Source organism: Bradyrhizobium genosp. P (assembly GCF_049949265.1).
Taxonomy (GTDB): domain Bacteria; phylum Pseudomonadota; class Alphaproteobacteria; order Rhizobiales; family Xanthobacteraceae; genus Bradyrhizobium.
Window position 1 is genome coordinate 9,791,068 of record NZ_CP188195.1, and the last position, 114,056, is coordinate 9,905,123.

General features: G+C 63.8%; 102 protein-coding genes, 1 tRNA gene and 1 pseudogene (1 of these 104 running past the window's edge). 53 read left to right on the forward strand and 51 right to left on the reverse strand.

Features of this window, described 5'->3' with window-relative positions; translation table 11 throughout:
* The 4 genes from ACP2YO_RS47075 to ACP2YO_RS47090 form a co-directional block, all read right to left on the reverse strand.
* Positions 1-249, reverse strand: the 5' portion of a protein-coding gene (locus tag ACP2YO_RS47075; protein ID WP_426437932.1) for a hypothetical protein. Its footprint begins 453 nt before the window's first position; only the first 249 of its 702 coding nucleotides appear in the window; its start codon is at positions 247-249; its stop codon lies off the left edge, out of view.
* Between the two features lie 94 nt (positions 250-343).
* A complete protein-coding gene (locus ACP2YO_RS47080) occupies positions 344-538 on the reverse strand; it encodes a hypothetical protein (RefSeq protein ID WP_426437933.1) in 195 nt (64 codons plus the stop codon).
* 197 nt (positions 539-735) lie between these two features.
* On the reverse strand, positions 736-1,320 hold the full coding sequence (locus tag ACP2YO_RS47085; protein ID WP_426437934.1) for a protein-S-isoprenylcysteine O-methyltransferase: 585 nt from the start codon (positions 1,318-1,320) through the stop codon (positions 736-738).
* Positions 1,317-2,546, reverse strand: coding sequence for a hypothetical protein (locus tag ACP2YO_RS47090; protein WP_426437935.1), 1,230 nt, complete (start codon positions 2,544-2,546; stop codon positions 1,317-1,319). Before ACP2YO_RS47090 ends, ACP2YO_RS47085 begins: the two co-directional genes overlap by 4 nt.
* A gap of 55 nt (positions 2,547-2,601) precedes the next feature.
* Between ACP2YO_RS47090 and ACP2YO_RS47095 the strand changes: the two genes are divergently transcribed.
* Positions 2,602-3,450: an SGNH/GDSL hydrolase family protein gene (locus ACP2YO_RS47095; protein WP_426437936.1), complete on the forward strand. Its 849-nt coding sequence runs from the start codon at positions 2,602-2,604 to the stop codon at positions 3,448-3,450.
* 42 nt (positions 3,451-3,492) lie between these two features.
* Here ACP2YO_RS47095 and secA read toward each other — a convergent pair whose 3' ends face one another.
* Positions 3,493-6,345 (reverse strand): preprotein translocase subunit SecA, encoded by a 2,853-nt coding sequence (gene secA, locus ACP2YO_RS47100; protein WP_426437937.1) that lies wholly within the window; start codon positions 6,343-6,345, stop codon positions 3,493-3,495.
* Between the two features lie 344 nt (positions 6,346-6,689).
* Between secA and ACP2YO_RS47105 the strand changes: the two genes are divergently transcribed.
* Positions 6,690-7,652 (forward strand): peptidylprolyl isomerase, encoded by a 963-nt coding sequence (locus ACP2YO_RS47105; RefSeq protein ID WP_426437938.1) that lies wholly within the window; start codon positions 6,690-6,692, stop codon positions 7,650-7,652.
* A gap of 160 nt (positions 7,653-7,812) precedes the next feature.
* Positions 7,813-9,054, forward strand: coding sequence for a bifunctional glutamate N-acetyltransferase/amino-acid acetyltransferase ArgJ (argJ, locus tag ACP2YO_RS47110; protein WP_426437939.1), 1,242 nt, complete (start codon positions 7,813-7,815; stop codon positions 9,052-9,054).
* Positions 9,055-9,249: 195 nt separating this feature from the next.
* On the opposite strand, the gene ACP2YO_RS47115 is transcribed toward argJ, so the two are convergent.
* The gene (locus tag ACP2YO_RS47115; RefSeq protein WP_426437940.1) at positions 9,250-10,593 is read right to left on the reverse strand and encodes a TadE/TadG family type IV pilus assembly protein; all 1,344 of its coding nucleotides are present in this window, start codon (positions 10,591-10,593) and stop codon (positions 9,250-9,252) included.
* Between the two features lie 166 nt (positions 10,594-10,759).
* On the opposite strand from ACP2YO_RS47115, the gene ACP2YO_RS47120 reads away from it, so the two are divergent.
* Entirely contained in the window at positions 10,760-11,170 is a 411-nt protein-coding gene (locus ACP2YO_RS47120) for a (deoxy)nucleoside triphosphate pyrophosphohydrolase (RefSeq protein WP_426443492.1), read from the forward strand.
* A gap of 238 nt (positions 11,171-11,408) precedes the next feature.
* Here ACP2YO_RS47120 and ACP2YO_RS47125 read toward each other — a convergent pair whose 3' ends face one another.
* Positions 11,409-12,251 (reverse strand): methyltransferase domain-containing protein, encoded by an 843-nt coding sequence (locus ACP2YO_RS47125; RefSeq protein ID WP_426437941.1) that lies wholly within the window; start codon positions 12,249-12,251, stop codon positions 11,409-11,411.
* A gap of 76 nt (positions 12,252-12,327) precedes the next feature.
* On the opposite strand from ACP2YO_RS47125, the gene ACP2YO_RS47130 reads away from it, so the two are divergent.
* From ACP2YO_RS47130 to ACP2YO_RS47150, 5 genes are read left to right on the forward strand one after another with little or no spacing between them, the layout of a single operon-like run.
* Positions 12,328-13,137 (forward strand): ComF family protein, encoded by an 810-nt coding sequence (locus ACP2YO_RS47130; RefSeq protein WP_426437942.1) that lies wholly within the window; start codon positions 12,328-12,330, stop codon positions 13,135-13,137.
* 29 nt (positions 13,138-13,166) lie between these two features.
* Entirely contained in the window at positions 13,167-13,439 is a 273-nt protein-coding gene (grxC, locus tag ACP2YO_RS47135) for a glutaredoxin 3 (protein WP_426437943.1), read from the forward strand.
* Complete coding sequence (locus ACP2YO_RS47140) at positions 13,439-14,317, forward strand: carbon-nitrogen hydrolase family protein (RefSeq protein ID WP_426437944.1); 879 nt, start codon at positions 13,439-13,441, stop codon at positions 14,315-14,317. The genes grxC and ACP2YO_RS47140 overlap by 1 nt, the downstream gene beginning before the upstream one ends.
* The gene (locus tag ACP2YO_RS47145; protein WP_426437945.1) at positions 14,314-14,787 is read left to right on the forward strand and encodes a DUF1178 family protein; all 474 of its coding nucleotides are present in this window, start codon (positions 14,314-14,316) and stop codon (positions 14,785-14,787) included. The genes ACP2YO_RS47140 and ACP2YO_RS47145 overlap by 4 nt, the downstream gene beginning before the upstream one ends.
* Entirely contained in the window at positions 14,784-15,212 is a 429-nt protein-coding gene (locus tag ACP2YO_RS47150; RefSeq protein WP_426437946.1) for an EamA family transporter, read from the forward strand. The genes ACP2YO_RS47145 and ACP2YO_RS47150 overlap by 4 nt, the downstream gene beginning before the upstream one ends.
* Here the strand turns inward: ACP2YO_RS47150 and ACP2YO_RS47155 are convergent.
* The 6 genes from ACP2YO_RS47155 to ACP2YO_RS47180 form a co-directional block, all read right to left on the reverse strand.
* A complete protein-coding gene (locus ACP2YO_RS47155; protein WP_426437947.1) occupies positions 15,209-15,433 on the reverse strand; it encodes a GIY-YIG nuclease family protein in 225 nt (74 codons plus the stop codon). The genes ACP2YO_RS47150 and ACP2YO_RS47155 overlap by 4 nt on opposite strands.
* Positions 15,434-15,587: 154 nt before the next feature.
* Positions 15,588-15,869 (reverse strand): GIY-YIG nuclease family protein, encoded by a 282-nt coding sequence (locus tag ACP2YO_RS47160; protein ID WP_426437948.1) that lies wholly within the window; start codon positions 15,867-15,869, stop codon positions 15,588-15,590.
* A 182-nt stretch (positions 15,870-16,051) separates the two neighbouring features.
* Positions 16,052-16,360 carry a GIY-YIG nuclease family protein gene (locus ACP2YO_RS47165; RefSeq protein ID WP_426437949.1) on the reverse strand — a complete coding sequence of 103 codons (309 nt, stop codon included), beginning with the start codon at positions 16,358-16,360 and terminating at the stop codon, positions 16,052-16,054.
* A 157-nt stretch (positions 16,361-16,517) separates the two neighbouring features.
* Complete coding sequence (locus ACP2YO_RS47170) at positions 16,518-16,799, reverse strand: GIY-YIG nuclease family protein (protein ID WP_426437948.1); 282 nt, start codon at positions 16,797-16,799, stop codon at positions 16,518-16,520.
* 98 nt (positions 16,800-16,897) lie between these two features.
* Complete coding sequence (ubiG, locus tag ACP2YO_RS47175; RefSeq protein ID WP_426437950.1) at positions 16,898-17,656, reverse strand: bifunctional 2-polyprenyl-6-hydroxyphenol methylase/3-demethylubiquinol 3-O-methyltransferase UbiG; 759 nt, start codon at positions 17,654-17,656, stop codon at positions 16,898-16,900.
* Positions 17,657-17,670: 14 nt separating this feature from the next.
* On the reverse strand, positions 17,671-18,138 hold the full coding sequence (locus ACP2YO_RS47180; RefSeq protein ID WP_426437951.1) for a PH domain-containing protein: 468 nt from the start codon (positions 18,136-18,138) through the stop codon (positions 17,671-17,673).
* Between the two features lie 197 nt (positions 18,139-18,335).
* On the opposite strand from ACP2YO_RS47180, the gene ACP2YO_RS47185 reads away from it, so the two are divergent.
* From ACP2YO_RS47185 to ACP2YO_RS47205, 5 genes are all read left to right on the forward strand, one after another.
* Positions 18,336-19,592, forward strand: coding sequence for an aspartate kinase (locus ACP2YO_RS47185; RefSeq protein WP_426437952.1), 1,257 nt, complete (start codon positions 18,336-18,338; stop codon positions 19,590-19,592).
* 338 nt (positions 19,593-19,930) lie between these two features.
* Positions 19,931-22,198 (forward strand): phosphoenolpyruvate--protein phosphotransferase, encoded by a 2,268-nt coding sequence (ptsP, locus tag ACP2YO_RS47190; protein ID WP_426437953.1) that lies wholly within the window; start codon positions 19,931-19,933, stop codon positions 22,196-22,198.
* A gap of 54 nt (positions 22,199-22,252) precedes the next feature.
* Positions 22,253-23,332: a peptide chain release factor 1 gene (prfA, locus tag ACP2YO_RS47195; RefSeq protein ID WP_426437954.1), complete on the forward strand. Its 1,080-nt coding sequence runs from the start codon at positions 22,253-22,255 to the stop codon at positions 23,330-23,332.
* A 109-nt stretch (positions 23,333-23,441) separates the two neighbouring features.
* On the forward strand, positions 23,442-24,323 hold the full coding sequence (gene prmC / locus ACP2YO_RS47200; RefSeq protein WP_426437955.1) for a peptide chain release factor N(5)-glutamine methyltransferase: 882 nt from the start codon (positions 23,442-23,444) through the stop codon (positions 24,321-24,323).
* A gap of 454 nt (positions 24,324-24,777) precedes the next feature.
* Positions 24,778-25,542: a DUF4167 domain-containing protein gene (locus ACP2YO_RS47205; protein ID WP_426437956.1), complete on the forward strand. Its 765-nt coding sequence runs from the start codon at positions 24,778-24,780 to the stop codon at positions 25,540-25,542.
* Between the two features lie 77 nt (positions 25,543-25,619).
* Here the strand turns inward: ACP2YO_RS47205 and ACP2YO_RS47210 are convergent, their stop codons facing one another.
* Complete coding sequence (locus ACP2YO_RS47210; RefSeq protein WP_426437957.1) at positions 25,620-26,348, reverse strand: methyltransferase domain-containing protein; 729 nt, start codon at positions 26,346-26,348, stop codon at positions 25,620-25,622.
* A 131-nt stretch (positions 26,349-26,479) separates the two neighbouring features.
* On the opposite strand from ACP2YO_RS47210, the gene gloB reads away from it, so the two are divergent.
* Entirely contained in the window at positions 26,480-27,247 is a 768-nt protein-coding gene (gloB, locus tag ACP2YO_RS47215; protein WP_426437958.1) for a hydroxyacylglutathione hydrolase, read from the forward strand.
* Positions 27,247-27,681 carry a cupin domain-containing protein gene (locus ACP2YO_RS47220; protein WP_426437959.1) on the forward strand — a complete coding sequence of 145 codons (435 nt, stop codon included), beginning with the start codon at positions 27,247-27,249 and terminating at the stop codon, positions 27,679-27,681. Before gloB ends, ACP2YO_RS47220 begins: the two co-directional genes overlap by 1 nt.
* Before the next feature lie 89 nt (positions 27,682-27,770).
* Here ACP2YO_RS47220 and ACP2YO_RS47225 read toward each other — a convergent pair whose 3' ends face one another.
* The 3 genes from ACP2YO_RS47225 to ACP2YO_RS47235 form a co-directional block, all read right to left on the reverse strand.
* The gene (locus ACP2YO_RS47225) at positions 27,771-28,643 is read right to left on the reverse strand and encodes a DMT family transporter (protein WP_426437960.1); all 873 of its coding nucleotides are present in this window, start codon (positions 28,641-28,643) and stop codon (positions 27,771-27,773) included.
* Positions 28,644-28,762: 119 nt separating this feature from the next.
* Positions 28,763-29,488 (reverse strand): acetoacetyl-CoA reductase, encoded by a 726-nt coding sequence (phbB, locus tag ACP2YO_RS47230; RefSeq protein ID WP_426437961.1) that lies wholly within the window; start codon positions 29,486-29,488, stop codon positions 28,763-28,765.
* 273 nt (positions 29,489-29,761) lie between these two features.
* Positions 29,762-30,940, reverse strand: coding sequence for an acetyl-CoA C-acetyltransferase (locus ACP2YO_RS47235; protein WP_426437962.1), 1,179 nt, complete (start codon positions 30,938-30,940; stop codon positions 29,762-29,764).
* A gap of 312 nt (positions 30,941-31,252) precedes the next feature.
* Between ACP2YO_RS47235 and phaR the strand changes: the two genes are divergently transcribed.
* Positions 31,253-31,843: a polyhydroxyalkanoate synthesis repressor PhaR gene (gene phaR, locus ACP2YO_RS47240; RefSeq protein ID WP_426437963.1), complete on the forward strand. Its 591-nt coding sequence runs from the start codon at positions 31,253-31,255 to the stop codon at positions 31,841-31,843.
* Positions 31,844-32,006: 163 nt separating this feature from the next.
* Here the strand turns inward: phaR and ACP2YO_RS47245 are convergent, their stop codons facing one another.
* Positions 32,007-33,698 carry a putative bifunctional diguanylate cyclase/phosphodiesterase gene (locus tag ACP2YO_RS47245; RefSeq protein ID WP_426437964.1) on the reverse strand — a complete coding sequence of 564 codons (1,692 nt, stop codon included), beginning with the start codon at positions 33,696-33,698 and terminating at the stop codon, positions 32,007-32,009.
* A gap of 217 nt (positions 33,699-33,915) precedes the next feature.
* Between ACP2YO_RS47245 and ACP2YO_RS47250 the strand changes: the two genes are divergently transcribed.
* A complete protein-coding gene (locus ACP2YO_RS47250; RefSeq protein ID WP_426437965.1) occupies positions 33,916-34,218 on the forward strand; it encodes a hypothetical protein in 303 nt (100 codons plus the stop codon).
* A 106-nt stretch (positions 34,219-34,324) separates the two neighbouring features.
* Here the strand turns inward: ACP2YO_RS47250 and ACP2YO_RS47255 are convergent, their stop codons facing one another.
* From ACP2YO_RS47255 to mtgA, 3 genes are all read right to left on the reverse strand, one after another.
* Complete coding sequence (locus ACP2YO_RS47255) at positions 34,325-34,957, reverse strand: hypothetical protein (RefSeq protein WP_426437966.1); 633 nt, start codon at positions 34,955-34,957, stop codon at positions 34,325-34,327.
* A 140-nt stretch (positions 34,958-35,097) separates the two neighbouring features.
* Entirely contained in the window at positions 35,098-35,283 is a 186-nt protein-coding gene (gene rpmF / locus ACP2YO_RS47260) for a 50S ribosomal protein L32 (protein ID WP_044536294.1), read from the reverse strand.
* A 159-nt stretch (positions 35,284-35,442) separates the two neighbouring features.
* Entirely contained in the window at positions 35,443-36,114 is a 672-nt protein-coding gene (gene mtgA / locus ACP2YO_RS47265; protein ID WP_426437967.1) for a monofunctional biosynthetic peptidoglycan transglycosylase, read from the reverse strand.
* Between the two features lie 184 nt (positions 36,115-36,298).
* On the opposite strand from mtgA, the gene ACP2YO_RS47270 reads away from it, so the two are divergent.
* Both ACP2YO_RS47270 and ACP2YO_RS47275 read left to right on the forward strand, forming a co-directional pair.
* The gene (locus tag ACP2YO_RS47270; RefSeq protein WP_426437968.1) at positions 36,299-37,219 is read left to right on the forward strand and encodes a polyprenyl synthetase family protein; all 921 of its coding nucleotides are present in this window, start codon (positions 36,299-36,301) and stop codon (positions 37,217-37,219) included.
* A gap of 20 nt (positions 37,220-37,239) precedes the next feature.
* On the forward strand, positions 37,240-37,917 hold the full coding sequence (locus ACP2YO_RS47275) for a DUF1345 domain-containing protein (RefSeq protein ID WP_426437969.1): 678 nt from the start codon (positions 37,240-37,242) through the stop codon (positions 37,915-37,917).
* Between the two features lie 78 nt (positions 37,918-37,995).
* Here ACP2YO_RS47275 and ACP2YO_RS47280 read toward each other — a convergent pair whose 3' ends face one another.
* A complete protein-coding gene (locus ACP2YO_RS47280; protein ID WP_426437970.1) occupies positions 37,996-39,900 on the reverse strand; it encodes a caspase family protein in 1,905 nt (634 codons plus the stop codon).
* 215 nt (positions 39,901-40,115) lie between these two features.
* On the opposite strand from ACP2YO_RS47280, the gene ACP2YO_RS47285 reads away from it, so the two are divergent.
* On the forward strand, positions 40,116-40,511 hold the full coding sequence (locus tag ACP2YO_RS47285; RefSeq protein WP_426437971.1) for a hypothetical protein: 396 nt from the start codon (positions 40,116-40,118) through the stop codon (positions 40,509-40,511).
* Between the two features lie 24 nt (positions 40,512-40,535).
* Here the strand turns inward: ACP2YO_RS47285 and ACP2YO_RS47290 are convergent, their stop codons facing one another.
* On the reverse strand, positions 40,536-40,970 hold the full coding sequence (locus ACP2YO_RS47290; RefSeq protein ID WP_426437972.1) for a GFA family protein: 435 nt from the start codon (positions 40,968-40,970) through the stop codon (positions 40,536-40,538).
* A 100-nt stretch (positions 40,971-41,070) separates the two neighbouring features.
* Here ACP2YO_RS47290 and ACP2YO_RS47295 point away from each other — a divergent pair, with 100 nt between their 5' ends.
* Positions 41,071-41,445 (forward strand): nuclear transport factor 2 family protein, encoded by a 375-nt coding sequence (locus ACP2YO_RS47295; protein ID WP_426437973.1) that lies wholly within the window; start codon positions 41,071-41,073, stop codon positions 41,443-41,445.
* Between the two features lie 124 nt (positions 41,446-41,569).
* Entirely contained in the window at positions 41,570-43,177 is a 1,608-nt protein-coding gene (locus ACP2YO_RS47300; protein ID WP_426437974.1) for a Na+/H+ antiporter, read from the forward strand.
* A 140-nt stretch (positions 43,178-43,317) separates the two neighbouring features.
* Here the strand turns inward: ACP2YO_RS47300 and ACP2YO_RS47305 are convergent, their stop codons facing one another.
* Positions 43,318-44,658 (reverse strand): Rieske 2Fe-2S domain-containing protein, encoded by a 1,341-nt coding sequence (locus ACP2YO_RS47305; protein ID WP_426437975.1) that lies wholly within the window; start codon positions 44,656-44,658, stop codon positions 43,318-43,320.
* Between the two features lie 71 nt (positions 44,659-44,729).
* Positions 44,730-45,623, reverse strand: coding sequence for a TauD/TfdA dioxygenase family protein (locus ACP2YO_RS47310; RefSeq protein ID WP_426437976.1), 894 nt, complete (start codon positions 45,621-45,623; stop codon positions 44,730-44,732).
* A 143-nt stretch (positions 45,624-45,766) separates the two neighbouring features.
* Between ACP2YO_RS47310 and ACP2YO_RS47315 the strand changes: the two genes are divergently transcribed.
* Together ACP2YO_RS47315 and ACP2YO_RS47320 are read left to right on the forward strand one after the other, a co-directional pair.
* On the forward strand, positions 45,767-46,159 hold the full coding sequence (locus ACP2YO_RS47315) for a DUF7662 domain-containing protein (protein WP_426437977.1): 393 nt from the start codon (positions 45,767-45,769) through the stop codon (positions 46,157-46,159).
* Positions 46,152-46,574, forward strand: coding sequence for a type II toxin-antitoxin system VapC family toxin (locus tag ACP2YO_RS47320; protein WP_426437978.1), 423 nt, complete (start codon positions 46,152-46,154; stop codon positions 46,572-46,574). The genes ACP2YO_RS47315 and ACP2YO_RS47320 overlap by 8 nt, the downstream gene beginning before the upstream one ends.
* A gap of 16 nt (positions 46,575-46,590) precedes the next feature.
* Here ACP2YO_RS47320 and ispG read toward each other — a convergent pair whose 3' ends face one another.
* Complete coding sequence (gene ispG, locus ACP2YO_RS47325; protein ID WP_426437979.1) at positions 46,591-47,880, reverse strand: flavodoxin-dependent (E)-4-hydroxy-3-methylbut-2-enyl-diphosphate synthase; 1,290 nt, start codon at positions 47,878-47,880, stop codon at positions 46,591-46,593.
* A gap of 256 nt (positions 47,881-48,136) precedes the next feature.
* Between ispG and ACP2YO_RS47330 the strand changes: the two genes are divergently transcribed.
* The gene (locus ACP2YO_RS47330; protein WP_426437980.1) at positions 48,137-49,012 is read left to right on the forward strand and encodes a sulfurtransferase; all 876 of its coding nucleotides are present in this window, start codon (positions 48,137-48,139) and stop codon (positions 49,010-49,012) included.
* Between the two features lie 77 nt (positions 49,013-49,089).
* Here the strand turns inward: ACP2YO_RS47330 and ACP2YO_RS47335 are convergent.
* Both ACP2YO_RS47335 and ACP2YO_RS47340 read right to left on the reverse strand, forming a co-directional pair.
* Positions 49,090-50,045 (reverse strand): annotated as a pseudogene (locus ACP2YO_RS47335) (DMT family transporter).
* Between the two features lie 154 nt (positions 50,046-50,199).
* Positions 50,200-50,685 carry a Fur family transcriptional regulator gene (locus ACP2YO_RS47340; protein WP_426437981.1) on the reverse strand — a complete coding sequence of 162 codons (486 nt, stop codon included), beginning with the start codon at positions 50,683-50,685 and terminating at the stop codon, positions 50,200-50,202.
* Positions 50,686-50,840: 155 nt separating this feature from the next.
* Between ACP2YO_RS47340 and ACP2YO_RS47345 the strand changes: the two genes are divergently transcribed.
* The 4 genes from ACP2YO_RS47345 to ACP2YO_RS47360 all read left to right on the forward strand — a co-directional run bounded on the left by ACP2YO_RS47345 (position 50,841) and on the right by ACP2YO_RS47360 (position 55,911).
* The gene (locus tag ACP2YO_RS47345) at positions 50,841-51,320 is read left to right on the forward strand and encodes a MarR family winged helix-turn-helix transcriptional regulator (protein ID WP_426437982.1); all 480 of its coding nucleotides are present in this window, start codon (positions 50,841-50,843) and stop codon (positions 51,318-51,320) included.
* On the forward strand, positions 51,313-52,479 hold the full coding sequence (locus tag ACP2YO_RS47350; protein WP_426437983.1) for an HlyD family secretion protein: 1,167 nt from the start codon (positions 51,313-51,315) through the stop codon (positions 52,477-52,479). The genes ACP2YO_RS47345 and ACP2YO_RS47350 overlap by 8 nt, the downstream gene beginning before the upstream one ends.
* Before the next feature lie 240 nt (positions 52,480-52,719).
* The gene (locus tag ACP2YO_RS47355) at positions 52,720-54,276 is read left to right on the forward strand and encodes a DHA2 family efflux MFS transporter permease subunit (RefSeq protein WP_426437984.1); all 1,557 of its coding nucleotides are present in this window, start codon (positions 52,720-52,722) and stop codon (positions 54,274-54,276) included.
* 324 nt (positions 54,277-54,600) lie between these two features.
* Positions 54,601-55,911 carry an ABC transporter substrate-binding protein gene (locus ACP2YO_RS47360; protein ID WP_426437985.1) on the forward strand — a complete coding sequence of 437 codons (1,311 nt, stop codon included), beginning with the start codon at positions 54,601-54,603 and terminating at the stop codon, positions 55,909-55,911.
* 218 nt (positions 55,912-56,129) lie between these two features.
* On the opposite strand, the gene ACP2YO_RS47365 is transcribed toward ACP2YO_RS47360, so the two are convergent.
* The 4 genes from ACP2YO_RS47365 to pcaF form a co-directional block, all read right to left on the reverse strand.
* Positions 56,130-57,299 (reverse strand): Gfo/Idh/MocA family protein, encoded by a 1,170-nt coding sequence (locus ACP2YO_RS47365; protein WP_426437986.1) that lies wholly within the window; start codon positions 57,297-57,299, stop codon positions 56,130-56,132.
* 94 nt (positions 57,300-57,393) lie between these two features.
* A complete protein-coding gene (gene pcaG / locus ACP2YO_RS47370) occupies positions 57,394-57,993 on the reverse strand; it encodes a protocatechuate 3,4-dioxygenase subunit alpha (protein ID WP_426437987.1) in 600 nt (199 codons plus the stop codon).
* Positions 57,994-58,695: a protocatechuate 3,4-dioxygenase subunit beta gene (gene pcaH, locus ACP2YO_RS47375; protein ID WP_426437988.1), complete on the reverse strand. Its 702-nt coding sequence runs from the start codon at positions 58,693-58,695 to the stop codon at positions 57,994-57,996.
* A 105-nt stretch (positions 58,696-58,800) separates the two neighbouring features.
* Positions 58,801-60,009, reverse strand: coding sequence for a 3-oxoadipyl-CoA thiolase (pcaF, locus tag ACP2YO_RS47380; protein ID WP_426437989.1), 1,209 nt, complete (start codon positions 60,007-60,009; stop codon positions 58,801-58,803).
* Positions 60,010-60,317: 308 nt separating this feature from the next.
* Here pcaF and mutS point away from each other — a divergent pair, with 308 nt between their 5' ends.
* Positions 60,318-63,047: a DNA mismatch repair protein MutS gene (gene mutS, locus ACP2YO_RS47385; protein ID WP_426437990.1), complete on the forward strand. Its 2,730-nt coding sequence runs from the start codon at positions 60,318-60,320 to the stop codon at positions 63,045-63,047.
* A gap of 95 nt (positions 63,048-63,142) precedes the next feature.
* Here the strand turns inward: mutS and ACP2YO_RS47390 are convergent, their stop codons facing one another.
* Together ACP2YO_RS47390 and ACP2YO_RS47395 are read right to left on the reverse strand one after the other, a co-directional pair.
* Positions 63,143-63,943, reverse strand: coding sequence for a hypothetical protein (locus tag ACP2YO_RS47390; RefSeq protein ID WP_426437991.1), 801 nt, complete (start codon positions 63,941-63,943; stop codon positions 63,143-63,145).
* 160 nt (positions 63,944-64,103) lie between these two features.
* Positions 64,104-64,613 carry an OsmC family protein gene (locus ACP2YO_RS47395; RefSeq protein ID WP_426437992.1) on the reverse strand — a complete coding sequence of 170 codons (510 nt, stop codon included), beginning with the start codon at positions 64,611-64,613 and terminating at the stop codon, positions 64,104-64,106.
* A gap of 246 nt (positions 64,614-64,859) precedes the next feature.
* Between ACP2YO_RS47395 and ACP2YO_RS47400 the strand changes: the two genes are divergently transcribed.
* Positions 64,860-67,655, forward strand: coding sequence for a [protein-PII] uridylyltransferase (locus ACP2YO_RS47400; protein WP_426437993.1), 2,796 nt, complete (start codon positions 64,860-64,862; stop codon positions 67,653-67,655).
* Between the two features lie 158 nt (positions 67,656-67,813).
* Here the strand turns inward: ACP2YO_RS47400 and ACP2YO_RS47405 are convergent, their stop codons facing one another.
* Entirely contained in the window at positions 67,814-68,338 is a 525-nt protein-coding gene (locus ACP2YO_RS47405; protein ID WP_426437994.1) for a methylated-DNA--[protein]-cysteine S-methyltransferase, read from the reverse strand.
* 201 nt (positions 68,339-68,539) lie between these two features.
* Here ACP2YO_RS47405 and ACP2YO_RS47410 point away from each other — a divergent pair, with 201 nt between their 5' ends.
* Both ACP2YO_RS47410 and ACP2YO_RS47415 read left to right on the forward strand, forming a co-directional pair.
* Positions 68,540-69,760, forward strand: a complete 1,221-nt coding sequence (locus ACP2YO_RS47410) for an ABC transporter substrate-binding protein (RefSeq protein WP_426437995.1) — start codon at positions 68,540-68,542, stop codon at positions 69,758-69,760.
* A gap of 401 nt (positions 69,761-70,161) precedes the next feature.
* Positions 70,162-71,388, forward strand: a complete 1,227-nt coding sequence (locus tag ACP2YO_RS47415; protein ID WP_426437996.1) for an ABC transporter substrate-binding protein — start codon at positions 70,162-70,164, stop codon at positions 71,386-71,388.
* A gap of 215 nt (positions 71,389-71,603) precedes the next feature.
* Here the strand turns inward: ACP2YO_RS47415 and ACP2YO_RS47420 are convergent, their stop codons facing one another.
* Positions 71,604-72,029: a DUF1330 domain-containing protein gene (locus tag ACP2YO_RS47420; protein WP_426437997.1), complete on the reverse strand. Its 426-nt coding sequence runs from the start codon at positions 72,027-72,029 to the stop codon at positions 71,604-71,606.
* Positions 72,030-72,163: 134 nt separating this feature from the next.
* On the opposite strand from ACP2YO_RS47420, the gene ACP2YO_RS47425 reads away from it, so the two are divergent.
* Together ACP2YO_RS47425 and ACP2YO_RS47430 are read left to right on the forward strand one after the other, a co-directional pair.
* A complete protein-coding gene (locus ACP2YO_RS47425) occupies positions 72,164-74,422 on the forward strand; it encodes a PBP1A family penicillin-binding protein (RefSeq protein WP_426437998.1) in 2,259 nt (752 codons plus the stop codon).
* Positions 74,423-74,600: 178 nt separating this feature from the next.
* The gene (locus ACP2YO_RS47430) at positions 74,601-75,929 is read left to right on the forward strand and encodes an IS1182 family transposase (protein WP_426435964.1); all 1,329 of its coding nucleotides are present in this window, start codon (positions 74,601-74,603) and stop codon (positions 75,927-75,929) included.
* Between the two features lie 131 nt (positions 75,930-76,060).
* Here the strand turns inward: ACP2YO_RS47430 and ACP2YO_RS47435 are convergent, their stop codons facing one another.
* The 4 genes from ACP2YO_RS47435 to ACP2YO_RS47450 all read right to left on the reverse strand — a co-directional run bounded on the left by ACP2YO_RS47435 (position 76,061) and on the right by ACP2YO_RS47450 (position 80,206).
* A complete protein-coding gene (locus ACP2YO_RS47435) occupies positions 76,061-76,900 on the reverse strand; it encodes a M48 family metallopeptidase (protein ID WP_426437999.1) in 840 nt (279 codons plus the stop codon).
* 198 nt (positions 76,901-77,098) lie between these two features.
* Positions 77,099-78,427 (reverse strand): polyhydroxyalkanoate depolymerase, encoded by a 1,329-nt coding sequence (locus ACP2YO_RS47440; protein WP_426438000.1) that lies wholly within the window; start codon positions 78,425-78,427, stop codon positions 77,099-77,101.
* A 127-nt stretch (positions 78,428-78,554) separates the two neighbouring features.
* Positions 78,555-79,379, reverse strand: coding sequence for an ABC transporter permease (locus ACP2YO_RS47445; RefSeq protein ID WP_426438001.1), 825 nt, complete (start codon positions 79,377-79,379; stop codon positions 78,555-78,557).
* A complete protein-coding gene (locus ACP2YO_RS47450) occupies positions 79,376-80,206 on the reverse strand; it encodes an ABC transporter ATP-binding protein (RefSeq protein ID WP_426438002.1) in 831 nt (276 codons plus the stop codon). Before ACP2YO_RS47450 ends, ACP2YO_RS47445 begins: the two co-directional genes overlap by 4 nt.
* Positions 80,207-80,330: 124 nt before the next feature.
* Here ACP2YO_RS47450 and ACP2YO_RS47455 point away from each other — a divergent pair, with 124 nt between their 5' ends.
* Together ACP2YO_RS47455 and ACP2YO_RS47460 are read left to right on the forward strand one after the other, a co-directional pair.
* Positions 80,331-81,653, forward strand: a complete 1,323-nt coding sequence (locus ACP2YO_RS47455; protein WP_426438003.1) for an ActS/PrrB/RegB family redox-sensitive histidine kinase — start codon at positions 80,331-80,333, stop codon at positions 81,651-81,653.
* Between the two features lie 129 nt (positions 81,654-81,782).
* Entirely contained in the window at positions 81,783-82,337 is a 555-nt protein-coding gene (locus ACP2YO_RS47460; RefSeq protein WP_426438004.1) for an ActR/PrrA/RegA family redox response regulator transcription factor, read from the forward strand.
* Positions 82,338-82,445: 108 nt separating this feature from the next.
* Here ACP2YO_RS47460 and ACP2YO_RS47465 read toward each other — a convergent pair whose 3' ends face one another.
* A complete protein-coding gene (locus ACP2YO_RS47465; RefSeq protein WP_426438005.1) occupies positions 82,446-82,931 on the reverse strand; it encodes an MmcB family DNA repair protein in 486 nt (161 codons plus the stop codon).
* Between the two features lie 119 nt (positions 82,932-83,050).
* On the opposite strand from ACP2YO_RS47465, the gene ACP2YO_RS47470 reads away from it, so the two are divergent.
* Positions 83,051-84,751 carry an alpha-amylase family protein gene (locus ACP2YO_RS47470; protein WP_426443493.1) on the forward strand — a complete coding sequence of 567 codons (1,701 nt, stop codon included), beginning with the start codon at positions 83,051-83,053 and terminating at the stop codon, positions 84,749-84,751.
* On the opposite strand, the gene ACP2YO_RS47475 is transcribed toward ACP2YO_RS47470, so the two are convergent.
* On the reverse strand, positions 84,739-86,346 hold the full coding sequence (locus ACP2YO_RS47475) for an alpha-amylase family glycosyl hydrolase (protein WP_426438006.1): 1,608 nt from the start codon (positions 86,344-86,346) through the stop codon (positions 84,739-84,741). The two genes, ACP2YO_RS47470 and ACP2YO_RS47475, sit on opposite strands and share 13 nt — an antisense overlap.
* Before the next feature lie 99 nt (positions 86,347-86,445).
* A complete protein-coding gene (locus ACP2YO_RS47480; RefSeq protein WP_426438007.1) occupies positions 86,446-87,258 on the reverse strand; it encodes an RMD1 family protein in 813 nt (270 codons plus the stop codon).
* A gap of 126 nt (positions 87,259-87,384) precedes the next feature.
* Here ACP2YO_RS47480 and ACP2YO_RS47485 point away from each other — a divergent pair, with 126 nt between their 5' ends.
* Positions 87,385-88,053, forward strand: coding sequence for an MBL fold metallo-hydrolase (locus ACP2YO_RS47485; RefSeq protein ID WP_426438008.1), 669 nt, complete (start codon positions 87,385-87,387; stop codon positions 88,051-88,053).
* A gap of 54 nt (positions 88,054-88,107) precedes the next feature.
* Here ACP2YO_RS47485 and ACP2YO_RS47490 read toward each other — a convergent pair whose 3' ends face one another.
* Complete coding sequence (locus tag ACP2YO_RS47490) at positions 88,108-89,289, reverse strand: extracellular catalytic domain type 1 short-chain-length polyhydroxyalkanoate depolymerase (protein WP_426438009.1); 1,182 nt, start codon at positions 89,287-89,289, stop codon at positions 88,108-88,110.
* Between the two features lie 219 nt (positions 89,290-89,508).
* The gene (locus ACP2YO_RS47495) at positions 89,509-90,915 is read right to left on the reverse strand and encodes an MFS transporter (protein ID WP_426438010.1); all 1,407 of its coding nucleotides are present in this window, start codon (positions 90,913-90,915) and stop codon (positions 89,509-89,511) included.
* Positions 90,916-91,228: 313 nt separating this feature from the next.
* Here ACP2YO_RS47495 and ACP2YO_RS47500 point away from each other — a divergent pair, with 313 nt between their 5' ends.
* Positions 91,229-92,470, forward strand: coding sequence for an LLM class flavin-dependent oxidoreductase (locus ACP2YO_RS47500; protein WP_426438011.1), 1,242 nt, complete (start codon positions 91,229-91,231; stop codon positions 92,468-92,470).
* 833 nt (positions 92,471-93,303) lie between these two features.
* On the opposite strand, the gene ACP2YO_RS47505 is transcribed toward ACP2YO_RS47500, so the two are convergent.
* A complete protein-coding gene (locus ACP2YO_RS47505; protein ID WP_426438012.1) occupies positions 93,304-94,134 on the reverse strand; it encodes a DUF4886 domain-containing protein in 831 nt (276 codons plus the stop codon).
* 139 nt (positions 94,135-94,273) lie between these two features.
* Here ACP2YO_RS47505 and ACP2YO_RS47510 point away from each other — a divergent pair, with 139 nt between their 5' ends.
* Entirely contained in the window at positions 94,274-95,650 is a 1,377-nt protein-coding gene (locus tag ACP2YO_RS47510) for a cytochrome P450 (protein WP_426438013.1), read from the forward strand.
* Between the two features lie 99 nt (positions 95,651-95,749).
* On the opposite strand, the gene ACP2YO_RS47515 is transcribed toward ACP2YO_RS47510, so the two are convergent.
* Positions 95,750-96,775 carry an adenylate/guanylate cyclase domain-containing protein gene (locus ACP2YO_RS47515; protein ID WP_426438014.1) on the reverse strand — a complete coding sequence of 342 codons (1,026 nt, stop codon included), beginning with the start codon at positions 96,773-96,775 and terminating at the stop codon, positions 95,750-95,752.
* 24 nt (positions 96,776-96,799) lie between these two features.
* Positions 96,800-97,642, reverse strand: a complete 843-nt coding sequence (locus ACP2YO_RS47520; RefSeq protein WP_426438015.1) for an SDR family NAD(P)-dependent oxidoreductase — start codon at positions 97,640-97,642, stop codon at positions 96,800-96,802.
* Positions 97,643-97,824: 182 nt separating this feature from the next.
* On the opposite strand from ACP2YO_RS47520, the gene ACP2YO_RS47525 reads away from it, so the two are divergent.
* The 9 genes from ACP2YO_RS47525 to ACP2YO_RS47565 all read left to right on the forward strand — a co-directional run bounded on the left by ACP2YO_RS47525 (position 97,825) and on the right by ACP2YO_RS47565 (position 110,609).
* Positions 97,825-98,787, forward strand: coding sequence for a sensor histidine kinase (locus ACP2YO_RS47525; protein ID WP_426438016.1), 963 nt, complete (start codon positions 97,825-97,827; stop codon positions 98,785-98,787).
* A gap of 146 nt (positions 98,788-98,933) precedes the next feature.
* A complete protein-coding gene (locus ACP2YO_RS47530; RefSeq protein ID WP_426438017.1) occupies positions 98,934-100,709 on the forward strand; it encodes a putative bifunctional diguanylate cyclase/phosphodiesterase in 1,776 nt (591 codons plus the stop codon).
* A gap of 177 nt (positions 100,710-100,886) precedes the next feature.
* On the forward strand, positions 100,887-103,991 hold the full coding sequence (locus ACP2YO_RS47535; RefSeq protein ID WP_426438018.1) for a bifunctional diguanylate cyclase/phosphodiesterase: 3,105 nt from the start codon (positions 100,887-100,889) through the stop codon (positions 103,989-103,991).
* Positions 103,992-104,097: 106 nt separating this feature from the next.
* On the forward strand, positions 104,098-105,111 hold the full coding sequence (locus tag ACP2YO_RS47540; RefSeq protein WP_426434110.1) for an IS5 family transposase: 1,014 nt from the start codon (positions 104,098-104,100) through the stop codon (positions 105,109-105,111).
* Positions 105,112-105,478: 367 nt separating this feature from the next.
* Complete coding sequence (locus tag ACP2YO_RS47545) at positions 105,479-105,883, forward strand: YccF domain-containing protein (RefSeq protein ID WP_426438019.1); 405 nt, start codon at positions 105,479-105,481, stop codon at positions 105,881-105,883.
* 421 nt (positions 105,884-106,304) lie between these two features.
* Positions 106,305-108,014, forward strand: a complete 1,710-nt coding sequence (locus ACP2YO_RS47550) for a methyl-accepting chemotaxis protein (RefSeq protein ID WP_426438020.1) — start codon at positions 106,305-106,307, stop codon at positions 108,012-108,014.
* Between the two features lie 120 nt (positions 108,015-108,134).
* Positions 108,135-108,752 carry a TetR/AcrR family transcriptional regulator gene (locus ACP2YO_RS47555; protein ID WP_426443494.1) on the forward strand — a complete coding sequence of 206 codons (618 nt, stop codon included), beginning with the start codon at positions 108,135-108,137 and terminating at the stop codon, positions 108,750-108,752.
* Between the two features lie 308 nt (positions 108,753-109,060).
* Positions 109,061-109,921, forward strand: coding sequence for a DMT family transporter (locus tag ACP2YO_RS47560; protein ID WP_426438021.1), 861 nt, complete (start codon positions 109,061-109,063; stop codon positions 109,919-109,921).
* A gap of 247 nt (positions 109,922-110,168) precedes the next feature.
* Positions 110,169-110,609, forward strand: coding sequence for a DUF3237 family protein (locus ACP2YO_RS47565; RefSeq protein WP_426438022.1), 441 nt, complete (start codon positions 110,169-110,171; stop codon positions 110,607-110,609).
* 99 nt (positions 110,610-110,708) lie between these two features.
* On the opposite strand, the gene ACP2YO_RS47570 is transcribed toward ACP2YO_RS47565, so the two are convergent.
* The 3 genes from ACP2YO_RS47570 to ACP2YO_RS47580 all read right to left on the reverse strand — a co-directional run bounded on the left by ACP2YO_RS47570 (position 110,709) and on the right by ACP2YO_RS47580 (position 113,304).
* Positions 110,709-110,966: a GCG_CRPN prefix-to-repeats domain-containing protein gene (locus ACP2YO_RS47570; RefSeq protein WP_426438023.1), complete on the reverse strand. Its 258-nt coding sequence runs from the start codon at positions 110,964-110,966 to the stop codon at positions 110,709-110,711.
* Between the two features lie 136 nt (positions 110,967-111,102).
* Positions 111,103-112,140: an alpha/beta hydrolase gene (locus ACP2YO_RS47575; protein WP_426438024.1), complete on the reverse strand. Its 1,038-nt coding sequence runs from the start codon at positions 112,138-112,140 to the stop codon at positions 111,103-111,105.
* 84 nt (positions 112,141-112,224) lie between these two features.
* On the reverse strand, positions 112,225-113,304 hold the full coding sequence (locus ACP2YO_RS47580; RefSeq protein WP_426438025.1) for an LLM class flavin-dependent oxidoreductase: 1,080 nt from the start codon (positions 113,302-113,304) through the stop codon (positions 112,225-112,227).
* A gap of 128 nt (positions 113,305-113,432) precedes the next feature.
* Between ACP2YO_RS47580 and ACP2YO_RS47585 the strand changes: the two genes are divergently transcribed.
* Together ACP2YO_RS47585 and ACP2YO_RS47590 are read left to right on the forward strand one after the other, a co-directional pair.
* Positions 113,433-113,509: transfer RNA gene (locus ACP2YO_RS47585), tRNA-Arg, on the forward strand.
* A gap of 272 nt (positions 113,510-113,781) precedes the next feature.
* The gene (locus tag ACP2YO_RS47590) at positions 113,782-113,988 is read left to right on the forward strand and encodes a hypothetical protein (RefSeq protein ID WP_426438026.1); all 207 of its coding nucleotides are present in this window, start codon (positions 113,782-113,784) and stop codon (positions 113,986-113,988) included.
* The last annotated feature ends 68 nt before the right edge of the window (positions 113,989-114,056 follow it).

Below are 114,056 nucleotides of genomic sequence, written 5' to 3' on the forward strand. Positions count from 1 at the left end.
TTTGGCCGTGGACCTTCGAATCGGTCTCACGTCTGCGGTGGAAGAAGCGCTTGGTCCAGCAACGGCCGCCGCGACAACCGTCCTTGACGACGGCTTATGCGGCTTGTCCTGCCGCAGCGGGGCCTGGTCCGTTTGCGAGGCCAGTTGCTGCGCATTACTGCTGCCGGCTCCCAAAGCCACTGACGCGGCAAGGGCACCAATTCCGGCAAGCAATTGCAGACCGCCCCGTTTCCGTTTCGTTTTTGACACCTTCAAACCCTCACAGAGGCAAGACGGCAGAACGAACCCCGAGCAGCGCCTTCAGCAAAAGCTGAAGGAGCGCGCTGTCCGGGTGGGCCTCGAATTAACCCTTGGTTACGATCGGAGCTTTTCCAACCGGGTACTTGCCGATCGGAGCCTTGCCGACCGGATACTTGCCGATCGGCATCTTGCCAATCGGAGCTTCAACAGCAACCGGCTGCGGATGAGGAAGGTCGGCTGCAGTAGCAGCGGCCATAAAACCGAATGTGGCGGCACCAACGACGAGAATTTTCAGCATCGTAATCTCCGAGATTAGTAGCGTGTGTGCCAACAACTAACCTCCTAACGGCTACGACGCAATTAACGCTGTAACGAGGTTGCACCCGCGCGGCCATTTCTTTGCCGGATGTGGCAAAAACGACACGGAGCGATTGCTTTATGTTGGTTTGCGTCCAGACATAGCGTCGGATGTGAGACCGATATCGCACATCCGGTTCAGAACAGCCTTGGTATAATGCGACCGGTCCGCGCCATATAGTCGCGATACTCGTCGCCAAATGCGTCCAGCATCATCCGTTCTTCTCTGGCAACCCGGCCGAAAAACAACGTCCCAAACCCGATCAGGCCGGACAAACCGGCCACCCAATTCGGCAACAGCAATGCCTGGGCGACAGCCCAAAGCCAGAATGCGGAATACATCGGGTGTCGAATTTTTCGATAAATGCCGTCTGTGATCAGATGATGATTTTCGCGCACATCGAGGCTTACCGACCAGTTCCGACCAAGGGCTCGATGGGTTAGTCGGAACATGACCAACGCCGCAACCGCCAGGAAGACGCCCAGCCAGGCTTGAGCCGGCCGAAAGGCGTACGATGCGAAATGCGGTAAGGCCGTCACAACGTAGATCAACGGCAGAATGCCAAGGCCCGTGAGCGATATCAGCAGCAGGGTGTTTTCGCGAGGGCCTCGGGCACTCCGCAAGACCCTTTCACGGCGGGCACGCCGCGCGAATTCGTAGCGGATCAGATACCAACCGACCGCCATCATCACAAACACGAACTTGGCAATACCAGGCGTCATCGTGAGCCCGGCGCCAGTTTCGCCAGCACGTCGTTGCCGACAGGCTTGCCAACAAGCGCGCCATCTTCGCCGATCATCGAAAGGGCGCCATCCTCGGCGAGGGTCTGGGATTTAGCCGAAACAGGTCCACAGACCAGCATGAAGTAATCGTACAACGCTCGCTTGTCGTTTCCACTGACGAATTGGCAGTGCATCCGGTAGAATCGAAGGCGGATGCGTCGATATACGGCCCGCTCGAGAGTCCGGCTGAATTCAACCAGCCTGATGACTGGGCTGTATTCAGTCGGCAATGACATTTCGGCCATCGGATTGGTATTATAAAAATTCATGATGTCGACCCGCGCCTGATACTCGCCCCAGAAGATGCCGGGCGCCCGGCTGACCCGCTCGACTGCCGCGCGAAAGCGTGTTGCTCCACGATGTAACCCGATCTTGAGCAGAGACGATCCGACCGTGAGAAGCGTGACGGGAATCCCATCGACGCCGAGCGCGGGATCCAGTCTCAGGGCTCGCTCAAGCAGATCGACCGCAATCACGGCACCAAGGCTGTGGCCCACGACGAGTATTTCATCCGCGTCAGAACCGCGGGCCGCCGCGACGATCTCTGTGGCAAATCTGTCCAATCGCCGTTCGATGGTCGGACTGCCGCTCCGAACATAATCGCGAGCAAAAATCCAGTCGTCGAACAACATGCCGATGTGCAGCCAACGCCACGGGCCGGCGAACAGCAACACGAGCATCAGCAAGCCCGCAACAGAGCCGATCAGAAGCGATCCGCCGATATGAACGGCCCAAACGCCGGCCAGCAAAGCGGCGGCCACCAGGATGCCGAACGTCACGAAGGGATACAGAAAGAAGCCCGCATAGTGCCAATTGGTGCGCAAGTAGCCCCGCAGAGCGCCGGCCGCGATGAAATCGAGACAAGCGATGACGCCAAGGGGAATTCGCTGCCAAATGGTTCGACGACTGAAATTTTCGATTTCGTCATCCCAACGAACAAGATGGTAGTCGGTTTCGACCTGCCAATTTACGCCACGCGTCGTCACGCTCCATTTGGTCTCGTCGTCATTGTCTTCGAGTTCGCCAACGGAAGCCTTGACTGACCAGGTCGATCCGAACCTTTGTATTTCACGCGCAAAGCGTCGTTGCGCCGCGACATGTGGCGTGATTGGATCGTAGCCGCCAACATGAAACACCAGCCGCTTCGCGACGGTGGCATTTGCCATCATTCTACCCTGAATTGATCATGCTCCCGCAACGGGCTCACGCCCGACGAGCCGAATGTCTAATACCGACCAGCGCCAACAGGCAACAGGACAAGTCAGCAACCGGGGGCTGGATTGTCCTCGTCGCAGGCTCATTGATAACTTCTTCCGGGTGGCCAGAATAGCCTGCATCGGCGCAGCGATCGGTGGCGGCCTGTCTGGAACCGCGTTTTCCCAGTCGCCGGATGCGGGCTCCCCTGTCGAGAAGTGCCTTGCGGTAAATTCGGGTCTTTCGCTGGGAGTCCAATTGCCGCGTACGGCGAAGCGTCTGAAGGCCGGCGAACCGCTCAAGATCGTCGCAATCGGCTCGTCCTCGACGGTCGGACTCTGGGTGCTCCGCTCGACGGAGACGTATCCCGAGGTGATGCGCCAGGAACTCCTGAGACTTAGACCAAACGTCCGGATTGGCGTCGTCAACAGCGGCCGGGTCGGGGACACCATTCCGGGCAACATCGCTCGTTTCGAGCGCGACGTTTTCGCCTACACCCCGGATCTCGTCATATGGCAATTGGGCACCAACGACATCGCCTGGGGCGGCACCCCCGACGACGGGCTCAAAAGCAAATTGGTTGAAGGCGTCAAGGCGTTAAAGGCCGGTTCAGCCGACGTCATCCTGATGGACCTGCAATATGCACCGATGGTGCTGCATTCGGACCACCATTCCACCATGGAGACGATCATTGCAGACGCCGCGAAGCAGGAACGTGTCGGGCTGTTCTCCCGCTTCGCGCTGATGCGCAACTCGATCGATGCCGGCGTTTCGCCGGGTTCGCTGGTTTCCTGGGACGGATTGCACAATACCGCGGACGGTTATGCCTGCATTGGTCGGGCCCTCGCCAGGGCCATCGCAAACAGCACCCGTTAGGAAAGACCTCTACTTGGGAAGACGTCTCCGAAGACGTCGCTTCTAACTCAGCTTCCCATGGCAGTGCTTGTACCGCTTGCCTGAGCCGCAGGGGCAATCCTCGTTGCGACCGATCTTGCCCCAGGTGGCGGGGTTGTTCGGATCGCGGTCGGAGGCCGCGGTTTTCGGCACCAGCGAGGCCTGCGTGTAATTCGCCTGCGCGAACGCCATCTCGTCCTCGCCGGTGTTCGGATCGAGCTTGTGCACTTCCATCGGCGGCAGCACCGGCTGCTGCTCTTCCGGCGGGACGATCTCGACCCGCATCAGCTGCGCGGTGACCGCCTCGCGCAGATGCGCGCTCATTTCCTGGAAGAGATTGAAGGCTTCCGTCTTGTATTCCTGCAGCGGATCGCGCTGGCCGTAGCCGCGCAGGCCGATCACCTGACGCAGATGGTCGAGCATCACGAGGTGCTCGCGCCACAGATGATCCATCGTCTGCAGCAGGATGGTCTTCTCGACGTAGCGCATCACGTCGGGGCCCCATTGCGCGACCTTGGCCGCCATGTGCTCGTCGACATGCTTTTCGATCCGCGACAGCAGTTCCTCGTCCGCGATGCCCTCTTCCTTGGCCCAGTCCTCGATCGGCAGATCGACGTCGAGCACGCGCCTCAGCTCTTCCTTCAGGCCCGCGGTGTCCCACTGCTCGGCATAGGCGTGCTCGGGAATGTGCTTGGCGACAACGTCCTCGACGAAGGCGTGACGCATGTCGGTGACGGTCTCGGCGACGCTGTCGTCCTTCATCAGGTCGATGCGCTGATCGAAGATCACCTTGCGCTGGTCGTTCTGGACGTTGTCGAACTTGAGCAGGTTTTTGCGGATGTCGAAGTTGCGCGCCTCGACCTTCTGCTGCGCCTTCTCCAGCGCCTTGTTGATCCAGGGATGGATGATCGCCTCACCCTCCTGCAGGCCGAGCCGCTGCAGCATGCTGTCGAGGCGGTCGGAGCCGAAGATGCGCATCAGGTCGTCTTCCAGCGACAGGAAGAACTTCGAACGGCCGGGGTCGCCCTGACGGCCGGAGCGGCCGCGCAGCTGGTTGTCGATGCGACGTGATTCGTGGCGCTCGGAGCCCATGATGTAGAGGCCACCCGGCTTCTTCACGGTCTTCGCCGGCTTCGAGCCCTTGGCAGCCTCGATCTCGACATCCTCTTCCGCTTTCAGCACGATTTCGCGGAAGCGCTCGATGTCGGCCTTGATCTGCTCGATCTTCTTGGCCTTCTCGGCCTCGTCGGTGATGCCGCCGGTCTCCTGCTGGATCCGCATCTCGAGCGAGCCGCCGAGCTTGATGTCGGTACCGCGGCCGGCCATGTTGGTCGCGATCGTGATCGCACCGGGCACGCCGGCTTCGGCGACGATATAGGCTTCCTGCTCGTGGAAGCGCGCGTTCAGCACCGCGAACAGCTTTGCCGGCTTGCCGGCGCGCGCCGCCGCATAGAGCTTGTCCATGCCGGCTTCGGCGCCGAAGTCGATCTGCTTGTAGCCGTGCTTCTTGAGATATTCGGCCAGCACTTCCGATTTCTCGATCGATGCCGTGCCGACCAGCACCGGTTGCAACCGCTTGTTGGCACGTTCGATCTCGGCGAGGATCGCCGCGTATTTCTCGCCCTGGGTGCGGTAGACCTCGTCGTCCTCGTCGAGACGCGCCACCGGCAGATTGGTCGGAATCTCCACGACCTCGAGCTTGTAGATGTCGAACAGTTCGTCGGCTTCGGTCAGCGCCGTGCCGGTCATGCCGGCCAGCTTCTCGTACATGCGGAAATAGTTCTGGAAGGTGATCGAGGCGAGCGTCTGGTTCTCCGGCTGGACCTGGACGTGCTCCTTGGCTTCCAGCGCCTGGTGCAGGCCCTCGGAATAGCGGCGGCCCTGCATCATGCGGCCGGTGAATTCGTCGATGATCACGACCTCGTCGTCGCGGACGATGTAGTCCTTGTCGCGGTTGAACAGCGTGTGCGCGCGCAGTGCCTGGTTGACGTGGTGCACGACGGAGACGTTCTCGACGTCGTACAGCGAATCGCCCTTGAGCTGGCCGGCGTCGCGCAGCAGGTTCTCGAGCTTCTCCATGCCGCCTTCGGTCAGCGTCACTCCGCGCTGCTTCTCGTCGACGTCGTAGTCGGTCTTGTCAAGCTTCGGAAAGAACGTGTCGATGGTGTTGTAGAAGTCCGAGCGGTCGTCGAGCGGACCGGAGATGATCAGCGGCGTGCGTGCTTCATCGATGAGAATGGAGTCCACTTCGTCGACGATGGCGTAGAAGTGCGCGCGCTGAACCATGTCCTCCAGGCGGTACTTCATGTTGTCGCGCAGATAGTCGAAGCCGTATTCGTTGTTGGTGCCGTAGGTGATGTCGCAGGCATAAGCCGCCTTGCGCTCGGCATCGTCGAGGCCGTGCACGATCACGCCGGTGGTCAGCCCGAGGAACGAATAGATCTGGCCCATCCAGGCGGAGTCGCGGCGGGCGAGGTAATCGTTGACGGTGACGACGTGGACGCCCTTGCCGGCGAGCGCGTTGAGGTAGACCGCAAGCGTTGCGACCAGCGTCTTGCCTTCGCCGGTCTTCATCTCGGCGATGTCGCCCTCATGCAGCACCATGCCGCCGATCAGCTGAACGTCGAAATGGCGTTGGCCGAGCGTCCGCTTGGCCGCCTCGCGCACCGTCGCAAAGGCCGGAACCAGCAGGTCGTCGAGCGTCTTGCCATCTGCGATCTGCTGCCTGAATTCGCCGGTGCGGGCCTTCAGCGCCTCGTCGGACAGTTTGACGATCTCGGGCTCGAGCTCGTTGATGGCGTTGACGCGGGATTGATACCCCTTGACCCGGCGGTCATTGGAGGAGCCGAAAAACTTGCGGGCGAGCGCGCCGATCATTGCGAAATTCCTGTTCTTCGGTCTTGCGTTACAGCCTGACGTAGTCCACCGGATCACCCATCAACTCACCGTGACGCGCTGCGGTTCGAGCCCCGACCGAGGGGCTCATCCGCCAATTGAGTGGGAAACAGGCTATCCAAAGTTCAACGCCAAAAACGCAGCAAAATAAGCGCCATCGCCGTTGACACGATGGGCCAGAGATATGGCCGGGTCGGGGGGTTGTCAACTTCGCCAAGATGTCAAGGAATTCATCATTTTGACAGACTTTTCGCGTTGCCAAGGCGGTGCGATTGGGCGAGTGTCCGCCGCGCTCGCACTTACCCCCTTTGAGACAAGGATTTTGCATGACCACGTCGCTCCCGGAAACCAAAACCGGCCTGCGCCTCGGCCTGGCCACCCTGGCCATGGCGGGCAGCCTTGCCGCACTTCTGGTCGCAGGCCTGCCGGCTCGGGCCGCGGATTCCGACCCGGTGCTCGCAAAGGTGAACGGTTCCGAAATTCGCGCCAGCGACGTAGCGCTCGCCGAGGAAGAACTGGGCCCGAGCCTCGCGCAGATGGATCCCGCGGCCAAGAAGGACAACGTGCTGTCTTTCCTGATCGACATGAAGATCGTGTCCAAGGCCGCCGAGGACAAGAAAGTCGAGAACTCCGACGACTTCAAGAAGCGCCTCGCCTTCACCCGCAGCCGCCTTTTGATGGACAGCCTGCTCGCCCAGCAGGGCAAGGCCGCGACCACCGACGACGCCATGAAGAAGGTCTATGAGGACGCCGCCAAGCAGATCACCGGCGAGCAGGAGGTGCGCGCCCGTCATATCCTGGTCGAAACCGAGGACGAAGCCAAGGCGATCAAGGCCGAGCTCGACAAGGGCGCCGATTTCGCCGAACTCGCCAAGAAAAAGTCGAAGGATCCAGGCGCCTCCGACGGAGGCGACCTCGGCTTCTTCACCAAGGAGCAGATGGTGCCGGAATTCTCCGCGGTCGCCTTCGCGCTCGAGCCGGGCAAGATCTCCGACCCGGTGAAGTCGCAGTTCGGCTGGCACATCATCAAGGTCGAGGAAAAGCGCAATCGCAAGGCGCCCGACTTCGACCAGGTGAAGGGCCAGATCGAGACCTATGTCACCCGCAAGGCGCAGGCCGATTATGTCGCCAAGCTGCGCGAGGCCGCCAAGATCGAACGCGCGGACGCGACGCCCCCCGCCGCGCCCGCCAAATCGGACGCCCCGGCGCCGGCGGATGCCGCCAAGGATCCTGCGAAGGATGCGCCGAAGCCGGCCGACAACAAGATGATGGCACCGGCGAAGAAGTAAGCGTCGCGAAGCATATTATCTCTTGCGATGGCCGGGCATGTCCCGGCCATTTGCATTTTTGAACGATTGATGACATTGGCACTCGCCGGCCTCGCCCCTCTCCCGCTTCGACGAGCGAGATGATAAGCAGCGCTTCCCTCCTCCCAGCCGGAAGCTTGCCATGTCCACCGCCGTCTCCCCCCTCGCCCCTTCAGACGTTCCCGAGATGCCCGCGATCGCGGGCGTGAGGCTTGCGACCGCTGCCGCCGGCATCCGCTACAAGGGCCGCACCGACGTGCTGCTGGCGCTGCTGGACAAGGGCACCACGGTGGCCGGCGTCTTCACCAAGTCGAAATGCCCTTCCGCGCCGGTCGAATGGTGCCGCGCCAAGCTGAAGGGCGGCCAGGCACGCGCCGTGGTAGTCAATTCCGGCAACGCCAACGCCTTCACCGGCAAGACCGGCAAGGCATCGACGGCGCTGACCGCGCAGATCGCGGCGAAGGCGGTTGGCTGCCCGGCCGGCGAGATCTTCCTCGCCTCGACCGGCGTGATCGGCGAGCCGCTTGATGCCACCAAGTTCGACGGCGTGCTGGCGACGCTCACGGAGACCGCGACGCCCGGCCACTGGATGGACGCGGCGAAGGCGATCATGACCACCGACACCTTCCCGAAGGTCGCCACCGCGACCGTGAAGCTCGGCAAGGCCAAGGTGACGATCAACGGCATGGCCAAGGGTGCCGGCATGATCATGCCCGACATGGCGACCATGCTGTCATTCGTCTTCACCGATGCGCCGCTGTCATCCGCCGTGCTGCAATCGCTGCTCAAGGCCGGCGTCGAGGACACTTTCAACGCCGTCACCATCGACGGCGACACATCGACCTCGGACACGCTGCTGGCATTTGCGACCGGCGCTGCCGCCGCAGCTGGCGCACCGAAGATCACCCGCGCCAGCGATCCGCGGCTGAAGGCGTTCGTCAAGGCGTTCAACGGCGTGCTCGCCGATCTGTCCGAACAGGTGGCGCGTGACGGCGAAGGCGCGCGCAAGCTGGTGGAGATCATCGTCGAGGGCGCCACAACGAAGCCGTCGGCGCGCAAGATCGCAATGTCGATCGCCAATTCGCCGTTGGTAAAGACCGCGATCGCCGGCGAGGACGCCAATTGGGGCCGCGTGGTGATGGCGGTCGGCAAGGCCGGCGAGCCCGCCAACCGCGATAAGCTGTCGATCTCGTTCAACGGCATCCGCGTCGCCAAGAGCGGCGCGCGCGATCCTTCCTACGACGAAAAGGAAGTGTCGGAGGCGATGAAGGCACCGAAGATCCAGATCAAGGTCGCCCTCGGCCTCGGCAAGGGCCGCGACCGCGTGCTGACCTGCGACCTCACCAAGGAATATATCGCGATCAACGGCGATTATCGGTCGTAGATAGTGCGGCCATCGCGAGGACGGCTCTCCGATCCGTCATCCCCGCGCAAAGGCTTGGCCTTTGTCGCTGGAGGCGCTCGCGAAGCGAGCCTCGAAGGATGCACGGCCACCAGCCGGGCCGTCGCCCTTCGAGGGCCGCTGAAGAAGCGACCACCTCAGGGTGACGGTGAAATGGTTTCGATGCGGCGGGCGGTGTCAGCTCGAGATCCGCGCGTCGGCGACGGCCTTCTTGAACAGTGCGGTCATCGCATCCGAAATACCCTGGGTCGGGCTGACCTCGAAATAAAAGCCGGGCGAGGCGCAAGCCTGCATGTTCTGCGCGATCTGGCTGTTGGGCGAGGGACCGAACGGACCCTGATTGAAGGGATCGATCCAGCTCATGTACCAGCTGTTGGTCGGCAGCTGCAGATAGGTGGTGTAGAGCACGGCGATCTTGATGCCGCGAGCCTTGATCGCGGTGCAGAGCGCGGGATTGATCGGCGACTGGCAGCGATTGGCGCCGCTGAGCGGTTTCAGGCAGGCTGTATTGGCTTCATCAGCCACACCGTCGGAGACAAAGAACAGGTATTTCAGCGGCGACGACGACGTTCCGGTTCCCGGCGCACTGATTGTATTGTTGATGGCCGGAAGCACCGTCGAGAACTGCGAGTCCTTGTCCGCGGTGTAGGCGTCGTTGTTGCCGTAGACTCCCATCAGGTCGATGTTGCCGGCTGCGGTCTTGGCGCTCGACAGGCTTGTCGACAGCGAGAACAGCGCGCGCAGACCGATGGTCGCCGACGAGGCGCCAAAATCGTAGATCGCCATCCGGAATTGACTGGAATAGGTCGCGGTCGCTGCCGCCGTGTCCATCAACTGCTGGGTCGCGCTGCGCAGCACGTCGATCCGGGTGGTGACGCCGAGCGTCTTGGCGAGATTGTAATAGTTGTTCGCGTTATTGTAGTCGTGACAGGCGAAGGCGCAGCTTTGATCCGAAGGCATTGACGCCGTCGCATTGACCATGGTCGTCACATCGGTCGGGGTCGCCGCAACGCCCATCGACGGCGAATTGTCGAGCAGCAGATAGAAGTCGATGTAGAGCGGCATGTTGGCGGTGGAGCTGGATGTGCCCGTCACGGTGATCGTCCTGGAGCCCACCAGGCCGAGGAACATGGTCGGGACGGTGGCCGAGAATTGCACCGTCGAGGTGAGGGTGCCGCCAGTCTTGGTGACGGCCGGCGTCACGCCGCCGAGCGTGAAGCCGTTCTGGTTGAAGACATTGCCGTTGAATATCTTGGTGGCGTCGGCGGCGCCCGCCGGGACCGGACCATCCGAGGTCATCGCACCGGCAGCGATGAAACCCGCTGACGCCTTGGCGATCGATCCGACGCTCGCGGCATCAGCGGCCGACTGCAGTTTGGTGCGGATCTGGTTGGCACGGGAATAGTCGACTGCGCATCCGACGGCGACGACCATCGGCAGCAACAGAAGGGCAAAGATGATCGCGACATTGCCCGAACGATCGCTGCGAAAGCAGCGGAGGATCAACATCAGGAAACGCATGGCTTTTATGGGTATATGAGTTTCTATGGGTACCCTCATTTTGCCGGTAGCGCATTAAGGGGAACTTATCGCGATCGCAGAAAGGCGAGCGGAAACAAATCGTTTGGCCCGCAGAGCGTTGCTGGTTAAGGAAAGCTTGCTCCACGCGCCGGAAGACAAGCCCGATATGGCCGATCTCAAGCTCACCCTCGTCATTGCCTGCGCGCTGGTCGATGCCGACAACCGCGTGCTGCTGGCGCAGCGTCCGGAAGGCAAGGCGCTCGCCGGCCTGTGGGAATTCCCGGGCGGCAAGCTCGAACCCGGCGAGCGGCCGGAACAGACCCTGATCCGCGAGCTGCACGAGGAGATCGGCATCACGGTGAGCGAGCCGTGTCTCGCGCCGCTGACCTTTGCCAGCCACGCCTACGAGACCTTTCACCTCCTGATGCCGCTGTACATCTGCCGCCGCTGGGAGGGTATCGCGATGGCGCGCGAGGGCCAGAACCTCGCCTGGGTTCGCCCCAACAAGCTCCGCGACTACCCGATGCCGCCAGCGGACATTCCGCTGTTGCCGCATCTGATCGATCTGTTGATGTGAGCTGAACTCGTGATGCGCGCGCTCTGCCACCTCCCCTTCGTGGGGCCGTCGCGCGGGCACGCTGAAAAATATCGAAAACAACCCCATGCAAAGTAGCCGGCGGCCGCCGGCGTTCGACAGGGCAACTTGACACGTCGGGCAAATCAGCGATATTTTTCCAATATTCCGAAATCGTCCAGCATCCCTCGCCTTAACTCTTCTCCGCAAGCGGGAGAGGGAGCCCTGACGCTGTGCGTCCCTAGCGTTTCGTCCCCTTCACCGCGGCCTCCAGGCTCGCCTTTGCCGAGCCCGGCTTCAGCGGCTTCGGCTGGCTGTCATGCGGCGCCCAGCCGGACAGCCAGACGATATCGAAGGTGGCGCGGATGCGGCCATCGGCGTCGGCAAAGCGTTCGGCGTAGATCTCCGCCATGCGCAGCATGGTGGCGCGGCGGGTCGGGATGCGGCGGCGCTCGTGCAAGACATTGGTTGCGCCCATGCGCCGCAAGTCCTGCATCAGCGCGAATGCGCTGTCGTAGCGCACCACGACGCGGTCGACATCGGTCACAGGCAGCGCGAAGCCCGCCCGCTGCAACAGCGCGCCGATATCGCGCAGATCGGCGAACGGCGCGACGCGCGGCGACACGCCACCCTCGCATTCGGCCTCCGCCGCAGCAAAACTCTGTCGGAGTTCAGTCAGCGTGTCGCCGCCGAGCATGGCCGCGAGCAGCAGCCCGTCCGGCTTCAGCGCGCGGCCGATTTGCGCCAGTACGCCGGGGAGATCGTTGACGAACTGGAAGGCCAGCGCCGAGACCACAAGGTCGAGCGACTCTGACGGCAAGGAAAGCGCCTCCGATTCGCCGAGCTCGATCCGCTTGATCGCACTGAGGCGCCCCTGCACCGCCTCCACGAGCCCCGGACCCGGCGTCCAGATGTCGGCCGCCGTCGCAAACGGCCGCGCCACCGCAAGCAGCCGGTCGGCCAAATCCTCCGCGGCGCGATCGAGCAGGAACGTCACCGCGCCCTCGCGCCGCGCACGTTCTAGCCGCCCGCCAAGCAATGCGCGGTCGAACAGAACGGGGGCTGCCGGCGGATTCGAAACCATGCCGGCTGGTTACGCCGGACGATTGCTGCTGACAATCCGGGTTGAGCTTGGCCCATCGCGGCGCTAGCCTGCTGCCATGGACGCCGAGGTATCCCCGTCACGCTCCGTCGCGAGCCATCTGCGCAGCGCGCTCGGCGCTGTCGGCGGCGCATGGATGCACACGGCGCGCCTGGCGCTCGACATCGCGCTGCCGACGCTGTGCGTGTCATGCCGCGAGCCGGTCGCCGGCGAAGGTGTCTGCGCGGCGTGCTGGTCGAAACTGTCGTTTATCGCGCCGCCATACTGCCCGCGGCTCGGCATACCCTTCGTTTATGATCCTGGTCCCGAGCTGCTGTCGATGGAAGCGATTGCCAATCCGCCGACGTACCAGCGCGCTCGCGCCGCGGTGCGCTATGACGATATCGCGCGCACGCTGGTGCATACGCTGAAATACCAGGACCGCACCGATTTGGCGCCCATTATGGGTCGCTGGATGGCGCGGGCGGGGAAGGAAATGCTGGACGATGCCGATGTGTTGGTTCCGGTTCCCCTGCACTGGAAACGCGGCTGGAGCCGGCGCTACAACCAGTCTGGCGCGCTGGCCAAGGTGATTTCGCGGCAGAGCGGCGTCAAGATGGGCTCCGAGGCGCTCCGGCGCGTCCGCGCCACCGAGCAGCAGATCGGGCTGTCACGCCCGCAACGCGCCAGCAACGTCCAGGGCGCTTTCAAGGTCACAGATGAACGCAAGGCTGACATCCAGGGCCGCCGAATCATCCTGGTCGACGACGTCCTGACCTCGGGCGCGACGGTGGATGCCTGCGCGCGGGCACTGTTGCGGGCGAAAGCGGCACAGGTCGACGTGCTGGTGTTCGCCCGGGTTGTCGAGAGCCACCGTGCTCCCATATAATCTGACATCCAGGTTCACCCGAGCGCACCATGACCGCTGCCATTGAAATCTACACCCGACCGGGCTGCGGTTACTGCAGCGCAGCCAAATCGCTGCTGACGCGCAAGAACGCCGCCTTCACGGAACTGAACGTCGCCAGCAACGCCGCCTACCGTGACGAGATGTACGGCCGCGCCGGCGCCGGCTCGACGTTTCCCCAGATCTTCATCGGCAAGAGCCATATCGGCGGCTGCGATGAGCTCTATGCGCTCGACCGCGAGGGCAAGCTCGACGGCCTGTTGACCAACGGAGGCGGCGCCTGATGAGCACGGACATGACCTTCACCGCCGCCATGGTGCAGATGCGCACCGGCCTGTTGCCCGAGCCGAGCCTGGAGCAGGGTACACGGCTGATCCGTGAAGCGGCAGCGCAGGGCGCTGACTATGTGCTGACGCCCGAAGTCAGCAACATGATGCAGCTCAATCGCAAGGCGCTGTTCGAGCATCTGGCCAGCGAAGAGGACGACAAATCGCTGAAGGCCTATCGTGCGCTCGCCGCCGAGCTGAAGATTCATCTGCATATCGGCTCGCTGGCGCTGCGCTTCTCGCCGGAAAAGGCCGTGAACCGCTCGTTCCTGATCGGGCCTGACGGCAATCTGTTGGCGAGCTACGACAAGATCCATATGTTCGACATCGACCTGCCCGGCGGCGAGAGCTATCGCGAATCCGCGAACTACCAGCCGGGCGAGACCGCCGTGATCTCGGACCTGCCATGGGGCCGGATCGGGCTGACCATCTGCTACGATGTGCGCTTCCCGGCGCTCTATCGCGCGCTGGCCGAGGCCGGTGCGTCGTTCCTCACGGTGCCCTCGGCCTTCACCCGCAAGACCGGCGAAGCGCATTGGCACACCCTGCTGCGCGCCCGCGCCATCGAGACCGGCTGCTTCGTGTTCGCTGCCGCCCAGGCCGGCCTGCATGAGAACAAGCGCGAGACCTTCGGCCATTCGCTGATCATCGACCCCTGGGGCGAGATTCTTGCCGAGGGCGGCGTCGAGCCCGGCGTGTTCCTCGCCAGGATCGATACCGCCAAGGTCGAGACCGCGCGCAAGACCATCCCCTCGCTGCAGCACGGACGGCGCTTCGGCATCGCCGACCCCAAGGCCGGCCCGGAGCATCTGCACCTCGTCCGGGGCTCGGCATGATCCGCTACACCCTGCGCTGCGAGACCGGCCACGAGTTCGAGAGCTGGTTCCAGAGCTCGTCGGCCTACGAAACGCAGGAGCGGCGTCATCTGATCAACTGCCCGGCCTGCGGCTCGGCCAAGGTCGAGCGCGCCATCATGGCCCCGCGGATCGTCGGCAAGAAGGGCCGCGACAAGGCTGCGCCCGAAGTGACCGCACCGCCTGCCGAGGTGCCGGCGACCGAATCGACCTCGCTGATGATGGCGCAGGAGCGCGAACTGCGCGTCAAGCTGAAGGAGCTGCGCGACCACATCGTGAAGAACGCCGACAATGTCGGCGAGCGCTTCCCCAACGAAGCGCGCAAAATGCATTACGGCGACATCGAGCATCGCCCGATCTACGGCGAGGCGTCGCCCGAAGAGGCGCGTGCGCTGGTCGACGAAGGTGTCGAGGTCTCGCCGCTGCCGACCCTGCCGGACGACAGGAATTGACATTTAGCTGGCAAGTCTGGGCGCTGCTCTCGGCATTCTTCGCAGCTCTCACCGCGATCTTCGCCAAGGTCGGCGTCGAAGGCATCAACTCCGATCTCGCCACCCTGATCCGCACCGTGATCGTGCTGATCACGTTATCAGCAATCCTGTTCGCGACCGGACAATTCACCCAGGCGGGACCGATCTCAGGCAAAAGCTGGCTGTTCCTGCTGTTCTCCGGGCTCGGCACCGGCGCATCCTGGATCTGCTATTTTCGCGCGCTCAAGCTTGGCCCCGCGACACTGGTCGCACCGATCGACAAATTGAGCGTCGTGCTGGTGGCGCTGTTCGGCGTCGTCTTTCTCGGCGAGCGTCCTTCGTTCTACGGCTGGATCGGGATTGCGCTGATCTCGGCCGGCGCCGTGCTGATCGCGGCGAAAGGTTAAGCGTTTTCGAGCGAAGTGGACACCGGTTCGCGCGAAGAAATCGCGTCAAAAATGACTACGCGGCAATCAGCAGCGCAACACGACGAGCCCTTGCCGATCTTGTGCTGCTCAAGCCGCTTCTGCACGGAATTCGTCACGCCGATATACAGCGCGCCATGGCGTCGGCTGGCGAGGATGTAGCATGGTAGTACATGCTCGGAACGCGGACCTCGCGCCATCATGTGGGCCGGTGGTTATGGGTCCCTGCTTTCGCAGGGACGACACTTCCCGTTTGGAAACAGCGTCTCACATTTTTACCATTCGCACCGCAAACTCCCCGTCGTCCCTGCGAAAGCAGGGACCCATAACCACAGGGAGCAGTTTGGGGCACACCCGTCAAACCAGTAGACCACTAAGGTCTTGCCACTCCGGATTGTCGCGTTCGATCAGCTCGATCTTCCAGTCGCGCTTCCATTTCTTGAGCTGCTTCTCGCGCGTGATGGCTTCTTCGGCGCGCTGATACGATTCGACGTGCACGAGACGATAGACGCCGTAGGTCTTGACGAATGACGAGCCCTTGCCGATCTTGTGCTGCTCAAGCCGCTTCTGCACGGAATTCGTCACGCCGATATACAGCGTGCCGTGGCGTCGGCTGGCGAGGATGTAGACATAGTACATGCTCGGAACGACGACCTCGCGCCATCATGTGGGCCGGTGGTTATGGGTCCCTGCTTTCGCAGGGACGACACTTCCCGTTTGGAAACAGCGTCTCACATTTTTACCATTCGCACCACAAACTCCCCGTCGTCCCTGCGAAAGCAGGGACCCATAACCACAGGGAGCAGTTTGGGGCACACCCGTCAAACCAGTAGACCACTAAGGTCTTGCCACTCCGGATTGTCGCGTTCGATCAGCTCGATCTTCCAGTCGCGCTTCCATTTCTTGAGCTGCTTCTCGCGCGTGATGGCTTCTTCGGCGCGCTGATACGATTCGACGTGCACGAGACGATAGACGCCGTAGGTCTTGACGAATGACGAGCCCTTGCCGATCTTGTGCTGCTCAAGACGCTTCTGCACGGAATTCGTCACGCCGATATACAGCGCGCCATGGCGTCGGCTGGCGAGGATGTAGCATGGTAGTACATGCTCGGAACGACGACCTCGCGCCATCATGTGGGCCGGTGGTTATGGGTCCCTGCTTTCGCAGGGACGACACTTCCCGTTTGGAAACAGCGTCTCACATTTTTACCATTCGCACCACAAACTCCCCGTCGTCCCTGCGAAAGCAGGGACCCATAACCACAGGGAGCAGTTTGGGGCACACTCGTCAAACCAGTAGACCACTAAGGTCTTGCCACTCCGGATTGTCGCGTTCGATCAGCTCGATCTTCCAGTCGCGCTTCCATTTCTTGAGCTGCTTCTCGCGCGTGATGGCTTCTTCGGCGCGCTGATACGATTCGACGTGCACGAGACGATAGACGCCGTAGGTCTTGACGAATGACGAGCCCTTGCCGATCTTGTGCTGCTCAAGCCGCTTCTGCACGGAATTCGTCACGCCGATATACAGCGTGCCATGGCGTCGGCTGGCGAGGATGTAGACATAGTACATGCTCGGAACGACGACCTCGTCCTATCACATAGGCGGGTGGTTATGGGTCCCTGCTTTCGCAGGGACGACAACGAGTTGGTGGAGAGAACGTCACCCCCTCACGCGTCCTCCGCCACCACCATGTAGTTCACGTCAATGTCGGACGAGATGGTCCATTTGTCGGCGAGCGGGTTGTAGACCACGCCGGCCTGGTCGGTGATGGTCAAGCTGACGTCGGCGAGATAGCGCGCGAGTTCGGGCGGGGTGACGAACTTGCTCCATTCATGAGTGCCGCGCGGCAGCCAGCGCAGCACATATTCGGCGCCGACGATCGCCAGCGCAAAGCTCTTCCAGTTGCGGTTCAGCGTCGAGACCACCATCAGCCCGCCGGGCTTGAGCATCGCCGCGCAGCGCTTGAGGAAGGCGCCGACATCGACGACGTGCTCGACCACCTCCATCGCCAGCACGATGTCGAAGCGCTCGCGCACGTCCATCTCCTCCAGCGTCGTGCAGCGGTAGTCGATCGACAGATGGCCCTTGTCGGCGTGCAGTTTCGCCGCGGCGATGTTGCTGGCGGAGGGATCGATCCCGATCACCTGGGCGCCGAGCCGGGTGAATGGTTCGCACAACAGCCCGGCACCGCAGCCGATGTCGAGGATGCGCAGGCCCGACAGGCAGCTCAGGCTCTTGGCGTTGCGTTCGAATTTGCGGCACGCGGCGTCGCGGATATAGGTCAGCCGCAGCGGATTGATCTTGTGCAGCGGCGCCATCTTGCCGCGCGGATCCCACCACTCGTCCGACAGTTTCGAGAATTTCGCTATCTCGGCCGGATCGACCGAGCTGGCGGAGGAAGTGGAAACAGTTGATTGCATGGCCATGGTTGCGCGCGCCCCTATCGCGCGGTGATCGAACTGCGGAACGCCAACGGCGAGGCGATGGTTTTGATCTTCTCGAAGCCCTCACCGACGCCGCGGATGGTGACGTCGCCGTAGTTCAGGATGCGCCCCAAAATGCTCTGGTTGACGTCGACGCTCTCGACCTTGTCGAGGCTCATCTCGAAAGTGCGCCGCTTGATGAATCCGGTCTTGTGCACGACGCGGAGATTGGTGACGTCGGTTTCCGTGGTCCAGCGGTGGAACCAGGCCTGGATGGTCCAGTACAGCGCTGCGATTGCCACCACGGCCGCGGACGCAAGGCATGCCAGCATGAGGCTGTCGACGGCGACCATCCGCGACAGGATCAAAAGTGCCACCACCACGATCCAGGCCACGATCGCCGGCCAATAGAAGATCCAGTGCGCGTTGGTCGAATACAGCACCTTTTCGCCAGGCTGCAGGATATCGTCGATATAACGCCCCATACCATCGCCTCGAGTTACCCCAGCGCCACAGCTCACCCGCGGCCGCCCGAAACGCCCCAAAAACACCCACAAGAGACCCAAAGGAACCAGCTTGCCCCCGGGCGCGGCGCTATGTATACGCGCGTTTCGGTGCCTGCGCTTGCGGTTTTCGGCGCGGGTTACCCTACTTATCCTCTTAAAGGAACAGACGCGTCGTCATGGGCCGCCTCGTGATGAAATTCGGCGGTACGTCCGTCGCCAATATTGATCGAATCCGCAATGTCGCGCAGCATGTGAAGCGCGAGGTCGACGCTGGCCACGAGGTCGCCGTCGTGGTGTCGGCGATGTCCGGCAAGACCAACGAACTGGTCGCCTGGTGCACCGACGCCTCGCCGATGCACGACGCGCGTGAATATGACGCGATCGTCGCCTCCGGCGAACAGGTCACCTCCGGGCTGCTCGCCATCGTGCTGCAGGGCATTGGCATCCAGGCGCGCTCCTGGCAGGGCTGGCAGATCCCGATCAAGACCTCCGATGCCCACGCCTCGGCGCGCATCCTCGATATCGACGGTACCGAGATCATCAACCGCTTCAGGGACCGCAAGGAAGTCGCCGTGATCGCCGGCTTCCAGGGCATCAACCCGCAAACCGGCCGCATCACCACGCTCGGGCGCGGCGGCTCCGACACCTCGGCGGTGGCGATCGCGGCTGCGCTGCGTGCCGACCGCTGCGACATCTATACCGACGTCGATGGCGTCTACACCACCGACCCGCGGGTGGTGCCGAAGGCGCGCCGGCTCGACAGGATCGCCTTCGAAGACATGCTGGAACTGGCCTCGCAGGGCGCCAAGGTGCTGCAGGTCCGCTCGGTGGAACTCGGCATGGTGCACAACATGCCGATCTTCGTCCGCTCCAGCTTCGACAAACCAGAGGATATCGACCCGCACGCCAACCAGCCGCCGGGCACGCTGATCTGCAGCGAGGAGGAAATCATGGAAATGCACGTCGTCACCGGCATCGCCTTCTCCAAGGACGAAGCCCAGATTTCCGTGCGCCAGATCGAGGATAAGCCGGGCGTCGCCGCCTCGATCTTCGGGCCGCTGGCGGATGCCAATATCAACGTCGACATGATCGTGCAGAACGTGTCCGAGGACGGCAAGACCACCGACCTCACCTTCACCGTTCCGGCGACCGACTATAATCGCGCCAAGGATACGATTACCTCTGCCAAGGCGAAGATCGGCTATATCAGGCTCGACACCGCGACCGACGTCGCCAAGGTTTCGGTGATCGGCAGCGGCATGCGCAGCCATGCCGGCGTCGCGGCCAAGGCGTTCAAGGCGCTGTCGGAGCGCAATATCAACATCCGCGCCATCACGACCTCCGAGATCAAGTTCTCGGTACTGATCGACGCCGCCTACACCGAACTCGCGGTGCGCACCCTGCACACGGTGTACGGGCTCGATCAGGCGTAGGATTCCTCTCCAAACCCTCTTCCCCCCAAAAGGGGAAGGGAAGAGAGCCTGCACACCCGCCGGCCCAGAGTTAGAATTTCTCTTAGCGGGCGCAGCATTAGGCTGACGCAGACGTTATTTGCTACTGGCAGGCGTTTTGCTTGGCAATGCAAGCTTCGATTGGCTATACGGCCAGTCAGGTGGGCTGCCGCAAACTGTGCCACAGTTTTGGCGATCCTGATTCGGCGGGGACCGGCGCTTGCGGCAACGCCGAATCACTAAAATTGTCGGGTTTGATGCGTTTTGTGCCAGCGGCCGCACCCTCGGTGCGCTGGCTTGGCGGGGGAGGATCGAAGGACATGCGGAGCGCGTCGGGAGGCCCCCGCGTCCTGTTGAGACGGCTCCGCGAAACCATGGCGGAGCAAGTCTCCGCTCAGGAACGCCTCGACAAGATCGTGGTGCTGATCGCGGCCAACATGGTGGCCGAGGTCTGCTCGACCTATGTGCTGCGGGTCGACAACACGCTGGAATTATACGCCACCGAGGGTCTGAACCGCGACGCTGTGCACCGCACCGTGCTGAGCGCGCATGAGGGCCTTGTCGGCCTCGTCGCCAGCGAGGCGACGCCGCTGAACCTCAACGACGCGCAGAGCCATCCGGCATTCTCCTACCGCCCGGAGACCGGCGAAGAAATCTATCACTCGTTCCTCGGCGTGCCGATCCTGCGCGCCGGCAACACGCTCGGCGTGCTCGTGGTGCAGAACCGCGCCAAGCGCACCTATGTCGAGGAAGAGGTCGAGGCGCTGCAGACCACCGCCATGGTGGTGGCGGAGATGATCGCCTCCGGCGAGCTCGCAGCCCTGGCGCAGCCCGGCGCGGAGCCCGCGGCGCGGCACTCGCTGCACAAGACCGGCGCGGTGCTTTCCGACGGCATCGCGCTCGGTCATGTCGTGCTGCACGAGCCGCGCGTCGTCATCACCAATTACATTGCCGAGGATCTGCCGAAGGAGGTCAAGCGGCTCGACACGGCGCTGACCAACCTGCGCGCCGATCTCGACCGCATGCTGGAGCGCGGCGACGTCGCCGAAGGCGGTGAACACCGCGAAGTGCTGGAAGCCTATCGCATGTTCGCCAACGACCAGGGCTGGTCGCACAAGCTGCACGAGGCCGTCGCCACCGGCCTCACCGCGGAGGCCGCCGTCGAACGCGTGCAATCCGACACCCGCGCGCGCATGCTGCGTTCCACCGATCCATATTTGCGCGACCGCCTGCACGATCTCGAGGATCTCGGCCATCGCCTGATGCGGCAACTGGTCGGTCAGGATCACGCGCCGTCGCGCGAGCAACTGCCCGACAATGCGATCCTGATCGCCCGCGCGATGGGCCCGGCGGCGCTGCTCGACTATGACCGCAAGCGGCTGCGCGGCCTGGTGCTGGAGGAAGGCACCGCGAATTCCCACGTCTCGATCGTGGCGCGCGCGCTCGGGATCCCCGCCGTCGGCGGGGTGCCGAACGCGCCTGGAATCGCCGACCCCGGCGATGCCATCATCGTCGATGGCATCACGGGCGATATCTATGTGCGCCCTTCCGCCGAGATCGAGTCCGCCTACGCCGAGCGCGTCCGCTTCCGCGCACGGCGGCAGGCGCAATATTCGGCGCTGCGCGACAAGCCCTGCGTCACCAAGGACGGCCAGCCGATCGAGCTTCTGATCAATGCCGGCCTGACCATCGACCTGCCGCATATCGAGGACACCGGCAGCGCCGGCATCGGCCTGTTCCGCACCGAGTTGCAGTTCATGGTGAGCCCGAGCCTGCCGCGCTCCAGCGACCAGCTCGCGCTGTACCGCACCGTGCTCGACGCCGCGGGCGCAAAGCCCGTCACCTTCCGCACGCTCGACATCGGCGGCGACAAGGCGCTGCCTTATATGGAGACGGTGACCGAGGAGAATCCTGCGCTGGGCTGGCGCGCGATCCGGCTCGGCCTCGACCGCCCCGGCCTGTTGCGCGGGCAGATTCGCGCGCTGCTGCGCGCCGGCGGCGGCCGCGCGCTCAAGATCATGTTCCCGATGATCTCCGACGTCGCCGAGTTCGACCAGGCCAAGGCGATCGTCGAGCGCGAGCTGACCTATCTGCGCCAGCACGGCCATTCGCTGCCCGAGCGCATCGATATCGGCACCATGGTGGAAGTGCCGGCCCTGCTCTACCAGCTCGACGAGCTGCTCGCGAAGGTCGACTTCGTCTCGGTCGGCTCGAACGATCTGTTCCAGTTCCTGTTCGCGGTCGACCGCGGTAACGCCAAGGTCTCCGAGCGTTTCGACACCATGTCGGCGCCGATCATGCGCGCGCTGCGCGACATCGTGCGCAAGGCGCAAGCCGCCAAGAAGGTCGCCTCGCTATGCGGCGAGATGGCGTCGAAACCGATCGGCGCGCTGGCGCTGATCGCGCTCGGCTATCGCTCGCTGTCGCTGTCGGCGACCGCCCATGGCCCGGTCAAGGCGCTCATCATCGACCTCGACGCCAAGAAGGCGGAGGCGATGATCCATCCGCTGCTCGATGCGCCGTCCGGCAGCGTGTCGATCCGCGAAGCGCTGACGAAGTTTGCCGAAGCCGAGGGGCTGGCCTTGTAGCGACGCTCGCGTCGCCTCCACCGCCTTCCATCGTCCGCGATTTGAGAATCTGCCATGCTGCCCGAAGCCAAACTCGACATCCTGCTCGCCCACCACGCTTCGCTGGAGGCCGAGCTGCTCGGCCAGGTCAATTCCGAGCGTTACGTGCAGATCACGCGCGAGCTTGCCGAACTCAATCCGCTGATCGATGCGGTGAAGGCTTATCGTTCCACGCGGACGGAGCTTGCTGGCGCCGAAGCGTTGCTGGCGGATTCGGCCGATGATCCCGAGATGCGCAGCATGGCGGAGGCCGAGCTGGAGACGCTGCAGGCGCGCGTCGGCGAGCTCGAGCAGAAGATCCGCGTGGCGCTGTTGCCCAAGGACGCCATGGACGACCGCAACGTGGTGCTGGAAATCCGCGCCGGCACCGGCGGCGACGAGGCCTCGTTGTTCGCCGGCGACCTGTTCCGGATGTATGAGCGCTTCGCCGCCTTGCAGGGCTGGAAGGTCGAGGTGATCTCGGCCAGCGAAGGCACCGTCGGCGGCTACAAGGAAATCATCGCCGAGGTACAGGGCCGCGGCGCTTTTGCGAAACTGAAATTCGAATCCGGCGTGCATCGCGTGCAGCGCGTACCCGATACCGAGACCCAGGGCCGCATCCATACCTCGGCCGCAACCGTCGCGGTGCTGCCAGAGGTCGAGGACGTCGACGTCGACATCAAGACCGACGATCTGCGGATCGAAACCATGCGGGCGCAGGGCGCCGGCGGCCAGCACGTCAACAAGACCGAATCGGCGATCCGCATCACCCACATCCCGACCGGCATCGTGGTGATGATGCAGGACAGCCGTTCGCAGCACAAGAACCGCGCCTCGGCGATGAACATCCTGCGCTCGCGCATCTATGATGCCGAGCGCCAGCGCGTCGACGCCGTGCGTTCAGCCGACCGCAAGGAGAAGGTCGGCTCCGGCGACCGCTCCGAGCGCATCCGGACCTATAATTTTCCGCAAGGTCGCGTCACCGACCACCGCATCAATTTGACGCTCTACAAGCTGCCGCAGGTGATTGCAGGCGAGGCAATCGGCGAACTGATCGACGCGCTGACCACCGAGCACCAGGCCGCGCAACTTGCGGCGCAAGGTGCCGCGGCGTGACCACGTCGGTAGCCCGGATGGAGCGAAGCGAAATCCGGGAGCAATCCATCCTCGCGCGCGATTCCCTGATTGCGCTTCGCTCGATCCGGGCTACGGAAAGGTGTTTTCCGTGAGCCACTTTGCTGGCCAAACGATCGAGGCGGCGCGACGCGCACTTACCGCGCGTCTCAGGGCCACCGGCAACGACTCCGCCGAGCTCGATGCCCGGCTGCTGGTCGGCGCGGCACTCGGCCTCGACCTGACCGGCATGATCAGGGCTGCGAGCCGTACGCTGACAGCGGCCGAATCAGATCATTTGGAGACCCTGGCCCGGCGTCGCCTGGCCGGCGAGCCGGTGGCGCGCATCCTCGGGGTCAGGGAGTTCTGGGGGCTGCCGCTAAAACTCTCCGCCGCGACGCTGGTGCCGCGGCCGGACACCGAGACGGTGGTCGAGCGCGCGCTGGAGCTACTGCGTGCCGACGGCGCGATCGATCGTCCGCTGCGGTTAGCCGATCTCGGCACCGGCTCGGGCGCGATCCTGCTGGCACTGCTGTTCGAACTGCCCGACGCGCGGGGCTTCGGCACCGATATTTCGACGGACGCCCTTGCGACGGCACAGGAGAACGCCGCGCAGTTCGGGCTTGCCGATCGCGCAACCTTCATCACCTGCGACTATGCCAGTGGCCTGACCGGCCCGTTTGACCTGATCGTCTCGAATCCGCCCTATATCCGTTCCGCCGACATCGCCAGTCTCGCCACCGAGGTGCGCGACCATGACCCGAGCGCGGCGCTCGACGGAGGCCTGGACGGGCTCGATGCCTACCGGGCGCTGATCGCGCAATCCGCGGGCCTGCTGGCCCCGAACGGCCTCCTCGTTGTGGAGGCCGGCCAGGGTCAAAGCGGGGACATTGACGCACTGATGATGGTGGCCGGATTATCCCCAACCGGGCTGCCCAAGGCCGACCTGGCAGGCATCCCGCGGGCGGTTTCCGCCCGCCGGTTGCCCCGATAAAGTCCTATTGGAACGCAAAAAAACCTCTTGGAATATCCCCCGGGAACGACTACGTTCCGGCCACAACGTCGGTACTGGCCCCGTAGCCTACGGGTGATGACCAGGGCTCTTGAGCGAGAGCCCGCCGATCAAAAGGTTCCAAACCGCAGGTCACATTGAGCGCAATAGCCAGAGCTGTGCTGCTCTCGACCGCCAAGCGAACGAAAGCCTGTTATTGCGCTTGAAGACTTACGCGAGAGAACTGGGCCTGTCTCGACGGGCGGAATGATTAGGTCGCCGGCGAGACCCGCTAGCGGTTGGGGAACGCGTCTTTGCTGAACGCGACTTTGCTGAACGAGATGGTCGGCGACATCGAAGCCAATTTGGACGGTATTGCGATTCCGTGCGCGTAACTGCGCGCCGAATCGAACGAGGCTATGAACTGATAACTTCAGGGCTGGAATAAAGGCGACATATGAGAAACGGTCAGAATAACAAGCGAATGCGCAACCGCAATAACAACAATAATAACAACAACAACAATAACAATAACCGGCGCGGCCAGAATCCCCTGACACGGGTGTACGAATCGAACGGGCCCGATATCAAGATCCGCGGCACTGCCTCGCACGTCGCCGAAAAGTACGTCCAGCTCGCTCGTGATGCGCGCTCTTCGGGCGACCCGGTCGCCGCCGAGAACTACTACCAGCACGCCGAACACTATTACCGGATCATTGCGGCCGCCCAGGAGCAGTTCCGGCAGAACCAGCAACTGCCGCGCCCCGACAACGAGGTGACGCAATCCGACGACGGCGATGACGATAGCGACGGCTATTCGAGCTTCGGCCAGGAGCCGGGCCTCGGGCCGCAGCAGCAGCCGCAACCCTATGTGCGCGAAAACGGCCAGCAGCTTTACCAGCGCGACCAGCAGCAGCGTGACCACCAGCCGCGCGAGCACCGCGAACGCGAGCATCGTCCGCAGCCACAGCAGTATCAGCCGCAGCCGCCGAACCAGCCCCAGCCGGTGCTGGCCGATGCCGGCGGTGTCGATCGCCTGCCATCCTTCATCACCGGCGGCGCGCAGCCCCCGGTCAGTGGCGCCTTTGAAGGCAATGGCGGTGCTGAACGCAGCGAGCGTGGCGAGCGTTTCCCGCGCCGTCGCCGCCGTCCGAACGGACCGCGCCCCGAGATGGCTGCGCAGCCCGCGCCGAGCGAGGACTTCAATCCGGGCAACGAATAAGGCCTCGGATCGATTCCAAAAGACAGGGCGGGGCCACTCTGAAAGTAGAGGGTGGGCGACCCGCCCTTTTCTTTGGGTTATCCGCGCGTCGACGACGGCACCAGCACCGGCTGCAGCGACGGAATCAGCCGCGTGCGTTCACGGCGCGCGGGAATCGCGCGGTAGACCTGCTTGCTCGCTTCGACGATATGCACGCCGGCGAATGGCAGCGACAGCGCCGCACCGACCCGCTCCCACGCCATTGCCGAACGCAGGAACCAGCCGCTTGCGACCGGCGGCACGAATAGCGCCTCGCCCCACGAGGTCGGCGTGAACCAGGTCTGCCGCAGCAATTGCGTGATTTGCGCACGCGAATAGGGCCGGCCATGACCGAACGGCGTGGCGTCGGTACGCGTCCACACGCCGCGGCGATTCGGAATCACCGCGATCAACCGCCCCGACGGCGCCAACACCCGCCAGACCTCGCGCAACAGCCGCTCGGGATCGTCGGACATTTCCAGTGCATGCACCAGCAGCACGCGGTCGACCGCGGCATCCTGCAGCGGCATCGAGAATTCATCGATCAGGGTCGCCAGCGCCGGCCGCCCGGTTGGCCATTTCAACACCCCTTGGGCCGCCGGCATGAAGGCAATGCAGCGCTCGCAGGACTCGCGGAACAGGCCGAGATAGGGCGTCGGATAGCCGAGCCCGAGCACGCGCTGCCCCTCCGCATCGGGCCATCGGCCACGGATGCCGCGGTTGATCAGCTGCCGCGCCACGATGCCGAGGCGCTGCGAATAGAAATCCCGGAGGTCAATGACGTCCATAACCCCAACCTAACATGCCGCCCTCAGCCGCGGCGCGCGGAAATTTGCGTTGCCACGTGAGCGTTAACGCCATATTTCACCCTTATATTTGGTTGGTTGGCGTCGACACCCCGGTACTTCGTGGAGATATCATGGCTGCAGAAATTCGCACCTTCACCTGCCTCACCGATAATTTCGGTTATCTGATCCACGATCCCGCAACCAAGGCGACGGCGTCGATCGATGCGCCCGAGGCCGGCCCGATCATCAAGGCGCTGGAGCGCGAGGGCTGGACGCTGACCGACATCCTGATCACCCACCACCATGGCGACCATATCGGCGGCGTCGCCGAGCTGAAGCAGAAATACGGTTGCCGCGTCATCGCACCGCACGACAGATCGGCAAAGATCGCCAATGTCGACCTGCGCACCGCCAATGGTGACGTGATCAAGGTTGGCAACCTCCTGGCCCGGGTGGTGGAGACGCCCGGCCACACGCTCGACCATATTTCCTATGTGTTCGATGGCGAGAAGGCGGTGTTTGCCGCTGACACGCTATTCTCGATCGGATGCGGACGCGTGTTCGAAGGCAACTACCCCATGATGTGGGATTCGCTTCTGAAACTGCGCGCGCTGCCGGACGACTTCCGGCTCTATTGCGGTCACGAATACACCGCCTCGAACGTCAAGTTCGCGCTGACCGTCGAACCGGACAATCCGGCACTGCAGGCGCGCGCGGCGGAGGTGACCAAACTGCGCGCCGAGAACCAGCCGACGATCCCGACGCTGCTCGGCGACGAGAAGAAGGCCAATGTGTTCCTGCGCGCGGACGAACCGTCGGTCGCGGCCAAACTGCACATGAAGGGTGCCGGTCCGGCCGAGGTGTTCGGCGAGCTCCGCGAGCGCAAGAACAAGTCCTGATGCCCCAGCCCTCGGCTGCCGACATCATCGCGCGGCTCGAGCTCAAGCCGCATCCCGAAGGCGGTCATTATCGCGAGACGTTTCGCGACAAGAGCTGCGACGCCAACGGGCGCGCGTGCTCGACCGCGATCTATTTCCTGCTGGCACGCGGCGAGCGTTCGCACTGGCACCGCATCGACGCGGTCGAGGTCTGGCATCACTACGCCGGCGCGCCGCTGATTCTGCAGATCGCGCACGAGGGCTGCACCCGGCACACAATTCGGCTCGGTCCCGATGTGGCTGCCGGCGAGCGGCCGCAGGCGATCGTGCCGGCGGATGCATGGCAGGCCGCGGAGAGCACCGGCGACTGGACACTGGTCGGCTGCACGGTGGCGCCAGGATTCGAGTTTGCAAATTTCGAGCTAGCACCGAAGGGCTGGGAGCCCGCTTCGTAGTCCGCTTCGTAGGATGGGTGGAGCGAAGCGATACCCATCGACTTTTGCCCGCGCGGCGAGATGATGGGTATCGCTGCGCTCCACCCATCCTACATTCTCTTCCTCCACACCATGTCCTTGGCCGCGATCAAGCCGCCGCCGGCGATCAGGAGCGCTGATATCGCGATGTTGGCGCTGGGCTGTGCGAAGCCGGCAAGAATCAGGAAGGCGGTCGAGAGCAACGGCGTGGCATAGGACGCAGCGCCGAGCACGCGGATGTCACCGCGCTTCATGCCGATGTCCCAGGCGAAGAACGCCGCGCCGACCGGGCCGATGCCGAGCGCTACGATGGCAAGCCATTGCAGCGGGCTCGCCGACCAGACCGTAGTCTCCACCAGCATGTGCACGAGCGCGGCAAGTAGCGCGGTCACCAGACAGAAGCCCGCCACCGCGTCGGTCGGCACCGCCTTGAGGCGGCGCGACATCACCGAGTAGGACGCCCAGACAAAGGCGGCGACGAAGGCTGCCGCCAGCCCCGGGATCTGGCCCTGCGTGAAGCTTCCGGTGTTACCGGCAAGCAGCAGCACCGTTCCGACAAGGCCGAGCAGCGCGCCGATGATGTGATGCGCGGCGAGCCGCTCGCCCGGCAGCAGCGAAGAGAACAGCACGATCAGCAGCGGCCAGAGATAATTGAGCAGCCCGGCTTCCGCCGGCGGGGCAAAGCGCAGCGAGAGGAAATACAGCGCGTGATAGCCGAACAGCCCGCCGACACCGACGATCCAGGCGATCGGCGGCTGCTTCAACGCGCCGAAGGCGGACGGGCGAAACAGGAAGCTCGCAAACGCAACCGTGGCGCCGATCGCGAAAGTCATGGCGGCGAGCTGAAACGCCGGAATCGTTCCGGTCGCGACCGTCATGACCGACAGCAGCGACCACATCAGGATGGCGGTCAGTCCGACGAGGGTGGCGGTGCGGGGAGTCATCAGGGCGTTCGGCCATGCATGTCTTCGTTTCGGCCTCCCCTTGTAAAGACGTCAATGCCCGGCACAAGGCCGGGCATGAGAACTTTATTGATAGTGGATGCGGCGCAACGACGCCGACATTAGGCGTGATACTGACCGCCATTGATGGTCAGCGTCGAGCCGGTGATGAAGCCGGCATCGTCAGCGGCCAGGAACACGACCGCGCGCGCGATTTCCTCGGGCTCACCGAGGCGGTTGACCGGAATCTGCGGGATCACGTTCTTCTCCAGCACATCCTTCGGCACCGCCTGCACCATCTCGGTATTGATGTAACCGGGCGCGATCACATTGACGGTGATGCCGCTCTTGGCGTTCTCGATCGCCAGCGCCTTGGTGAAACCGATATCGCCGGCCTTCGCCGCCGAATAATTGACCTGGCCGAACTGGCCCTTCTGGCCGTTGATCGAGGAGATCGAGACGACGCGGCCGAACTTGCGGGCGCGCATGCCCTCGATCACTTGGCGTGTCATGTTGAACAACGAGCCGAGATTGGTGTTGATCACGGCATTCCACTGCTCAAGCGTCATCTTGTGGAAGGCGGTATCGCGGGTGATGCCGGCATTATTCACCAGGACATCGATCGGGCCGAGTTCAGCCTCGACCTTCTTCACGCCCTCCGCGCAGGCGTCGAACGAGGCGACATCCCATTTGTAGACGGGGATGCCGGTATCGGCCTTGAACTTCTCCGCCGCGGCGTCATTGCCGGCGTAGCTCGCCGCCACCTTGTAGCCCGCCGCTTTCAGCGCCTTGCTGATCGCGGCTCCGATACCCCGCGTACCACCCGTCACCAATGCAACACGTGCCATGTCCGTCTCCTCCTTGGCCGTCTTTTATAAACCGGAATAGCTCCGGTTCTTTGCACTCACTCAACAAAGCGCGATGAGATCAAGTTCAATCGTCATCGCGCTTTAGCTCCCTTTTTGAGCATGATCTTTTCGGAAAACCGCTTCACACTTTTCCGGATCATGCTTTCACAAAAACAAAAATGCCCGGCGCGAAGCCGGGCATCATGTTTATCAGCTCGCGCCGCGGTTGACAGATGATCTTTTCATCACCTAACCGGCCTCGCTGCCTTTTGTTCAGTCGCGTGCAACGCACATCGCGATGCCCATGCCGCCGCCGATGCACAGCGTGGCGAGGCCCTTCTTGGCGTCGCGCTTCTGCATCTCGTGCAGCAGCGTCACCAGGACGCGGGCGCCGGAGGCGCCGACCGGGTGACCGATCGCGATCGCGCCGCCATTGACGTTGACCTTGGAGGTATCCCAGCCGAGATCCTTGTTGACCGCGCAGGCCTGCGCCGCGAAGGCTTCATTGGCCTCGATCAGGTCGAGATCACCGACGCTCCAGCCGGCCTTCTTCAGCGCGGTGCGCGAAGCGGGAATCGGACCGGTGCCCATGATCTTGGGATCGACGCCGGCCTGGCCCCACGACACGATGCGGGCCAGCACGGTCTTGCCCTGCCTGGCCGCTTCCTTGGCGGTCATCAGCACCACGGCGGCCGCGCCGTCATTTATGCCCGACGCGCTGCCGGCAGTGACGGTGCCGTCCTTTTCGAAAGCCGGCTTCAGCTTGGCCATCGCGTCGATGGTGGCGCCATGCCGCGGATATTCGTCGTCGGCCACGATGATGTCACCCTTGCGCGATTTGATGGTGACGGGGACGATCTCGTCCTTGAACCTGCCGGCCTTCTGCGCGGCCTCGGCCTTGTTCTGCGAGTGGACCGCGAACTCGTCCTGCTGCGCGCGGGTGATCTGATACTGCCGCGCAACGTTCTCGGCGGTGTTACCCATGTGGTAGCCGTTGAAGGCGTCCCACAGACCGTCCTTGATCATGGTGTCGATGAACTCGAGGTTACCCATCTTGACGCCGCCGCGCAGATATTGCGCATGCGGGGCCATGCTCATGGATTCCTGTCCGCCGGCAACGACGATGGAGGAATCGCCGTTGAGCAGCGCCTGATAGCCGAGTGCGACGGTGCGCAGGCCGCTGCCGCAGAGCTGGTTGACGCCCCAGGCCGGGCTTTCCACCGGGATGCCGGCCGCGATCGAAGCCTGGCGGGCCGGGTTCTGGCCCTGCGCCGCGGTAAGGATCTGGCCCATAATGACTTCCGAGACCTGACCCGGCTCAACACCCGCGCGCTCCAGCGCCGCCTTGATGGCGATCGCGCCGAGATCATGCGCAGGGGTGGTGGCGAACGCGCCGTTGAAGCTGCCGACCGGGGTGCGGGCGGCGCTGACGATGACAACATCGTCTGACATGGACATCTCCTTCTGGTTGTAAGCTTGGTTTCTCGACGGCGGGCGGCCGGTTGGCGGGCCTGTCTCTTGATTCTATCCTGTTAACCTAGTCATCGCGTGTCAATTGCCCAGTGGCGCTATTCGCGTCGCGACGCACTCAAAATGACGCTCTTGGCACTTTCCTGAGCAATACCTATGCTTTGGAATTAACCGTGCCGCACAAAACGGTAGCCGAACCGCTTTGAAAATGCTTACCTTTGCTGCGATGCGTTGCATTTAGCCCTGCGGCGATGCTGCCGGGTTCCAGGTCCTTCGGCGTTGAAATGTGAGCCCATGGCAAAAACTGACCAACCGACCACGATCAAAAAATACGCTAACCGGCGGCTCTATAATACCGGTACGAGCACCTACGTCACGCTCGAGGATCTCGCCGCGATGGTCAAGGAAGGCGAGGATTTCCTCGTCTATGACGCCAAGAGCGGCGACGACATCACCCGCTCCGTGCTGGCGCAGATCATCTTCGAACAGGAAAACAAGGCCGGACAGAATCTGCTGCCGACCACGTTCCTGCGGCAGCTGATCCGCTTCTACGGCGACAGCATGCAGATGGTGGTGCCTAAATTTCTCGAACAATCGCTCGCGACGCTGACCAATGAGCAGGAAAAGTTTCGCAAGCAGATCGCGGGCGCACTGAGCGGCACGCCGTTTGAGCCACTGCAAGAACAGGTCCGCCGCAACATGGAGCTGTTCCAGCAGACCTTCTCGATGTTCAAGCCGTTCGTGCCGCCGCGCGTCGGCACGGAGCTGGAGAAGGTGGCGGAGCCCGCGGTCGAGGACAACAACATCGACGACCTCCGCCGTCAGATGAAGGACATGCAGGAACGCCTCGAGCGCATGTCACAGCCGGTAAAGAAGGACGAGTAGGTTTTCTCGTCTCTATCGTCGCCCCGGCGAAAGCCGGGGCCCATAACCGCAAATGCTCGTTGGTTATGCGAGGCGTCTCCTCGATAGCCTCATTGAAGGGCCGCGGCGTATGGGTCCCGGTTTTCACCGGGACGACACAATTAGCTTGGCCAGCGATTGCGATTCAACCCGCTGCCGGCAGCACTTTCTCCGCCGACGGGCTCCACGGCCGGTCCGGTGATGCAAGCCCGATCAGGCGGCCCTGGATGAAGTCGCAGCCCCATTCGCGCAGCATCGCAGCCGCCTCTTCGTCCTGCACCCATTCGGCGACCGTCTTGATCTCGAGGCGCCGCGCAAGATCTATCAGCGTCTGCACAAAGGCACGATCATCCGCCGAGCGCGCGATATTCTGCACGAAGGCGCCGTCGATCTTCACGATGTCCACGCCGAGCTTGCGCAGATTGCGGAACGAGGTGTAGCCAGCGCCGAAATCGTCGATCGCGATCCGGCTGCCGAAATTCTTCAACCGCGTGACGAAGCCGCGGACGTCGTCGATGTCCTGGATCGCGACCGTCTCGGTGATCTCGACGATCAGCCGCTCGCCGACGCCGGGATGCGCGCGCATCAGCGATTCGATCGTGGTCCACCAGTCCGGATCCATCGTGGTATCCGGCGAGATGTTGAGGCTGAGCTGTATGTCCGGCGCGACCGCAAGTTCCGCGACGGCAAGCTCGAGCACGCGGTGATCGACCATCCGGATCAGGCCAAGCCGCTCGGCGACCGGCACGATGTCGGGCGCAAGCAGCGCCCGGCCATCGTCCTGTTCCATGCGGACCAGGCATTCGTAGAACGCCGGTTGCCGCGAGCGCGCGTCGACGACGGGTTCGAACCCGACCACGATCCGCCGCTCGTTCAGCGCGGTGACGATCTCGTCGGTGACGCGGATGTTGACGCGGCGCTGGGCGTCGCGCTCGACATTCGGTTTCCACAGCGCGAACGATCCGGCGCGGCGGCTCTTGGCGGCGTCCAGCGTCTCCTGAGCGCGGTTGATCGCTTCCTCCGCGGACCTCGCGTATCGCGGGATGGTGACGGCGCCGATCGAGACGGTTACCGACACCGGACCGGATCGGGTCGGCACCACCTCGTCGCGCACCGCGGCGAGGAAGCGCTCGGCCGCGACATTGGTGTCGTCGACGGTGCAATTGCGCAGGATCAGACCGAACTTGTTGCCGGAGAAGCGGCCGAGCATGTCGCCGCTGCGCAGCCGCGCGCGAATCCGCTTCGCGACCTCGGCGATGACGGCGTCGGCGACATCGAATCCGAAAGCCTCGTTGACCCGCGCCAGATGATCGATACCGATCAGCATGAAGGCGCAGGACGAGCGAAAGCGCGCGCACTCCTCGATCGTCTCGGCGAGCGAGGCGATCAGATGGGTGCGGTTGAGTTCGTTGGTGAGCGGGTCGTGCCGCGACAATATCAGCAGTTGCTCGTCGCGGGCATGACGCTCGTTGTTGACGCGAACGACGCCCTGCACCCGGGCCGGCTTGCCGTCCGCGCCGGCGAACCAGCAGCCGGTCTCCTCGATCCAGAGGATGGGGGCCGCGCTGGTGGCACGAACGCCGTATTCGATCCGGTAAGGGACGGCCTCGCCGCTCCGCGCCGGCGCACCTTCGCCGAGCACCTCTGATCGTACCGCGCGTGACGGCTCGATCAGCTTGGCGAGCTCGGCGCCGCTCGAAAACCGTTGTACTGGAATGTCGGGAAATACCGCCGCGACATTGTCGCTCCAGGCGATCGCATCGGTCGCAAGATCCCAGGCGAACGTTGCCTGGCCGAGCGCGGCGAGGATGCTGGCAGCTGGCGGGACAGAGGGCATCAAGCTTGCCTCGATTTGGGACACCACCCGGTGAGCCTACACTCGAAGATAGTGGTTCCGGTGAATCGGACGCTAGGTGAAGTTGATAAATAATCTGGAAACCACATTTGGCGATGGCCGGGAACGGATCAGGCGCGCTCGGCATAAGCCTTGCGATGGGAACGTTACAGGGGACTAGCGTCCCAAAACGTAACAGTTCAGCCAGGTCCTGTTCGCCATGTCCGATATCGATCAATCAGACGTTCTGGACGGCGAGGTCACCAGCGATCGCGGAGCGATCAGCGATCACGGAGCCCCGTGCACCGCGCTGGTGCCGCTCGCCACGACAACGCATTGGGCGCCCAAGGTCCCGCTGGCTCATGCCGATCCGTCCTTCGTCACCCAGCTGATTGCGACCGCCGAGCACGAACCGCAGACGCGCAGCCTGCGACGGGGATCAGCGGCCGATGCGCAGAGCGCCTACGGCCCGCATGTCAGCGAGCGCCGCAGCGTGGCGCGGCGGACCAGGCAGATCATCTAGGAATTCCAGAGCGTTTTCGAGCGAAGTGGACGCCGGTTCGCGTGAAGAAAACGCGTCAAACAAGAATCTAGAGCTTCGGTTCTGATTCAATCAGAACCGAAATGCTCTAGGAGTGCGGCGCTGGATCCGACGGCGCGTGGCCACCCGGCTGCAGATCGGGAGAGGCGACCGCAGGCTTTGGTGCGGCCTGATCGAGCAGTACGGATTCCGCTACAGAAGCCGCCGGTGGAACCGGTGAGGCCGGGACTGGTGCGGCCGCTGGTGACTGGGCGGGCACAGGAGCAGGGGCGGCCACGGGCGCAGGATTGGCTTGCGGCGTGTCGGCCACCACCGGCTCGAACTTGTGTGCGTGCGCGACCGGCACCGCCAGCGCGCGGCGGCGCGTGCGCAGCGCAATTCCGGAGATGAAATCGACCAGCGCAAGCAGCGTCAGCAGGCAATAGGTCGAGTTGCCGAATTTCGGCCAAAGCACAAATTCAGCCGCCGCCGCGCCGAACACGATCAGCGACAGCAGATGATCGGTGAGGTATTTGGCGCCCGGCCGCGCGCCCTTGATGACCTCGAGCAGCAGCAGCAGCACACCGGCTGCAAGCAGCATATCGCCCAGCGTGACCGGCCAGACCTCGCCCGACATCAAAGTTAACTTGATCAGCGGGTCCGTGAAGGACAGGCCGGGCATCAGGAAGACGATGATGTTGTAGACCGCGAGCGGAATCAGGAGCAGCGGAAAACCGACCATCGGGGCAGGCCTTAATCAGGGAGAACCGAGCAAGGCGGCGATGCACCGGCATCGCCGCGGACGAGCGCGTCTTGACCGCGCTCGTTGGCCGAATTCAGGCGCCACGCCGCAAGATTGCGGCGCGCGAGCCGACCGTTTGATCAGGACTCTTTCTTGGCCTTCAGGACCTGGCGGCCCTTGTACATGCCGGTCTTCAGGTCGAGGTGGTGCGGGCGGCGCAGTTCGCCGGAGTCCTTGTCCTCGACATAGGTCGGGGTCTTGAGCGCATCGGCCGAACGGCGCATGCCACGGCGCGACGGCGAGGTTTTTCTTCTGGGAACGGCCATGACGGTGTCCTCTAGGGGTGTTGCGGAGGCATCGTCCAAAATGGGGACGGGCTCAGCGCTTGGAGCGCGCAAGCTGCGATGCCGGTAAGGCCGCGCTTATAGAGGAAGGGACCGGGTAATGCTAGGGTCGGGGACTGCAAAAAGCGCCCGAAATCGCCCTCAAGAGCCGCGATTTTCGCGCCAGCAGCGCTCGACGGCGTTGCCCCGGGCCATATAGGTCCCGGACAGCCGGCGAACCCCAGGGCCCGGGTTCCGGGCACTCCGTTTGACCGGATTGGGCAGGATCGCCGCCAACAGCGCCGCCTCCCTCGGCGATAGCGCCGCGGCCGAACGGCCGAAGGCGTATTGGGCACCAGCTTCGGCGCCGAACTGCCCGGACGGGCCCATCTCGGCGATGTTGAGGTAGATTTCCAGGATCCGCTGTTTGGGCAGCACGAAATCGATCCAGAGCGCGAGCGGCAGTTCCAAACCCTTGCGGATCACGCTGCGGCCGGACCACAGGAACAGATTCTTGGCGACCTGCTGTGTAATGGTCGAGCCGCCACGCGCCACCTCGCCATCCTCGGCGTCGTTCATCACCTCGCGCAGCGCCCCCCAATCGACGCCACGGTGCTTGCAGAAATGAACGTCCTCCGAGCCGACCACCGAGCGCGGCAGATAGGGCGAAATCGCGCTGAAATCGACCCAATTTCGCGTCACCGGGGCGCCGGTCAGGGTCCGCCACGCCATCAAGGCCGAGACCGGGTGGCCGGTGCGGTAGAACGGCGCCACTAGATACGGCAGGAGCAGCAGGGCCAGCAAAATCAGCAATAAAATTCGGACGATGCGCAAAACGGAGGTTTCCGGCTCGAACGCGGTCCCGCCCGCCAGAAAACGGCCGGCGCCCAGCTGACGTCTGTATGATAATTCACGGTTTTTCCAGCACTTTTAAGGCGCGATCCGTCGCAGGGTGGAATTGACGAAGCCGATGCCATCAACGATTGTCCGGCCGAAAATCGATCTGGAGCAATTCTTAATGACGACCGGTAGTGCAGAATTTTCCAAGCGGCTCGACCAGACCGCGGAAGATACCGAGGCCCTGCTTGCAAATCTGCTGTCTGATGCGACCGTAACAGACGAGATCGTGCGCCCGAAGCGGCTGATCGAGGCGATGCGCTATTCCAGCCTCGGCGGCGGAAAGCGGCTGCGGCCATTCCTGGTGGTCGAGAGCGCGGCGGTATTCGGCGTGCCCCGCGAGGCGGCGCTGATGGCGGGTGCGGCGCTCGAATGCATCCACTGCTATTCGCTGATCCATGACGATCTGCCGGCTATGGACAATTCCGACCTGCGCCGCGGCCGCCCGACCCTGCACAAGGCCTATGACGACGCCACCGCGATCCTCGCCGGCGACGCGCTGCTGACGATCGCGTTCGACATCATCACCCGCGACGCGATCCACAAGGACGCCACTGTCCGCCTGCTCTTGACCCGCGCGCTGGCGCGGGCGTCAGGCATTGGCGGCATGGCCGGCGGCCAGATCCTCGACCTCGCCGGCGAAGGCCGCTTCGGCGATCGTGAGCCGGTCGACGTCGCCCGGCTGCAGCAGATGAAGACCGGTGCTTTGTTGCGCTTCGGCTGCATCGCCGGCGCGATCCTTGGCCAGTCCTCGCAGAAAGAATATCAGGCGCTCGACGATTACGGCAGAGCACTCGGCGAAGCCTTCCAGATCGCTGACGACCTGCTCGACGTCGAGGGCGACTCGGCCGCGCTCGGCAAGCCGGCCGGAGCGGACGCAGCGCTGGGCAAGACGACATTCGTCACCCAGCTCGGCATCGAGGGCGCGAAGCAGCGCGTGCGCGATCTGCTGGCGCGTGCCGATGCCGCGCTGTCGCTGTTCGGAGCGAGGGGCGACGTGCTGCGCGCGGCCGCGCGCTTCGTGGCCGAGCGCAAGAACTAGCGCTGACGTGCGGTGCTGAAATGAGCAAGGAGTTCGACGAACACCTTGTTCGTTTCCGCAAGCAGCCGATGCCGGTCCGCGTGGTGCTGGGCTGGCCGCGCACGTTCGTGGCGTTTGCCTTCGGCATCGCCGTCTGCCTGTTGCTGCCGGATTCGCGGCGGCTGGTGACGCGTCTTCTCGCCGGTTGGGATGCGTTCGCCGTGCTGTATCTTGTGCTGGTTTATGTGATGATGTTCCGCTGTGGTGTCGCCTACATCAAGCGCAACGCGGCGATGCAGGACGACGGCCGTTTTCTGATCCTGCTGCTGACCGCTATCGGTGCGCTGGCGAGCCTCGCGGCCATCGTGTTCGAGCTTGGCGCATCCAAGAACGGCTCAACCGGAGTGCTGGCGGTCGCCACGATCGCGTTGTCATGGACGGTGGTCCATACTGCCTTCGCGCTGCATTACGCCCACGAATTCTATCGCGGCAAGACGCCCGGCGGCCTGCAGTTCCCGAGCGGCGAGGAGCATGTCGCCGCCGATTATTGGGACTTCGTGTATTTCTCGTTCGTGATCGGCATGACCGCGCAGGTCTCCGATGTCGGCATCACCGACAGGATCATCCGTCGCACCGCGACCGTGCACGGCATCATCTCGTTCGTGTTCAACACGGCCCTGCTGGCGTTGATGGTAAATATCGCGGCGAGCGCGATTTAGCCTTCACCGCAGAGCGCAAGCCATCGGCCCGTAGCGACGTGCCGACTGAAATCCTCATGTTGCGCCGGAATGACCGCTTCAATTGCACACCTGCACATTGCCGACGCCGGGTTGGAGGCCCCCGCCGCCGTGGTATTCGATATGACAGCCGCGCAAGAGCGGCTTGCAGCCGGTATTATCGCAAACGGTCTGGCCGCGGCCACCGTCCTCGGACCTCGCGCTCGCCTGCGGGCGCGGAATTGACGCAGACGGCACCGACGGCTCGCGCTGCGGACGGTAGGCGCGTTCGCGTTCGCGCCGTGACGGACGTTCGTCGGTATCACGCTTGGCCACCGGCTTCTTCTCGCGCCGCTTCTCGCATTCATTGTCGTCGTTGAGGAACGAGCCCTCGGCGCAAACGATCCTGGTGCAACGATCGCCGTCGGCCTTGTAGCCATGCTCGCAGGCCAGCGGGCACACCCGGGACTGCTTCAGCTTGACGGCATTGAGCGTGTCGAGGCTCGCGGTCTTGGCATCGAGCCTGGTGCCGGCGTAGCGGTTGAACAGCGTCAGCGAGCGCTGCGAAGCCGCGTTCCACTCGCCATCGGCGTTACCGGTCAGACAGCCGACGCGGCGCAACTCGGTCTGCACCGATTTGGTGACGTCGACCTGTGGCGATCCGGTGGTCAGCGCAGCCACTGTCGTGGTCTTGTCAGCAGGCGTGGCAGCCACTGCCGGCGCAGCCGCAGGCGGATTGGCCGCGGCCTGATCGGCGGCAGTCTTGGCCGCGGTGGCGCGGTCCGCGAGCGCGGCTTCCGCGGCCAGCCGCTTCTGCTCGGCGGCGGCGGCCTGATCCTGGGCGATCTGCTTGGCCTGTTCGGCGGCAAGGCGAGCCTCCTCGGCAGCCTTCGCCTCGGCCTCGGCCTTCGCTTGCTGCGTCGTCTGCGCCCCCGCGGCGACCAGCCGCGCGCGCTCCTGTTCGGCAAGCCGTGCCTTCTCGGTGGCGGCGACGCGAGCGTCCTCTGTCGAGAACTTCTCGATCTGCAGCTTGGCGAGGTTCGCATAGTAGCCGCTGGGATATTGCGCGAGGAAGGCGTTCATCGCGCTCTTGTTACCGATCTGCAGCGCGAGTTCGTAGTCGCGACGGGCTTCGGATTGCGGAGTGGACGCCGGCGCGACCGGTGCGGCGGCAACCGGTGGCGGCGCAGGCTTGGCGGACGCCGGAACCAGGGGAACGTCTTCGCCGCCGAGCGAGCCATAGACGAACGGCTCCTGCCGGTTGTTGGTGGTCTTCAGCACCTCGTCGCGGACATAACCGAATGCACGGCGGACATCGAGACCCGGCGTCGGCAGATACTTCGACAGGGCGATGGTGAAGGGGCTGTTCTTGCCGTCGCCATCGGCTGCGGTCGAGCCCGCCTTCGCTGAATAGGCGATCAGGACATTCGGACTGGTCGGCTCGACCTTGGCGAGCCCCTGCCCGATCGCCCGCGTTGCCAGCGTCCGCTTCATGCTCTTGGCAAACGGGTTGTCGCGGCAGGCATCGAGGATCACCAGCCGCAATCTCTTGACCGGCTCGATCGCAACCAGGATGCGGTCGAGCGAAAGCCCCTCGTCGTAGATGTCGGTGTCGCGGTCCAGCTTGGCATCGACCGGGATCAGGTAATTGGCGCCGTCCACCTCGATGCCATGGCCGGCGTAATAGACCACGGCGATATCGGCATCACGAACGCGGTCGGCGAACTCGCGCGGCGCGCGGCGGGTTTCAACGGCCGGCAGATCGCGGCGGAAGTCGACAAAATCGAAGCCCGCATTCTTCAGCGTCGCGGCGATGACCGTGGCATCGTTGACCGGGTTCGCCAGCGGCGCGGTGTTCCTGTAGGCGGAATTCCCGAGCACCAGCGCCACGCGCTTCTCGGCGAAAGCCGGCTGGCACACGAGCAGCAGAAAGGCAGCGACAGCGAGAGCCAATCGATGCAATTTCAAGAACCCGGGCCTATTCATGGTGACACTTCCAGGACTTTTCCAGGAATTGGCATTTCTAACACACCGATCCGACTACCAGAAGCAACTGCCGGCCTTTGTGAGGCACCTCACGATCCACGCCGGTGTGGATCGTGCCGTCCTGACTGTTAGTCGGCAAAACCGACGGTCGGTTCGGATTTTGCCGGGCCGCCATTTCGTGCACGATCCGGCAGCAGCAGGGCACGGAGGACGCGATGCGAGGCTCGAACAAGAAGGTTCCATTTACCCGATCCGCGACGATCGGCGCGGCCCGAAAGGTCGCAACTCTCGCCCTCCTCGCCGGATGCGTCGCCGGCTGCGACATGGTCGATGCCGTGTTCGACGGCTTCAAACATGCCAAGGCGGTGGAAGCCGATCTGGAGCCGACCGCCGGGGTCAAGCCTGCGGTCGGCTTCAACTGGCACAACGGGCGGCTCACATCGGTGACGGTCACGTTCCCGGTGCTGCTGGAGGATAAGCCGCTGCGCGAACTCGCCGAGGCGGCGCGGACCGCGGTCGGAAAGGAATTCAAGCAGCGGGCAGACGATGTCGTGCTGGCGTTCTCCCTTGGGCCCAGCGCCACCGGCACGGCGCAGGCCGACCAGCCTTAGACCATTAACTGACCAGGCGCGGATTTATTCCTCGCCGCGCGTGACGTGCTCCTGGTACTGCGGCAGGTTGTCCGAGATCGCGTACCACGGCGCCTTGGAGCCGACGAAGATATGCGCAGTCGGCCGGATCGCCGGCGCATCGCGCAACGTTCCCATCGTGACATGGACGTAGGCACCGTCGCGCACGAGGGAATAAAGCAATGACCCGCATCGCGCACAATGCGCGTCGTGGGCCGCAGCGTCACCGTAGATCATCAGGCCGTCCGCGCCGTCGACGACGGTAAATTTCTCCCGTGCGATTCCCGCGAACGGCTTGAACGCCGCGCCGGTGGTGCGACGGCAATTCGAGCAGTGGCAATTGAGCGCATAGACAAATGCGTCGGCGACCTCGTAACGCACGGCACGGCACAAGCATTCGCCGGCAAGAATGCGTGGGTTCGGATTTGTCGATGCAATCACGGCTCACCCCTCACGCGGATTTTTCGCACTGGGCATGGCGCTGTCAGGCGGTTCATGGCTAAATCCTATCAGAGCGAAATCCTGCCGGGAGGACCAACCGATGAGCCATGATCGATCCAGCGTCGAAAACGTCGTGCAAACCTATTTTGACGGCCTTTTCGAGGGCGACGCGGACAAGCTGGCCGCGGCCTTCCATCCGAGTGCCGATCTGCGCTGGGTGGAGAAAGGCGAATTGAAGGTCCTCACCATGCCTGACTGGCTCACTTGGGTCCGCAAGCGGCCGTCGGGGAAGGCGGAAGGCAAACCGCGCGAGGACTTCATCGTCACCATCGACCGCTCCGACGACCAGACCGCCTTCATCAAGGTGCGCTGCCAGCTGCCGCCGCGCTATTTCACCGACTATCTGGTGGCAATGAAGCTCGCGGACGGCTGGCAGATCGTCTCGAAATCCTATCGCTACGACCTGCGCGATTGATCGACGGTGCCTGGGCCGCCGCTTCCGGGACTTCCGGCCGACGGCTTTGTGACATGATCGGGCGGGCCGGCGATGGCCGGACCGCATTGACTGGCGCTGCTTTCCGGGCGAATTGAGCCCCATCATGGAAGCTACGTTTCAGATCTTTCTCATCCTGCTCGGCGTGCTGGCGGGAACCGCCTTGGTGGCACGCCGGACCGGTATTGCGCCAGCGATCCTGCTGCTGCTCGTCGGCATCGTGCTTGCCTTCGTGCCGGGCGTGCCATCGCTGGAACTGCCGCCGGAGCTCGTGCTGTTGGTCGTGCTGCCGCCGCTGATCTATTCGGCGAGCGTCGCGATGAGCTGGCGCGAATTCAAGGCCAACCTGCGGCCGATCATCCTGCTGTCGGTCGGCTGTGTGATCTTCACCGCCTTCATGGTTGCAGCCGCGACCCACTATCTGATCGGCCTGCCCTGGAACGTCGGCTTCCTGCTTGGCGCCATCGTCGCCCCGCCCGATGTGGTCGCGCCGCTTGCGATCGCGCGCAAGCTCGGGATGCCGCGCCGCATCCTGGTGGTGCTCGAGGGCGAAGGCCTCGCCAATGACGCGACTGCGCTGATCCTCTACCGCTTTGCGGTGGTGGCGATCTCGACCGGGCTGTTTTCGTTGCCGAAGGCGACCGGCACCTTTTTTGTCATCGTTGCCAGCGAGATCGCGTTCGGCACGGCCGTCGGCTGGCTCAGCCTGCGCGCACGCCGTCGCGCCCGCGATCCCCAGGTCGAGATCACGCTGTCGCTGATCACCCCTTATCTCGCCTACTGGATCCCCGAGCATTTCGGTGGCAGCGGCGTGATCGCAACGGTGGCCTGCGGGCTCTATATGAGCTGGAACGGCCCGCTGCTGATCTCGGCCGCGACCCGCCTGCAGGGCATCTTCTTCTGGGACTTGGTCATCTTCCTGATCGAGGGCCTGTTGTTCCTGCTGACCGGCTTCCAGATGCGCTCGCTGTTCGAGAAATCGAAGGCGTTCCCGCTGCACGACATCCTCGCCGCCACTGCGCTGGTCGCCGCGATCGTGATCGTTGCGCGCTTCCTCTGGGTGTTCCCCGGCACCTATCTGCCGCGCTGGATCTTCAGGCATCTGCGCGACCGCGACCCGCTGCCGTCCTGGCGCGCGGTATTCGTGGTGGCCTTCACCGGCGTCCGCGGCGCGGTCTCGCTCGCCGCGGCGCTCGCTTTGCCCCTCACGCTGCCGAGCGGCGATCCCTTTCCCTATCGCGACCTGATCCTGTTCGTCGCCTTCGGCGTGATCTTCGTGACGCTGGTCGGGCTCGGCCTCGGTCTGCCGCCGGTGGTGCGCTGGCTCGGCATCGCCAAGGACGGGCGCAGCGAGTACGTCGCCGAGCATGAACAGGAAATCACAGCGCGGCGCGAAGCGCTGGATGCCGCGCTGAAATCGCTCGACGCCATCACCGACGACCGCGAACTGTCCGACGAGGTGATCAAGCTGTTGCGCTCGCGGCACGAGATCCGCTCCAACCAGTTGCCCGACTCGCTCGATCCCGACAAGCACGACGCCTCGGCAGCCGGCACCGAGCTGACCCGCGAGCTCATTGCCTCCGAACGCAAGTTCATCCATGCGCTGCTGCGCGACGGCAAGATCACCGACGAAACGCGGCGCCGGATCGAGCGCGACCTCGATCTGGAGGAAGCGAGCCTGAGCAATCGAGAGTATCGGACGACTCCGCTGTAGTCCCGTCGTCCCGGGCAAGCGAAGCGCGACCCGGGACCCATAACCACCGCAGCAAGTTTGGCGAAGGTTGGGGCCACAGCGAATTCCAGCAATTCCCCGGTGGTTATGGGTGCCTGCTTTCGCAGGGACGACGGCGGTGATTACTCCGCCGCGGCGTTCTGTCCGGGACCGCCGACAAATCCCGCGGCATCGCCGAACCGTTCGATCATGACCGCGGTCAAATCCTTCGCTTTGCTGGTCACGCAGGCGCCGGAGCGCACGGTGTAGCGGTCCTGGTGCTTGACGTGCGGCGGCGCTTCGCCCTTTTGCAGCGCGCGGGCGGCCTCCATCACCAGCTTGCGGAAATGCATGATGCCGAGATCGGTCGGGCCGAGATGCTCGCGGGTGCGGTCGGCGATCGGGCCCTGGCTGTCCTGCACCGCGGCGTCCTGTTCGGACACGCCCTTGATGCCGGTGTAGCTCTTGGTCCGCTGCAGCTTGCGGTCGATCAGATAGTCGTTCGCCCGGTTGCGCAGCGGCACGTAGTTCTCGTCAACCACCGCCATCACACCGTTGCCATTGGCGTAGCCGTCGCGCTCGGCCTCGGTCAGCGGACGGTCCGGATTCCACGCATAGGTGTAAATCCAGCAACCGGAGTCGGTGACCGGCACGAAGGTCTGGCCGAACATGTTCTCGCCCGGCATCGAGCTCGGCGCGTAGCTATGGAACGGCATCAGGAACTGGGCAATGCGCCAGTAGATATTGTCGGATCCGGTCAGCCGCCCGCCCGCGACGGTGAGGCCGGCCTCGTGCGGATTGATCTTGATCACCGGGCGCGGATCCTCGGCGATCCAGCGCATGTGATCGGTCGCGACCCGCGTCAGCGGATTGACGAAATGCCGCTTGATGTCGAGGATCTCGTTCTCCTCCTTCTCGAAGGAGAGGTGCGCGAAGGTGAAATGCGCGGTGTCGATCGAGCCTTCCACCGCCTGCACCCAGTTGCAGTCCTGCCACTTCTTGGTGACGAAGCGGTGCGAGGCCGGCAACAGCGCCATCTCCAGCGCCGGCAGTTCCGGCATCGCCTCGGCCGGGCCCATATAGGCCCAGATCATCTCGCCCCATTCGCGCACCGGATAGGACTTGATGCGGATCAGGTCCTTGGCGTTGAGGTCCGGGTACGACGTCGGCATGTCGACGCAGCGGCCGTCGGTGTCGAACTTCCAGCCGTGATAGACGCAGCGGACGCCGCATTCCTCATTGCGGCCGAGCCACAGATTGGCGCCGCGATGCGGGCAGTATTGATCGATGACGCCGACCACGCCGCGGGTGTCGCGGAAGGCCAGCAATTCCTCGCCGAGGACTGTGATCTTCTTCGGATCGCTGTCCGGTTCGGGCAGTTCTTCCGACAGCAGCACCGGAATCCAGAACCGGCGCAGCAAGTCGCCCATTCCCGTTCCCGAACCCGATTCAGTGAGGAATTTATTGTCTTCGGCGCGAAGCATGGACGACCTCCCGATTTTCTTGTTTCAGTCCGATGGGTATCGCTTCGCTCCACCCATCCTACGCAGATTCCTCACACCGGCCGCTCCCCCTTCACCGTCACGCGCGTGCCGGAGCGGGTATGCGGCCAGTAGTCCCACATCGCGCGGTGCTGGGCGCAGCGGTTGTCCCAGAATGCGATCGCATTCTCGGTCCAGCGGAAGCGGCACTGGAACAGCGGATTCTCGGCGTGCTGGTAGAGATAGGCCAGCATCGCGTCGCTCTCGTCGCGCGGCACGCCAATGATGAAGCGCGTGAAGCCGCGGTTGACGTAGAGCGCCTTCTTGCCCGTCACCGGATGCGTGCGCACGATCGGATGTTCCGCGCGGGGATATTCTCGTTTGTCGGCGACGCCGAAGTTGGCATAGAGCCCGCGATAGGTCTGTTCGCCGTCGTGCAGCGCGGTGAGCCCGTCGAGATAGGCCTTCATGCGGTCCGACAGCGCCTCATAGGCGGCGTACATGTTGGCGAACAGCGTGTCGCCGCCGCGCGGCGGGCACTGCTTGATGTAGAGGATCGAGCCCATCGGCGGCTCGAGGTCGCAGGACACGTCGGTGTGCCAGCCTTCGCCATTGGCGCGCGGGGAATCCTTGTCGGCATAGATCTTCATCAGCGCCGGATCGCCCTCGTTCGGCGCCGCCGGATGCACATGCAACTCACCGAACTTGCGGCCAAAGGCGAGATGCTGGTCGGAGCTGATGTGCTGGTCGCGGAAGAAGATGACGAGGTTTTCGGCCAGCGCGCGATGGATCTCGTCCATCTGGCGGTTGGAGCGCGCATCGTCGGAGACCAGTTTTGCGATATCGACGCCGGATATCTCTGCGCCGATCATCGGGGTCAGTTTTTCGACGCCGATGGTCTCGTAGGGTTCGGATTCGTCCGCGGCATGGCGATAGCGCGGGCCCTGCTTGCCGGACGGTGAGCTCATGGGCGTACTCCCGATATTCATTTCTGATTGTTGGTCATGGTAACGACCCGGATCGAGAGCGCAACGGCGCCTTTACCGAAACTCCAACCGATTGACACACTACTAAAGCTGCAGTAATGTTTGTCCGTAGAAGGAGCGGTATTATGGGCAAATACAGCCGATTGGGCGAATTCCTGCGGGCGCAGCGAAATCTGGAGATACCGATGACCTTCGGAGAAATTGAGCGCGTCATCGGAGGCAAGCTGCCGCCAAACTCTCCGCAATATCCGGCGTGGTGGAGCAACAATCCGACAAACAACGTCATGACCAAGGTGTGGCTTGCAGCGGGATTCCGCACCGAACAGGTGGATACCAAGGCTGGAAAATTGGTGTTTCGGCGCGTGGAACAGAACTCGTCTGCAACGACCTCCCCTCCGCGGGTAAAGAAGAGCGGACGTCACCCGTTATTCGGAGCGCTAAAAGGAACGGTTCGAATTGCGCCAGGGACTGATTTGACGAAGCCAGCGGACCCGGACTGGGGCAAAGCTTATGAGTAAGCAGACCCCTCTCCTGCTCGATACGCACGCGGCGATCTGGATCGCTGAAGACCAGCGGATTGCAGCTGAAGCGACGGAGGCCATCGAGGCCGCCTATCGGACGGATGGGACCATCCTTGTCTCGGCTATCACAGCTTGGGAGATTGGCATGCTCGTCGCGCGCAATCGCGTGGGCCTTTCCACGCGCCCGGAGCGCTGGTTTCAGCGACTGCTTACGGTTGAGGGAGTGCAGCTCGCCGATCTCTCGCCAGATATCTTGATCGCGTCGTCGTTCTTGCCGGGCGAGCCGCCGCGAGACCCGGCGGATCGTATCATCCTTGCGACGGCACGCGAGTTCGGCGCAACGTTGATTACCCGTGACCGCCTCATGTTGAAATATGGAGAGGACGGGCAGGTCAGCACCATCGCGTGCTGACGCCCATCGCAAGTTCTTACTCCGCGGCGCCCGCCGTCTCCGGCACCTTGGCGCCCGCGCCATACTTCTGGTCGATATAGTCGATCACCAGCGCCTTGAAATCAGTGGCGATGCCGGGACCGCGCAGGGTGCGGAACTTCTTGCCGTCGACGAACACGGGAGCTGCCGGTGCTTCGCCGGTGCCGGGCAGCGAGATGCCGATATTGGCGTGCTTGGATTCGCCGGGGCCGTTGACGATGCAGCCCATCACGGCAACGTTGAGCTCCTCGACACCCGGATATTTGGTCTTCCAGGCCGGCATCTCCTCGCGGATGAAATCCTGGATCGAACGCGCCAGCTCCTGGAACGTCGTCGAGGTGGTGCGGCCGCAGCCCGGGCAGGCCGCAACCAGCGGCACGAAGGTGCGGAAGCCCATGGTCTGCAGCAATTCCTGCGCGACCTGGACTTCGAGCGTGCGATCGCCGCCGGGCTCCGGCGTCAGCGAGATACGGATGGTGTCGCCGATGCCCTGCTGCAGCAGGATGCCCAGCGCCGCCGAGGAGGCGACGATGCCCTTCGAGCCCATGCCGGCCTCGGTGAGGCCGAGATGGATCGCGTAATCCGAGCGGCGCGCCAGCTCCTGATAGACCGCGATCAGGTCCTGCACGGCTGATACCTTCGCCGACAGGATCATCTTGTTCTTGGGCATGCCGAGCTCTTGGGCACGGGCGGCCGACAGCAGCGCCGACTGCACCATGGCCTCGCGGGTCACGGCGCGGGCATCGCGCGGGTTCGGTGACGCGGTGTTCTCGTCCATCAGCTTGGTCAACAGTTCCTGGTCGAGCGAGCCCCAATTGGCGCCGATGCGGACCGGCTTGTCGTTCTTGTTGGCGATCTCGATGATGTCGGCGAACTGCGTGTCGCGCTTGTTCTTGAAGCCGACATTGCCGGGATTGATGCGGTATTTGTCCAGCGCCTCGGCGCAGGCCGGATAATCTGCGAGCAGCTTGTGGCCGATGTAATGGAAGTCGCCGATCAGCGGCGTGGTGAGGCCCATCTTGCGCAAGCCGTCGCGGATGTGCGGTACCGCGGCTGCGGCTTCCTCGCGGTCGACGGTGATGCGCACCAACTCGGAGCCGGCGCGGCTGAGCGCCGCGACCTGGGCAATGGTGCCCTCGATATCGGCGGTGTCGGTGTTGGTCATCGACTGCACGACGATCGGCGCGCCGCCGCCGACGGCGACGTTGCCGACCATGACTTGCGTGGTGTGGTGCCGCGGCGCGGGACCGGCGACGTCGCTCTCGGACAAAATCTCGGGCTTGTTCATGGCCTCTCGAATATCAGGTTTTGGTGACATTCACCAAGGGGGCGATAAGCGGCGCGAATGCGCGGCCGAGCGGTCGTGTTCCGGTGTGAATTCAACAGCTTATGACGCCGATTGGGGTCGAAAGCAAGCCATGCAGCGGCGTCCTGCATGGTCAGCTATATTGGACCTAAAGTGGGTGATTCAAAGAGCAAAGTCGCAGCTTTTCATGCAATCCGGAGTACCTTAGCCTTGGTTCAAACACGGTCGGGAGAGGCCCATGGCGACACCGAGCGAGCTGATCACCACGGCGGAACTCGCCGATATCCTCACCCGGCCGGATTTGCGCCTGTTCGACTGCACGGCCTATCTGGAGCCGGCGCCCACGGGCAGCGGCGTACCCTATGTCGTCGTCTCCGGCCGCCAGACCTTCGAGGCCGGGCACATCCCCGGCGCGAACTTCCTCGATCTGCAGGCTGAGTTCTCCGATTCCCGGACCGAACTTCGCTTCATGATGCCCCCGGTCGCGCAGCTCGAAGCCGCGTTCAGCCGTCACGGCATCTCGCCTGCCAGCCGCGTGGTGCTCTATTCGATCGGCACCGCTATGTGGGCGACGCGGTTCTGGTGGATGCTGCATTCGTTGGGCTTTGAGGGCGCCGCGGTGCTCGACGGCGGCATCGACAAATGGACCGCCGAGGGCCGCGATATCGAGACTGGGCTCGCCGGCCACTATCCGCCCGCGACGTTCGCGGCGCGCCCGAAGGACAGCCTGTTCGTCGGCAAGCAAGATGTGCTCGCGGCAACCGCCGATCGCAACACCGTCATCGTTAACGCGCTCGGCCCCCAATTCTACCAGGGCCTCGAGCCGAGCCGCTATGGCCGGCCCGGCCGCATCCCCGGCAGCGTCAGCGTGCCGGCGGCCGCCCTGATCGATCCCAAAAGCAAGACCTTCGTGGCGCTGGCGGACGCTGAACGAACCTTCGCCGCGCAGGGCATCACAAAAGACAAGCGCGTCGTTGCCTATTGCGGCGGCGGCATCTCCGCGACGATCGATCTGTTCCAGCTGCACCGGCTCGGTTACGGCGACCTCACGCTCTACGACGGCTCGATGGGCGAATGGGCCAAGGATATGTTGCTGCCGATCGAGACGGGTTAGCGGGCACGACCCTCCCCTTACGTCGTCCCGGCGAAGGCCGGACCCATACTCCGCGGCAGGCGTTGCTCACCTCGCCCTCACGCCGGAACGTTCGGATCCGGCGTTACCTTCGGATCGGGCTTGTTGACGAGATAGAGCCCGGCGATCACGAGCAGGGCGGCGACGCCGAACACCGGGGTCAGCGTGTCGTGCATGACGAAATAGGCGGCCGCCACGCCGAACAGCGGCGTGATGAAGGTGAAGGCCGAGAGCTTGCTCGCGGAATAGACCTTCACCATCGCAAACCAGATCACGAAGGTGCAGCCGACCACCCAGATCGCCTGATAGGCCAGCAGCGAGACCGACAGCGCGCTCGGCCAATGCGTGATGCGCTCGCCTGCGATCCACGAGGCGAAGCCGAGGATCGGGATCGATACCGCGACCTGGTAGCCGAGCGCCTTTTCAGGCGCAGCCCGGCGCAGATTGGTGCCCTTGGCGACCAACGTGGTCGCGGCCCACAGCGCGCCGCCGCCGACCACCAGGAGATCGCCGAGCAGCACCCTGGCATCGACATTCGGCTGCGGCACGCCGATTGCGAGCGCGACGCCGGCAAAACTCAGCGCCAGCCCGCCCCACTGCATCCTGCTCAATCGCTCGCCGAGGAACTGGTGCGAGCCGAGGGCTACGAAGAACGGCGCGGTGTAGAGGAACACCGACGCGCGCGACGCCGAGGTCAGGACCAGCCCCGAGAAGATCAGCACGAACTCGGAGCCGAACATCAGCCCGGCGACGAGACCGGGCAGCAAGGTGCCGTCGCGCACGAAGAACTTTGCGCCACGCAGGTGACCCACATCAGCATCACCGGCAAGGCGCCGGCGGAGCGGATCATCGCCTGCAGCATCGGCGGCACATCGGGCAGTGCGAGCTTCACCGCGAGCTGGTTGAAACCCCAGCTCACGCACAGCATCAGCATCAAGGCGATGGCGCCGGGCGGCAGCCCTTGTCCGACGCTGACGGGCGTTACGGCGTTGCTGGAGATCGCTTGGGTGGACATGTTTCCTCGCGGCCGGCTTGGTCGCCGTGTTGTTGTGGTTCACCGCGTCATTGCGAGCGGAGCGAAGCAATCCATGTCTCAGCGAGCGGCCAGATGGATTGCTTCGCTCCGCTCGCAATGACGGGGATGCAGTCTTGTATCGGGTCGCGCCACATCATTTCTGGCAATGCGCGCAGGTGCCGGCGATCTCGACGACGGAGAGTTTTGGCAGGAAGCCCGAGGCCCGCGCCGCCGCGGTCAGGCTTTGCGCGACCGGCGCTGCCGGGATCTCGCCGACGGAGCCGCAATGATCGCAGATCAGGAACGCCACCATCGACGTCTCGTCGTGGTCATGCGCGCAGGCGAGGAAGGAATTGCGGCTCTCGATGCGGTGGACGAGGCCGTTCTCCATCAGGAAGTCGAGCGCGCGGTAGACGGTAATCGGCGCCGGCCGCGGCATCGACTTGGCCAGTTCGTCGATCACCTCATAGGCGCCGAGCGGGCGGTGGCTGGACAACAGCGCCTGCAGCACCTGACGCCTGATCGGGGTGAATTTCTGCCCCCGGCGCGTGCAAACCTGCTCGGCATGCGTCATCGCGTCCGCGGCGCAGCGGCCGTGATCGTGGTCGGGAGCAGGAAATGTCGGCTTGGCCAGGTTCATGTGCCCGGTTTGTAGCATTTTTATACCGGTTCCCAAAGCCCTCCGGCGGTCCTGCCTCAAGCCATGTGCGCAATGCGGGGCAGCCTCCCGTAAACCCGCCATCAAGAAACCATAAGCAAGCTTATTATATCCCAAGCTTATGGAGGCAGGCCCCTATGCGCGGTTCCGTGGACGCGGACTTTCTGTTTACGCTCGGCGAGGTGTTCCGGCTGATCCGCGTCTACGCCGACAAGGAGGCCGCCCGTTACGGCATTACCCGCGCGCAATGGGGCGTGCTGGCCAAGGTCGAACGCAACGAAGGCATGAAGCAGACCGAGCTCGCCGAGCTGCTCGAGATGCAGCCGATCACGCTGACCCGGCTGATCGACAAGCTCTGCGACGCCGGCTGGATCGAGCGTCGCAGCGACGAGACCGACCGCCGCGTCAACCGGCTTTACCTGAAGAAGGCCGCGCGCCCGCTGCTCGGCAAGCTGGCCGGCCTCCGTTCCGAACTTACCGCGGCGGCGCTCGAGGGCATCAGTCCCACTGATGCGCATCGCCTGCTCACCCAACTGGAATCGATCAAGGAAAACGTTCGCAATGCCATCCAAAGCCCAGCCGGCGAGCCCTCCCGAAAAGAGCAGCGCTATGGCTGAACCCGTCCTCAAGCTCGCGCCCGAACAGAAGGCCAATCCGGGGTCGCCGACGCCGCCGGAGAAGGTCGATGCCGCGCCGCGCCGCAGCCTGATGGGCGGCCTGCGCCGCTATCGTCGTACCCTGTTGCTGGTCGTGCTGCCGATCGTGGCTGCGATCGGCGGCCTCGTGTTCTATCTCAATGGCGGCCGTTATGTCGGCACCGACGATGCCTATGTCGGTGCGCAGAAGGTGCTGATCACGCCGGAGATCTCCGGCAAGATCGACAAGATCGTCGTGAAGGAAGGACAGCACGTCAAGCAAGGCGACGTGATGTTCGAGATCGATCCGGTGCCCTTCCGGCTGGCGGTCGACCAGGCCAAGGCGGCGCTCGACCAGACCAGGACCACCTATGACAATCTGGTCGCCAACATCAAGATCAACACCAAGATGCTCGAATACGCGGAGCAGAGCGTCGAGCTGAAGCAGCGCGACGTCGAGCGCAAGACGACGCTCGCCAAGCAGAATTTCGGCTCGCAGCTCGACCTCGACAACGCGGCGAACGCGCAGGTCACGGCCGCGAGCCTGGCGCAGTACATCAAGCAGCAGGTCTCCAATGCCAAGACGCAATTGCTTGGCGATGTCGACCTGCCGATCGAGCAGTTCCCGCCCTACGCCCAGGCCAAGGCGAAGCTCGACGACGCGAAACGCAACCTCGAGCACACCACGCTGCGCGCGCCGATGGACGGGGTTGCAACCCAGGTCGACCAGATCCAGCTCGGCCGCTTCGTCGCCGCGGGTTCGCCGGTGTTTTCCGTCATCGACGTCGAGCACCCCTGGGTCGACGCCAACCCGAAGGAAAGCGACTTCACCTATGTCGCAGTCGGCCAGCCGGTCGAGCTCGACGTCGACGCATTCCCGAACCATGCATTCAAGGGCACGATCGGCTCGCTGTCGCCCGGCACCGGCGCGCAGTTCGCGATCCTGCCGCCGCAGAACGCCACCGGCAACTTCGTCAAGGTCGTGCAGCGCGTGCCGGTCCGCATCTATTTCGATCCGGACGACAAGTTCGTCTCGAAGCTGAAGGCGGGCATGAGCGTCTATGTGACGATCGACACCAACCACCGCCGCTCGCTGGCCGGCCTGCTCGGTCTGGCACCCGCGGCGGCGCATGAGGATTGAAGACGGGATCTCGATATGTGGGCGCCTGCTTCACATACTCCGCTGTCATCGCCCGGCCTTGTGCGCAATTGCGCACTGGGACCGGGCGACCCAGTACGCCGCGGCCTTGCGGTTCACGGCATGGCCTCTGCAATACTGGGTCCCCGCATTCGCGGGGACGACAGCCGCGAAATGTGATTGCGCCGGCCGTACGCGGGAGAAGCGATCTCCCGCGCTTGTAAACCAACAGGACTGAACTGAATGAACGCACCGTCACCGTCCGCCGTCCCCGGCCTGCGCCGGAACATGGTGACGATCTGCGCCATGACGGCGACGATCATGCAGGCGCTGGACACCACGATCGCCAACGTCGCGCTGCCCTATATGCAGGGCACGCTGTCGGCCTCGCAGGACCAGATCAACTGGGTGCTGACCTCCTACATCGTCGCGGCCGCGATCATGACCGCGCCGGTGGGCTGGATTGCCAACCGCTTCGGGCGAAAGCGCATCTTCATCATTTGCTCGGCCGGCTTCACCATCGCCTCGGTGATGTGCGGCCTGGCGCAGGACATCACCCAGATGGTGCTGTTCCGCCTGCTGCAGGGCGTGTTCGGCGCGGCGCTGGTGCCGCTGTCGCAGGCCGTGATGCTCGACTCCTACGCCCTGCATGAACGCGCCAAGGCGATGTCGATCTGGGGCATGGGCGTGATGATGGGCCCGATCATGGGTCCCTCGCTCGGCGCCTGGCTGACCGAGACCTATTCCTGGCACTGGGTGTTCTTCGTCAATTTGCCGTTCGGCGCCTTCACCGTGCTCGGCCTCGCCGTTTTCATGGACGAGACCAAGCAGAACCTCGAGCTGCGCTTCGACTGGTTCGGTTTCGGCGCGCTCGCGATCGCGATCGGCGCGCTGCAGCTCGCGCTCGACCGCGGCGAGCAGCTCGGCTGGCTGGAATCCAACGAGATCCTGATCGAGTTCATCGTCTCGGCGGTGGGCTTCTACTTCTTCTTTGCGCATTCGCTGACGGCGGAGAGGCCGTTCATCCAGTTCTCGCTGTTCCGGGACAAGAATTTCCTCGGCGGCTGCGTGTTCATGACAGTCATGGGCCTCGTGCTGTATTCGACCATGGCGCTGTCCTCGCCGTATTTGCAGAACGTGGTCGGCTATCCGATCATCACCGCGGGCCTGCTGCTGGCAACCCGCGGCGCCGGCACCTTCGTCGCGATGATGCTGGTCGGCCGCCTGATGCGCTACATCGAAGCGCGCACGCTGATCATCACCGGCCTGTCGCTGACCGCGGCCTCACTGTTCCAGATGACCGGCTGGACCGACATGACCCAGTCGAGCGAGATTATCGTCGTCAGCGTCGTTCAGGGCTTCGGCTTCGGCCTCGTCTTCGTGCCGCTGTCGACGGTGGCGTTCCTGACGCTGCCGAACCAGCTGCGCACTGACGGCACCTCGATGCTGACGCTGCTGCGCAACGTCGCGAGCTCGGTCGGCATCTCGGTCGTGATCGCGCAACTCACCGAAGGCGGGCGGCGCATCTATTCAAAGCTGTCGGAACACATCAACCCGTTCAACCACGCGCTGCAGATGCCTGATGTCGCCGGCATGATCAATCTCAACACCGATGGCGGCCGCGCGCTCGCCGACAGGATGGTGGCGGCGCAGTCGCAGATCATCGCGTTCTCGCACGACTACCAGCTGGTGATGGTGTTCATCCTGGTCTCGATCCCGCTCGCCATCATGATCGGCTCGACCAAGGCCGCGCTGCGCAAGCAGTCCGCTCCGTCCGACCATGCCGCGGTGATGGATTAGGATTTCGGCAAGCTTCCGCGTCCCGGTCACACCGCTCGGCGTCCTTTTCGGTGTCATCGCCCGCCACCGGATCGCACGAATGCGCGCCCGATGACGGGCTCCGGCGGGCGATCCAGTACGCCACAGCCTATCGGCTCAAGCACGAAAGTCTCTGGAATACTGGATCGCCCGGTCGAGCGGGGCGATGACAACGTGGAAGGCCGCGCGCACCTCCTAACGAACGAGACGCGGCGCGCGCAATCGCGTTGACTTTACGGTGCGTCCTCCCAATACTCCGCAAAAAAATAAAACCCGTCACAAATGACGGCTTCAGGGGAGGACGCGATGCCGACGTCACGCAGGACGCTGCTGAAGACTTCCGCGGCTGCCGCCGCTGCATTCAGCTTCGATTGGACACGCGCGCAGGCGCAGGCCGAGACGGTGCGCATCGGCGTGATCTACGACCTGACCGGTCCGTTTGCCGCCGGCGGCTCGGTGGCCTCCTCGATCGGCACGCAGATCGCGATCGATCTCGTCAACGAGAAGGGCGGCATCGGCGGCAAGCACAAGATCGCCCCTGTCAACGTCGATTCCCAAAGCAAGCCCGACGTCGCGATCAATGAGGCCAATCGCCTGATCGACCAGGAGAAGGTCGACATCCTCGAGGGCGTCTTTGCCAGCTCGCACGCGGTGCCGCTTGCCGCCAAGGTCGAGCAGCAGAAAAAGATCCTCTGGATCACGACCGCGGTTTCCACCGCCGTGTTCAAGGACAAGAACCTGCACTATGTCTTCCGCGCGCAGATCCATTCCGACCAGTACGGCGAGGCCTTTGGCGGTTTCCTCGGCGAGCACGCCAAGGCCATGCTCGGCATGGAGCCAAGGGACGTCAAGGTCGCGCTGATCCATGAGGACGGCCCCTACGGCGTCGGCGTCGCCGCCGCCGACGAGATGTTTGCGAAACAAGCCGGGCTGCAAATCGTGCTCAAGGAAGGCTATTCGGCCTCGACGCCCGACCTCTCCGTGCTGGTCACCAAGCTGAAGCGCGCCAAGGCCGACATCATTTCGCATGCCGGCTACAACCCCGATATCACCTTGTTCCTGCGCCAGGCGCGCGAGAGCGGGTTGAAGTTCAAGATGCTGTTCGGCGCCGGCGCGGGCTACAGCCAGCTCGACAAGCTGCGCGCGACGTTCGGCGCCGATATCGACAATTTCTGCAACATCGACCCGGTGCCGGCACAACTGCTCGATCCCGCCAAGCTCGCGCCGGGGGTCGGCGATCTCACCAAGACCATGGTCGCGCGCTACCGGGCGAAGACCAACGCGACGGAAGTTCCGCCGCATTGCTCGATGGGCTTCAACCAGACCTGGATCCTGCTCAACAACGTGTTGCCGGTCGCCCAGGAGAAGTATGGCGGCTTCGATCCGGAAGCCGTCCGCAAGGCGGCGCTCGACGTCGACATCCCGGCTGGCGGCACGATCCAGGGCTATGGCGTGAAGTTCTTCCCGCCCGATACGCCGATGTCCGGCCAGAACGAGCGCTCGACGCCGGTCGTGATGCAAAACGCCGGCGATCGTATCACCGTGGTCTGGCCGACGAAGATAAAGACGCAGGACCCGGTGTTCCCGCTGCCGAAGAGCTCGATCTACGCGGCGTAGTATGGTCGCATCGGGACTGCGCCCCCTCGCCCCGTTCTTACGGGGTCGAGACGAGCGAAGCTCGCTCTTAGAGGGTCGGGGTGAGGTGCTTCTCTCCGCGAATGCGATGCGGGCGAGACCTGTACCCCCTCACCCGGATTGCATCTCGCGATGCAATCCGACCTCTCCCCGCAAGCGGGGCGAGGTAAGGAAGGGGCCGCCGCTGCTCGCGCACGATCTCACAACATCACCCGCCGCCCCTCGTCTGCGGCCCAATAGCCCGCGTAGTTCACCTTCGTCGTCTCGAACGCCAGCGCGAGATCGGCCAGCGGTTGCCTTCCGGTCGCGACGCATTCCATGAAGTCCTGGATCTCCTGCAAATAGCCGCGGGTCCATTCCTCCTCGAGGCAGACATATTGCCAGCCGGTTTTGCGATCGACCTTCTCGGTGATGTAGACGCCGGCAAGCTTCTCCTCGCTGGTCTGGTAGCTTGTCAGATGCGTGTTCGGCGTGATGTTGGCGAATAGCGAGCCGCCCGAGGTGTAGGTCTCGATCAGATTGCGCACCCCGCCCATGATCATGTCGCCGGAGAACACCGTGGCCTTGGTGCCGTCGGAGAAGGTTGCGGTCAGCGTGCCCCAATCCTCGACATCGAGCGGATTGGCCTTGATGTAGGTGCGCTCCTCCGGCTTGAGGCTATCAGTGACGTTGCCGACGTCGCAGGTCACGCTGGCGACATTGATCGTCTCGCCTCGCGCACGGGCCTCGACCTGCTTGAGATAGAGCACCGCCGACAGCGGATGGCAGCCCATCCGGATCAACGATCCGCCGCCGGTCATGGCCCATTGCGCGGCATGCGCCGCATGCGAGCCGGAATGGCTCTCCTCGCCCTTCATGAACAGGATCTTATCCTTGGTGGCGCGGATGATCTCGGCGGTCTTGGTCACCGCCGGCGCGTAGATCCAGTCCTCGGCATACATGAACAGCTTGCCGGTCTTCTCGATCGCCGCGCGAGTAGCCGCCATCTCCTCCATCACGCGCTGGTACATCAGCGCCTTCGGCACATGCTTTCCGATCGGCTGCTTGTCGCCGTCGCGGCCGAAATAGCCGCTGAACGGCTTTTCGCAGATCACGTGTTTTCCCGCCTGCATCGCCTCGACGATCATCGCGGCATGAAGGTTGGGCGGCGTGCAGATGTCGATGACGTCAAGCTCGCGGTCGGCAACCAGCTCGGCGAAGCTGCGATAGGCGGTCGGAATCCGATGCTTGCGCGCGAACTCGACGACATGATCGCCGCGCGCCGCGACGGCCCTGACCTCGACATCGACGCCGTAGACGCGCCGATACGCAACCATATGGAGCTCCGACACGAAGCCGCAGCCGGCCAGACCGATCCTGATTTTTGTCATGGGGTGCTCCGCCCTTCAGGCGGAGGCAGAATAGCGTTTCACCATCACCGCGTCGAACGCATTCCCTGTGACGGCGCCCTTCCGGCGAACGGTGTCAGACGTCGAAGAACACCGTCTCGTTGTCGCCCTGCAGGTGGATGTCGAGCGTGTAGACGTTGCTTGACCCCGCCTTCCTGGCGATCAGCGTGGCGCGGCGATCGGCGGGCACCAGCGCCAGCACGGGATCGGCCGCGTTACCGGCTTCATCGTCGAAATAGATCCGCGTGTAGAGATGCAGCAGCATGCCGCGCCCGAATACCGCGAGCACGATATGCGGCGCCTGCGGCTTGCCGTCGGGATCGGGCACCGAGCCCGGCTTGATGGTGTCGAACGCGTAGCCGCCGCTCGCGTCGGTGCCGCAGCGGCCAAAGCCCTTGAAGCTCGAATTGGGCAGCGCGCGCTTGTCCTGCGGATCGGAGAAGCGGCCTTGGGCATCGGCCTGCCAGATCTCCAGCATGCTGTCGGGGACCACCGCGCCGTCGCCGTCATAGACCTTGCCTTCGACGCGGATGCGCTCGCCGGAGACATCAGGCGTCAGCAGGTTGTTGGTGAAGGCGTCGTTCCATTCATACGCGCCACCAGGCGTCAGGCCGTACTTGAAATAGGGACCGACGGTTTGCGAGGGCGTTACGCCATCAGGACGCGGGTTCGACACTTATTTGGTCTCCATCGGCGTGGCGCTCTGCCCGCGCAGCACGATATCGAAGCGGTAGCACAGCGCCCATTCCGGCTTGGTATTCTCGAGATCGAACGACGAGACCATCCGCGCCCGCGCTTTCTCGTCCGTCACCGAGTTGAAGATCGGATCGAACGGGAACAGCGGGTCACCCGGAAAATACATCTGGGTCACCAGACGTGAAACGAAGGAATGGCCGAACACCGAGAAATGGATATGCGCGGGCCGCCATGCGTTGTGGTGATTGCCCCACGGATAGGCGCCGGGCTTGATGGTGACGAACTTGTAGTAGCCGCTCCCGTCGCTCTGGGTGCGGCCGGCGCCGGTGAAATTCGGATCGAGCGGCGCCGGATGCTGGTCGACGACATGGACGTAGCGGCCGCAGGCATTGGCCTGCCACAGCTCGATCAGCGTATTCGGTACACCGCGGCCGTCTTCATCCAGCACGTGGCCATGCACGATGATGCGTTCGCCGAGCGGCTCGCCCTTGGCCTGGATGGTGAGGTCGTTGTCGTGCTCGCGGACGGTCTCATGACCATACACCGGGCCGGTGAGTTCGGAGAGCGTGTGCCGCATCGGGATCAGCGGCTTTTGCGGCGACCGCTTCACGGTCGAGCGGTAGGCCGGCGACAACCGTGCCGGATGCGCCGCAAGCGACTGCAACGGATACTGTAAGGTCATGGCTGATGCCTCCGCAGGCCACACGCCGGTGAGCCCTGCCGCCGATCATTATCGAACATAACCAATCCCGGGAAGGGCTGTTTTCAGCCCTTCCAAGCTGTTGGCCTAGTTCAACTTTTCGATCGCGAGTGCGACGCCCTGGCCGACGCCGACGCACATAGTTGCCAAGGCAAGCTTTCCACCCCGCTTCTCCATGCCGTGCACGGCGGTCAGCGCCAGCCGCGCGCCGCTCATGCCGAGCGGATGCCCGAGCGCGATCGCGCCGCCATGCGGATTGACGAAATCGGCATCTTCCTTGACGCCGAGCTGGCGCAGAACGGCGATGCCCTGCGAGGCGAAGGCCTCGTTGAGTTCGATCAGGTCGAAGTCCGACACCTTGATGCCGAGCCGCTCGACCAGCTTGCGGACGGCCGGCACCGGGCCGATGCCCATGATGCGCGGCGGCACGCCACCCGAGGCAAGGCCAAGGATTTTCGCACGCGGGGTCAGTCCGTGCTTCTTCACGGCGGCTTCTGAGGCCAGGATCATCGCAGCGGCACCGTCATTGACGCCGGACGCATTGCCCGCGGTCACGGTGCCCGGATTGCGCACAATCGGCTTCAGCTTGGCGAGACCTTCGAGCGTGGTTTCGGGCCGCGGATGCTCGTCCTTGTCGACCGTAATGGGTCCGGCCTTGCCGCCCGGCACCTGGATCGGGGTGATCTCCTCGGCGAAATAGCCTGCCGCGATCGCGGCACCCGCGCGCTGCTGCGATCGGATCGCGAAGGCGTCCTGATCGGCGCGCGAGATCTGGAACTCCTCGGCGACGTTCTCGCCGGTCTCCGGCATCGCGTCGACGCCGTACTGCGCCTTCATCAGCGGATTGATGAAGCGCCAGCCGATCGTGGTGTCGTAGATGTCAGCCGAGCGCGAGAACGCTTCAGCGGCCTTGCCCATCACGAACGGCGCGCGCGTCATCGATTCGACGCCGCCGGCGATCGCGAGATCGATCTCGCCGGCGCGGATGGCACGGCCCGCAGCGCCGACCGCGTCCAGGCCCGACGCACACAGCCGGTTCAAGGTCTGGCCGGGAACCGAATCGGGAAGGCCGGCCAGCAATAGCGCCATACGCGCGACGTTGCGGTTGTCCTCGCCAGCCTGGTTGGCGCAGCCGAAAAAGACTTCGTCGACCTGCGTCCAGTCCAGCGTCGGGTGCTTGGCCATCAGCGCCTTGATCGGGGCCGCGGCGAGGTCGTCGGCGCGCACCTTGGCGAGCGAGCCGCCGAAACGGCCGATCGGAGTCCGGACGGCATCGCAAATATAGACATCACGCATTGAATTTCTCCCTGAATGCCGTCGTTTAGGCGCTGGATGGCTGGAACTTGGGGCGAGTTTTAGGAGTGTGCCCCCGGCAGGTCAATTGACGCGGCTGCGCGTCATCAGCGCAATACCGTGAGGTCTGTCATGTCCAATACCGTGGAGAGGGTGGAAAACCCCACCGCCACCGGTAGGACCACGCTGAAAAATTTTGTAGTTTCCGCCCCCTGTAGCCGGGTTCTGATGAAATCAGAACCCGCTCCAGGTTCTCTTCTGACGCGTTTTCTTCACGCGAACCGGTGCCCACTTCTCTCGAAAACGCTTTGATGACCATTCAGCAGCCCATCCCCGTTCCGCCCGAGGCCACATCCGCCACTGACGCGCCGTCGCGCGTCACGCCGATGATGGAACAGTACCTGGAGATCAAGTCCGCCCATCCCGGCCTGCTGCTGTTCTACCGGATGGGCGATTTCTACGAGCTGTTCTTCGAGGACGCCGAGATCGCCTCGAAGACGCTCGGCATCGTCTTGACCAAGCGCGGCAAGCATCAGGGCATGGACATTCCGATGTGCGGCGTGCCGGTCGAACGCTCCGAAGATTATTTGCATCGTCTGATCGGCGCCGGCCACCGCGTTGCGGTGTGCGAGCAGACCGAGAATCCGGCGGCCGCCCGTGCCCGCGGCAACAAGAGCGTGGTGAGCCGCGGCGTGGTGCGGCTGGTGACACCGGGCACGCTGACCGAAGACACGCTGCTCGATGCCCGCACCAACAATTATCTGATCGCGATCGCCCGCGCCCGTGGCTCATCCGGCGCCGACCGGCTTGGGCTTGCCTGGATCGACATCTCGACCTCCGAATTCATGGTGACGGAGTGCGCGACCGCGGAACTGGCGGCGACGCTGGCGCGCATCAACCCGAACGAGGCCATCGTCACCGACGCGCTCTATGGCGACACCGAACTCGCCCCCGTATTGCGCGAACTGCCGGCGGTGACGCCGCTGACCCGCGACGTGTTCGACGGCGCCACCGCCGAGCGTCGGCTGTGCGACTATTTCGCGGTCGCGACCATGGACGGCCTGTCGGCGATGTCGCGGCTGGAGGCGACCGCCGCCGCCGCCGCCGTCACCTATATCGACCGCACCCAGGTGGGCAAGCGCCCGCCGCTGTCACCGCCGACCCGCGAGGCCGCCGGCACCACGATGGCGATCGATCCGGCCACCCGCGCCAATCTCGAACTGACGCGGACGCTGGCCGGCGAGCGCCGCGGCTCGCTGCTCGATGCGATCGATTGCACGGTCACGGCCGCGGGCTCGCGGCTGCTGGCACAGCGCCTCGCCGCGCCCCTTACCGACGCTGCCGTGATCGCGCGGCGGCTCGATGCGATCGCGGCCTTCGTCGCCGACAGCGCGGCGCGCGAGGATATCAGAACCGTCCTTCGCGCGGCGCCCGACATGTCGCGCGCGCTAGCGCGGCTCTCGGTCGGCCGTGGCGGGCCGCGCGATCTCGCTGGCTTGCGCGACGGCATCCTCGCCGCCGACCAGGCGCTGGACCTGCTGGCGCTGACCGACAATCCGCCGGCCGAGGTCGCCGCGGTGATGGCGGCGCTGCGCCGCCTCTCGCGCGATCTCGCGCAGGAATTTTCCCGCGCGCTGTCCGAGCAACTGCCGCTGATCAAGCGTGACGGCGGCTTCGTCCGCGAGGGCTATGAAGCAGCCCTCGACGAGAGCCGCAATTTGCGCGACGCCTCCCGCCTCGTCGTTGCCGCGATGCAGGCGCGCTATGCCGAAGACACCGGCATCAAGACGCTGAAGATCCGGCATAACAATGTGCTCGGCTATTTCGTCGAGGTAACCGCGCAGCACGGCGACAAGCTGATGGCGCAGCCGCTCAACGCGACCTTCATCCATCGCCAGACGCTGGCAGGCCAAGTCCGCTTCACCACCTCGGAACTCGGCGAGATCGAGGCAAAGATTGCGAACGCCGGCGAGCGGTCGCTCAACCTCGAGCTCGAGATCTTCGAACGGCTGAGCGCGATGGCGCTCGCGGCCAGCGACGATCTGCGCAATGCCGCGCATGCCTTTGCAATGCTAGACGTCGCGACCGCGCTGGCCAAGCTCGCGATCGACGACAATTACGTGCGGCCAGAGGTCGACGGCTCGCTCGGCTTTGCCATCGAAGGCGGCCGCCATCCGGTGGTCGAGCAGGCGCTGAAGCGGGACGGCCAGCCGTTCATCGCCAACGCCTGCGATCTCTCGCCGGCGCCTGCGCAAAAATCCGGCCAGCTCTGGCTGATCACCGGTCCGAACATGGCCGGCAAATCGACCTTCCTGCGCCAGAACGCGCTGATCGCGCTGCTGGCGCAGATCGGAAGCTACGTGCCGGCGTCGCGGGCGCGGATCGGCATCGTCGACCGGCTGTTCTCGCGTGTCGGCGCCGCTGACGATCTGGCGCGCGGACGCTCGACCTTCATGGTCGAGATGGTCGAGACCGCCGTGATCCTCAACCAGGCGAGCGAGCGGTCGCTGGTGATCCTCGACGAGATCGGCCGCGGGACTGCGACCTTCGACGGCCTGTCGATCGCCTGGGCTGCGATCGAGCATCTGCACGAGAGCAACCGCTGCCGGACGCTGTTCGCCACGCATTATCACGAGCTGACCGCGCTCTCGGCCAGGCTGCCGCGGATGTTCAACGCCACGGTACGGGTGAAGGAATGGCACGGCGACGTCGTGTTCCTGCACGAGGTGCTGCCGGGCTCGGCCGACCGCTCCTATGGCATCCAGGTCGCGAAGCTCGCAGGTCTCCCGCCCGCCGTGATCGCGCGCGCCAAATCGGTGCTGGCGAAACTCGAGGCCCAGGACCGCGGCCAGACCGCGCGTGCGCTGGTCGATGACCTTCCGTTGTTCGCGGTGCCATCGCGCGCCGCCGCCGAGGCCGCGCCGCCGAGCGAAGCCGAGCTGTTGATGCAGGCGGTGAAGGCCCTGCATCCCGACGAGATGTCGCCGCGCGAGGCGCTGGATGCGCTGTATGCATTGAAGGCCAAGCTGCCGAAGGCATAGACGGTGCCGTAGGATGGGTGGAGCGCAGCGATACCCATCAATTTTCTGGCCGACAGAATGATGGGTATCGCTACGCTCCACCCATCCTACGATATCTAAATTCGCGACCGCTTCCGCCGCCCATTCCACCACAGCGTCAAATTCCACGCGATGCAGGTGGCGAGTGCAATGCAGAGTCCGATCGCCGAGCCGAATTGCGCGACCGCGACATGCAGCACCGCGATCCCGAGGCCGAAGCCCAGCAGGCCCCAGGCGCTGTTGGCGAGCACGGCGGCGGTCGCAGGACCCCCGATGCGCGGATGCAGGATCAGCATCATCGAGGAGAACACGATCGGAAACAGCGCCATCACACCGGTGACGCGCGGACCGACCCAGCCCGAGGTCGTGACCACGGTTGCGACCAGCGTGGCAACCAGCGCTGCGCGCAGCGGGATGTCGTACCAGCGCCGGGCCAACAGCGGCATCTTCGCAACGTGCCGATAGGGTTTGAGCAGCGGAACGCAGATCGCAAAGGTGATGGCGTTGACGATCAGGCCGGCGGCGAGCGTCCACTCGAACTGCCGCATGATGGTGGCGAGCACCAGCCACACCGCGATCGCCGTGCCGGCGCTGATCCACATGCTGAAGCGCTGCGCCAGCACGGCATAGACGAGACCCATCAGAATCGTCGCCGCGTTGACCGGCAGGCTCGCCAGCGCTCCCTTGGCGATGAAGGCGGCGTCATGGTCGAGCGCGAGGAAGGTATAGGACGGCCCCGCCGAGATCGGCAGTGTCGCGACCAGCGCGCCGATCACCGGGCCCGAACGCTCCGTGATGATGGAGGCGCTGACCACGAAGGCGGCCGTGATGGCCATGCGCAGGACGAGCGTGAGGAGGAAGTGGAGTTCGGGGGGCATGCTATCCGTCGTCCCGGGCAAGCGAAGCGCGACCCGGGACCCATAACCACGACGGCCCGTGGGGGGCGAAAGCCGTCGAACAGCGGGGCTTGAATCGAGAGGACACGGCGTATGGGCCCGGCTTTCGCCGGGGCGACGGGGCTAAACTCGCTTCATCAGATCACACCCGCTTCATCGAGACCGACACTTTCGGGCCATTCTTGATGGTCTGATAGACCACGCAATAGCGCTCGGTGAGTTTCAGCAGCAGGTCGAGCTTGTCCTGCGGTGCGTCGGTGCCGACGTCGAAGCGCAGGCGGATCTCGCGGAAGCCGACCGGCGCCTCCTTGTCGACGCCGAGCGTGCCGCGGAAATCGAGATCGCCCTCGGCGAACACGTTGCCGGTCTTGAGCGGCACCTCGACGGCGGTCGCGACCGATTTCAAGGTGACGCCGGCGCAGGCGACCAGCGCCTCCAGCAGCATGTCGCCGGAGCAGAGTTCGAGCCCGGAACCGCCGGTGGCGGGGTGGAGGCCGGCCACCGCGAGCGCGCGGCCGGTCTCGACCTTGCAGGAAAGGCTTTCGTTGTCGATCGTGCCCTTGGCTTTCAACGTGATCACGGCGGCCGAGGGATCGGTCTTGTAGCGCTCCTTGATCGGGGCCTGCATTGCGCGGAGTTCGGCGGAGTCCATGGTACTGCTCCCGGCTGTTCTTCTTATACATCGATGTACCTCCCAATCGGGCCGGTGTCACGACGTAAGATTGCGAGACCAAAAAAGTTCATGTTACAGTTCAACAAGTTAAGCGTTTGGATGGACGGTGACGTCATCATCGTGAATGCAGGAATGCCTCGGGAGGGCGCGAAGCCGCCATGGATCGGCTGGTTGCGCCGAATCGACCGTGACAGCACGCGCCCGGTCCTTTAATCGGATTAAGTCATGGACAGCGTCGTAGCCGAGAGCCGCCCTCACGCGGACGATCGTTTCGAGACCGCGCGGGTCACCGCTGCGATCAATGCCCTCGCCGAGACGCATTCCGGCCGCGAGGACCAGTTCCGTGCCGCGATGGCACAGCTGCTCAAGGCCGAGATGATCTCGGCGCGCGACAAGGCGCAGGCGCTGCTGCTGAAGGACCGTCACGGCCGCCGCTGCGCCGAGCGGCTCTGCTTCATGCAGGACGAGATCATCCGCATTCTCTACGCGGCGGCAACCAGGCATCTCTATCACTCGCCGATCCCCTCGAGCGCCGAGCGCATGGCGGTGGTCGCGACCGGCGGCTATGGCCGGGGCCTGATGGCGCCGGAGTCCGACATCGATCTGCTATTCATCCTGCCCTACAAGCAGACCGCCTGGGGCGAACAGGTCGCAGAGGCGATCCTCTACTGCCTCTGGGACATGGGGCTGAAGGTCGGCCACGCCACCCGCTCGGTCGATGAATCGATCCGCCAGGCGCGTGGCGACATGACGATCCGCACCGCGATCCTGGAGACCCGGTTCCTGACCGGCGACCAGCCGCTCTATGACGAGCTGGTCGAGCGCTTCGACAAGGAAGTCGTGCAAGGCACCGCATCCGAATTCGTCACCGCAAAGCTCGCCGAGCGCGAGCAGCGGCACCGCCGCGCCGGCCAGTCGCGCTATCTGGTCGAACCGAACGTGAAGGATGGCAAGGGCGGCCTGCGCGACCTGCACACGCTGTTCTGGATCGCCAAATATGTCTACCGGGTGAGCGACACCGACGAGCTGCTGGAGCGCGGCGTGTTCGACGCCCAAGAGTATCGCATTTTCCGGCGCTGCGCCGATTTCCTCTGGTCGGTGCGCTGCAATCTGCACTTCTTCGCCGGGCGCGCGGAGGAGCGGCTGTCGTTCGACATGCAGCGCGAGATCGCGATCCGTCTCGGCTACACCTCGCATCCCGGCATGCAGGACGTCGAGCGCTTCATGAAGCACTACTTCCTGATCGCCAAGGACGTCGGCGACCTTACCGCGATCCTGTGCGCAAGGTTGGAGGAGGAGCAGAAGAAGCCGGCGCCGGTGCTGAGCCGCATGGTGGCGCGCTTCCGCCCCGGCGGCGCCAAGCGGCGGCGCGTTCCCGAGAGCGACGACTTCATCGTCGACAACAACCGCATCAATCTCGCCGCGCCGGATGTCTTCAAGCAGGACCCGGTCAACCTGATCCGGATTTTCCGCCTCGCGCAGAAGAACAACCTCGCCTTCCATCCCGACGCGATGCGCACGGTGACGCGCTCGCTGAAGCTGGTCAACACCCAGCTCCGCGAGAATGAGGAAGCCAACCGCCTGTTCATGGAGATCCTGACCTCCGACAATGCGGAGATCGTGCTGCGGCGGATGAACGAGACCGGCGTGCTCGGCCATTTTATCCGCGCCTTCGGCAAGATCGTGTCGATGATGCAGTTCAACATGTACCACCACTACACGGTGGACGAACATCTGATCCGCTGCATCGGCTTCCTGCAGGAGATCGCGCGCGGCGCCAGCGAAGAATTCGTGGTCGCCAGCGACCTGTTCCGCAAGATCCGCCCCGAGCACCGCCCGGTGATCTATATCGCCACGCTGCTGCATGACATCGCCAAGGGCCGGCCTGAGGATCACTCGATCGCCGGCGCCAAGGTGGCGCGGCGGCTGTGTCCGCGACTCGGCTTCTCCGCCGCCGATACCGAGCTGGTGGCCTGGCTGATCGAGGAGCACCTGACGATGTCCACCGTCGCGCAATCGCGCGACCTGTCCGACCATAAGACGATCGAGAATTTTGCAGCCGTCGTGCAGTCGGTCGAGCAGATGAAGCTGCTGACCATCCTGACCACCGCCGATATCAGAGGCGTCGGTCCGGGCGTCTGGAACGGCTGGAAGGCGCAGCTTCTGCGCACGCTGTATTACGAGACCGAACCGGTGCTGACCGGCGGCTTCTCGGAGGTGAACCGCGCCCAGCGCATCGCGGTGGCGCAGGCCGAATTCCGTCAGGCCTTCACCGAATGGCCGGAAATCGAGCTCAACGCCTATATCGGCCGGCATTATCCGGCCTACTGGCTCAAGGTCGAGCTGCCGCGCAAAATTCGCCAGGCGCGCTTCATCCGCGCCAGCGAGCTGGCCGGGCACAAGCTCGCGATCAATGTCGGCTTCGACGAGATGCGCGGCGTCACCGAGCTGACGATCCTCGCGACCGACCATCCCTGGCTGCTGTCGATCATCGCGGGAGCCTGCGCCTCCGCCGGCGCCAACATCGTCGACGCGCAGATCTACACCACGACCGACGGCCGCGCGCTCGACACCATCTCGATCTCGCGCGAATACGACCGCGACGAGGACGAGGGTCGGCGCGCCACCCGGATCGGCGAAATGATCGAGGACGTGCTGGAAGGCAAGCTGCGGCTGCCGGACGCGGTGGCGCAGCGCACGGTGCGCAGCAAGGCGCGGCCGTTCGTGGTCGAGCCCGAGGTCATCGTCAACAACCAATGGTCGGACCGCTACACCGTGATCGAGGTTTCCGGCCTCGACCGGCCCGGCCTGCTCTACCAGCTCACGACCGCGATCTCGAAGCTCAACCTCAACATCGCCTCGGCCCATGTCGCGACCTTCGGCGAGCGCGCCCGCGACGTGTTCTACGTCACCGACCTGCTCGGCGCCCAGATCAACGCCCCGACCCGGCAAGCCGCGATCAAGAGCGCACTATTGCATCTGCTGTCGAGCGAGGACAACGCGGCGAAGCCGGCGGCCTAAGAAGTCACCTCGCCCCGCTTGCGGGGAGAGGTCGGATCGCATGGAATGCGATCCGGGTGAGGGGGAGTCTCCGCGAACACGTCCCTCACAATTGATGCGGATCGAGCCCCTCACCCCGACCCTCTCCCCGTAAGAACGGGGAGAGGGAGAACATCGCGCTAAACCTCCACCCCCTCGTGCCGCAGCAGCCAGCGCTTCCTTTCCAGCCCGCCGCCGTACTTCACCAGCGAGCCGTTGGCGCCGATCAGGCGGTGGCAGGGCAGGACGACGCTGATCGGGTTCGAGCCGTTGGCGTGGCCGACCGCGCGCATCGCGTTCGGCGCCTGCAGTCTCGCCGCCAGCGCGCCGTAGCTCATGGTGGTGCCGGGCGGGATCTTCGGCAGCGCGTGCCATACCTTCTGCTGGAACGGTGTGCCGGCGACACGCCATTCGATAGCGGCGAGCCGATCGAGATCGCCCTTGAAATAGCCGCCGAGCGCGCGCAGCAGATCACGCGGCGCACGGCCATCCCGCAACGCCACCGCGCCGTAGTGCAGGCGCAGCAGCTCGAGCATCCGCGCTTCGTAATCGTCCCAGTCGAGCGCGCGCAGCGCACCGTCATCATCGGTCACCAGCAGCGCCATGCCGATCGGCGTCGTCAGGCGGTCGAGGTTGAAGGTCTGGATCGTCTTCGGGGCGGTCATCATCGTCTCACGGACATCGGCAGCGCTCCATGGCACTCTTTCACTGACTGGCTGCCGGCGTCCACCCGAATCCCGCGACACTGCGTGCAGGCGGCATCGCCTTGCAATGCCATCATCGTTCCTCCATCATCCCTGCCAACGGTGACATCCGCCGGCGGATAGCTCGCGGACAAGATCATCGGCAACATGGGAGGTCACGATATGAGGAGCGTGCATTTTCTCGCTGCGACTGCGCTGGCGATCGCGTTGTCGATCACATCCGCCGCCGCGCAGAAGAAATATGACATCGGCGCGACCGACACCGAGATCAAGATCGGCCAGACCGTGCCGTTCTCGGGGCCTGCGTCGGCCTATGCCGGCATCGGCAAGACCCAGGCTGCCTATCTCAAGATGATCAACGATCAGGGCGGCATCAACGGCCGCAAGCTGAACCTGATCCAGTATGACGACGCCTATTCGCCGCCGAAAGCGGTCGAGCAGGTGCGCAAGCTGGTCGAAAGCGACGAGGTGCTGTTCACCTTCCAGATCATCGGCACGCCGTCGAACGCCGCCGTGCAAAGATATCTCAATGGCAAGAAGGTGCCGCAGTTGCTGGCCTCGACCGGGGTGTCGCGCTTCTCCGATCCGGTCGCCGCACCCTGGACCATCGCGTTCAATCCGAACTACCAGTCCGAGGGACGCATCTACGCCAAATATATCCTGGCCAATTACCCGAACGCAAAGATCGGCATCTTCTACCAGAACGATGATCTCGGCCGCGACTACATCACCGGACTGAAAAGCGGGCTCGGCGACAAGGCCGCGACCATGATCGTCGCCGAGGCGTCCTATGAACTGACCGACCCGACGGTGGATTCCCAGATCGTCAAGTTGAGGTCCGCCGGCGTCGATCTGCTGTATGACGCCTCGACGCCGAAATTCGCGGCGCAGGCGATCCGCAAGGTCGCTGATCTCGGCTGGAAGCCGGTGCACATCCTCGACATCAATGCGAGCCCGGTGTCGGCGACGCTGAAACCCGCCGGCCTCGACATCTCCAAAGGCATCATCTCGACCAACTACGGCAAGGACCCGGCCGATCCGCAATGGAAGGACGATTCCGGCCTGAAGGCCTATTTCGCCTTCATGGACAAATATTACCCGGAGGGCGACAAGCTCAACACCGTCAACACCTACGGCTATTCGACCGCGGAGCTGCTGGTGCAGGTGCTCAAGCAGTGCGGCGACGACCTCACCCGCGAGAACCTGATGAAGCAGGTGACCAGCCTGAAGAACTTCGTGCCGAGCCTCGCGCTGCCCGGCATGTCGATCACGACAGGACCGAACGACTACCGCATCAACAAGCAGATGCAGATGATGAAATTCAACGGCGAGCGCTGGGAGCTGTTCGGCCCGATCATCGAGGACACCGGCCCGGCGGGCTAGCAGCCTTTCCACGGCAAGACTGCGCCCCCTCGCCCCGCTCTTGCGGGGTCGAGACGAGCGTAGCTCGCTCTTAGAGGGTCGGGGTGAGGGGCACTCTCCGCATATGCGACGACAGAAGAGTTTTGCGGAGACTCCCCCTCACCCGCATCGCATCTTCGATACGATGCGACCTCTCCCCGCAAGCGGGGCGAGGCGAAGCCAGACCGAACCGTGCGCCCCGCCGCCTTTTGCGCCGCCCCCTACTTTCGTTCACTGGAATCGTTCACCTTTTCGGCGCGGCTCGTCTTGCGTCGCAACAAGGGTTCCTCCAGTATCCGGCGCAAGCGATGGCGACCTGCGGGAATTTGGACTCGTGGGCAAGATCATCGGCTCAACATCAATCACGTGAGGAAAGCAGCATTATGAGGAATGGGATTTTCCACCTGGTCGCGGCGACGGCGCTCGCCGTCGTGCTGTCGGCGTCTTCGGCCTACGCGCAGAAGAAGTACGATTCCGGCGCAAGCGACACCGAGATCAAGATCGGCCAGACCGTGCCCTTTTCTGGACCGGCATCCGCCTATGCCAGCATCGGCAAGACCCAGGCCGCCTATTTCAAGATGATCAACGACCAAGGCGGCGTGAACGGCCGCAAGATCAACCTGATCCAGTATGACGACGCCTATTCGCCGCCGAAGGCCGTCGAGCAGGCGCGCAAGCTGGTCGAGAGCGACGAGGTACTGCTGACCTTCCAGATCGTCGGCACGCCGTCCAATGCGGCCGTGCAGAAATATCTCAACGCCAAGAAGGTGCCGCAGCTGTTCGCCGCCACCGGCGCCTCGAAGTTCACCGACCCGAAGAACTTCCCGTGGACGATGGGTTTCAATCCGAACTATTTCGTCGAAGGCCGGATCTACGGCCAGTATATCCTGAAACAGCATCCCGACGCCAAGGTCGGCGTGCTCTATCAGAACGACGACCTCGGCAAGGACTATCTGAACGGCATCAAGGCCGGCCTTGGCGAAAAGGCGGCCAAGATGATCGTGGCCGAAGCCTCCTACGAGGTCTCCGATCCGACCATCGACTCGCAGGTCATCAAGATCAAGGATGCCGGCGCAGATCTGTTCTTCTCGGCCTCGACGCCGAAGCAGGCCGCGCAGGCGATCAAGAAGATCTACGAAATGGGCTGGCATCCGGTCCAGATCGTCGACATCAACGCCACCTCGGTCGGCGCGGTGCTGCAGCCGGCGGGCCTGGATGCGTCCAAGGGACTGATCAGCACGAATTACGGCAAGGATCCGGCCGACCCGCAGTGGAAGGATGATGCCGGCATGAAGCGGTATTTCGACTTCATGGCCAAGTATTATCCCGACGGCGACAAGAACTCGAACTTCAACACCTATGGCTACGCCACCGCGCAAATGCTGGTGACGGTGCTGAAGCAGTGCGGTGACGATCTGACGCGCGAGAATGTCATGAAGCAGGCCGCCTCGATGAAGGATGTCGCGACCGACATCGCCCTGCCGGGCATCAAGGCCAACACCTCGCCGACCGACTACCGCGTCAACAAGCAGCTTCAGATGATGAAGTTCAACGGTGAGCGCTGGGAACTGTTCGGCCCGATCCTCGAGGACGTAGGTCCGGCGGGCTAGTGGATTGGTCGATGCGAGATGCGATCGGCGGCCTTCGGGCCGCCGATTTTATTTTTGTCCGCGCATTCCAATCTATCCCCGTCACCCTGAGGCGCTCGCGAAGCGAGCCTCGAAGGGCCGACGGCTACGAGTGGGGCCGATTCATCCTTCGAGGCTCGCAAGAGCTCGCGCCTCAGGATGACGGGGATGGAGAGCGCTCATGGCTTTGAGCGCAGTTATTTAGGAATCTCTCCGAACGTCTTCCCCACCGGCAGCACTGCGTGCCGGATCAGCCGCGAATCCTCGACGCCGGCCTGGCGATGCTTCACCGCCTCGCGATAGACGGGATCGCGGATCATCTCGACGAAGGCGCTGACATCAGGATACTCCGCGATGAAGCAGTGATCCCAGCGCTCGGCCTCGGGGCCGATCAGCATCAGCTCGAACTTTCCCTGCCAGACGATGCGGCCGCCGAGCCGCTCGAACACCGGGCCGCTTTCGCGGCCGTAGGCGGCATAGGCTTCCGCGCCGGTCGCCTTGCGGCCGTCGGGATAGGCGGCCTGTTCCCGCAAGCGGACCAGGTTGAGCATATGGATCGGGCCGGGCCGGTTGTTGTCCCGGAATTGCGCGAAGACTTCCTTGGTCGGATCGATGTGGCCCATGCGGCACTCCCTTTTTTGTTCCATGCGCATTTAAGCACGCCCCGCCCAACCTCCTAATCCCGCGTTAAGCTTTGCGTAACCGCCCCTTAAACCGGGAACGCTAGCGTGCCGCGGAAATAGTGTGAGCGTTGCGCATGGCGTGGGGACAGAAAAAGGGCGCAGGGCGCAAGGAGCCGCTGTTCGGGCTTCCGGCCGCGCTCGCCGACCTGCGGCTGTCGGTCGCCGATCGCATTCCCGGCGGTGGCGACGACAAGCCGGCCAAATCCAGGCCCAAGAACAACACGTCCGGCAGCGATTCCGGCGGCGAAAAGCCACGTCCACCGCGCAGCAGCAGCAAGCGCCGCGGCAAATCACGCGGCACTGTCATTGGCCGCCTGTTCTACTGGACCGCGGTGCTCGGCCTCTGGGCCGGTATTGCCGTGATCGGTGTCGTGGTGTGGGTCGGCGCGCATCTGCCGCCAATCCAGTCGCTGGAGATTCCGAAGCGGCCGCCGACCATCCAGATCGTCGGCCTCGACGGCACCGTGATGGCGCAGCGCGGCGAAATGGCCGGCGCCAATGTCGCGCTGAAGGACCTGCCGCCTTATTTGCCGAAAGCCTTCATCGCCATCGAGGACCGCCGCTTCTATTCGCATTACGGCGTCGACCCGATCGGCATCCTGCGCGCGGCCGTGACCAACATCATGCATCGCGGCGTCTCGCAGGGCGGCTCGACGTTGACCCAGCAGCTCGCCAAGAACCTGTTCCTGACCCAGGAGCGCACCATGCAGCGCAAGCTGCAGGAGGCCGAGCTCGCGCTCTGGCTGGAGCGCAAGCATTCCAAGACCGAGATCCTCGAGCTTTATCTCAACCGCGTCTATTTCGGCTCCGGCGCCTATGGCGTCGAGGCCGCGGCGCAGCGCTATTTTGGCAAGTCGGCGAAGAACGTCACCCTGGCGGAGGCCGCGATGCTGGCGGGTCTCGTCAAATCGCCGTCTCGGCTAGCCCCGAACCGCAATCCGGAAGGCGCCGAGCAACGCGCGCAGATCGTGCTCACCGCCATGGCCGACGCCGGTTTCATCACCGAGGCCCAAGCTAAAGCCTCGATCGGCCAGCCCTCGATCAATGTGAAGCCGGCCGGCGCCGGCACCGTCAACTATGTCGCCGACTGGATCGGCGAAGTGCTCGACGACCTCGTCGGCCAGATCGACCAGGACATCACGGTGCAGACCACGATCGATCCGAAGCTGCAGAACATCGCGGAGGCCGCCGTCATCGACGAGCTCGCCGCCAAGAGCGTGAAGTTCAATGTCAGCCAGGGCGCGCTGGTGGCGATGTCGCCGGATGGCGCGGTGCGCGCCATGGTGGGGGGGCGGAACTACGCCGAGAGCCAGTACAACCGGGCGGTGACGGCGAAGCGCCAGCCCGGTTCGTCGTTCAAGCCGTTCGTCTATCTCACCGCGGTCGAGTCCGGGCTCACGCCGGATACGATCCGCACCGATGGCCCGCTCGACGTCAAGGGCTGGAAGCCGGAAAACTACACCCACGAATATTTCGGCTCGGTGACGCTGACCCAGGCGCTGGCGATGTCGCTGAACACGGTCGCGGTGCGGCTCGGGCTCGAGGTCGGGCCAAAGAATGTGGTGCGCACCGCACACCGGCTCGGCATCTCGTCGAAACTCGAACCCAACGTCTCGATCGCGCTCGGCACGTCGGAAGTTTCCGTGATCGAAATGGTCGGCGCCTATGCCCCCTTCGCCAATGGCGGATTTGCCGTCTCGCCGCATGTCGTGACCAAGATCCGCACCAGCTCGGGCAAGCTGCTCTACGTCAGGCCCACCGAGCAGCCCAATCAGGTGATCGAGCCGCGCTATGACGCGATGATGAACAGCATGATGCGCGAGACCCTGATCTCGGGCACCGCGCGCAAGGCCGAGATCCCCGGCTGGACCGCTGCGGGCAAGACCGGCACCAGCCAGGATTATCGCGATGCCTGGTTCATCGGCTACACCGCCAATCTCGTCACCGGCGTCTGGCTCGGCAATGACGACAGCTCGCCGACCAGGAAGGCGACCGGCGGCGGCCTGCCGGTGGAGGTGTGGACCCGTTTCATGAAGGCCGCGCACCAAGGCGTGCCGGTCGCGACCATTCCGAACTCGCAAGGCAATTGGGGACCGGCAAACCTGATCCAGGTGTCGTCGCAGGTCACCGCGCCGTCGGCACCGCCGATGCAGACACAACCGATGCAAGTGCAGATGCAGGCGCCGCCGCCGCAACCGGCCGCCGGCAGTTACTATCGTCCGCCGCCGGCCCGCGCGTCCACACCACCCAACCCGAACGCCCGGCCCGAAGCGGCTGCGGGGCTCGACGGCTGGCTGACGGACCGTCTGTTCGGCGGCCGCCGCTCACAGTGACCTGTAACCCGGATGAAGATGCGTAGGATGGGTGGAGCGTAGCGATACCCATCATCTCACCGGGTGAAAATTGATGGGTATCGCTTCGCCCCACCCATCCTACGAGGCTGTGAATCTTTTTATGCCATATGTCGGGCTGATGTGATTCTCTTGGCAGGTTGATTTGCTGGAGAGACTGATGGCTGACGACAAGCTGTTCGACGACTTGCCGGAGCAGTCGGCGCCACGGACCGAGGCGATGCCGCGCGGTGCACCTCGGCTGCGGGAGCCGGTGCGCGACCAAGTGGAACTGCGAGCGGTCGATATCGACAGCCTGATTGGGCAGGATCATCCAGCACGGGTGATCTGGGCTTATGTCGAAGGGCTCGACCTCAGTGCATTGGAAGACCGGGTCAAAGCGCGAGAGAACCGGCCGGGTCATCCGGCGCCATCACCCCGGCTGCTGCTGGCGCTGTGGCTGTACGCAACAAGTGACGGCGTTGGCAGCGCGCGGGCGCTGGACCGGCTCTGCAACAGCCACGACGTTTACCGCTGGCTCTGCGGCGGCGTCTCTTTGAACTATCACACGCTGTCGGACTTCCGGGTCGGTTGTGCCGACCTGCTCGACCGTTTGCTGGTCGAGCATCTGATGGCCCTGAGCAAGGTGGGGCTGGTTGATCTGGAGAAGCTGGCTCAGGACGGGGTGCGGATACGGGCGAGCGCAGGAACTGGCTCGTTCCGACGAGAGGCGACGCTAGATCGGCAGATGGCCCAGGCCCAGGCGGTGGTGGAGGACCTCAAGCGCGAGGTCGATGCGGATCCGGAAGCCAGCAATCGGCGGATCCGAGCCGCCAAGGAGCGCGCAGCACGCGAACGCAACGAACGGGTGCAAGCGGCGCAAGCGGCACTGGCCGAGATCAAGCGCAAGCGAAAGCAACTCGACGAAAAAGGCGGCAATGGCAAAAAGCCGAAGGAGCCTCGAGCTTCCACCACCGACCCGCAGGCACGGGTGATGAAGATGGCGGATGCCGGCTTCCGCCCGGCCTACAACGTGCAGGTCGCCAGTGCGGCGGGCGAACTGATCGTGGTCACGGTCGATGTCGACAACAATGGATCAGATCGCGGCCTGATGCGGCCGATGCTGGAACGAACCCACGCATTGCTGAAGCGCTTTCCTCGCCGCCACCTCGTCGACGGCGGGTTCTGCAGCGGCGAGGACATCGAATGGGCGCATGGCGAAGGTATCGAGGTCTACTGCCCTCCGCCTCAATCCAGGAGCGGTGTCGATCCTTTTTTACCCCGGAGCAGCGATGGTCCCGGAGTATCCGCCTGGCGGGCTCGCATGACCAGCGAAGCAGGCAAGGCACAGTACAAGGTCCGTACGATCTGCGAATGCATCCATGCCCGCTGGCGCAACTGGGACCTCAGGCAACTGACCGTGCGCGGTATCAACAAGGTCCGCGCCGTCGTGCTCTGGTACGCTCTCGCCAACAACGTCCTGCAAGGCCATCGCCTCGCCAAGGCATAGTCCCCGCAACCACAGCCGAGCAATCCGACCCGATTGCTCCTCTGCACGCAAGAACTAACGGCTCCTACTTCGGATGCCGCTACACAAACCCAATTGGTTCACAGGCTCTACGCGCCGCGCGCTAACGGGCCCTAATCCTCAATCCCGTAACGATGCAGGTCGTTGCCGTGGGTGTCGAGCCAGTTCTTGGCGCGCGCGACCGACGAACAGACCTTGTCGACCACCCGCCAGAATCGTGGCGAGTGGTTCATCTCGACGAGATGCGCGACTTCATGCGCGGCGAGGTAGTCGAGCACGAAGGGCGGCGCCAGGATCAGCCGCCACGAGAAGGACAGCGAGCCGGCCGAGGTGCACGAGCCCCAGCGGCTGGATTGATCGCGGATCGAAATCCGCTTCACCCGGACGCCGAGTTCCGCCGCATAAAACTGCGCCGCCTTCTGCAGTTCCTTGCGCGCCTCCCGCTTGAGGAAGTCGTGCACGCGGCGGTCCATGTGCTCGACGTCCCCGGCGACGCAGAGAATCTTCTCGCCGCTGTCGCGCGTCTCGGTCCAGACCGTACCGCGCTCGCCGGCGCGATGAACGAGGCGATGCGCAACGCCGCGCAGCGGCACCATCGTGCCGGACTGGAACGGCGCCGCCTTCGGCAATCGGCCAAGGCGGGCGGCAATCCAGCCGCCATGGAGGTGCGCGAACTCCTTGGCTTCCGCGATCGTGCCGCGCGGCGGCATCGTCAGGATCGCCTCACGATCAGTCGGATGGATTCTCAGCGTATAACGCCGCGCCCGCCGGTGCCGGCGCAGCCTGATCGTGAAGAATTGGGAGCCGTGCCGGACCAAAAGAGTCGCGGGTTCGGCAGGCCGCCGGTAGAGGAGCGCGCGAGTAGCCATGTCTGAGAGTCCGGGGAGCAGGAGTTCGCCCGGATTCTGCCATATCCGCCGCCAGTGAAATCGCTCGGCGCAAAAACAAATCATTTGCCCAATATACAGGGGTTGGCCCGTCTTTGACCTCTACCTGCAGGGGCTGGAACCGCAATTTCTTCGGTGAATCAGAGTTGAAAGCATCGCTCAGTAAATGAAGCCACATTCATCCTTTGAGCGACCCCGGATTCGATATTCCTTTAGTCAATTCAGCGGCTTATGCCGCCGGGGGAATTGGGACCAGAACGCCACCTATTCAGCGGCGGCGACCAGGGAAAGCCGCGTATTGGCGGCCGAAACCATGAAATCAGAGATTCGCGGCACGATTTCAGAGCGGAAGCGCGATCCGTTGAACACACCGTAGTGCCCGACACCCTTCTGCACGTAATGCACGCGGCGATGATTAGGGATCGCGGTGCAGAGCGCATGCGTTGCCTCGGTCTGACCGAGGCCGGAGATGTCGTCCTTCTCGCCTTCCACCGTCATCAACGCGACGCGGCGGATCTTCGAGGGATCGACCGGCTTGCCACGATGGGTCATCTCGCCCTTCGGCAGCGCGTGCTTGACGAACACGAGGTCGACCGTCTGGAGGTAATACTCCGCGGTGAGGTCCATCACCGCCAGATATTCGTCATAGAATTCACGGTGCTTGTCGACGAGATCGCCGTCGCCCTTCACCAGATTGGCGAACAGCCGCTTGTGCGCGTCCATGTGCCGATCCAGGTTCATGCTGATGAAGCCGTTGAGCTGCAGGAACCCGGGATACACGTCGCGCATCACGCCGGGATGCGGGAACGGCACCTTGGTGATGACATTATTGCGGAACCAGTCGATGCCGCGTTCTGCGGCGAGGTTGTTGACCGCGGTGGGATTGCGCCGCGTATCGATCGGGCCGCCCATCAGCGTCATCGACAGCGGCACGAACGGATCGTTGTTCGCCTCCATCACCGACACCGCGGCAACCACCGGCACCGAGGGCTGGCACACCGCGATGATATGCATGTTGCCGCCCAGCGCGTGCAGCATCTCGATCAGGTAATCGACATAGTCCTCGAGATCGAAACGGCCGGCCGCGTGCGGCACCATGCGGGCATCCGCCCAGTCGGTGATGTAAACCTCATGCGTCGGCAGGAACGCCTCGACGGTGCCGCGCAGCAGCGTCGCATAGTGGCCCGACATCGGCGCCACGATCAGCACGCGCGGCTGCGGGCTGCGCAACGGACGCGTCAGCTTGCGATCGAAATGCAGCAGGCGGCAGAACGGCTTCTCCCAGATCGAGCGCACCTCGACCGGCGTGCGGACGCCGTTGACCTCGGTCGTCGGCAGATTCCATTCCGGCTTGCCGTAACGGCGGGTGGTGCGCTCGAACAATTCGCAGGCCGCCGCGACCGACTTGCCGAACTCGGTATGGGTCCACGGATTGAGCGGATTTTGAAACAGGATCTTGGTGGCGTCGGTCACCGCACGTGCCGGATTGAGCGACGCATGCCCCATCTCATACATCCAGTAGAGCGGCGTTGTGAGTGCCGGACTGCCTTCCGCCACCAGTGGCGGCGCACCGCCAAATTCACCAATCGGCATCGTCGTTCAGACCCCTGTTTTGCGCCGCAGCATACTGACCAATGCGTAATAATGCGTCAATGCACCGCTAACTGAATTTAGGGTCGGAACTCAGCTAATACAGCGCAATTCCACGCGAAAGTGACATTTATTCACCACCCGCGAGCAGCGATCCGTGACGCTTGGCGCTGCGCAAAAGGGCAAGGAAGACCGCAAAAGATGCAGCGAACAGGATCGCGTTGATGACCAGCGCATCGATCATGAGCTCAGCGCGGAAGACGTGATCGATCAGAAGCGAACGCATGCCCTCGAACACATAGGTCGGCGGCAAGGCCCAGGCGGCATATTGCAGCCAGACCGGCAGCACCGCGACCGGGTAATAGATGCAGGCAAGCGGCATCACCGCGAACATCAGCGTCCAGACGATGCTTTCGGCGCCGAGCCCATTGCGCAACACGAGGCCTGACGCGAACACGCCGACCGACCAGCTCGTGAAGATCAAATTGCAGAAGAACAGGATCAGGGGCAGCCCGATGGCGTAGAAGTTGAAGCCGAAAAAGAACAGTGCCATCAGCGTCATCGGGATCACGCCGATGGCGAGCCGGATCAGGCTCATGATCATCAGCGAAAGCAGGAACTCGATCGGCCTCAGCGGGCTCATCATCAGGTTGCCGAGATTGCGCGACCACATCTCTTCCAGGAACGAGATCGAGAAACCGAGCTGACCGCGGAACAGGATGTCCCACAGGATCACGGCGCCGATCAGCGAGCCGCCCGCCCTGGCGAAAAATCCTGAAGTTTGCGAGATGTAGGTTTGCAGGAAGCCCCAAGTGATGATCTGCAATGTCGGCCAGTAGATCAGCTCCAGGAGCCGCGGCCATGACGATATCAGGAGATACCAATAGCGTAGCACCATCGCGTTGATGCGATGCAGCGATATCCCGCTGACCTGGCGGCTCACGATCTCGCTCATGACGCGCCCTCCCGCACCCGGCCACGCGCAACGTCGAGAAACACCTCTTCCAGCGTGTCGCGGTTGTAGCGCGCCATGATGCGCTCGGGACTGTCGTCATCCTGGATCTTGCCGCGCTTCAAGATGATGACCCGGTCGCAGAGACGCTCGACCTCCAGCATGTTGTGCGATGCGAGCAGGATGGTCGCGTTATGGGTCTTGCGATAGGTCTCGAGATGCTGCCGCACCCAATCGGCCGTGTCAGGGTCGAGCGACGCCGTCGGCTCGTCCAGCAGCAGCAGATCCGGCTCGTTGATCAGCGCCTTCGCCAGCGCGACCCGCGTTTTCTGCCCGGCGGAGAGCTTTCCGTTGGCGCGGTCGAGGAACTCCTTCAGGTCGAGATCGGCGGCAAGCTGGTCGATCCGTTCGCGCAAACGCTTCACGGCATAAAGGCGACCGAAGATCGTCAGGTTCTGCCGCACCGTGAGCCGCATCGGCATGTCGACATAGGGGCTCTCGAAATTCATCCGGCCAAGCACATCATAGCTCTGCTCGGGGATTTTCGCGCCCAGCACCTCGACGCAGCCCGAGGTCGGCAGCACCAGACCCATGATCATCGCGATAGTCGTGGTCTTGCCGGCGCCATTGCCGCCGAGCAGGCCGGTGATGCTGCCGCGCGCAATGCGGAACGAGACGTCATCGACCGCGCGGGTGGTCTTGTACAACTTGACCAGACGCGCGACATCGATTGCGGCCGATCCATTCAAGTCGGTCGCATGCGCCTGCAGATCGGCCTCTGTCGTTTGTAGATCGGGCGGCTGCCCCTGACCTGTCTCGTTCTGTTGCATGATGGCCGTTCCTTGAGCCATTGCGACAATAAGCGCAAGACTTGCGCCGCACCATTGAGCTTGAGCGTTTTCGAGCGAAGTCGCGAATTTGTGCGCCGCCCACACCACAGCTAAAGTCCCTGACATGACCGACGTCGCCGCTTCCGATTTCCGCCAGCCACGCAGCTTTGTCCGCCTGGATACGATTCTGCGGCTGCGCTGGCTGGCCGCGCTCGGCCAGCTCGTCGCGATCTTCGTCGTCGCCCAGGGGCTGGAATTCGATGTTCCGATTATCCCGTGCGTATGTATCGTCGCCTTCTCCGCACTGCTCAATCTGGCGCTGCAGATCGCCATCAATCCGATGCAGCGGCTGGCGCCGGACCATGCCGCAGCGTTGCTCGCGCTCAACATCGTCGAGCTCGCGGCGCTGCTTTATTTCACCGGCGGCCTGCAGAACCCGTTCTCGTTCCTGTTCCTCGCGCCGGTGCTGATCTCGGCCACGGTGCTGCCGGTCCGCTTGACCATTGCGCTTGGCTGCCTTGCGGTCGCCTGTGCCTCGGCACTGTTCTTCTACCATCTGCCGCTGCCATGGGACGCCGACGATCCGCTGGTGCTGCCGCCGATCTATCTGCTCGGCGTCTGGCTTTCGATCCTGCTCGCAATCGGCGTCACCAGCCTCTATGCGTTTCAGGTGACCGAGGAAGCGCGCCAGCTCTCCGATGCGCTGGCCGCAACCGAATTGGTATTGACGCGCGAACAGCATCTGACTCAGCTCGACGGCCTTGCTGCCGCCGCCGCGCACGAACTCGGCACGCCGCTGTCGACGATCTTCCTGATCTCGCGCGAGCTCGAGAAGACAGCCCATGACCCAAGCCTCACGAGCGACCTGAAGACCCTCCGCGAGCAGGCGCAACGCTGTCGCGATATCCTGAGCAAGATCGCCCAATTGTCCTCGAGCGGCGCACCGTTCGACAACATGAAGCTGTCGACGCTGATCGAGGAGGCGGTAGCGCCGCATCGCGACTTCGGTGTCGACATCAAGGTGCGGCTTGCTGTCGCAGCCACGCGTGAGCCGGTCGCAGCCCGCAATCCGGCGATCCTTTATGGCGTCGGAAACATCCTCGAAAATGCCGTCGATTTCGCACACCAGACCGTCGAGGTGAATGCATGGTGGAATGCAGAGACCGTTGAGATTGTTATCTCGGACGACGGTCCTGGCATTGCGCCTGATATGCTGAAACGGATCGGGGAACCCTATTTGTCGCGCCGCCGCAGCGCAGATGAAGCCCAAGACGCCCGCGGAGGCCTCGGTCTCGGCGTTTTCATCGCGCGGACGCTGCTCGAACGCACCGGTGCCAAGGTCTCATTCAGCAACCGCGTCTTTCCCGATCACGGCGCCGTGGTGCAGATTGTCTGGCCGCGCGACCGCTTTGTGGAAGCCGCGCCGGACACCGAGGCTGCCTCCTAAGAACGGTTCTCAAACGCGTCTCTGGCGCATCTTTGGCATTAAGGATGCAGCCACCTCGACTTTAGGCTGCCTTGGCAGTGTCGCAGTGCCATCCCATATAATGAGTGTCTGACACAGGGAAAATGGACCGTGAACGCCATCGCCGAACTGACTGATCACACCGACCGATCGCTCCTCATCGTCGAGGACGACAAGCCGTTCCTGGAGCGCCTGTCGCGCGCCATGGAGACGCGCGGCTTCACGGTGAAGTCATGCGATAGCGTGTCCGATGGTCTGGCCGAGATCGGCCGCTCTGCGCCCGCATTCGCGGTCGTCGACCTCAGGCTCGGTGACGGCAACGGCCTCGATGTCGTCTCGGCGCTGAAGCGCAAACGGCCCGAGGCGCGCGCGATCGTGCTGACCGGCTATGGCAACATCGCAACCGCCGTCACCGCGGTGAAGATGGGCGCCGTCGATTATCTCTCGAAGCCGGCCGACGCCGATGACGTCGTCGCAGCGCTGCTGGCGAGTGGCACCGACAAGTCCGAGCTTCCGACCAATCCGATGTCCGCGGATCGCGTGCGCTGGGAACACATCCAGCGCATCTACGAAATGTGCAACCGCAACGTCTCAGAAACCGCACGTCGCCTCAACATGCACCGCCGCACGCTGCAGCGCATTTTGGCCAAGCGCGCGCCGCGGTAAGCGTAGTCCGTAGGTGGGTGGAGCGAAGCGATACCCACCAACTTCGTGCAACGAGGTTTGCACGCGATGGGTATCGCTTCGTTCCACCCATCCTACGGCATCGAGTTTCTAAAACTCGCCGTGCCCCTGTGGATCGACCAGCCGGTTGATTCGCTGCGCCGCCGCGATCGCAAACCGCACCGTCATCGCCTTGCGCGTCGGCGCCGGCAGCCGATGCTCCGGCGCCTCGCAATGCAGATGGGCGCCATAGGCATCGGCGATGATCAATCCCGTATCGGCGGGAAATATCTCGCACGGCAGATCCTGCGTGAAGGCAAAGAACAGCCGGTCGCAATGCATCCGGTAGTCCTGCCATTTCTGGTCGGCGCGCAGATCCTCCACTGACGACTTGATCTCGACGATCCAGATTTCGCCGCGCTCGTTCAGCGCGACCAGATCGGCGCGCCTTCCGGACGGCAGCGGCAATTCGCTGATGCAGGAAAATCCCAGCGATCTCAGAAGCCTTGCCGTGCCGCGCGCGATCGCAAGCGCGGTCTCCGACTGGCGTCGGTCGGGCACAGGGACAAGCGCGATCTGGCGGGCGGGCGATTCCATGAGGCCGAGACTAACCGATTCCGCGACACCTGCCCAACAGGTGATAAGGGCGGGAACTCTGGAGTTCCTTGCCGCTTATCTCACCGCCGCTGCGATGGGCGGACCAATGGGGCTGCCTCGTGATCGATGATCTCTGGTACAAGAACGGGGTGATCTATTGCCTCTCCGTCGGCACCTACATGGATGCCAATGGCGATGGAGTCGGCGATTTCCAGGGTCTGCTGCGGCGCCTGGACTATCTGCACGGGCTCGGGATCACCGCGATATGGCTGATGCCGTTTCAACCCTCGCCCTGCAAGGACGACGGTTATGACATCTCGGACTATTACGGCGTCGATCCGCGTTACGGGACGCTCGGTGACTTCGTCGAATTCACCCATGGCTGCCAGCAGCGCGGCATCCGCGTGATCATCGATCTCGTGGTCAACCACACCTCGGACCAGCATGGCTGGTTTCAGTCGGCGCGCAGTTCAAAGGATTCGCCCTATCGCGACTGGTATGTCTGGGCGGACAAGCGGCCCGCCAGCGCCAACACCGGCATGGTGTTTCCCGGCGTGCAGAAATCGACATGGACTCGCGACAAGATGGCAGGCGCCTGGTACTTCCACCGCTTCTACGATTTCCAGCCCGACCTCAACACGTCGAACCCGCACGTGCAGGCCGAGATCCTCAAGATCATGGGCTTCTGGATCCAGCTTGGCGTCTCCGGTTTCCGCATGGATGCAGTGCCCTTTGTGATTGCAACCAAGGGCGCGACGGTCCGCAAGCCGGTCGAGCAATACGGCATGCTGCGAACGTTCCGCGAATTCCTGCAATGGCGCCAAGGCAACGCGATCATCCTTGCTGAAGCCAACGTGCTGCCCGAAACGGACATGGAGTATTTCGGAGACGACGGCGATCGGATGCAGATGATGTTCAATTTCCACGTCAATCAGCATCTGTTCTACGCGATGGCATCCGCCGACTCGCGGCCGCTGGCGAAGGCGCTGACGGCGACCAAGCCGCGGCCTGCAACGGCGCAATGGGGCCTGTTTCTGCGCAATCATGATGAGCTCGACCTCGGCCGCCTCACCAAGGCGCAGCAAGAGACGGTATTCAAGGCGTTCGGCCCGGACAAGAACATGCAGCTCTATGACCGCGGCATCCGCCGACGCCTCGCACCGATGCTTGGCGGCGACCGGCGGCGTCTGGAACTGGCCTACAGCCTGCTCTGTACGCTCCCCGGCACACCCGTGATCCGCTACGGCGACGAGATCGGCATGGGCGACAATTTCGACCTGCCCGAACGCAACTGTGCGCGCACGCCGATGCAATGGTCGACCGAGCCCCACGCAGGCTTTACCGAGAGCGATCGACCTTGCTCGCCGGTGATCGACAAGGGCGCATACGGCTATGAGCACGTCAATGCCGCAAAGCAGCGGCGTGATCCCAATTCGCTGATGAACTGGACCGAGCGCATCATCCGCATGCGCAAGGAGGTGCCCGAGGTCGGTTGGGGCGATTTCAGGATCATCGCGACCCGTGATCCCGCCGTGCTGGTGATCCGTTACGACTGGCGCAACAACTCGGTGCTGTTCATACACAATCTCGCCGAGGAGCCGCGCGAGGTCTCATTTGCAGTCGGGCTTCCCGGTGAATCCGGCAAGCATCTGGTCAATGTCCTGAGCGAGGATCACAGCCGCGCCGATGCGCGCGGTCGTCACAGACTGCTGGTCGAGGGCTACGGCTACCGCTGGTACCGGGTCGGCGGACTAGACTATCTGCTCAAGCGCAGTGACATCGACACGAAGCCACCGCGCACGTCCCGTCAGTCCTCCTGAGGCGGCCCGAGGATCACGCCTTCATTGGCGCGCAGATCGAGCACGCCTTCGATTCTTTCGCCTTGCCGGTCCATCAAGGTCGACAGCAGGACCTCATTGCTGAATCCGATCGCGCTGGAGGTGATGGCCGCAGGCGCTGCGCCAAAATTCAGTGCGATGACCGCAACGCCCTCGGCGCTGCGTCGCCGGTAGAGCAGAACGTCGCCCTGCGCCGCCACCGGCTCATAGCTGCCACGGACGAGCTGCGGCAGGCGTCGCCGCAGCGCGATCAGCGCCTTGTAGAGGTTCAGGATCGACGCCCTGTCCGCCTCCAGGCTCGCGACATTGTCGCTGGCGAAGTCGTGCGCCAGCGGCAGCCATGGCTTGACGCTCGAGAAACCCGCGTAGGGTTCGGCGCTCCATTGCATCGGCGTGCGGCAGCCGTCGCGGCCGACGCCGATACCCGGAACGTTCTTCTCGAAGGGATCGCGAACCTGGTCCGGCGCGATCGGCACCTGGCGCATACCGATCTCGTCGCCGTAATAGAGCGTCGGCGTGCCGCGCAGCGTCAGCAGCAGCATCGCGGCGACCGGCGCCTGTGCCGGACCGACCCGGCTTGCGACCCGCGGCCGGTCGTGATTGCCGAGCACCCAGTTCGGCCAGGCGCCCGATGGCAGCGTCTTTTCGTAGTCGGCGATGATCTGCTCGACCGAACGCGCGCTCCACAAGGTCGACAGCAGCGCGAAATTGAACGGCATCTGCGCGCCGCTGAGATCGTTGCCGTAATAGGCGACGAGCCGGTGCAGCGGCAGATAGACCTCGCCAATCAGCACGCGATTGTCGAATTCCTCGGTGACGCGGCGCATCTCGGTGATGACGGCATGCACCTCCGGCTGGTCGGTCGAATATCGCGTCAGGATTCGCTCATGCGGCGGCCGGCCCTCGCGGTAGTGCGGGTTCGGCGGATTGTCGCGGAAGTCGGCGTCCTTGATCAGGTGCCAGATCACATCGACGCGGAAGCCGTCGACGCCCTTGCCGAGCCAGAACCGCATCACATCGTAGATCGCCCGTCTGACTTCGGGATTGCGCCAGTTCAGGTCAGGCTGCTGGGCGAGGAAGGCGTGATAGTAATACTGGCCTGACGCCTCGTCATATTGCCACGCGCTGCCGCCGAATTCGGACAGCCAGTTGTTGGGCACCCCACCATCCGACGCCGGATCCCGCCAGATGTACCAGTCGCGCTTCGGATTCTCGCGCGAACTCTTCGCCTCGATGAACCAGGAATGCTGGTCGGAAGTGTGGTTCGGCACCAGATCGAGGATCAGCTTGAGGCCGGAATCGTGGGCGGCCGCAACCAGCCGGTCGAAATCCTCCATCGTCCCGAACAGCGGATCGATGCCGGTGTAGTCGGAGATGTCGTAGCCGAAATCGGCCATCGGCGACGGGAAGATCGGCGATAGCCAGACCGCATCGACGCCAAGCCGCGTCAGATAGGGCAGCCGCGCGATGATCCCCCTGAGATCGCCGACGCCGTCGCCATCGCTATCCTCGAACGAGCGCGGATAGACCTGATAGAAAATCCCGTGCCGCCACCAGTCCCTGTCGCCCTGATCCATCCCGCTCCCCGACTCATAATCCGGCCCGAGCAAGGTAACGCCCGATGACGCCAGCTGGTTCACGGATGACGCACAATTGGGGACGGAAAGATGACGGTCTCAGTGCCGGGTCATGGCGATTTGATAGATCGCGATCACGACCTCGAACAAGATCAGGAAGACGATGATCAGCTCCAGCCGCAGCGAACGGCTGGTGTCGATGATGTCGGTCAGGACTTGCGCGGTCTCGGCGACGACCGTGAGCTTGCGGTTCAGCGATTCCGCCCGCTCCTTCAATTCGTATTCATCCTCGAGCCGGGAATAGAGCCGCTCCAGCTGCGGCTTATCCCAGAGGATGTCGGGCTTTTCCGAAATCTCGACCGGGCCGGCGACGCGGTGCCGCACCGACAGCGCATTGCCGATGTGCTTGAGAATCGCGATCCGGCCGCCATAGATCCGCCCGCTCTTCGCCAGATCGCGCGCGAACGGCTCGGTGGTGTCGAACACGGCGGCGACCTCGCGCTCATGCCGTGCCAGCACCACGCTCTTGGCCAGCGCCTCGCCGACCAGGATCAACCGCTCCGGCGACAGGCTTTGCAGATAGATCGGACCACCAGGCGGGATCTGATCCTCCTTCTCCGCGGCGAGTTCGATGATCGCGATCTCCTCCTCCCGCCGCGCGAATGGACCGGTCATGCGCGACTGCAGCCCGCGCAGGAATTCATCCTCCTCCAGCGCGTTGAGGCCGATCAACACGACGACGCCGTAACGGAACAGGATGGCGACACCGTTGTCATTGACACGGAACGCCAGCGGCGTGGTCGCCAGCACGTCGCCGCGCTCGAGGCCGGACGTGCTGATGCGGTCCGCGACAAAGAAGGCGCGGGCGGTGGTCCGGGGCCCGCCGAGTGGCGATTTGGAAGTCTGGGTCATGGACGTCGGGACTGCGGGGGCCAATTCTGTCATCACAAGTCTATCACGGTCTGTTTTGGGATCACACGCCGGGCGCTGCGCGTTTGTCCGTGTTGACGGCTATTTTGGGAAGCCTATGGTGCCCTCATGGATGACACAACCGAAACCAAACCGAAGGCCGGCGCGATCATCGTACCGGTGACGCTGTTCGAGCAGAACTGCACCATCATCTGGCACGAGCCGACCAAGAAGGCCGTCGTGATCGACCCCGGCGGGGACGTGCCGAAGATCCAGGCGGCGATCAAGCAGACCGGCGTGACGGTCGAGAAGATCTGGCTGACCCACGGCCATATCGATCATGTCGGCGGAGCCGCCGAATTGCGCGACGCGCTGCAGGTCAAGATCGAGGGCCCGCATATCGCGGACAAGTACCTGCTCGAAAACGTGGTCTCGAGCGGCGAGCGCTTCGGCATGACCGGGGTACGCAATTTCGGTCCGGACCGCTGGCTTGACGAGGGCGACCAGGTCTCGATCGGCGACCTCACCTTCGACATCCTGCATTGCCCCGGTCATTCGCCGGGCAGCGTGGTGTTCTTTAACAAAGAGCTGCGCTTCGCCCATGTCGGCGACGTCCTGTTCGCCGGCTCGGTCGGGCGCACCGACCTGCCCGGCGGCAGTCATCCCACTCTGATCCAATCGATCAAGGAGAAGCTGCTGCCGCTCGGCGACGATGTCGGCTTCATCTGCGGCCATGGCGCCGGATCGAGCATCGGCCAGGAGCGGATGACGAACCCGTTCCTGACCGGCGAGATGTGAGCGCGCCGCGCTTCATCTCACCTGTTATTTCGTCAGCCTTTATTTCATCAGCCTCTATTTCATCAGCCCTGCGGCGGTCAGCGCCCGCGCGATGATGCGGCCGACATTGACGCTGTTGCTTCGTGACTTCCCCGGCTGGCTGCTGCTGCGGCCGGGCTTCGTCGCCGGCTCAGGCTCCGCGGCAGGCACCGGAATCGTCATTGAGATCGTGTCGGCGCGCTCGCGCGGAATTCCCGTCGGTGCGATGTGCGGCTGACGGATCTGATCGGTCAGGCCGAAAAATTCGGCGATGTGGTACGACGAGGAGATTCCGGCCTCGATCAGGAACGCGCCCTCCACGCCATAACGCTCGTCGTTGTCGGCAAGCCCGAGCGGCGTGCCATGGGCCATGTCGGTGATGCTGTAGGATTCGACCAGCGTCTCGCCATCCGCATTCCACCAGACCTCACGGGGATAGCCGTCGACGTCGGCCTTCGACATTGCCGCGAGCGGCAGGCCGTGAACGTCGAGCCATTGCCGGACGATCGCGTCGGCATTGGCGGGGCTGACGGTGCGGTCGGCGCTGCCGTGCCACACCGAAATCTTCGGCCAGGCACCGTCGTGCTTCGAGGCCTTGCGAACGAGATCGCCGAGTTCGGGCGCGGCCAGCGCGCTGCCCTGCATCATGGTCTGCAGTGCCTCGCGCAGATTGGTGGCGACGCCGTACGGCAGGCCGGCGATGATGGCACCGCCCGCGAACACATCCGGATAGGTCGCGAGCATGACGGATGCCATCGCGCCGCCGGCGGACAGACCCGTCACATAGATGCGCCGCGGATCGATGTCGTGCGCGCCGGCCATGTACGCAATCATCTGGCGGATCGAGGAGGCTTCGCCGTGACCACGCGCGATGTCCTCGGGATCGAACCAGTTGAAGCAGGTGTTGCCGTTGTTGGACGACTGCTGTTCCGGCATCAGCAACGCGAAGCCATAATGCCTCGCAAGCGTCGACCAGCCGGCGCCGAGATCATAGCCCGCGGCCGTCTGGCCGCAGCCATGCAGCACGATGACGAGCGAGGGCGACCGCGCGAGCTGCGCGGGCACAAACGAGAACATCTTCAGTGCGCCGGGATTGGCGCCGAATTCGGACGTCTCGACGAGCGGTGTCGGCGCGGCCGGCGCAAATACGCCGAGGCCGTTGAACCCGTTCATCTTCGGCAGATGACGCATAAATTCGACGTTGTTGATCAGGGACAACAGCAACTCCTGGGGTGATCTATTCCTCTGTGTCACCCGATCAGATAATTGCTGCACTGCGAAATGAAAAGGCTGTGTGCTGTCTTTCCCTGCTGAAATGTGAGAATTGGAGTTAACGCGTGATCGGCGCTGAGGCGCGCTGGGATCGGCTGAAATAGTTGCTCTAGCACCTTGTTTGAGCATGAACTTTCGAAATCAACGCGCCACTCGTCTCCGAATTCATGTGCTGGCGCGGCGCATCCATGACAGAAATACGGCTGAAATCGCAATCGACAGCACAAACAATGCGCATGCCGCAAACAACGCCAAGCGTGCTGAAATAGCAGTCTCGACGGCGAAGAAAACCGCACCGACCGTCGCAACACCGGCCGCATTGCCGATCTGTGCGGTGGTGCCGTACATGCCGGAGCCCGCGCCGGCGCTTGCCGGCTTCACGCTCGACAGCACGGCGCTCGACAATGGCGCCATCACCAGCCCCTGACCGTAGCCGAAGATCATCAGCACCAGCGCAAGCAATAACGCCGATGGCGCCGCGACGGTCTCCACAATGGCCACCAGCACGGCGAGACCGACGATCTGCAGGCAGCAGCCCTCGATCAACACCCGAGTGCCGCGGTGTTTCGCCCGCGCGCCACTGTGGCGCGAGGCAGCCACGAAAGTCAGCGTCAGCGGCACGAACACCAGCCCCGCCTGCAGCGGCAGAATCTGCAGGCCCTTCTGCATGAACATCGTCATGATCAGGTAGAAGGACAAATTGGCGAAGAAGAAGAAAAACGCCGCGACCAGTCCTCGCATGAAGGCAGCATCTGCCAGCAGCGACAAATCGATCAGCGGCATGCCGCCACGGCGCGCGACGGCGCGCTCCAGCCGCACGAACGCCGCGATGATCGCAACCCCCGCCGCCATCACCAGCCACACCGACGCCGACCAATTCAGATCATGGCCGAACAGCAACGGCCCGATCAGGGACAGCAAGCCTGCGAACAGCACCACGGCGCCGGGAATGTCGAGCCGCGTGCCGGCGTGGCGCGGGACCGTCGGCATGATCCTCAGCGCCGCTGCGATGATGACGGCGCCACAGGGCACGTTGACAAAGAACACCGCGCGCCAGCCGAGGCCGGCGAGATCGAGCGTCACCAATGCGCCGCCGAACATGAAGCCCGCCGCGCCCGCAAGCCCCAGCACGATGCCGTAGATGCCGAACGCCCGCGCGCGGGCGCTATCGGCGAACAACAGATGCAGCGTCGCCAGCACCTGCGGCACCATCAGCGCCGCGGTTGCGCCCTGTGCCAGCCGCGCGAGAATAAGCTCCGGGCCGGATTGCGCCAGACCGCACCACAGCGAAGTTATCGAGAAGCCGGCGACGCCGGCGATGAACACGTTCCTGGTGCCGTGGATGTCGCCGAGCCTGCCGCCGGTCACCACCAGCGTGGCATAGGCGATCAGGTAGATCGCGATCACGGCCTCGATCTGCGCCGCCGTCGCATGCAGCTCCGCCGCGATCGTCGGGATCGCGACGTTGACGATGAAGGCGTCGACCCCGAACATAAATTGCGCGGCGACGACGATCGCAAGCACCCACCAGCGGCGGGATGAATCCACCGGCGTCGAAACGATCTGATGCATGCGATGCGGTCCTGCTCCAAATAGCGTTCCAGTCGACATCAGCAGACCCCGGTCATCGCTTCGATTACCCCGGAGGTAAGCGATCGTTCACGAGCGCGTCAGACCGGACCGCCCGCCCGGACACTGGGCTCTGCACCGCAATTTGCGTTGACGCGCTGGGAAACATTCCGGACGGCGGCAAACAGCGCCGATTTGCGCAACAACCATGCGGACGCCGCAGTCTCGAAGCATTGCCTTGCCCCGGCCCACCCCGTAGGTTGGCGGAAAGCTCAAGATAACAACCAAGACAACAATAATCCGGAGAAAACGACCAATGGCGCGCCTCAAATTCGGAGCCTTCCTCGCCCCGCATCACCCGATCGGCGAGCATCCGATGCTGCAATTCCGCCGCGACCTCGACTTCGTCGACCAGCTCGACGCACTCGGCTACGACGAATTCTGGTGCGGCGAGCACCATTCGTCGGGCTGGGAAACCATTGCCTCGCCGGAGATGTTTCTGGCCGCCGCCGGCGAGCGTACCAAGCGCATCAAGCTCGGCACCGGCGTGATCTCGCTGCCCTATCACCATCCCTTCAACGTCGCCCAGCGCATGGTGCAGCTCGACCACATGACCGGCGGCCGCGCCATCTTCGGCTCCGGCCCCGGCGCGCTCGCTTCCGACGCGCACACGCTCGGCATCGACCCGATGACGCAGCGCGACCGTCAGGACGAGGCGATCGCGGTGATCCGCCGGCTGTTCAACGGCGAGCGCGTCACCGCGAAGACCGCCTGGTTCGAGATGAACGATGCCGCGCTGCAGATCCTGCCGCTGCAGGAAGACATGCCGTTCGTAGTGGCTTCGCAGATCTCGCCGTCGGGCATGACGCTGGCCGGGAAATACGGCATCGGCATCATCTCGCTCGGTTCGATGTCGACGCAGGGCCTGATGGCGCTGCCGCAGCAATGGCAATTCGCCGAGGACGCCGCCAAGAAGGCCGGCACCACGGTGAGTCGGTCGAACTGGCGCGTGCTGCTGTCGTGGCACGTCGCCGAGACGCGCGAGCAGGCGCGGCGCGAGGCCGGCGCCGGCCTGATGCGCTGGCACAACGAGTATAATGTCGGGACCCTGATGCGGCCGGGCCTGACGGCGTTCTCTTCGCCCGACGAAGCCGTCGACAAGACCGCGTTCGTCGACGGCGCGGCCTCCACGATCGGCACGCCCGACGATCTCGTGAAGATGATCAAGAACCTGGTCGACGTCTCCGGCGGCGTCGGCACCATCGTCGGCTTCGCACATGACTGGGGCAATCCGGAAAACACCCGCCGCAGCTGGGACATGGTCGCGCGCTACGTGATTCCCGAAATCAACGGCTATATCGACAGCCTGCGCAAGTCGCGCCAGTTCGTGATCGACAACCGCGCGGTGTTCGAGCGTGCCGGACAGGCTGTCATGGCCAAGATCATGGAAAACGACAAGGCCGCCGCCGCGCTCCAGCAAACCGGCCCCGGCCGCGTCGCGATCCCGGCCGTGAATGCGCCGGATCTGCAAAAAGCAGCCGCGAAGCAGAAGGCGTGATCTATGCGCCTTGCCTAAGGGAAGTGGAATGAGCGCGACACATCCACAGCTGTCGTCCCTGCGAAAGCAGGGACCCATAATCACAGGGTTGTGTTTTGAAGCGAGCTGTGGCCCCAGCGCTGCGCAACAATGACCATCGGTGTTTATGGGTCCCGGGTCGCGCTTCGCTTGCCCGGGACGACAGCGAATATGTTGCGCCACTTGTGAGTCATACATTCGCATTCTCGCGACGTGAATCGCCCGAGCTTTGCATTTCGTTTGCCCTCTCATCTTGCAGAGGGCGCAGGGAAAGCCGGGTGCCGATCGCACCCATGGGCCCGGTGCAACAAAAAGCACCGGGGTAGGACCACAGGTGTAACCGGGAACTCCGGCTTTCCCTGCGCGATGGGTTACGGCTTATACGTGCTCTCCCCGGTGAGCGCTTTGTTGCCACCGTCGCCCCTGAGAAGCGTCAGCTTCTCACGGACTTTCTGCCTGCATTGCAGCGTCAGGACCACACGACTTCGCCGTCCGCTTCATGCGCGCTCGTCTGTCGCGCATGTTGCGTCCACCGCATCTCACCGCGCGCTGGTGACGTTGCGCAACGCCCCTCTCATCGGGTGAGACGGGCGGATTTATACACTGAGTTGCACTTCTGATAAAACGAAATATTTTTGATGCGGGGGCTTGCCCCGTCGGGCAAATCAGTGATTGGCGTGTGAGGCAGCCACCGATGGAAGGGTTCCCTCCCCCTCTTGTCCGCCGTAGCCTTGGCGAAGGCGGATGCGGGAGAGGAAGCCTGAGCTGTGTGCTCACCTCACGAGATGCGAGGGCACCGCCGCCAACCATCCGCGCTACTTCCCGTAATAATCCTGCACGGTGTCCCAGGCGGTCTGCTGCAGGAATGCTGCGGTCGGGGCGTCGAGGCCGGCGTGATAGGTGTTGCCCACCGGCGATTTGCCGGTCAGTGCCGCAAACACCACGCAGGATGCGAGATAGGTGCCGGCGAGCGAGGGATGGCGACGGTCGGGCGCGTGCAGCACCAGTTCGGGCTGCTTCTCATGCGCGCGGGCAAAGGCAAGGCCTGCGGGGATCACCAGCGCGTCGTTGTCGTTGCCGGCGATGGTATAGGCTTCGGCGAGTTGAGCGGTCATCTCCGGCTTGTCGGCATAGGCCCATGACATGAAGAAGATCGGCCGGGCGCCGTGCTTGCGCACGATGTCCGCGTCCTTTTTCGCATATTCGGTGAACACCGGCTTCAGCGTCGGATGGATCGGGCACTGGCTGCAATCCATCATAACGGCGGCATCGAACAGCTTGCCCGGCTTGTTGAAGACCACGACGTTGTTTTCGTCGAATGAGTATTTGCCGATCGCGTCGGGCCGGAAATAGCTCTCGACATCGTGCCAGTCGAGGCCGGAGCCGCCGATCGTGACCATGGTGTCGCGATAATCCTGCTTGTGCCCGGGATCGTCAGCTTTTTGCAGCAGCGTGACATGCCCCGGCAGGCCATTGTTGTAATAGAAAAAGCTGTTGCCGATGAAAATCGTGCTCTTCGGGTAGTCCGGTCCGAGCGTCGTGATCTTCGGCCTGGTCGACGTCTGCGCCGTGGCAGATCCAACGGCCATGCAGCCCAATGTGAGCGCAATCACAAATGCACGAACCGACATGACCGTTTCTCCCATGACAGTTTCTCCCTTGCAGCCTCATTTTCTGCCAATCTAGCACGGTCTTGTTGCGCGTCATTGGCGCTTTGCAGATGGCTGGCAAAAGGTTATTTACCGAACACGGCTAAGCGATAGCGTCCCAACCGGAGCAATGGCCATGTCGATGCAAAGTGTGGCGCCCACCTCCTACGCGTTCACGCCGCCCAAGCGCAATTCGCTGACTCATATTCCGGGCGACGAAGGCTGGCCGATCATCGGCAAGACGCTGGAGGTGCTGGCCGACCCGAAGGGACATATCGAGCGGAACGCCGAGAAATACGGGCTGTGCTACCGCAGCCATCTGTTCGGCGAAACCAGCATCGTGCTGCTCGGGCCAGAGGCCAACGAGCTCGTGATGTTCGACCAGGCCAAGCAGTTCTCCTCCGAGCATGGCTGGGGCCGCATCCTCGGCCTGCTGTTCCCGCGCGGCCTGATGCTGCGCGATTTCGAGGAGCATCGTATCCATCGCCGGGCCCTGTCGTTCGCGTTCAAGAGCGAGCCGATGAAGTCCTATTTCACCGAACTCGACAAGGGTATCGCGGCGCGCGTGGCGCAATGGAAGACAAGACCCGGCGAGATGCTGATCTATCCGGCGATGAAGCAGCTCACGCTCGACCTCGCGGCAACGTCGTTCCTCGGCGCCGATATCGGGCCTGAGGTCGACGAGATCAACCGCGCTTTCGTCGACATGGTGGCCGCGGCCGTGGCGCCGATCCGAAAGCCGCTGCCCGGCACGCAGATGGCGCGCGGAGTCCGAGGCCGCAAGCGCATCATCGCCTATTTCGCCCAGCAGATTCCGATCCGGCGCGCCAAGGGCGGCGGCGACGATCTGTTCTCCCACCTCTGCCAGGCGACCCACGAGGATGGCGCCCTGCTTTCCGAACAGGACATCATCGATCACATGAGCTTCCTGATGATGGCCGCGCACGACACGCTGACCTCGTCGCTGACCTCGTTCGTCGGCGAACTCGCCGCCCATCCCGACTGGCAGCGGAAACTGCGCGACGAGGTCGACGCACTCGGAGTTGCTGTCGGCGACCCCACCAGCCTCATTCATCTCAACGCGATGCCGCTGACGGACATGGCCTTCAAGGAAGCGCTGCGGCTGAAGCCGCCGGTGCCGTCGATGCCGCGGCGCGCTGTGCGCGACTTCTCGTTCAGGGGTTACGCGATTCCCGCCGGCACCATGGTCGGCGTCAATCCGCTGTTCACCCATCACATGAAGGACATCTGGCCCGACGCGGCACAGTTCAATCCGGCGCGCTTCACCGACGACGCACAGCGCGGCCGCCATCGCTTCGCCTGGGTGCCGTTCGGCGGCGGCGCGCATATGTGCCTCGGCCTGCACTTCGCCAACATGCAGGCCAAGTGCTTTGTCCGGCACTTCGTGCAGAATCTCGAAGTGTCGCTGCCATCAGGCTACAAGGCCGACTGGCAGATGTGGCCGATCCCGAAGCCGCGCGACGGCCTGCGGGTGATGATGAAGCCGGCGTAAATCCGCAAGGTGGGCAAAGGCGCATCGCGCCGTGCCCACCGTTCACGCTGTGCTCGATGCGATGGTGGTGGGCACGCTTCGCTTTGCCCACCCTACGCTCTAAGCTCCAGCCGCAGCCGCCGCTCCGATCCCCACCACCTCGATGCCGTCGGCGCGGCCGCGGATCGGCAGGGTCCCGAGTTCGTGGACGGGAAACGGCGGTGCCGCGGCGAAGCGAGCCATGGCTGCGCGCGAGGCGAGGAATCCGCCATCGACCTTGCGGCTCAATTCTTCCAGCCGCGCTGCGGTGTTCATGACGTCGCCATTGAAGACGATGGCCGGCTTGACGTCGCCGATCTCGCCGACAATGACAGGTCCGAAATGCAGGCTGCCGCGGATCTGCGGTGCTGCACCGAACTCGCGTTCGAACTGCGGCGCCGCCTTTTGCAGCGCGCGGCGCATCGCCACGAAGCATTTGAGCGGCCGGCAATCGACGGCACCGGACTGCTCCGGCCAGGTCACGATCACCTCGTCGCCGATATAGTTCAGCACCTCGCCGCGATAATCGACGACCGATTCGGTGAGCAGGCGAAAGATGCGATCGAGAAAGCGGTGAATGCCAATGCCGCCGAGCCGCTCGGCCAGCCCGGTGGATCCGGCGATGTCGACGAACAGCACGAAGCGGTTTTCCTCGACCGGCGAATGGTAGCGGCCTGAGACGAAGTTCAAGAATACGCGCGGACCGATCAGGTTGGCGATGCTGAAGCCCAGGTTCAGGACCACGGAGATCACCGCCGAATAGGCGATGCTGCGCCAGAAATCCTCGATCGACGTTTGCAACTCCAAGCCGGCAGCACGCTCGCCGACCTGAAGCAACTGGATGGCAATGATGAAGACGGCATAGATCGTGCTCCGGACGGCCAGAAGCGCAACCAGCGGCAAGCGGCGGAGCCGCTCCGAGTCTTGCAGGATGAACAACTCGACGCCGCCGATCACCACGCAGGTCACGAAGGCGTAGGCAAGCGCCGCGATCAGCTGCGGTCCTGTGTGGCGGCCCTGCACGAGGTTGACCACAACGCTTGCCAGCGCGCCGGCCACGATGATGGCGACGAGATAGCGCAGCTGTCGCTCAAGCTTCGCGCTCATGGCTTGCGTCCTTGTCGGGTACGGCTATCCCGCGCCCTGATCGAATGCCTTGCGTAGCGCAACATAGCCAGCCTGCTGCTGCGTCCAGTTGCGGCCGCCGGTGATGGCACCGTCGACGACGAGGTCGTGGCCGTTGATGAAGCTCGACTCGTCGCTCGCCAGGAACACCGCGGCATGCGCGATGTCGTCGGGCAGGCCCGCGCGCGGAATCGGCTGCGCCGCCTTGTAGATCTCGCGCATCACCGCCGGGGTCTTTTCGGCGGCCTCGGTCGACAATCCGAGTGCCTTGCCGAAAATGCCGGTGGCGATCGCGCCGGGCGAGATCGAGTTGACGCGGATACCGTCCTCGCCGAGCTCCATCGCGACGCATTTGGTGAAATGAATCACGGCGGCCTTGGCCGCCCCATAGACCATCGACGAGGAGAAACCGGCGAGCCGTCCAGCGATGCTGCCATTGTTGATGATGCTGCCAGAACCCTGTTTGCGCATGTAGGGCGCGGCATGCTTCATGCCGAGCATCACGCTGCGCAGCAGCGTGGCCATCGCCGCGTCGAACCGCCCGACATCGAGGCCCTCGATGCCCCCGGTCTGCGCCGGGCCTCCGGCATTGTTGAACAGGCAGTCGATTTGGCCGAACCTGTCGACCGCGAGCGCGATCAGCGCCTGCATCTGGTCCTCGACCGTGACGTCGGTCTGGCGAAACAGGCAGGATGCGCCGAGTTGCTTCGCCAGTGCCTCGCCTTCCGCCGCGCGGCGGCCCGCGATCACGACCTTCGCGCCCTCGGCGACGAAGACTTCCGCCGTGCGCAATCCGATGCCGCTGGTCGCTCCGGTGATTACCGCGACCTTGCCGTCCAGCCATCCCATTTCGATTCCCCAGCCCAGTTCGATTGCCCGGGATATTCCCTGCCCGTCCCGGACAACGCAAGGACAGCTGGGCTCGCATTCGGCACCCGCGCGGGTCCGGCTGTGGCCGGAAGGACACAACTGAAGGTTTTCGGTCGCAGCGGCCTTATTTTGGGTCCGCTGATCACGTGAAGTAACAGCTGATGACGAAGGTGATCGACGAATTCAAGCGGGGTTGGCAGGGCATTTCCCAGCCCTCGACGCTTTTCGCGGGCGGTTTTGCGCTGTTCTGTCTCGCTTTGGCCACGGCTGCCCGCTTTGGGCTCGCCCAGATCAGGCCGGATGTGTTCTTCACGCCGTATTTCCCGGCCGTGTTCTTCGCCACCGCCTACGGCGGCTTCCGGGTCGGGATCGCTACGGCGCTTGCCAGCGGCGCGCTCGGCGTCGTCGTCAATTTCAGCGATACAAGCGTCGATCCCGCCCGCTTTGCGCTCTTGATGATTTTCTGGGCGGTGTGCGGCATCGCGATCTGGGGCGTCGAGCACTACCGCTCGATGGTCGCGCAGCAACGCGAGATCGCCCAGCGGCTGATCGAGGAGGAGCAATACCGCAAGATGGTGGTCGACGAGTTGCAGCACCGGCTGAAGAACAAGTCCTCGACCATTCATGCCGTGCTGCATCAGGCACTGCAGGACCGGCCCGACGTCTGGGACCGCATCGATCACCGCATCCGCGCGCTGTCGGCGACCGACGATCTGATCACACGGGTCGACGGCTATGGCTGCGATATCAAGGATCTGCTGCGCTCGGAACTCGGGCCTTACGGCCATGTGCGGTTCAACCTCAATGGCGAGCAATTGTTCTTGCCCGCCAAACTCGCGGTGTCGCTGGCGCTGATCTTCCACGAACTCGCCACCAACGCCGGCAAATACGGCGCCTTCTCCTCGCCGCGCGGGTTCCTCCAGGTGTCGTGGACGGTGGGCGACGGCCGCCTCAATGTGATCTGGGATGAAACCGAGGGGCCGGCGATCGAGGTGATCGGCGAAGCGGGCTTCGGCACCAAGCTCTTGACGTCGGCGTTGCGTCCATTCGACGGCAGAACCGAGATCAGCTACCTGAAGACCGGCATTCACTGCACCATGCAGTGCCGGCTTCCTGCCAGCTGAGAGCCTGATCGCCGCGACGCCGCGCATTGAGACTCTGTTAATGACGATTGCCGACGGCCAACGAAGCCCACAGCTCTCTCAGGCTGTCACGGCTTTTCTCAGTTCCGCTTAACCAAAACTACAACGGACTTTGCCAAGCTTCGTGCATGCATAGTCTCACCAAACACGATTTTCAGTCCGGCGCGTTAGCGGCCGGAAATGAAGGCAATTCCAGCAATGAATTGCAAATTTTGCGCGATCTTCTCCGCCTGCTGCCCTCAGGCGTGACCGTTCAGGACGAGCACGGCGAATTCATCCTGGTTAACGAAGCAGCCGCCGCACAATTGCAGCTCGCCGCCGGCGCCAGCCAGCCGACGCAAGTCGACGACCGCCAGGAGACCTGCCTCGAGCTACTGCGCAGCGGCAGCCCGGTGGTGCTCGAAGAGGCGCTGACGTGTGGCGCGTCCAAGCATGTGTTCCTCACCTCGCACCGGCCGGTGCAGATCGCCGGGCGCAACCTGTTGGTCTCGGCGTCGGCCGACATCTCGGACCAGAAGGCATTCGAGGACGAGCTGTTCCGTTCCGCCTATTACGACGAGCTGACCGACCTGCCGACGCGCCGGGTGATCGAGCATCGCGTCAACGGCCTGATCGGTCGCAACGGACTGCAGGCGCGTTTCGGCCTTGCCTTCCTCGACATCGACAATTTCAAGCACATCAACGACTATTACGGCCACGCGATCGGCGATGCGCTGCTGGTCGAACTTTCCAAGCGGCTTGGACACGCCCTGCGCGACACCGACATCCTGTCGCGCATCTCGGGCGACGAGTTCCTGCTGCTGCTGAACCCGATCAACGGCGATCACGAGGTCGCCGAATTCATCCAGATGATGCAGGAGCGGCTGAAGGCACCGTTCTTCATCGACGATTCGGAGATCTTCGCTTCGACCTCGGTCGGCGTCAGCCTGTATCCCGAGCACGGCCGGAACTACGAGGTGCTGCGGCAGAACGCCGACATCGCGATGTACCGGGTCAAGCACAATGGCAAGGGCTCCACCGCGTTCTTCGACGACAGCATGGAACGCGAGGCGCTGGCGCGGATGAAGGTCGAGCAGTCGCTGCGGCTCGCGATCCTGGAGAAGCGCTTCTGCTGCGCGTTTCAGCCCAAAGTCGACATCCGCACCCAGGAGGTCAAGGGCATCGAGGCATTGGTGCGGCTGCGCGACGACGATGGCGTGATCCAGGCGCCCGGCACCTTCATCAACCTCGCCGTCGAACTCGGGCTGATCGACGAGCTGACGCATCTGGTGCTGGCGGAGATCGTCAAGTCGATCGACCTGATCAACGAGACGTTCGGCCCGACCACGACGATCAGCATGAACGTCGCGGCCAAGCAGGCGGCCAATCCCGAATTCATGCGCTCGTTCGCCCGCGCGATCGAGGACACTGGATTTGCCAGGCGTTTCATGATCGAGGTGACCGAGGACGCCTTCATCACCAAATCGCAATTCCAGGACCAGATCCTGCCGATGCTGCGCCAGATCGGCGTTGGCATCTCGATCGACGATTTCGGCATCGGCTATTCGTCGCTGTCGGCACTCGCCGACATCACCGCCGACGAGATCAAGATCGACCGCTCCTTCATCACCGACATCCACAAGCGGCCGCGCAGCCAGGGCATCCTGCGCGCGATCGAATCGTTGAGCGAGGCGCTCGGCATGACCGTGATCGCCGAGGGCATCGAATCCTATGAGGAGCTCGCCTATCTGCAGGCGGCGTCCAAGATCCGCTATGCGCAGGGCTACTATTTCGCGAGGCCGATCTTCCTCGAGGATCTGAAGCCCGCGACGCCGCAGACCAGCGAGACGCGCGGCAGCCTGGCCGCCCGCCCGGCCCAGGAGAGCCGCGCCGGCTATTCGCGCGCCAGCACCTATCGCCGGTAGGGTTACGCCACCTCAATCGCGGCAGACCCAGACGCAACGGGATACCGCCAACGGCGGCAATAAGCCTGCAACCTGCACGTTCAGAATCCCGTCCCTTCCAATTAAGCGCCGAGTAACCGGTTTTCCTAACCGCTTGTGCGAACTCTGCGTCGTATGCATGCGATTCAGGGGAATGGAATGCGTGGATCGATGCAGGGGCCGGCGGGCGTCCCATCCGGACAGAGTGCGAACTGGCGGCGGATTGGTTCGACCATCCGCGGGCCGGTGCTGTGGCTGACCGTCTGCGGCGCCCTGCTGGTGAGCGCGATCTTCGCCGGCACCATCATGATGGTCGGCGAGTTCCGCGAGCGTGCCCTCGCCAACAGCGAGCGCGAGCTCGAAAACACCGTTACCCTGCTTGCGCGCCACTTCGACCAGCAGTTCGAGGAGTCCGACACGATAGCCTCGGACATGATCGCCAAGCTGCAGATCGCCGACATCACCTCGCCGGAGGATTTCAAGGCGAGGATGTCGACCCCCGACACCCACCAGATTCTCGAGGCCAAGAGCGTCTCTTTCCTTGGTAAGATCTCATTGTTCGATGCCGACGGCAAGGTCATCACCTGGTCGGGCGACCTGCCGCCGCCGGCCAAATTGAACATCGCCGAACGGGATTATTTCAAGAGCTTCAAGTTCGATGCGCATCCGCAGCCGGTGCGCGCCGAAACCATGCGCAGCCTGATCATCGGCGGCCTCTCTACCATCATCGCGCACCGCCTGAGCGGACCGGACGGTACCTTCCTCGGTGTCCTGACCCGCCGGATCGATCCGCTGAACTACGAGAAGTTCTTTGCTTCCGTCGCACCGGGAACCAGCGCGGCGATCGCGATGTTCCACACCGACGGGACCCTGCTGGCGCGTTACCCGCATATCGACGAGATGATCGGCAAGACATTCACCGATGCGCCGCTGCTCAATCGCGTGGTGCGCGACGGCGGCCAGCGGACGATGCGCATGGCCAGCCCGATCGACGGCGTCCAGCGCCTCGGCTCCGGCGCCAGACTCGCCCATTTCCCCGCGGTGGTCGTCGCCACCAACACAATGGAGGCCGCGCTCACCGACTGGCGGACGCAGACCCACTTCCTGGTTTCCGCCGCGGCGCTCGCTGCCATCATCGTCGCGCTGGTGCTGTTCGTCCTGATCAGGCAGATCATGCGGCAGAACCGCGATGCGCAGCAGCGGCTGGAGACGGAGCGACAACGGCTCGACACCGCGCTCAACAACATGATCCAGGGCCTCGTGCTGTACGATGCGTCGGCGCGCGTGGTGGTCTGCAACCAGCGCTATCTCGACATGAGCGGACTATCGGCCGACTTCATCAAGCCGGGCTGCGGCTTCGAGGATATCATGCGGCAGCGCAGAGCGACGGGATCGTTCGACGGCGATGTCGACGCGTTCTGCGCGATGGTCCGCCGCAATGTCGCCAATGCGAAGGTGACAGAGGTTGTCACCTCCTCCGTCGACGGACGCTGCTTCTCGATCATCAATCGGCCGCTGGCGCATGGCGGCTGGGTCGCCACCATCGAGGACATCACGGACCGGCGCAACCTGGAGCAGGAGCGCGACCGCAACAACGCCTTCCTGCGCGAGATCGTCGACCACATCCCCTCGCAGATCACGGTCAAGGACGCGCATACCCGCCGCTATCTGCTGGTCAACCGCGTCGCCGAGACCCAGTTCGGCATGCCGCGCGAGGACATCATCGGCAAGACCGCGTTCGATATGTTTCCGGCGGCCGCCGCCCAGGGCGTGACCGGCGACGACGACATGCTATTGCGATCCGGCGAGGGCTTCTTCAGGGACGAGCATCACTGGAACAGCCCGGCCACCGGCGAGCACTACATCACCACGCGACGGATCGGCATCCGCGACAGAGCCGGCACGCCGCGCTACATCATCAACGTCGTGGAAGACGTCACCGAGCGGCGCCGCGCCAACGAGAAGATCGCGCATCTTGCGCATTACGATGCGCTGACCGACCTGCCGAACCGCGTGCTGTTTCGTGAGCGGATCGAGCGCGAGCTGGAGAAGGCAAAGCATGGCCGGCAATTCGCCCTGCTCTACATCGATATCGACGAGTTCAAGGGCATCAACGATTCGCTCGGCCATCACGTCGGCGACGAGCTGCTCAAGACCATCGCCCGCCGCATCAAGGCCTGCCTGAAGGACGGCGACCTGATCGCCCGGCTCGGCGGCGACGAGTTCGCGGTGATCCGGACCGCGATCGGCGGCGTCGCCGATGTCGAGGATTTCGTCGCCAGCGTCCACCAGGCGATCCGGCAGCCCTGCGACTGCCTCGGCCATCATCTATCGACCGACGCCAGCATCGGCGTCGCGCTGGCACCGCGGGACGGCACCGATCTCGAGCAGCTGATCCGCAACGCCGACATCGCCATGTACGGCGCCAAGGCCGAAGGGCGCCGCACCCACCGCTTCTTCGAGCCGGAGATGGGCGCCAACGCAAGGGCGCGGCTGAAGATGGAGCAGGATCTGCGGCAGGCGATGGCCGATGGCGGCTTCGAGATTTACTACCAGCCGCTGCTCGGCCTCGCGAGCGATGAGGTGACAGGTTGCGAGGCGCTGCTGCGTTGGCGGCATGCCGAGCGCGGCATGGTCTCGCCGGCCGAGTTCATCCCCGTCGCTGAAGATACCGGCCTGATCGGCGAACTCGGCGAGTGGGTGCTGCGGACGGCATGCATGGAGGCGGCGAACTGGCCGGATCACATCCGCCTTGCCGTCAACGTCTCCCCCGTCCAATTGAAGAATGCGACGCTGGCGCTGAAGGTCGCGAGCGCGCTCGCCGCCTCCGGCCTGAAACCTGACAGGCTCGAGCTCGAGATCACCGAGGCGGTGCTGATCGGCGACGACGAGGTGGCGCTGGCGATCCTGCATCAGCTCCGCGACATCGGCGTCAGAATAGCACTCGACGATTTCGGGACCGGCTATTCGTCGCTGAGCTATCTGAAACGCTTCCCGTTCGACAAGATCAAGATCGACCGCTCTTTCGTCAGCGACATCGCCATCGACGGCTCGGCGACGATCGTGCAGTCGGTGGTGAACATCGCGGCCTCGCGCAACATGACCACGACCGCGGAAGGCGTGGAGACCGAGCAGCAGCGCGACCTCTTGCGCGAGCTCGGCTGCACCGAGATGCAGGGCTACCTGTTCAGCGCCCCGAAGCCCGCCGCCGAGCTCAGGTCCCTGCTCGCCGCCCGCACCGAAAAGGCCCGCGCGATCGCGTAGGGTATCGATCCGGCGACAGACTCAACTGCACCTCTCCCGCTTGCGAGGGCTTTGCGTAAAGGCGAATCTGCGATTCTCTAAGACCGAGCTGAACATGGAGCTGGGGATGGCGTATCGGCAGGTTGGGCAAGCGAGCTTCGCAGATGCGCTGGCGTCGCGGCGGGGGAAAGGGGGTGCGGTGCTGAGGCGGATTTGCGAGCTGGTCGATTGGGCGGCTATCGAGCGCGTGCTGCGCGGCCTCCCGGAACCGGAGCGTGGCGCGCCGCCCTATCCGCGGCTGGTGATGTTTAAGGCGCTGCTGTTGCAGCAATGGTACGGGCTGTCCGATCCGGAGCTGGAAGAAGCGCTCGATGACCGGACCTCGTTCCGAGAATTCTGCGGCTTTGTGCTCGGTGACGAGACGCCCGACCACACGACGATCTGGCGCTTCCGCGAAGCTTTGCAGCAGGCCAGTCTGGACGAGACGCTGTTCTCCGAGATCCTGCGCCAGATCGACGCGCGCGGGCTGGTGCTGCGCCGAGGCACATTGATCGATGCCAGCCTGATCCCGTCGGCGGTGAAGCCGCCGAAGCCACCGAAGGAGCCACTGCCGCCCGGCCCGGACGGGCGCGCGCCGAGCAAGCTGGTCAACAGCGAGCGCGATGCGGATGCGCGATGGACCAAGAAGGGTGGCAAGCGGTACTTCGGCTACAAGGCGCATGTCGGCGTCGACCAGAGCTCGGCGATCATCCGTCGCAGCAAGCTGACCGACGCCGCGGTCAACGACACGGTGCCGGCCGACGAGTTGATCAGCGGTGACGAGAAGGCGGTCTACGCCGACCAAGCCTATGACAAGCACGAGCGCCGCGCCGGGCTCGCGGCCCGGGGCATCAAGCCGCGGCTGATGTTCCGGCCCAACAAGCATCATGCCCTGACCGAGCGACAGAAGCGCTTCAACGATGCCGTGGGACGGCGCCGCGCGCCGGTCGAGCAAGTCTTCGCGCGCCTCAAGGGCGTCTACGGCTGGGCCCGCGCTCGCTATCTGGGCTTGGCACGCAACCACACTCATCTGCGCCTTCTCTGCCTGGCCATGAACCTCAAACGATGGGCAATATTGCGCCCAATCGGAGTTCCGGCATGACCGCCGCTCCGCAATACTGTCGATCGGCTGGGCAAACGAGGCCGTACATCCTCGCGCGCCGTCCAAGAGCAAGCAAAAAAATCCCTGATACAGGCCCTCACTCCCGCAGAGGCGATTGCGCAAAGCTCTCGCTTGCGGGGGAGGTCGGATTGCATCGAAGATGCGATCCGGATGGGGGCTCGGTCCACACGAACGGTCCGACTGGCGGCAACACCCCCACCCCAGCCCTCCCCCCGCAAGCGGCCCGCTTGCGGGAGAGGGAGCGCACTTCATTCGCCGCTGCCATTCGGCCTAACTTCATCCCTACCGCCTCGCTTGCTGCGGGCCTATATTCAGGCCGGTCTCACCCGACGCGAAGGTGCCATCGATGCAACCGGTCTCTATCCTCCTGAACATCCTCTGGATTCTGATCGGTGGTGCCTGGATGGCGTTCGGCTGGATGGTCGCTGCCGTGATCATGGCCATCACCATTATCGGCCTGCCCTGGGCACGCGCCGCCTTCAATATCGCGGTCTACACGCTGCTGCCGTTCGGTTCGCGCGCGGTGCGGCGCGACGAATTGACCGGCCAAAGCGACCTCGGCACCGGGCTGCTCGGCCTGATCGGCAATCTGATCTGGTTCGTCCTGGCCGGCTGGTGGCTTGCGATCGGGCACCTCATCACCGCGATCCTTCTCGCGGTCACCATCATCGGCATCCCCTTTGCCTGGGCGCATCTCAAGCTCGCCGGCATCGCGCTGTGGCCGATCGGCAAGGTGATCGTCCCGGCGTGATGATTGGTGGGGGCCTAAAGCGAGATGAGTTAGTCGAACGGCTGTCGGCGACTTCGGTTCACCTCTCCCCGCCGCGGAGAGGTCGGCGCGAAGCGTCGGGTGAGGGCTCTTGCTTTCTCGATTAGACCGTAACCCCTCACCCGATTTGCTGCGCAAATCGACCTCTCCCGAGGGAGAGGTGAACCTTCGAAGCCGTTCCAGCTCGGCCTAAGCTCATCGTGCTCTGGCGAACCGCGATAGGCTGCCGGGCCGGCGGCCAGCGTCGTTGCCTTGGCGCGCCTGATTGAGCCCGCGCCGTGGCACCACGGTCACGCTGTTAACCCAGTTCTTAACGAATTCGCTCTATTTTGCCGCATCCTACCTCATGAACAGTCTGCTGCCTGGTGTCCGGGCGGGGCGCTCAGCACATCGAAGAGGCAGAATGCCGGCTCTCAAGAAGCTTTTCTCACTCCGTTCGATCGGCACCAAGCTCGCCATCATGACCATTGTCGGCGCGATCTGCATGGCGCTGGTGGCGTCGACCGTTCTCTGGATTGCCAGAGGCCAGCTCGTCACCGAGCGCACCGAGAAGGCACATGCCATCGTCGACGTCGTCTGGAATCTCGCCGACGGCTATTACAAGGCCTACAAGGCCGGTCAGATGACCGAAGAGGAAGCCAAAAAGCGTTTCCTGGAGGCCAACAATTCCGTCTGGTACGAAGACCACAGCAACTACGTCTTCATCTATGACTACGCGACCGGGCTGTGCGTCTCCAACCCCGGCATTCCGCAGTTCGTCGGCAAGGACATGCGTCCGAACAAGGACGCCAATGGCCTGCCGTTCGCGGTCATGCTGATGGAGCTGGCGCAGAAGGGCCAGGGCACCCTGCGCTATACGTTCCGCCGTAGCGGCAGCGATGCCACCCCGCTCGAAAAGGTTGCCTTCACGCGCGGCTTTGCGCCGTGGAACCTGATGATCGGGTCGGCCGAATACATGTCGGAGGTCGACACCTCGTTCTGGTCGATGGTGCGGATGGCTTCCGCCGTCATCGCCCTGCTCATGCTGATCTCGATTGCGATCGCCTGGGTGGTCGGGCGCAGCGTGGTGAAGCCGCTGTCGAACCTGAAGGAGCGCATGGCTTCGCTTAGCGCCGGCCAGCTTGATGCGCCGGTGTCGCATGCCGACCGCCGCGACGAGATCGGCGAGATGGCCCGCACCGTGCAAGTGTTCCGCGACTCGATGATCGAGACCAAACGGCTGCGCGAGCAGCAGGCGGCGGCAGAGCAGAACCAGGCCGAAGCGCGCAAGGTCGACATGAACCGGCTTGCGGATCAGTTCGAAAGCGAGGTCGGCGAGATCATCGAAATGGTGTCGGTTGCGGCCGGCCAGCTCGAGCAGTCCTCGACCACGCTGTCGAAAACCGCCGACACCGTCGAGCAGGTCAGCAGCCGTGCCTCCCGTGCGTCCGGCGAGGCCTCGTCGAACGTGCATTCGGTGGCGGCCGCGAGCGAGGAGCTCGCGTCCTCGATAGGCGAGATCAGCCGCCAGGTTGGAGCGTCCGCACGCATCGCCGGCGAAGCCGTGGCCCAGGCGCAGAAGACCGATGTCCGCATCGGCGAGTTGTCACAGGCCGCAAGCCGCATCGGCGACGTGGTCGATCTGATCCAGACGATCGCCGGACAGACCAATCTCTTGGCGCTGAACGCCACCATCGAGGCCGCCCGCGCCGGCGACGCCGGGCGGGGCTTTGCCGTGGTGGCCTCCGAAGTGAAGTCGCTTGCCGAGCAGACCGCGAAGGCGACCGACGAAATCAGCCAGCAAATATCGGACATCCAGTCGGCAACCCGGGATTCGGTCGCGGCGATCAAGGAAATCGGCACAACGATCGCACGCATCTCGGAGATTTCAGCTTCGATCTCGACATCGGTCGAGCAACAGGGCTCGGCCACCCAGGAGATCTCCCGCAACGTGCAACGTGCCGCGGCGGGCACCTCGCAAGTCGAAGCCAGCATTGTGGACGTTCAGCGCGGCGCGTCGGAAACCGGCGGGGCCTCGTCGCAGGTGCAGGCGGCAGCGCAATCGCTGGCCAATGAGAGTGCCCGGCTCAAGCGCGGCGTCGGCAGTTTCCTGAGTTCGATCCGGGCGGCGTGACGCGCGGGTTGGTCCCTCGGCTCGGCGATAACGGCTTGAGTCGACCGCAATTCCGCACCCGCACCAACACGCGCCAATTCGCGCACTTGATTTAAGGACCAATCGGTCTATATGTTGTCGATGAGCCGCCGAACCACAGTACAGTTGCCCCGTGGCCGCCCCCGAACCTTCGACGTCGAAGCCGCTGTCGAACGCGCGATGGGTGTGTTCTGGTCGCGCGGCTATCACGCCACGGCGCTCCCGGACCTGCTTCGTGCGACGAAGCTGTCGCGTGGCAGCCTTTACGCCGCTTTCGGTGACAAGCACTCGCTCTTCTTGCGCGCGCTCGATCGCTACATTGCCGATGCTCTGACACGGATGGATGTCGAACTCGACCCCCGCAGAGAGCCGGTCGACGGCCTGCGGGCCTTCCTGGCCGGCTACATTGACCGCACGAGCGGTGCCAATGGTCGGCGCGGATGCCTGCTGGTGGCCACAGCCATGGAGCTGGCCGGCCAGGATGCTGAGGTCTGTCGTCGCATCGCGGGCTTTTTCAAAGCCATGGAGACCAGGGTGGCGGATGCACTTTCCCGTGCGAAGACGGCGGGCAAGTTGGCCGATGGTGTCGAGCCTTCAAGTGCCGCCCGAATTCTCGTCTGTTTCGTGGAGGGGCTGCGAGTGGTCGGCAAAACGGCACCAGCGCGGATCACATCGCAAGCGACCGCTGACGCGCTTCTCGACCGCTTCGTTAGAACATGATGAAGGTCAGGTTGAATCGATCTTGCCGCAGACTGGCTACACCTCTCCCGCTTGCGGGGTCGAGACCAGCGAAGCTCGCTCTCAGGTCGCATCGCATCGAAGATGCTATGCGGGTGGGGCTCGCTCCGCAATGCGACTCGCGGAAAGAGCCCCCACCCCAGCCCTCCCCGCAAGCGGGAGAGGGAGCGCACTGCCTTCGCGACTACTACTCAACCTAATCTAATCGCGCTTTAAGTGACCAACCCTTGGACGCCTCCGCTATTGGCGCGTCGATATATAGACTGATAGGTCTTGAAAGGACGAACGCCATGTCTGCCATCCAAATTATCTGCGCGGTGGCCGTGCCCCTGCTCTGGGGTTATCAGTTCGTGGCCATCAAAGTGGGGGTCACGGAGTTTCCGCCGCTCTTCTTCCTCGCACTGCGCTTCCTGGCCATCGCGCTGCTGCTTGTTCCGTTCGTCAAAAGGCCCACCCCTCAACAGTTCGGCCCGATCGCAGCTATTTCGATTTTCCTGGGTGGACTGAACTTCGGGCTGTTCTATGTTGGCCTTGGGCTCGGCTCGGGAAGCATGTCGGCGGTTGCCTATCAACTCGCGACGCCCTTCACTGTCCTGTTAGCGTGGCCGCTGCTCGCCGAGAGGCCGTCTCTCACCACGTCCGCCGGAGTGGTGCTGGCATTCGTCGGCGTGGTCGTGTTGGCAGCGGGGCCTGGTCTGACGGCAAACGCGCTTCCGCTGCTGCTTGTGGTCGGAGCCGCCTTCGCATTCGCGGTGTCCAACGTCTTGACGAAACGCCATGGCCCTTTTGATCCCCTGATGTTGATGGGGTGGTCGTCGCTGCTCACGGTGCCGCAGGTCATGTTGATGTCGTTGCTGCTTGAACATGGACAACTGGCGAGCCTTGTCACGGCGGATCAACGTGGTTGGCTGGCACTCGCCTACACAATTTTCATCGGCGGAATTATCGGGTTCGGCCTTTGGTTCTGGCTGATCGCCCGCTGCTCGATGGGCCGTGTCGCCCCTTTCGGCCTGCTGCTTCCGCTGTTCGCCTTGATTTCGAGCGTGTTGTTCCTTGGCGACCGCATGACCCCAAAGCTGATTGTCGGTGGACTGCTCGCGATCTCCGGCGTCGCCATTACACAAGTAAGACCGAGCGCGCGACCAGTGTGAACCCGGAAGTCGCGTCGTCGCGGCTTCCGGGTTTGGCTCCTTTCGGATCTCGTGTTCGCGCTCGGCGAGGTCCGTTCTCGGGAGTACACGCGATATCGCGGGTTGCGGGTGCCGAGGTCGGAAAATGACCCCTAAGCGGAACTCGTGCTCGCGATGCTCTGCGAAATAATTCACCTGAACACGTCGTCTTGCCAGCCGCCCGTTCGACTGGGTGTCGGCAATCCAGCTGAACAACAGGAGTTCTGCAATGCGAGGCGAGAAGATCTACGAAGGCGATCTCGTTATGACTGGCGTCACCGACTACGGCGTAAGCATGGATGATATCCTGACCGGCAAGAAAGCAGTTCCGCTGCAGGGAGCTCGCTTTGACCTTCATGTCGATGGACCATGTAGGGGCCGCCTTTCGGGGCGCATGCACGGCACCGACTACCTGAGAATGCGCGCTGATGGCCACATCGACCTTGACCTGCACGTGATTATTGAGACTCACGATGGTCATCGAATTGCGCTGTCGGGTGGTGGTCAAGCGGCGCCGCGAAACGGAGAAACGATGATCGATATCTTCGCAAATATCCGGCTCACCACTGCCTCCAACGAGTATGCGTGGGTCAATGAGCGGCAGATTTGGAGCTTAAGCGCCGGAGACCTGGCTACGGGGAAGATTCACGTCGAGGCATATAGACAATGACGGCGATATCGCCCAACAACACCGCGAGTTTGTGAGTGCATGCCCCGGACCGGGCTACCGCGACTTGGGTCCACCCAACCCCGCTCGCGCGCCCGGCAGCTAGAGCCAATCCTTCGTCGTCTGGGCGCAAGCCTTGTAGTCGCGCCGCCAGACGAACCCGTGGCCGCCACACGGCGGACGGGCACGCGAGGTGGCAGGGCATTCGTTCGTGACGCGTGCGCCGGTACCCCAGCCGTCAACCACGCAAGCGCCCATCACGGTGCTATGGCAACCGGTGCCGCATCCGTCTGCGGCATTGGCGGCGCCACAGCCGAGGAACGTGATTGCGGTCAGAGCCGCGAGCAAAGATGCTTTCATGATTTCCTCCATCGGGGCTGCGGGTCGTACTTCATCCTCGTTTCCAGTTGATGGTAGGCGGTATCGATAATTTTCGCCACCGGCGAACGTACATATCCTGGTGCACGCGCGTGCAAATTTTAGTGCGCGGTCCCTTTTAGCGGGCAGCCTCGCAGCCGGGAATATCGAACACCGCAGTCAGGCCGCAGGGCGAGGTCAGCATCTTGCCGCCCTCGTGGCCTACGCCCGGCACGTCCCATTCGCTGTGGTTCGGGGTGCCGTTGTCGCGGGCCTGCATGACCGCGACATAGGCGTGGCCGCGCGCGTAACGGTACGGCCCTTCGGCCTCGGCCATGCAGGACTTGTCGAGCGCGGGATGATTCGGATCGGTGTCGAGCGTTCCCAGGAGATAGATGACGCGTCGCGCGACATAGGCCTGCTCCAGCGCAGCCGGCGACGGCTCGGCGAGATAGGGCGGCCGGTCGTCCATGCCGAACTTCCAGTCGTTATAGCCGTGGCAGCTCGCCGCGATCGCGGCATCCGGCCGGTCCTTGCTGAAATAGGCATATGAGGAAGGGTTGGCGACCACAAAGCGCACGCCGATGCCCTCGCGGAGCAGCGGCTGATCGCCCTTCGTTGCGATCGCATAGCGCTGCACCACCTGCCCGCCGCCGGAATGGCCTGCTACCACGACCTGCTTCAGGTTCGGGAACAGCTTGCGGTCGCCGAGCTTCGCCAGGATGGCGTCGAGCGCGTCGAACGAACTCGTGGGCGCCGGTCCGAGCGCTGGATCGCCGCCCTCCCAGCCGGTGAGACTCCAGCGCAGCGTCTCGGCCGGCAGTTTGAACGCATCGACGTCGGATCCGATCAGGAATTGCGGCGCGATCATCAGCGTGCTCTTGCCGGTGTCGCCGGCGGCAGCCTGTGCTTCGAGGGCGGATCGGAAATAAACGTCGGCGTTGCGCAGCACGCCGTGCAGGACGAGGACGGCGCGCGTGATGTCCGGGAGCGGCTTGGACCAGTCGGCGGACACATAGAGCGGGAACGTTGCCGCGCCGACCGCGATGCGCGCGCTGCCGACTTCCTTGACCGGCTTCCGCCAGCGCTCGGCCTCCGTTTCGGCCGACGCGACGGTTGCATGAACCAAAGTTACGCCGAACAGTATCAATGCCGAAGGCCAAGCTCGATGATGCATGGTTGGACTCCAAGGGTGACAGGCTAGCTCTTTTTCGACGCGTTTTCTTCACGCGAACCGGGATCCACTTCGCTCGAAAACGCTCTACGCCGCAAGCCGCCCGCGATTGTTCGCGGCGAGGATCGGGCGGATCAGCCGGCCGAACCGCTCCGCCTCCTCGTCGTGGAGATAGCCGGACAGACAGAAGGAGTGGCAGCCGGCGTCGATGAATTGCTGCAGCGTCGCGGCGCATTGTTCGGGATTGCCGACCACCGCGATGCCCGCGCCCGGCCGCACTTTTGTAATCCCGGTCCACAGATGCGGCATCAGAAGATCGCCATAGTCGCGCGCGAGCTGCTGCACGCGCTGGTTGGCCTCCGAGCGGGTATAGAGCGTCTTCATCTCCTGCTTCTGCCGCTCGCTGGCGTGGCGCACCAGCTGCTCCGCCGCCTCCCAGGCATCCGCCTCGTTCTCGCGGCAGATCACCTGCAGCCGCATGCCGAAGCCGATCGCGTCCTCGCGATCATGGGCACGCGCCATCTGCCTGATCTCGGCGATATTCTGCGCGATGCGCTCCGGCAGATCGCCCCAGAACAAATGCACGTCGGAATGCTTCGCCGACAATTCCCAGGCCTGCCGTGAGCCGCCGCCGAGATAGAATTTCGGAAACGGCTGCTGCAGCGGCCGCGGCCGGATATGCGCGCCGGAGATCGTGTGGAACTTGCCTTCGAAATGCACCGGACCGCGCGAGGTCCACAGCGCCTTCAGGATCGAGACCTCCTCCTCCATCAGCGCGTAACGCTCTTCCTTGGCGTAGCGCACGCCTTCGGCCTCGACCTCGCTCTCGTTCTGCCCGGCGATCAGGTTGATGCAGATGCGGCCACCGGACATCTGGTCGAAGGTCGAGATCATCTTCGCCAGCAGCACCGGGTTGATGTAGCCGGGGCGCGCCGCGATCAGCGGCTTGATGAACGACGAGCGCGCCGCCATGAACGCGCCCGATATCCAGGCCTCCCAGCACGTCGACCCCACCGGGATCAGCAGATATTCGAAGGAGGCTGCCTCGGCCGCTTTGACCACGCGCTCGCACAGTTCCGGCGAGCCCGCGACCTGGGCCTCCATCAGCCCATAGGCCGTGGTGTCGCCATGCGTGGGCAGATACCAGCCGAATTCCAGCGGACGCATGCCGATCTCCCTCGAAACGCGGCCGTTTTCACGCGCGCGGCCAAGTCTGGGGAGGCAGTTTACAGCCTGCGGACGTCCCGCCAAGGCCGTTGCCGACCACGGACCAATCAGCTAAATGAACCCTGCACGCACCCGTAGCTCAGCTGGATAGAGCGTTGCCCTCCGAAGGCAAAGGTCACACGTTCGAATCGTGTCGGGTGCGCCATCGCGGTCTCGCATGACCTGTCGCGCCATCGCGCGTTGTTGCGGCTGTTTGCGGCTCAGCCTTTGCCCCAGTTCCAGGCGAGCAGAACGCCTTCGCCTGCCTCACGCTTGATCGCCTACAGCTTGTATGCCGTCGGTTCTGATCGCCATTTTGTCTGTCATCGGTCATCCTCAGGGACAACAGAAATTACCGTGTCTCACCTATGGGGTGCAGTCCAGCACTGTCACCGTAATCTCTTGCATCGAAATGTTAAGCGTGTGTTCGAGGGATCAATGACCGAGCACGACAACATTCTCATTCGCATGGCATTGCGCGAAGGTGGCAAGATCATCGGCAAATATCTTCAGCCGGAAGCGCGCGATCGAACGAACGATCAATCGGCTGATTGCCGTGCTGGATACGCCGGAACTAGCAGCGGCCTTAGAGCAGGTCGACAAGCCCGGCGACTTGTAGGAATTTCCGGGCGGTTAAACTACTGACAGGGGTAACGTGTGCCATCGGGTCCGAGATATGTCGCCGAAGCGGGATCGTACCCGGGATATTGTGC

Coding starts and splice junctions, on each gene's coding strand:
- ACP2YO_RS47485 (WP_426438008.1), top strand. CDS start 87,385: ATGGATGACACAACCGAAACCAAACCGAAGGCCGGCGCGATCATCGTA.
- ACP2YO_RS47555 (WP_426443494.1), top strand. CDS start 108,135: ATGAGCCGCCGAACCACAGTACAGTTGCCCCGTGGCCGCCCCCGAACC.
- ACP2YO_RS47440 (WP_426438000.1), bottom strand. CDS start 78,427: ATGCCGATTGGTGAATTTGGCGGTGCGCCGCCACTGGTGGCGGAAGGC.
- ACP2YO_RS47445 (WP_426438001.1), bottom strand. CDS start 79,379: ATGAGCGAGATCGTGAGCCGCCAGGTCAGCGGGATATCGCTGCATCGC.
- ACP2YO_RS47475 (WP_426438006.1), bottom strand. CDS start 86,346: ATGGATCAGGGCGACAGGGACTGGTGGCGGCACGGGATTTTCTATCAG.
- pcaH (WP_426437988.1), bottom strand. CDS start 58,695: ATGACCTTACAGTATCCGTTGCAGTCGCTTGCGGCGCATCCGGCACGG.
- ACP2YO_RS47270 (WP_426437968.1), top strand. CDS start 36,299: ATGACGACCGGTAGTGCAGAATTTTCCAAGCGGCTCGACCAGACCGCG.
- ACP2YO_RS47540 (WP_426434110.1), top strand. CDS start 104,098: ATGGCGTATCGGCAGGTTGGGCAAGCGAGCTTCGCAGATGCGCTGGCG.
- ACP2YO_RS47340 (WP_426437981.1), bottom strand. CDS start 50,685: ATGAACCTGGCCAAGCCGACATTTCCTGCTCCCGACCACGATCACGGC.
- ACP2YO_RS47170 (WP_426437948.1), bottom strand. CDS start 16,799: ATGTACTATGTCTACATCCTCGCCAGCCGACGCCATGGCACGCTGTAT.
- ACP2YO_RS47345 (WP_426437982.1), top strand. CDS start 50,841: ATGCGCGGTTCCGTGGACGCGGACTTTCTGTTTACGCTCGGCGAGGTG.
- ACP2YO_RS47320 (WP_426437978.1), top strand. CDS start 46,152: ATGAGTAAGCAGACCCCTCTCCTGCTCGATACGCACGCGGCGATCTGG.
- phaR (WP_426437963.1), top strand. CDS start 31,253: ATGGCAAAAACTGACCAACCGACCACGATCAAAAAATACGCTAACCGG.
- ACP2YO_RS47355 (WP_426437984.1), top strand. CDS start 52,720: ATGAACGCACCGTCACCGTCCGCCGTCCCCGGCCTGCGCCGGAACATG.
- ACP2YO_RS47515 (WP_426438014.1), bottom strand. CDS start 96,775: ATGAGCGCGAAGCTTGAGCGACAGCTGCGCTATCTCGTCGCCATCATC.
- ACP2YO_RS47205 (WP_426437956.1), top strand. CDS start 24,778: ATGAGAAACGGTCAGAATAACAAGCGAATGCGCAACCGCAATAACAAC.
- ACP2YO_RS47095 (WP_426437936.1), top strand. CDS start 2,602: ATGTCTAATACCGACCAGCGCCAACAGGCAACAGGACAAGTCAGCAAC.
- ACP2YO_RS47480 (WP_426438007.1), bottom strand. CDS start 87,258: ATGACCCAGACTTCCAAATCGCCACTCGGCGGGCCCCGGACCACCGCC.
- ACP2YO_RS47465 (WP_426438005.1), bottom strand. CDS start 82,931: ATGGAATCGCCCGCCCGCCAGATCGCGCTTGTCCCTGTGCCCGACCGA.
- ACP2YO_RS47535 (WP_426438018.1), top strand. CDS start 100,887: ATGCGTGGATCGATGCAGGGGCCGGCGGGCGTCCCATCCGGACAGAGT.
- ACP2YO_RS47390 (WP_426437991.1), bottom strand. CDS start 63,943: ATGCCCCCCGAACTCCACTTCCTCCTCACGCTCGTCCTGCGCATGGCC.
- ACP2YO_RS47395 (WP_426437992.1), bottom strand. CDS start 64,613: ATGGACTCCGCCGAACTCCGCGCAATGCAGGCCCCGATCAAGGAGCGC.
- ACP2YO_RS47430 (WP_426435964.1), top strand. CDS start 74,601: ATGGCTGACGACAAGCTGTTCGACGACTTGCCGGAGCAGTCGGCGCCA.
- ACP2YO_RS47250 (WP_426437965.1), top strand. CDS start 33,916: ATGTCCGATATCGATCAATCAGACGTTCTGGACGGCGAGGTCACCAGC.
- ACP2YO_RS47455 (WP_426438003.1), top strand. CDS start 80,331: ATGACCGACGTCGCCGCTTCCGATTTCCGCCAGCCACGCAGCTTTGTC.
- ACP2YO_RS47545 (WP_426438019.1), top strand. CDS start 105,479: ATGCAACCGGTCTCTATCCTCCTGAACATCCTCTGGATTCTGATCGGT.
- ACP2YO_RS47450 (WP_426438002.1), bottom strand. CDS start 80,206: ATGCAACAGAACGAGACAGGTCAGGGGCAGCCGCCCGATCTACAAACG.
- ACP2YO_RS47145 (WP_426437945.1), top strand. CDS start 14,314: ATGATCCGCTACACCCTGCGCTGCGAGACCGGCCACGAGTTCGAGAGC.
- ACP2YO_RS47365 (WP_426437986.1), bottom strand. CDS start 57,299: ATGACAAAAATCAGGATCGGTCTGGCCGGCTGCGGCTTCGTGTCGGAG.
- secA (WP_426437937.1), bottom strand. CDS start 6,345: ATGATCGGCGCGCTCGCCCGCAAGTTTTTCGGCTCCTCCAATGACCGC.
- ACP2YO_RS47275 (WP_426437969.1), top strand. CDS start 37,240: ATGAGCAAGGAGTTCGACGAACACCTTGTTCGTTTCCGCAAGCAGCCG.
- ACP2YO_RS47510 (WP_426438013.1), top strand. CDS start 94,274: ATGTCGATGCAAAGTGTGGCGCCCACCTCCTACGCGTTCACGCCGCCC.
- ACP2YO_RS47105 (WP_426437938.1), top strand. CDS start 6,690: ATGACCACGTCGCTCCCGGAAACCAAAACCGGCCTGCGCCTCGGCCTG.
- prfA (WP_426437954.1), top strand. CDS start 22,253: ATGCTGCCCGAAGCCAAACTCGACATCCTGCTCGCCCACCACGCTTCG.
- ACP2YO_RS47090 (WP_426437935.1), bottom strand. CDS start 2,546: ATGGCAAATGCCACCGTCGCGAAGCGGCTGGTGTTTCATGTTGGCGGC.
- ACP2YO_RS47305 (WP_426437975.1), bottom strand. CDS start 44,658: ATGCTTCGCGCCGAAGACAATAAATTCCTCACTGAATCGGGTTCGGGA.
- ACP2YO_RS47310 (WP_426437976.1), bottom strand. CDS start 45,623: ATGAGCTCACCGTCCGGCAAGCAGGGCCCGCGCTATCGCCATGCCGCG.
- ACP2YO_RS47160 (WP_426437948.1), bottom strand. CDS start 15,869: ATGTACTATGTCTACATCCTCGCCAGCCGACGCCACGGCACGCTGTAT.
- ACP2YO_RS47220 (WP_426437959.1), top strand. CDS start 27,247: ATGCCCCAGCCCTCGGCTGCCGACATCATCGCGCGGCTCGAGCTCAAG.
- ACP2YO_RS47130 (WP_426437942.1), top strand. CDS start 12,328: ATGGACGCCGAGGTATCCCCGTCACGCTCCGTCGCGAGCCATCTGCGC.
- ACP2YO_RS47210 (WP_426437957.1), bottom strand. CDS start 26,348: ATGGACGTCATTGACCTCCGGGATTTCTATTCGCAGCGCCTCGGCATC.
- ACP2YO_RS47180 (WP_426437951.1), bottom strand. CDS start 18,138: ATGGGGCGTTATATCGACGATATCCTGCAGCCTGGCGAAAAGGTGCTG.
- ACP2YO_RS47570 (WP_426438023.1), bottom strand. CDS start 110,966: ATGAAAGCATCTTTGCTCGCGGCTCTGACCGCAATCACGTTCCTCGGC.
- ACP2YO_RS47550 (WP_426438020.1), top strand. CDS start 106,305: ATGCCGGCTCTCAAGAAGCTTTTCTCACTCCGTTCGATCGGCACCAAG.
- phbB (WP_426437961.1), bottom strand. CDS start 29,488: ATGGCACGTGTTGCATTGGTGACGGGTGGTACGCGGGGTATCGGAGCC.
- ACP2YO_RS47080 (WP_426437933.1), bottom strand. CDS start 538: ATGCTGAAAATTCTCGTCGTTGGTGCCGCCACATTCGGTTTTATGGCC.
- ACP2YO_RS47155 (WP_426437947.1), bottom strand. CDS start 15,433: ATGATGGCGCGAGGTCCGCGTTCCGAGCATGTACTACCATGCTACATC.
- ACP2YO_RS47360 (WP_426437985.1), top strand. CDS start 54,601: ATGCCGACGTCACGCAGGACGCTGCTGAAGACTTCCGCGGCTGCCGCC.
- ACP2YO_RS47330 (WP_426437980.1), top strand. CDS start 48,137: ATGGCGACACCGAGCGAGCTGATCACCACGGCGGAACTCGCCGATATC.
- argJ (WP_426437939.1), top strand. CDS start 7,813: ATGTCCACCGCCGTCTCCCCCCTCGCCCCTTCAGACGTTCCCGAGATG.
- ACP2YO_RS47435 (WP_426437999.1), bottom strand. CDS start 76,900: ATGATTTGTTTTTGCGCCGAGCGATTTCACTGGCGGCGGATATGGCAG.
- ACP2YO_RS47505 (WP_426438012.1), bottom strand. CDS start 94,134: ATGGGAGAAACGGTCATGTCGGTTCGTGCATTTGTGATTGCGCTCACA.
- ACP2YO_RS47165 (WP_426437949.1), bottom strand. CDS start 16,360: ATGGCGCGAGGTCGTCGTTCCGAGCATGTACTACCATGCTACATCCTC.
- ACP2YO_RS47530 (WP_426438017.1), top strand. CDS start 98,934: ATGCATAGTCTCACCAAACACGATTTTCAGTCCGGCGCGTTAGCGGCC.
- ACP2YO_RS47590 (WP_426438026.1), top strand. CDS start 113,782: ATGACCGAGCACGACAACATTCTCATTCGCATGGCATTGCGCGAAGGT.
- ACP2YO_RS47575 (WP_426438024.1), bottom strand. CDS start 112,140: ATGCATCATCGAGCTTGGCCTTCGGCATTGATACTGTTCGGCGTAACT.
- ACP2YO_RS47115 (WP_426437940.1), bottom strand. CDS start 10,593: ATGCGTTTCCTGATGTTGATCCTCCGCTGCTTTCGCAGCGATCGTTCG.
- ACP2YO_RS47520 (WP_426438015.1), bottom strand. CDS start 97,642: ATGGGATGGCTGGACGGCAAGGTCGCGGTAATCACCGGAGCGACCAGC.
- ACP2YO_RS47295 (WP_426437973.1), top strand. CDS start 41,071: ATGAGCCATGATCGATCCAGCGTCGAAAACGTCGTGCAAACCTATTTT.
- ACP2YO_RS47255 (WP_426437966.1), bottom strand. CDS start 34,957: ATGGTCGGTTTTCCGCTGCTCCTGATTCCGCTCGCGGTCTACAACATC.
- ACP2YO_RS47125 (WP_426437941.1), bottom strand. CDS start 12,251: ATGGTTTCGAATCCGCCGGCAGCCCCCGTTCTGTTCGACCGCGCATTG.
- ACP2YO_RS47140 (WP_426437944.1), top strand. CDS start 13,439: ATGAGCACGGACATGACCTTCACCGCCGCCATGGTGCAGATGCGCACC.
- ispG (WP_426437979.1), bottom strand. CDS start 47,880: ATGAACAAGCCCGAGATTTTGTCCGAGAGCGACGTCGCCGGTCCCGCG.
- ACP2YO_RS47415 (WP_426437996.1), top strand. CDS start 70,162: ATGAGGAATGGGATTTTCCACCTGGTCGCGGCGACGGCGCTCGCCGTC.
- ACP2YO_RS47565 (WP_426438022.1), top strand. CDS start 110,169: ATGCGAGGCGAGAAGATCTACGAAGGCGATCTCGTTATGACTGGCGTC.
- ubiG (WP_426437950.1), bottom strand. CDS start 17,656: ATGGCCATGCAATCAACTGTTTCCACTTCCTCCGCCAGCTCGGTCGAT.
- ACP2YO_RS47185 (WP_426437952.1), top strand. CDS start 18,336: ATGGGCCGCCTCGTGATGAAATTCGGCGGTACGTCCGTCGCCAATATT.
- ACP2YO_RS47400 (WP_426437993.1), top strand. CDS start 64,860: ATGGACAGCGTCGTAGCCGAGAGCCGCCCTCACGCGGACGATCGTTTC.
- gloB (WP_426437958.1), top strand. CDS start 26,480: ATGGCTGCAGAAATTCGCACCTTCACCTGCCTCACCGATAATTTCGGT.
- ACP2YO_RS47085 (WP_426437934.1), bottom strand. CDS start 1,320: ATGACGCCTGGTATTGCCAAGTTCGTGTTTGTGATGATGGCGGTCGGT.
- ACP2YO_RS47495 (WP_426438010.1), bottom strand. CDS start 90,915: ATGCATCAGATCGTTTCGACGCCGGTGGATTCATCCCGCCGCTGGTGG.
- ACP2YO_RS47420 (WP_426437997.1), bottom strand. CDS start 72,029: ATGGGCCACATCGATCCGACCAAGGAAGTCTTCGCGCAATTCCGGGAC.
- ACP2YO_RS47300 (WP_426437974.1), top strand. CDS start 41,570: ATGGAAGCTACGTTTCAGATCTTTCTCATCCTGCTCGGCGTGCTGGCG.
- ACP2YO_RS47235 (WP_426437962.1), bottom strand. CDS start 30,940: ATGTCAGACGATGTTGTCATCGTCAGCGCCGCCCGCACCCCGGTCGGC.
- ACP2YO_RS47410 (WP_426437995.1), top strand. CDS start 68,540: ATGAGGAGCGTGCATTTTCTCGCTGCGACTGCGCTGGCGATCGCGTTG.
- ACP2YO_RS47225 (WP_426437960.1), bottom strand. CDS start 28,643: ATGACTCCCCGCACCGCCACCCTCGTCGGACTGACCGCCATCCTGATG.
- ACP2YO_RS47500 (WP_426438011.1), top strand. CDS start 91,229: ATGGCGCGCCTCAAATTCGGAGCCTTCCTCGCCCCGCATCACCCGATC.
- ACP2YO_RS47405 (WP_426437994.1), bottom strand. CDS start 68,338: ATGACCGCCCCGAAGACGATCCAGACCTTCAACCTCGACCGCCTGACG.
- ACP2YO_RS47525 (WP_426438016.1), top strand. CDS start 97,825: ATGACGAAGGTGATCGACGAATTCAAGCGGGGTTGGCAGGGCATTTCC.
- grxC (WP_426437943.1), top strand. CDS start 13,167: ATGACCGCTGCCATTGAAATCTACACCCGACCGGGCTGCGGTTACTGC.
- ACP2YO_RS47580 (WP_426438025.1), bottom strand. CDS start 113,304: ATGCGTCCGCTGGAATTCGGCTGGTATCTGCCCACGCATGGCGACACC.
- ACP2YO_RS47285 (WP_426437971.1), top strand. CDS start 40,116: ATGCGAGGCTCGAACAAGAAGGTTCCATTTACCCGATCCGCGACGATC.
- ACP2YO_RS47315 (WP_426437977.1), top strand. CDS start 45,767: ATGGGCAAATACAGCCGATTGGGCGAATTCCTGCGGGCGCAGCGAAAT.
- pcaF (WP_426437989.1), bottom strand. CDS start 60,009: ATGCGTGATGTCTATATTTGCGATGCCGTCCGGACTCCGATCGGCCGT.
- mutS (WP_426437990.1), top strand. CDS start 60,318: ATGACCATTCAGCAGCCCATCCCCGTTCCGCCCGAGGCCACATCCGCC.
- ACP2YO_RS47245 (WP_426437964.1), bottom strand. CDS start 33,698: ATGCCCTCTGTCCCGCCAGCTGCCAGCATCCTCGCCGCGCTCGGCCAG.
- ACP2YO_RS47120 (WP_426443492.1), top strand. CDS start 10,760: ATGGCCGATCTCAAGCTCACCCTCGTCATTGCCTGCGCGCTGGTCGAT.
- rpmF (WP_044536294.1), bottom strand. CDS start 35,283: ATGGCCGTTCCCAGAAGAAAAACCTCGCCGTCGCGCCGTGGCATGCGC.
- ACP2YO_RS47560 (WP_426438021.1), top strand. CDS start 109,061: ATGTCTGCCATCCAAATTATCTGCGCGGTGGCCGTGCCCCTGCTCTGG.
- ACP2YO_RS47280 (WP_426437970.1), bottom strand. CDS start 39,900: ATGAATAGGCCCGGGTTCTTGAAATTGCATCGATTGGCTCTCGCTGTC.
- ACP2YO_RS47350 (WP_426437983.1), top strand. CDS start 51,313: ATGGCTGAACCCGTCCTCAAGCTCGCGCCCGAACAGAAGGCCAATCCG.
- ACP2YO_RS47425 (WP_426437998.1), top strand. CDS start 72,164: ATGGCGTGGGGACAGAAAAAGGGCGCAGGGCGCAAGGAGCCGCTGTTC.
- ptsP (WP_426437953.1), top strand. CDS start 19,931: ATGCGGAGCGCGTCGGGAGGCCCCCGCGTCCTGTTGAGACGGCTCCGC.